Source organism: Photobacterium sp. (assembly GCF_057456235.1).
This window is the reverse complement of record NZ_JBVCPH010000001.1, coordinates 286,136-401,478: the sequence shown is the minus strand read 5'-3', so window position 1 is coordinate 401,478 and position 115,343 is coordinate 286,136. Positions and strand designations below refer to the sequence as shown.

Genomic DNA, 115,343 nt, shown 5'->3' with positions numbered 1-115,343 from the left:
CTATTTATGTACATGTCGTTAATTGGGTGTGCGCTTGCGATTAAAACGGGCTCCCATGTCAATATCACTTTCTTTTCGGATAAGTTATCGGAAAAATCTCGGCTCTTTTTGACGTTGAGCTTAGAGTTGGCAGTATTAGTGTCAATTTTTGCCATTATTTATCTTGGTTATCAGCATGTTCAAAGAACAGCGTTTTTTGAGTTGATCACTCTCGGAATTTCGAGCAAGTGGATGAACTACAGCTTACCGCTTGGTGGCTTATTCATGGTTGTCCGCCAAAGCCAAAAAATGTTAGGGATCATTTCAGCATATCGAAAGAGTGATACCTCTTCTTTATTACACCATTCTCACGAACTGGATAGGCAGGAATAATATGGCGGGTTCAATTTTTGGCTGGTTAGCACTCTTATTTGCTGGGATGCCTGTTGGTTTTTCTCTTATTTTTGTCGCTTTAGCTTTTCTCGTGTTTACCCAGAGTACGGGAATTAACTTTACCGCTCAGCAAATGCTAGGCGGGATCAATAACTTCACGCTGCTATCGGTGCCGTTTTTTGTTTTAACCGGACACTTAATGAACAGCGCAGGGATCACCGAGCGTATTTTCAACTTTGCAAAATCGATGGTCGGGCACATTACCGGCAGCTTGGGGCATGTCAATATCATGGCGAGCCTGTTGTTCTCTGGTATGTCTGGCTCGGCATTGGCAGATGCCGGTGGTTTAGGGCAGCTTGAAATCAAATCAATGCGAGACGCTAAATATGACGATGATTTTGCCGGTGGTTTAACGGCGGCATCATGCATCATCGGGCCTCTGGTTCCACCATCAGTTCCTTTGGTTATTTATGGTGTGGTATCGAATACATCAATCGGCGCTCTGTTCTTGGCCGGTGCAATTCCGGGTTTAATGTGCGCGGTTGCCTTAATGGTGATGAGTTATTTTATCTGTAAAAAACGTGGCTATATAACGCTACCGAAAGCATCGCGTAGAGAGCAGCTTAAATCACTGAAAGAAGCTTTTTTATCACTATTAACGCCAGTCATCATTATTGGTGGGATATTTTCAGGTAAGTTTACGCCAACAGAAGCGGCGGTGGTGTCATCGTTATATGCGCTGTTCCTTGGCACCATTGTATATAAACAGCTAACTGTTGCAGGTTTTGTCGATATTCTTAAAGAGACGGTCAATACTACAGCGGTAGTGGCCTTGATGGTCATGGGCGTAACCGTGTTTGGCTGGATAGTCGCTCGTGAGCAGTTACCGCAAATGATGGCGGATTACTTCCTGACGATCAGTGATAACCCATTAGTACTGCTACTTCTGATCAACTTATTACTGTTGTTCTTAGGCACTTTCATTGAGTCACTCGCACTGTTGTTACTGTTGGTTCCTTTCCTCGTACCAATTGCGGCGGCGGTAGGCATTGATCCGGTTCACTTTGGTGTGATGGCTATTTTAAACCTAATGATAGGTATTTTGACTCCCCCAATGGGCATGGCGTTATACGTCGTCTCACGTGTAGGCAATATCCCATTCCATACGCTGACAAAAGGGGTGCTTCCTCTGCTTGTCCCGCTGTTTGTCGTATTGATCCTGATTGCGGTATTCCCGCAGTTCACATTGTTCCTTCCGCAGTTGATGTTAGGTTACGGACAATAATTAAAAATCGGCCGGGCGGAGTATTCCGCGCGGCCTATAAAATTACAGTAAGGAAAGGCCATGAATAAATTAACAGGCTTAATTGCAGCTCCCCATACACCCTTTGACAGCAACAATAACGTCAACCTCTCTGTTATTGATGAGATTGCGCAGTTGCTCATTGAGCAAGGGGTCAAAGGGGCTTATGTATGCGGAACAACAGGTGAAGGGATCCATTGCTCGGTTGAAGAGCGCAAGACGATAGCCGAACGCTGGGTAAAAGCCGCCGATGGAAAGCTGGATATCATTTTGCACACAGGTGCATTGAGTATCGTCGATACGCTTAATTTAACCAGCCATGCTGAAACATTAGATATTTTTGCGACTTCCGTGATTGGGCCTTGCTTCTTTAAGCCAGGTACGGTCGATGATTTAGTGGAGTATTGCGCTCAAGTCGCCGCCGCGGCCCCTTCGAAAGGTTTTTATTATTATCACTCCGGCATGTCCGGTGTGAACGTCGACCTGGAAAAGTTTTTAATAGAAGGCGATAAGCGTATTCCGAACTTATCGGGCGCTAAGTTTAATAATACCGATTTATATGAATACCAGCGCTGTACTCGCGTAGCGGGCGGCAAGTTTGACATACCATTCGGCGTTGATGAATTTTTACCTGCAGGCCTGGCGGTAGGGGCTGTGGGCGCTGTGGGTAGCACCTATAACTATGCAGCACCGCTTTATCTTGAAATTATTGAAGCGTTCAATAATGGCGATCAGGCGAAAGTGTCGGCTCTGATGGATAAGGTGATTGCCTTAATCCGTGTGCTGGTTGAGTATGGCGGCGTTGCAGCAGGTAAAGCGGCAATGCAACTGCACGGTATTGATGCCGGAGATCCTCGCTCTCCACTTCGCTCACTGAGCGCGGCTCAAAAAGCAGATGTAGTCGCTAAAATGCGTGATGCAGATTTTTTGTAAATTAGGCTGGGGGAGGCGTCAGCCTCCCTTACTCACTAAGATGAGTATCAAATGTAGCATCAAACCTTGCATTACATGCCGGTAGCGTGTAACTGTACGTCTGACATTGGTACTTTTAACGCGGCATAAAATAATACAATGAGGCATTTGTGAGTTCGCCTAAAAATCTGTTAGTTAGATTACGCTCGAATATAGAGCCGTTGAGTAAAAAACTAAGAATAGTCGCTAACTATATCTTAGAAAATGCTCATGATGTTCAGTTTCAAACCATTACTGATCTGGCCAGAAGTACTCAAACCAGTGAAGCAACGGTCATACGTCTTTGCCGTGATATGGGGTACAAGGGGTATTCCGACTTTAGAATGGCACTCGCGGTCGATCTGAGCCAAAATGCGAACCGAAGCAACACCGTTGCAGAAGGCGATATTTGTGATGTATCCGCGCAGGGTGCCGTTGCCAGCTTGCAAGATACCGCGAAGCTTATCGATAGGAAGTCGTTAGAACGCATTTGTAAGCTTGTTCATGAAGCCAAGTTTATAAGCTGTGTCGGTGTTGGGGCATCAAGCATTGTTGGGCGCTATCTGGCGTTTAGGTTATTACGGATAGGAAAAAAGGTCACTATGTACGAAGACACTCACCTAGCGGCAATGAATGCCGTGCGGTGCAGCGAAGGTGACTTGTGGTTTTCTATTTCTAGTTCAGGGTCGACAAAAGAAGTGATTCACGCCGCCTCTCAGGCATACAAACGTAAAGTCCCTGTCGTGACACTCACCAATATAAGTCATAGCCCACTTTCGGCTATTTCCAGTGAGATGTTGGTCGCCGCCCGACCAGAAGGCCCGCTGACAGGTGGCGCGTTTGCATCAAAAGTTGGGGCGCTGCTTTTAGTTGATGTACTTGTGAACACGCTATTAGATAAGTATCCAGACTATTCGGAAGCGGTACTGGAAACGGCAGAAGTGGTTATGCCACTAATGAAGTAAATTTAATTTAATAGGTTTTTAATAAAAGCTCATCAGATGACGGGCTTTTTTTTCACCAATAAATAAATATTATTTTTATTGCCGCCATCATCAAAGAAATTATTTTTCATTAATTGATAATTAGGATGAGTTTCATATAAGCGATAACTAATTTGGTCCAATAAAATAGGGAAATAAACATAATGAAAAAGCTTAATCTACCAACAGTTTTTGCACCTTTGCTTGCTGCTTCTGTTTTGATGGCAACACCTGTTGTTGCTAAGGATCTGTGGCCTGACTTACCTGTAGGGATGAAAAGTGGTGTCAGTGCTCAAATGGGAGACAAGCTCTTTGTCGGATTAGGTTCGACAGGTACTGATTTCTATATGCTAGATCTTAAAAACGTGAAGAAAGGCTGGCAGAAAAGAGCCGATTTTACCGGCCCGGCTCGAAGTGGTGCTACAGCCTCTGTGGTAGATGGCAACATCTATGTTTTTGGCGGGTCAGGAAAACAACAATTATCTGATGCATCGCCTATTTTGTTCGACTCGGTGTATCGTTATAACGTGTCTTCAGATGAGTGGTCGATGGTAGAGACAGCGTCTCCTGTTGGTCTGTTAGGTGCCGCCTCTTATTCCCCGGATAACCAGCAAGTTGTCTTTTTTGGTGGTTACAACAAAGCGTATTTTGATAAGTATCTTGCTGATATTAATGCGACGAGTAAAAAAAATCAGCCAAATGAATGGCAGAAAATTGTTGATGACTATATGGGGATGCAGCCGCTGGACTACAACTGGAACCGTCATGTGGTCAGCTATTCACCAAAGAGCAACGAGTGGGCTGAATTAGGTACTGCTCCCTATTTGCCAAATTGTGGTTCAGCGCTGTTAACCCAGGGTTCTAAAGCGACCATTATCAGTGGCGAAATCAAACCAGGGTTAAGAACAGCAGAAGTTAAGCAATATCAATTTGGTCAGCCTCAACCATGGGAAAGTTTACATTCACTGCCAGCATCTCGAGGCAGTCAAATACAAGAAGGGATCGCCGGTGCATTTTCGGGTCTTAGCAATGGTGTCGCGATTGTTGCCGGCGGAGCGAATTTTCACGGCGCTAAGGCGGCTTTCGAACAAGGCAATATGTTTGCCCACAATGGATTCGGCAAAGCCTTCAACCCGGAAATCTATGTATATAACGATGGGCTGTGGTCTCAATCGGTCAATCTACCTGAAGGTCTGGCTTATGGCGCGTCATTTACGACGGACCAAGGTGTGCTGATCGTCGGGGGGGAAGATAGCAAGCGACAAGCCCGTAACGACGTTTATTTGCTGTCGTGGAATGGTGAATCAGTCGTGATCGCGAACTAATTATACGGAGCAGCAAATGTCATTAGCTATTACTCAATTACCAGATTTCCCGTTGGGACTAAAGAACGGTGTAGGTGCTTTGCATGGTTGTCAGCTCTATGTCGGATTGGGCAGCGCTGGGAAGCGTTTTTTTCACCTTGATTTAGATGCCGTGAGTGAAGGCTGGAAGGCGTGCGAGGCGTTTCCCGGCACGGCAAGAAATGATGCGCTAATGATAGCCGATGAAACAGGACTGTGGGTATTTTCAGGAGCAGGACAGCCGCCAGAGAGCCGTTCTGCCCAAGTCCTAACGGATGTTTATCACTATTGTGTGGATAGTGGTCGCTGGGACAAAGTGGATACCGACATACCTGTTGGTCTACTAGGCGCTTCAGGTTGCGAAATCTCATCGGGGAAATTTGCTTTCTTTGGTGGGTATAACAAGGCAATTTTCGATTCATTCGTGGCAAAAATTACGAGTGTGGATCCAGATGAAGAGCCAGAAAAGCACCATGCTCTGCTCGTGGAGTTTATGTCCCGTAAACCTGAAGAGTATCACTGGAACCAAAACGTATTGCAGTTTGATACCGCGAGTTCGATGTGGCATGTATTAATGGAAAACCCGTTTTCTGCAAACTGTGGTGCCAGCCTTATTCAAGATGGTGCCAAGGTCATTTTGATTGATGGAGAAATAAAGCCTGGCCTGCGCAGCACGCAAGTAAAACAGTTTACTTTTCATCCATTCGGCGAGATTGAAGCTTCGACCTTACCCTCGATCACCAGCCAAGAATTAGAGCATGAGGGTGTAGCAGGAGCGTATTCTGGTGTACTTAATAATCAGTATTTTGTAGCAGGTGGTGCCTACTTTATTGGTAGTCAGCAGCGATTAAGAGAAAGGCAGTGGTATACCCATCAAGGGCTGACCAAACATTATAATAATCAAGTTTGGCGGTTCGATGGTTCACGTTGGATACAGGCAGGGGAACTTCCGGTCGGGAGTGCCTACGGTGTCAGCATAACAACAGACAAAGGCATAGTGATTGTAGGAGGTGAAGATAATAAAGGAAACGGACTGACTCATTGTTACTTGATGAATTGGAATAACTGAGAAATCAGTCATCCGTTTCGCCAGCCATGGATACTCCTAAAATGAAGTATCCATGGTGATTTGTTGGCCCATAACGCCATCGACAAGCGTTAATTTTGCTTTCCACATCATAAGTGTCAGAGCGGGGGGCTGAATTGATACGCTCTAGTTAATCGCTGGCGTCGGCACCTGAGAGGCTAGTAGCCAGATAGCGAGAATAAAAAAGATCAGACCCATAAACTTGTGCTGGTTGGTACGAAATTTTTCATTCTTCAGTAACGGCTTACCTAAGCTGCCTACCATTGTTACCAGAAACAGGTTAAACAACAGGCCGAGAACATTGAGCAGCAGACCCAGCACCAGCATCTGTTCGCCAGAGGTTGCCGTCGCCTGAGTTGACACGAACTGGGGCAAGAACAGAACGAAGAAAATCAATGCTTTCGGGTTAAGCAGGTTACTGATCACCGCACGGCGGTAGAGTGTGGTTGCCATACCTGATTGCTGCTCTAATTCAGGCGTCTCAGCCGGCGTTGTACGCATGCAATCCCAGCCCATTTTCAGCAGGTAAGCGCCACCCAGCAGTCGAAGCACTTGTAATGCGATTGGATTCATTGCAATAAGTGCTGATACGCCCATTGCAGCTAACAGCGTTAGCAGCAGGCCTGAAGTCGCGTTACCTAAGCTGGCAAATACGCCTACCTTACGACCATAGCTGAGGCTGGAGCTGGCGATAAGCAGCATGTCTGGCCCCGGGATCAGCAGCAGGGCAATTACAGCGGTCAAATACACCGGCAGTATAGAAAAATCGATCATGATTCTGATATTGAATTTAGAGTGAAGGGCTGGATTTTACAGCGATGGCGAGATAATTAAAGTTATTGTTGAATATAAATGACGTTAATCGCTGATTATTTGCTCATGGCTGGTTGTTCACACTGAAACTGTTAATGATTATCGCAACAAATGTTTCTTGGTTGGGGGGACGGTTTATTGGGGGGCGATATACCCAAGTTATCTCAAGGCGCCGGTTTGTCGCTGGGGCGCACCTGAGGTTACTTGGGTATAAATTGTATTATTCTGCATTTTTTTGTTTAGATTGGATAACGGGTTTATGGCAAATCTTTTAGTTTATGCTGATAATCGCTACTCAGATCGCCATCAAAAACGAGCACCAAAAAATAATTTCCTGATGGGTCTTTTTCTTTGAAATGTTCGAGAATATTTTTTGCTGTGTTTAAATCGTTATAAACACCATCGGTATAACCGGTTTTCTCTTGATAGATCATATAACCAAAATTCATAAAATTACCCTCATCAATAATCTAATTGAGTTCAAAGCATCGTTGTCTCCAGCAGTTAACAAATCAAACATCTTTACATGGCGTTTAGCTCTATTGGAATACATTGAGTATTGCAGCAAATTGGCTAAACGATAAAACGGATGATTAGTCTGCTACGTATGTTCTTCTCTTGTAAGGTTTCACCTTTTATGTCCGGCGCGATTTTTTCTGTACATGGCGTACCTGGTCGGCAACCAAGCACCTCATCAGCGAAACTGAGCAAAAATAGCTCATACCGATTTCATTCAACTATACTTGAAATCTTGATTTACATGATTTCGCCAAAGTAGAAAAAATGCACGTTAACCATCTACCTGAGCAAGAAAACAAAAAGCTTAAGGGTAAGTTTGAGGAATTACTTTTTTGAAATCGAGATCTGACTAGTCCAGACAAATATACGACGGTTATGGTAGTGCAGCGAGAAAAACGTATTGAGGGAAGCATGCAATATTTAATATGGCACATTACCCCAAGACTAATTTGCCTTATAAATCTTGCGAACTTTGCCTATGGCGCGGTTAAGCAGCCGAATATCATTAAGCAATAGGGGATAACCTAATGAATCAACGTTTACATATTGGCGGATTTCTGGCTTTCAGTGAAACTCTCAAAGGGCCTTACACATGGGATGGAAAAACCCCCAGGATCTCCATTGATGACTCTATCGACATTCAAACGCCGTTCGTTGATCTTGAAGAGGAACGGACAATCGTGATAGCAAACCCTATTCATCTCGTTGATCCGCAAGGTACAACTGCAAGCTGGGGGGTAAAGATACTGAGTAAAGAAGTGGTTGGGGATACCGATAAACCCAAAATACTGCGCATCTACTTCCAAGTCACAACCCATGGCGGCACGACTGTCTCTGTTGATGCTATTAACTTTTTCGGTATGCTATTTTCTGGGGCATCCGGAGAGTCAGTTACGTTCGAGTGACTACTCCACAATCGTCGAGTAGTCATTTTTATTTATCGGCCATATCTCGACACAATGTATTGCTCGAATTCACGGCACATTTCATTGTCAGAGGTGAGATTACTGGCAATCTGGTTGGCACCATCAACAATGTTGATACTGGCATTTAAAGAAGCAACATCAGCCCGCGTTCTGGATTGAAGCGCGGATATTTTTTCCTTCTCGATTTCCCATGCTTGCTCGGCAGACAGATTGCATTCATCCGCGAGATATTTAGCGTTAAATCCTTCGCCTGTTAGACTCACTATTGTGGCGTTATGATTAACGCTATTGCCTCGATGCCAATAATGCTTCGCAAGTAGCGGGCCGATTTCTGGGTTATCGGTTAAATAGCCGAATTTCTCGGTAAAGTACGCTCTGGTCTGATAAACCGCCATATTAGCCAGCAAGTATCCCTGATAAGAACATGCCGACTCATCGGAGAGAAGATGTGGAATAGCCATTAACGGACGCGGGCTGCATTCCAGGCCGAGGATCTTGTGCTCCATCGCCCGCGCTAACTGTGTCACCGTCTCAGCACTCAGTTCATCGTCACTCAGTTGATACAGCGCTCGTTCAAAGTACGGCACAACCAAAATACTTCTTTCGATATACGCTCTGAAGGGCTGTTTACTGTCAATCATCGATTTAATGACTGCATCCGGCACTACATTTCCTTTCGCATCAAAGGCGTACTGCTTTAACCAATCGGCATCGCCCAGCAGGCTATCGCAAAACATCGACTGCGTTTCAGCATAGGCCATCGAGGTCGGCGCGAATTCTTGCGAGAAGCACGGAGCATTCATTTTTACGTTAGAGAAATGGGCGGCATGTCCGCCTTCGTGGAACAAGGTATTGATCCCGTCATATCCACTGCCGACTTGATCCGGTTTGGCATTGCTGGTGAAGTTGACCTTAGCGGCAACCCAGCGGCCTTGATCGTAAAACGCGGGAACAGGGCCATGACAGAAGCCGTTCTGATATTTTCCCTTACGATCAAGAAGATCTAGCGTCAGTTCAGCGCCAGAGTAATCAATGTTTAAGCGCCCAAATGATTCTACCCAGCGGCGTAGCGATTGAGAAAACGGGACATAGGGATCTAAGTCGCGCATCGCATCACCCGAAAACGAAAATACAAAGTTATGCCCTTGAAGGGATTGAGGCCCCATGGCTTCAACTAAACGATTTACGCTATTTCGGTGGCTGTCTTTGGTTCTGGCTTCAAAGTCGTCCAGAATAGTAAACAGCTCTGCGGTCGTCATCTGCTCTGTTTTAACAATCGAGTAGTCAAAAAAGTTGTCATACCCTAATGATTTTGCAAACTTGTTCCGCAGTTTGACGAGTTCTAAAAAACCGTTTTGCAGTAGCCACTGTTCTAAATCGAGCAGGGCCTGATGAGATGTCTGACGAACATTTTCATTGGCACTGGTACGAATGTTGGCGGAAAGTACCGGTAAAGATCCTTCTGCCTCTTTACCGTCTTCAGCCACATACGTCATGGTATAGTTCTGTTTTTTCTCAAACAAACCTGCTTCGAACTTAATCAGTTCCGATTTCAGTGTTTGCGCTTGTTCAGACTCTAGCGCATGAGCTTGAAAAGTGGCGAGCCAGCCCTTTAATCCAATCAGAGTTTGATTTTTCTCGTCAGGATCAGCAAGCGATTGTGCCATTTCTATTTGCTTTTTAAGCTCTGTGATTTGAGAAGAAGCGCTTAAGAATTGAATCCACTCGGTTTCTGCTTTGGTTGAACCATCATGGTCATCACTGATACCCATGTATGTTTCCCAAAAGAAGTCCTCTTTTTTTCTATGAATAGATAAATAGCGCTGGTTCAGTGAATTAAGGTAGTCGGTTGCAGTCATTATCGTCCCTGTAAATATAAGATGTTGATTAATTTGAAATATTATATACCTGTCCGTGGTGATACAACAGAGATACCCTTTTAATATTGAATTCATACCACAATGACATTGTAGAAATCGGCCACGAATTCTCTATTTTTCAACGTAATCCCTCTCTGAAATCACTGATGTATAAAGTGACCATTTGATACGGACTCTAATCATAGGAGCGGTACCTCTTAACGAAAGAAGCTTTGCTCCTGCAGTGAAAATCGTGGTAAGGCGTATAATCGGTGAAATGCCCGTTGCTGTCAGGCACGTATCCTTTTTGTATGTAATCGTCGATGAGGTTTTTCAGTACCTGATAGTACTCAGTATCGTTATTACAGTGTTTCTTCATCTGTGCCAGGTATGACGTGTAGCTCGTGCTATCGAGCGATCGCAGTATAAAGGCAACTGTTTTGAGATCGGCATCAAATTCGAAAGATTCGGTCAGTCTGATAAGGGACTGGGCCAAGTTTTTGTGGCGAGAGTACAGCAGGCACTCTTTAGCCTGCAGTTCTCTTGCTGCCGTATTAATATTATCGGAAAAACTGACCACAAAGAGGTCTTTGGGGTGGTCGCCGACGGCAAATGGTGACTTAACGTGATGTAGAAATAGCTTATCCATCGGAAACATCCTTAGCAATAAACTTCGTGATCTTGTTGATCTGTTATAGCTTATTCTGGCTCAGACTCTTTGATGGGCGCTAAAGACAACATCAGTGGTTAGTTGCAGCAGGGCACATTTGCCCTGCCGATGACACGTTGATAGAGTGCCGTTTAAGCGCCCGCTGTTAGTTTGCTGTTACGGATGCAGAGCAGTTTCCCGTACCACTTTCACAAACCTGGTATAGATAACCGCTTTGTCCTGTGTTGTCTTTGTATGTGCCGTCATTCGCTGTGTCCCTGAAGGGGAGATTAGGGTAAAGGTCTTGACGGTAAATATCGACATTAGTTGTCGTCGCTCCTGCCCAGTTTAGTGATACGAACTGCTTGTTACTGCGCCCTTTTACGGTTGCCGTCAGCGTGATGGCGTCCGCCGGAGGTGGCTGGGACTCACCGCCATCAAAAGTACCCGTTAATGAGACGGAGGGAACGTCGCTATAGGCGTAAATCGCGATGTACCAATAGCCGTCTTCAACCACACCTGGTGAGCCGATAGTGCAGCGCTCGTCGCTATTGGACGAATATGAGCCACAATCGAACTCGCCCGTGGGGCCTGTGGGATCAACTTTCGGGGAGCTGGCGTGTTTGATATAGAGATCAGCATCGCCACTGATCTTATTTCTGCCTTTAGCTGTGTTGCGCAGCACGATATCCAGATTGGTGGCACCAGCTGCTACATCAATTTTCCAGCAATTCCACTCGCCAGCATTTGCGCTAAAGTCACCGGTCGGGACACCGTTGCTAAGGATTGGCTCGTCAACGGAGCAAACTGCGCCGGGTGGTGGTTTTGGTACACCAACCTGTTGAAAAGCATCTATTATGTCTGTCTTATTATACATGTCAGGATCATAGGGAATTGTGGGTGTATTCAACATGTCGGCGGCGGCTAACAGCCCTTCATAAGCCGTGTCGAAGGTTTCGCTTGCGGTCCAGATATTCTTGTTCGTATAGGCAAAAAGCTCAAAGGCCTTGCGTATCCCCCAGCCCTTGTTTCCCGGATATTGTGAAGATGCGGGCGCAGCCAGAATAAAGAACGCCCGATTGTAAACACCGCTGGAGTAATGGACGTCCATGCCGGTGACGTAATCGGATGCATGCCCGATTGATGCACCATCAAGAGTAGGATCTTGCATGTAGCGAAGCGCCCCCGTGCCCTTGATAATATCAGCGCCGACCTGAAAGTCTGCGGTGCCGTTCATATAGAATTCAGCGGCTTCACCTGCAATGTCAGAGAATGACTCATTGATACCGCCGGACTGACCTGAATAGATCAGGTTGGAATGTTGCTCGGTGAAGCCATGGCTGACCTCGTGAGCCGTTACATCTAAGCTGACCAGGGGATAGAATCTATTGTAACCGTCACCAAAAGTCATCGATGACCCATCCCAGAAGGCATTTTCGTAATTCGTACTGTAGTGGACGCGCATCGTTAACGGCATATTCTGTGCCGCTAGCGGTGATTCACTCAGCCAGTCGTTAAACATATTGAATACAACCCCACCGAAATAGTGAGCGTCATTCAGCGGGCTGTAGGCACCGTTAATTTCTTTGTGCGTGTTCTCGGGGCATGTATATGTGAAAGTGTTCGAACCGTTGGTACCGTGGTTCAGATCTACCGTCGTAACGTTGGTGTTGTTCATCGTACAGGTGCTGCCAACCACGTCTACGTCCAGCATTCCGAAATCTGTACCATAGTCGTAACGGTTAGTCTTGTCGTTACCGCCAGGTCCCGTTCCCACCTCAGCATGGGTGAGTCCCTCAAATTCAAACAGTACTTGTCCGCTGAATGCATCGACGAGAAAGGTCGGCCGGGTGGGGCTACCTCCGTCGGGGATGTCCGCGAAGAAGCTAACCGCATAGCTGAGTGTTGGGCGGTCACCATCGAGATACAGCACCAGCTCAGACGATTCGTTTCGAAATTCAAGTGCGGTAATGTCGTTTTGTCTGCTTTTAACCCGGCTTTGCATGGCATCGAGCGCAGTGTTTGCATCGATGAGGGGAGTGGTATCGATCGATTGCGCTGCAAGATTGCGGACAAAGCGACCATGCGCATTAATGGCTTTTCCGGAATGGTCGCGGCTAATGACAATTTCTTCTCCCCACACCGGTACGCCGCGATAGGTTTGTCGGTAACGGGTATGCGTAAAACCGTGTTTGTCGACTTTTTCTTTCGATACCACCAGCGCTTCATGTGGCGAGAGTTGAAATGCTTCGTTGAGGGTTGGCGCGTTGTGGATCCGTTGAAGTGTCTGTTTATCCTTATTCAGATTTTGGAGATCGGCGGCTATCGAGTAGCCACTCGAAAGTGCGAGCAGAACGGTGACACTAATATATAAAAGCCGTAAATACACAATAATTTCCCTTCAGGCGGCCAATGTATATGAAAGTGTAGGAACAACAACAGGAATTTTCCATCCGGAAAGAGAATAGGGAGACTTAAGAAAACAACAGAATGCCAGTCCAAGAGACTCGCGGCCCGAATAGTTGGATAACGATTCGGGCCGACATTGCACCTGTGTCGTTAATCAGCGGTCAGAGTCAGCACGGCACGGCTTTCCCGTGTATTGACCAATTATCTTGTTGAGAGGTTATCCCAATAGCCGAAGCGTACACGAAGAGGCAATGACACTATACCGTCAGCACTTCAGACAGATAGTCGATAAATGCTCTGACTTTGACGGGCATATAGGCACGTTCAGGAAAAACTGCCCAAATGTTTTTTTCTGGCATTTTGTATTCTGGCAACAATTGGATGAGCTCACCATTATCGATATAAGGCTTTGCGATGAAATCGGGCAATCGTCCTACACCAACCCCCTGTAAGCACCCTGCTAATAATGCTTCACTGTTATTCACTCGGTAATTTCCACGTACGGCAACGGTTTCAATGTGATCTTTGTATTCGAACACCCATTCTGTCGTTTGTGCAGAGTAGCTATAAATCAACGCATTGTGTTCGGTTAGGTCGATAGGTGTTTTGGGGAGTGGTTTTCCATCTAAGTATGCGCTGGACGTACAAATTAGACTGCGGCTAGACATGAGTTTTCTTGCTATCAAGGAAGAATCTGCAAGTTCGCCGCCACGAATAGCGACATCAAATCCAGCAGCAACGATGTCCGAGTAGCGATCATCCATAACCATATCGATTTCGACCAGCGGATATTTCTTCAGAAAACCGGGGATCAAAGGGGCGATCTTCAGTCGTCCAAAAGACATTGGAACACAGATCCTAAGCTTGCCTATTGGCGATTGTTGACGGCTGGTTGCGGCGTCTTCGGCTTGTTGTATCCAGTAATACGCGTTTTGTGCATTAGTAAAATAATGGCTGCCAGCTTCTGTGAGGCTAACCTTTCGTGTCGTTCGATGCAGGAGACGAACGCCCAAGGTCGTTTCCAATTGATTAACTCGTTTGCTTACTGCTGAGCGAGAAACGTCAAGATGACGGGCGGCTTCTGCAAAGCTTTCATGCTCAGCAACGGCAAGAAAATAAGGAATAGCGTCCAAGTGTTCCATAGGGTTTGTAGAGGGATTGGAAACAATGCAGTGAGTATATGGCATATTATCATTCTGATCGAATGGTAATATGCTTTCCTTACTGAACTCGGGTCTAAACAACTTAAAGGAGGCACCATGTCCAGTAACTCTTTGTTATCCAGAAGTGTAAGTGCAGAAACTAAATTGGAGTCATTATCTCTTAGAAGCACTCGTATTTTGTACATTCTTGGAGTGGGTATTTCCGTTGCAGTGAATTTTGCATTAGCGAAATACAGTGTCATGAACGGTTTTTCTCCCTTAGAGGTGTTAGTACTACCGTTGCTGGGTTCAGCCATCATTTTATTGACGTTACTATCATTGAAAGGTGAATTAAAAGCGCTCGAGGTGCAACACTTTCGTTACTACATTTTTGCCGGCCTACTTGGTGTTAGCCTTCCGAATTTGGCATCAAATTTTGTGCTTCAGGAAGTGGCGGCCAGTACTTTCAGTGTACTGATCACGTTGTCACCACTGTTCACTTTACTTCTTTCTATACCATTCCAGAAAGCGGGGTTGACTATAAAAAGAGTCATGGGAATAGCTATTGGATTTGTGGCGGTTTTGTTAGTTACCATATCGCCCGACTTCAAGTTAAAAGATGATGGCGGTATGTTATTACTCGCTACTTCGGTGCCCTTATTCCTCGCTATGGGTAATATATATCGTAGTAAAGCCTATCCCGTTGGCGCTAATCCCATAGCCTTAGCGACAGGGGTATTGTGTATTCAAGGTTTGATTTGGCTGCCTATCAGTCTGATGGTCGGGGGCAGTTCGAGCTATGATGCGCCGCAATCTGGCTGTCTGATCTTGGTACTGATGGCGATAATCTCTGCATTCAGTTATCTGCTTACCTTTCGTTTACAACAATTGACCGATGGATTGGGCTTTAGTCAAGTGGGTAATGTGGTAACGGTGACTGGCGTAGGGATTGGGATTTTCTTTTTTGCTGAGGCGTTCCACTATCGCTTGATTATCGCTTTAGCGCTGTTATTCATTGGACTCGCGATGACGAATCAACAGTCAAAACAAGCATCGAAATCCAACATAAAGTTATGACGTAAACGACTAAAGGAAATTAAGATGAATAATCCAATCGCATTTACCAAAACACTTTACAAAATCGTGGACAGCCGAGATGTGACCGCGTTGTCTGAGATGCTTCATCAAGACGTTATGTTTAGGTTTTCCAATACTGAACCGGTACAAGGTAAATCGGCTGTTGTGAATATGAATTGTCAGTTTTTCGATTCTATAGCTGGCATGTCTCACACTTTTGATGGGATCTGGAATCACGATGACATAATTATCTGTAATGGCGAGGTTAACTATGTAAGGAAAGATGGCAGTGAACACTTGGCGAAATTTGCGACATTTTTAACCATAAAAGATGGTCTAATTGTTGACTACAAAATTTATGCTGATGTATCTCAACTATAACAACTAAGGCATCACATCACTCAGTAGAGGTGGGTAGAACTGTAAGAACTGGGGCTGGCATACTTAAGAAACCATCAATCATTTGCTCATAGGCTAATAGTGTAATTCATCTCAGATAATCAAAGACTTCCAACTTATTCTGGCTCCAGGAAGGGTAAACCTACCTTCCAATACCCCATAAATCACGAAATAGCTTCAGGTTAGGCTATTACGAGCAAGAAGAGCCATAATGCTATTCGGATGTATTTACCCCAACTTAATGATGTCAGTCTTAGTGACTTCTTTTAACTATGCCTGTCCAAGATACTGCCGGCCCGAATAGCTGCATAACGATTCGGGTCGACATTGCACCTGTGTCGTTAATCAGCGGTCAGAGTCAGCACGGCACGGCTTTCCTCTGTATTGAGCTGTGATTTGCTGTCCAGGAGAAAGACCCGTTCCGGATTGATCTTCTTGTCATTCACCATAAAGGCTTTGACCGTTCGAGCTCTGGCTTCGGCCAGATTACCCAGTTCGTTGTGGCTGATCTCCTGTGCATTGAGCAACTGGTTATACATGCCTATATGTAGAACGGTGGTTACCTGGGCCGCTTCCGGTTCCGCATCGGTGGCGCTGGCCTTTTCCTTCAGCAATTGTTCCACCTTGGCCCGCTCCGCATTGATGTCCAGCTTCAGCTGGTGAACGAACAGACTTTCCAACGCCGTGGCCAGTGGGCCAGATGCGGGGAAACGACTGGCGCTGAGATCCTGTGGCAGACTGGCTAGACCGCTGAGCTGCAGTAGCTCCTGTTGTAATTTTTCTTCTGCCAGTGCTTTGCTGTCATCGGCGAGGGCCACAGAGCCTTCTATGCTGACTTTGAGTATCGGTCTGTCATCTAAGGCCTTTGCAAGCTTGCTCAGGCGATCTTGCTCTGCGGTATCCAGGCTGGCGAGCCCTGGTCTGAATTGGACATGACTGAGTTCCTCATCCGTGCCGGCCAGATCGGCCAGCAGAGAGAAGGGCGCCGTCACTGCCTTGGTGATCACATTGGTGATGGTATTCATTATGATGCTGCCGAAGCTGAAATCGGGGCTATCAATATCACCTGATACTTCGAGCCCCAGATCGATGACCCCATGGCGATCCTGCAACAGGGCAATAGCCAGTGACAGCGGCAAACTAGTAGCCAGATCTGATTCGCTGGGTTTACCCAGCTGCAGCTGATCGATGACCAGATGGTTGCTGCCCTTAAGCTGATTATTTTCCAGTTGGTAGTTAAGTGCCAACGACAGCAGGCCCTTATCGATGTAATAGCCGACATAGGTACCGGAATAAGGGTTGACGGATGTCAGCTCCACGCTGTTGAACACCAGATCCAGATCCAGGTAGGGAGACTGGAGCAGCGGGTTGATTTCACCGCTAAGTGTCATCGGGGCGTATTTGTCAATTTTACCTTTGAGATCAACTTGAGCCTTAGTGCCCGGGGTCGAGGACAGGTGGCTGATGTGCCCCTCCAGCGATTCTATGCCGGAGGCAAAGTTAGGCGTCAGGGAATTATCGGCAAAATAGGCCGATCCCTTGGCGATTGTAATACTGCCGATATCCAGCGCAAAAGCTTGCTCTGCCTGCGGTTCTGTTGTCTTCGGTGCAGATTGGGTGGTTTCAGTATCCTGCATCTGAACCGTTTCACTCTCTGGCCTGTTTGCCAAAGTAGCATCTGCGGGCGTCTTGGTTTCGGTTACCAGAATTTCGCTGATATTGGTGCGCCTGTCTTTGGCGATCAGCACTTTGGCATAGGGGGCATCGAGCGTAAGATTGTCAATCTTGACCTGCTTGTTCTGCAGGTCAAACAAAAGTGCGTCGATAGACATCTGTTGCCATTTCAGCAGGGGTTGATATTCCAGCCTGTCCTTGATCAGCAGATCGTCGATTGCAGCTTGCCCCTGATAAACAACTTTGCCCCGATGATCGGCACTGAAATCACCGCCAGTGGTCAGGCTGCCGCTGCTCAGTTGCAGATTCAGGAATGACTCCAGATAGGGCTGGAACTGGCTCAGATCCAGCGCAGTTAATTGCAGTTTGCCGTCGATACCGAGTGTCTTGGCATCGAGACTGCCGCTGCTGCTGAACTGACCGCGATCTTTGAGCGGCAGAGCCTTGGTGTCAGAACTTAAGCTGAGTGCCAGCTGGTAATCCAGTGGCTGGCTCAAGTCGCTCAGTACCGCGCTGGTACTTAGTGTCAGCGGGTAGATACGCCAATGCACACCTTGGCTGATAAGGTTCTCGGTAAGATTAAGATCGGTGTCTGCCATTTCGAAGCTATTGAGGCGTATCAGCCAGTCTTTGGCAGCGGCCTCGTCGGCATTGCCCGGCGTTGAGTCCTCAGTCGCTTTGGCACCTGCGGGCATAAAGAGCTGCTGCAGATCCAGGCCGTTGTCGTTCAGGCTGGCATCAACCCAGATCCCCTGTACTTGGAGGGCGTGCAGATCCACAGTTTGCGAAGTACTGCTAAGGGCTATGCCATCGACCACCAGTTGGGGCAGTTTCACTTTTGGGGTTTCATTATCATTGAATGCCAGATTGGCGAGAACAAAGCTACCCTTGTCAGTATCAAAGCTGAATTGTTCTTGCTCCTGCTTGAGATGAAAGCTGGATTCAACATTGATTTCACCACTGCTTAATTTGGCCTTCACCGACTTGGCCGCAAAGGGCCAGAAGGGAGGCAGAGTGACTTTGGCCAGCGTCAGTTCACCGCGAACCTCCAGTGGCTGCAGCTGGAATTGTCCTTCCAATTGCAACAGGCCTTGGTCTGCTCCCTTTACCGCAAAGGCATAGCGGTTGGCCTCCGGGCGGAATTGAGGTATTTGCTTATCTGCAGATGAGTTTTGTGCCGGGTTCAGAGTCAGCGCCTGTGAGTCGAGTTGCTGCAGGCTAAAAGTGAGCCCCTGATATTGTAGGTTAGCGCCGGTCTGCTGATCCTGAAAACTAAAGCTACCTTGTACGATCTCAATAGCACGGGCACGAAAGGCCGGAATGCCCGAGGGGGCTTGGTCCGTATCGGGCTGAGGTTCTTCGCTCTGCTGCGCGGTTAAACGCTTCAGTATGTCACTAAAGTTAAACTCGGCGGCGTCCTTTTCGGTGGCCAGTCTGACGATGTTGATCTGTGGTTGTTCAATATGCAGGTGATCCAGGCTCGGGGTTAATTGCAGAAGACTGCGCCAGAAGCTGAACTCAAGCTCAAGCTGCTGCAGGCTGACAAAGTTGACAGGCCTATTTTGCTCGCTGATTTCGACACCGCTTATCCGCGCCCGCAACAAAAACGGGTTAATGCTGGCCTCAGCGATGCGGACGTCACGTCCAAGAAGTTCACTGAGTTTTTTGGGTGCTTGAGATTGAATGAGTGCAGGTACAAGCAGCCCCAGCAGCAGGGCGTAACAGGTATAGGTCAACAAAAGGTAAGTGAGAGCTCGCGCTGATTTAGGAGCCTGTTTGAAGCGGTTGAAGGCGTTTATCAAGGCAATTTTCATACCAGAGTAAGATCCCTTGGTTGTCTTAGAATTATGATTGTCAGAGTTTAACTACTTTTTGCTATCCGGTATAAGGGGCGGCAGAGGTTTTTTTAACTATTTCATTCGAATCGACAGGGTATATGGCTTAGCTCAAAAATAAGCGCTCAGTTAAATTCCAATCGAAATGGTAAAAACGGGCATCTTAACTTATCCTTTTATGAAAGGATGCAAGCAGATAATAAATCTACTAGAAACAGGATATCACATGAAAAAATACCTTCTGGCCGTCGTCATCTCACTCATATTTACGCCATCAGTCTACGCAGATAAACCTGACTGGGCTGGTAAAGGAAAACCTAATCTTGCAGAGATCAAAAATGCAGAAGATAAGCAAAATGCAATGTCTGTTCTGGAAGAGCGCGAGCAACAATTAGAGTTGCTGTTGCAAGACAAGCAACAGGCACATAAAAAGACAAAAAGTAAAAAAGAGAAGGAAAGGCTCGAAAAGGAAATCGAAGAGCTTGAAGATGCTCAAGAAGAAGTTGATACCCTGAAAGAAAAAGTTAAAGGCCAAAAGACCGATAAAGATAAGAAGAATAAAAGTAATGGCTCATCGTCAGGTGATCTGGATAAACAGCAGCAGAAAAAAGCCGAGCAAGAGCGCAACGAGCAAGGAAAAGGCTCTGAAAAAGGTCAGGCACAAAGAGAAGAGAACAGTAAGAAGTGGTGGAAATTCTGGCAAGATTGAGAAACCAATATCAGCCTGGATAAGCCAATGAAAAACGGTTAAATAGCTTGTACGGACTAATGCTTGATTTGGCACTCTGTGACATTAGATGTGATGCAGAGTAGCCGTCACAAGTATCGCTTTTTTATCGTCAAGTCATTCGACCGAGCCTGTCGATTTACCTGATGTGACTATTTCAATCGGCACTGATTGCAGAGATATACGATGCCTGTTATATTAGCCTTTATTAAATTAGGGTAATCTACTTAAGGTTAAGCTTGTGCAAAACAAATCATACCGTGAAATCAACAGGCAGCAACGCCAACTGGGCCATGCATTTATGCAGGAAAGCCAAAGCACCATGAATCAATTCATGCAGCTTCATAAAGCCGCTATGTCGCCGGGTGCTCTGGATGTAAAAACCAAAGAACTCATTGCGCTGGGGATAGGTATTGCAGCCCGTTGCGATGGTTGTATTGCTGCCCATGTACAGGCCGCAATCAAAGCCGGTGCCGTGAAGGCTGAGGTCGTCGAAACTATTAATGTAGCGGTATTAATGGGTGGTGGCCCTTCATTGGTCTTCGGTACACAGGCCCTTGCAGCTGTCGAAGAGCTAATGGAAGCTGAACTTACGGAAGCATAGCAACAGCTTCTGACTTCACTGCTTGCCCGCAGGCTATCTGTTTCTTTAAGAAAAAGTAGCGGCGATATAGAAAACCAGCCAAAGGCTGGTTTTGTCGTTGTTCAGCCTAAGCGTTGCGGAAGCGATGATTGCTCTGCGGGCTTGCCGGTTCTGGCGGCAAGCTTATTGGCCAGAGAGTGCAGCTCGGGCTGAATATCCAGAGCACCGAAGTTCACATCAGGAAGGAATAAAGGTGCCTGTCCTAGATGCTTTTTTTTCTGTTAAGGGGTAATGTTGGTAAAGCTGATAACCTGCTTCTTGAGCCCTTTAACGCCGTCTAACTCCCCAACCTCTCTACGAGACGTCATATCACCTTGATAGTAGTAAGGCTCAATTTTCCCTCTGTAGTCACTTGGCAACGCAAAATACAATTGCGCAGGCTTGCTATACCATTGCTGTGCGCTCAGATATCCAATGAGGGCGTGCTCAAATTGGTGGTAAGCATTACCCCAGTGAAAAGCCTTGGTTCGCTTCGGGTCTAATCCTACACCCCCATATTGATGATCGACCCACGCATCCATGTATTGATTTTGAGTGTAGTAGAGTTGATTCGTGGTGGTACCATCCAGTAGATTAACCGTCATTGCTGCTTGGTCTAATTCAGCCCATTGCCAAGACGAGATAAAGTGATTGTAACGGCTACTTTTCCATGTCGGTACTGCATTAAGACTTTGCCACTGACTAAACAATGAGTTAGAAAGATATGGCTTAGCCTGATCTGTCGGCATCGAGTAGCTTGCACGTTCCATCGTGGTTCTCATACCTTGTTCACCCAGCTTCTGCCACTCGTTTTGGTCAAAGTAGCGGCCAACTAAATAAGTCATCCAGAACGCCTTGATGGTATGGCCGTAATCGTTGTGCTTTGCATCTGGCATCATTACGGCTTTATGGTGAATTGCGCCGTAGAAGCGTTGCTCTTTTTCAGAATAGTACTGCTTAACCATCTGATCGGTTAACCAGTAAAGATCGTCTCGCCATTTCTGCTGTACTGATTTAGGCATTATCGGAGTTAACAGCAGCAAATAACCGTTAATTTGATCAAGCTGGCCGACCAGCTCTCGTTGTTTGTGGCTCTGTTCGTCACCATCCTCGATCACCCAAAGCAGATCACTGTTTGCGGCATTTTTATAGCGTTCAAAAATGAATTTCTGCTGGTCTATCAATGCCTGCTCGACCACTGGATCTCTGGTGAGGTAATAATAGAATGCCAACCCGACAATGGCATACGCTTGATCTTGGGCGGTTCGTTGCTGCCACTTTAAGCCCGGTTTCCCCTCTTTAATAAAGCTGACAAACCCGCCATGTTCTTGATCGCGTAATTCCGCTAATAAATAATCAACCCCCGCTTTTGCCAGCTTCAATGCCTCTTCATTGCCGGTTAGGTGGTAAAGCACGCCATAGCCATATATCTGGCGTGATTTCATGCGTGTATATTCGCGATCAAAGTAGGGATTTATCCAAGACTTGTCTAGCTCTGGACATGGTTGACTGACATCGAGAAGACTGCCGTCGTCGCAACGAAAGGTTGGGAAATTACCAAGTGGGGCACCTTGTGCGGTTTCCATCATCCAATAAGGTTGAAGCCCTTTTGTAACATGGTTGAGCCAGTCGTTACCCGATGGAAGCGCTACCGTATTTGTCGATGATGCCACCGCGCCAGTCGAGCACAATGTAGCCAGCAATAATGTGCTACACGTCCGGCGCATATATTTACCCGATAGACTATATATAAACGGCATATTCATTTTTAAATCAATTCCTTACACAAAACATGAATATATGCATTTGTATTCACACATTCTGTCTACTGCTTCACAGAGTCGATCGACGGTTCGCACTGAACGCCATCAGCGATAGGACGTTTTCAAACTGAAAGCAAAACGAAGATTCAATCACTTTAGTTTTGTGCTGTGTTTGACCCGAACAGTACCAATCATGACTCATGAACGGGCCTGTCAGCGAGCATGAGTCAGATTGGTACTATTGGTTTTTGCGGTTAAGGATCAACGTTGCGGAAGCGATGATTGCTCTGCGGGCTTGCCGGTTCTGGCGGCAAGCTTATTGGCCAGAGAGTGCAGTTCGGGCAGCATGCGATAGATCAGGTGCAGTTGCTGCAAGACCATTCGTACAGAAGTACAGTCATCATCTCGCCACTGGCCCAGGCGCTGCTCAAGATCATTATCGTTATCGGGTGCCAGCGCACAGACATTGCCTGCTAATTGCTCGGCCAGACAATCAAGGTGGGTGTGAATGAGACGATGAGCCTTTGAGATCAGATGGTTTCGTTCATCTTCCAGGCGGGTACGATGTGCACCCAGCGCGGAAATATAACTCAGCATGGCATGGTTAAGCGTCAGAAAGCGGAAGCTCTCGTCGGTGGCCATACGGTAACGGCCCGGCTCGGCCAGCATATTACTGATCGCAGTGCTTAGCTGGGCATCGGTATTGTGGGCATCGCGGCGGGCGATCCGGTAGTTCAGGTTGTCTTGTTTACCGATCCGGTACTGGCCAATGATCTGGGCGAGATAATCCCGATTGGTGGTGATCGCCGATGCCATCACTTTATGTAAGCGCTTCGCCTGCCAGTCGGGCAAGATGAAACTTACCGCCAGTACGGCCAGCAAACAACCAAGCAAAGTATCACCCAGACGCGGCAGTATCACCGCAAACCCTTCACCCAACTGGTTGAAACAGAACAGTACCAATAGAGTAATGAAGGCGGTTGCCAATCCGTAACGAACAGTTCGGAATGCAAAAAAGAGAACACCGGCTCCGACCATGAGCACCAGTTGGCCTTCCTGTCCTGGGAATAAATAGAGTAAAGGGATCCCTGCCAGCAGGCCACCCAAGGTTCCCAAGACCCGCTGAACCAGTTTCTGACGGGTTGCACTGTAGTTTGGCTGGCAGACAAACAGTGTCGTGAGTAAAATCCAGTAGCCGCGCTCAAGCTCCAGAGCCTGAATAATGCCATACCCCACGGTCAGTGCGATGGCCATACGTAACGCATGGCGAAACAGCATCGAATCTGGCTTTAGCTGGCTGATAATGCGCAGCCACAAATCTTTTGCGCTACGGGCTTCGGGATCGGCCAGTTCGATATCAGGATCTGTTTGTGCCACGTCCGGGTTACTGACGTTCGACATCTGGCGCTCGACGGTTGCCAGATTATTGAACAGGTAATCGAGCTGGATCAGGTACGATCGCCATTGCGGATTATGCCGGTTTTTTAAATAGAGTAGTGATTCTTGCAGTTCATCCAATGCCCGCACGCTCTCAGGTCCATGCTGATAGGGTTTCCCCATTGCCAGCGCACGAGAAATTTCACGGCAGGCGCGGGCCTGTGACGTCAATAGTTGTTGGAAGCGGAACAAGACATCACTGCGATGGAAAGTAGCAGCAAGATCCTGATAACGGTAATGGGAAGAGCTGGCGCGTTCGTGAATATCCTGCGCCAGAAAATAGATTTTTAGAAATTTGTCGCCAGTGGCATTTGGCTGGCCACGTCGAGCGCGGTGCAATAAGGTGGCTTTGGCCGCGTTCAGTGCTGCCACTACACGAGCATTTTTACTGGCCGCTTCTATGCGCAACGGTTGAGGTTCCATGTTTGAAACCGGTACAAACAGCTTACTTTTAAACTCTAAATAGTGAGCAAATTCGCTGAATACCTTAGACAGACTTTGCTGAACCGGTTGATTTGGCCATAAAACTTGCCAGATCAGCGACAGCAGGCCATACCATGCAGCCCCTGCAAGCAAAATGGCCGGCTGGTACCAAAGGTTCGGACTGGTTGCTGAGCCCAGCATGGTATAGACCGCCAGCAATAGAGAGGCAAAGGCGATACTGGCGTATCGGGCACCCATAGCCCCGAGCATAATGAAGCCAAAGGTGGAGATAAATAATCCGAAGCTAAACAGCACCGGATAATCAAACAGCATTTCGATAGACAAAGAGGCAATAAGAAAACAGGCCAGCGTCATGGCCAGCCCTTTAATACGGCCGGTCAGATTATCTTCGGTTTCAGCCAGTGCGCTAGCAATAATACCTAAGACCAACGGGGTGACCTCAGTGGTTAACCCCAAATACCAGCAGGGCAGGGCAACACCGACTAAGGCGATAAAGACCCGAACACTGTAGTTAATTCGGTCATTCGCCCAGTAACGGCATAAATTGGATCTTAAGCGGCTTTTCTGCATGTATGATTAACAATCTTCTGATATATGGCGGAAAATGAACAGCTAGAATAGCAGGGCGATTATAGATGGCCTGCCGTGCTCATAAAGATACCAAAGTTATGATAAAACCCTAGGGAAATTAGTCATTACTTACTTTGTCAGCAGAAATTTTAATCAATTGGACCTCAAGAGCCGAACTCTGCATTTTAAGGTGATTTGGGTATAACATAAATTATTGGTAACCTACTGCCTCTTTGCATGACTCTGCGTACGTCGACTCGGTGTGTAAAAGATAGCGGGATGGAATATATGAAGCTTTTTTTGGTGACAGAATGCGTTTAAGTGCCGGTTGGTTAGCACAGTGGTTAGTGCAGGGCGATTATTTCAGTATCGAGCTGAATGATAACAGTTTGATCCTAGATAGCCAGACAGAAGAAGATGTGATTCCCTTTGATGACTGGGACGGGGCGATCGAAGTCCGTCGCGGTATCTTATGGGGATCGTTAGAGATCACCTCGGCGGATCAGCAATACTGCTGGACCGTTCATGGTCTGCCATGGCATCAGTGCAAGCCCTTCGCGACACATCTGCTGGAAGCTTACCGTAACTGGGCTCGTGGCCGGGTCGATAAGCTTGACCGTTCATTGCCTGACATGCTGCATCGTATTGATAATTTTACCGGTCAGCAGGGCTACCTGCGCCAATCTGATCATCATAATTTGTGTCAGTTTCTTACCGATTCGCTGGGATCTACCGGGCTGACCCAGGAGTTGGCCGGATCCTTCCGTCCGATGGCGTTTGAGAAAATCGAGCCTTGGCTAGACGATAACAGTGAATGGATCGAACAAAATAACCAGCAATGGCTGACTCAGGAGTCCGAAAAGTGGGCCTCGTGGTTTGATCAATTTGAATCATCTCCGCTTAACCCTTCCCAACGCGAAGCGGTATTGATTAATCAGGATCATAATCTGGTGCTGGCTGGTGCCGGTACCGGTAAAACCAGTGTGCTGGTCGCGAGAGCCGGTTATTTAGTGGCCAATCAAGACGCCCAGCCGGAAGAGATCCTGATGCTGGCTTTTGGTCGCAAAGCGGCCCAAGAGATGAGTGAACGCCTCGGAAAAAAAGTTAACGACAAAATCAAAGTTGCTACTTTCCATGGTCTCGGAACTCAGATTATTCAGGCGGTAGAAGGTGAGAAACCTAATGTATCGCCGCTGGCTTTAGATGAAAAAGCCCGCGGTCAGTGGATAGCCGCCCTGCTTGCTGAGCAGTGGGAAACCCCGGCTACGGCGAAACGCTGGCAAAAGCATTTGACCCAATGGCGTATTCCGGGCTTTAAAGCCGATAACTCGATGGAGAAGCAAGCCAGGAGTGAACAGCTTGGGGCCTGGATCTGGCGGCATATTGAATTACTCGGCCAGCGCGGGACCAATAAATCGGTTCTGAATCAAGATATTGAACAGCACGACAATGCAGCCAGCAAAGCGCGGATGAAAAGTGAACTTGGGTTGCTCTGGCCTTGTTTCCGTGCCTACGAGCAGTACCTGAAAGCCAATAAACAGATCGATTTTAATACTATGATCCAAAAGGCGACGGAATACGTTAATCAAGGTAAATATGCCGCGAGCTGGCGCTTTATCATGGTGGATGAATATCAGGATATTTCGCCGCATCGTTTAGCGATGATTGAAGCCTTGTGTCAATCCGGTGATGAAGACAAGCCAAGACCGACGTTATTTGCCGTTGGTGATGACTGGCAGGCGATTTATCGTTTTGCCGGGGCCGACGTTAATCTGACGACGGGTTTTGCTGAGCGTTTTGGGGCTTGTCATATTACCGAACTGGATACCACCTATCGCTTTAATAACATGATCGGGGAAGTGGCAAATACCTTTATCCAGCAAAACCCACAGCAGCTCAAAAAAGATCTGGTTAGCTTTAAGAAACAAAAACGTAAAGCGGTAACCTTGCTGTGCCAGGACTTACTGGAGCAGGAACTGGTGCAGCTGGCCTCGCAGAATGAAAAACCGGTTACGGTGCTATTACTCGGGCGCAATAACAAACAAAAACCAGAGAAGTTGCGCGCGTGGCAGAAACAATGGCCGCATCTGGAACTGACCTTTATGACTTGTCATGCCAGTAAAGGCCGAGAAGCGGATTTCGTCTTTATTCTCGATGTGAATCGCGGGATATTCCCGGCTCATGATCGTGATACCGGTCTTGCGGCCTGCCTGCAAGCGCGACATGAAGGTTTTGCCGACGCCGAAGAGCGTCGTTTGTTCTACGTGGCACTGAGCCGCGCCAAAAAGCATGTCTGGATCTGTGCCGATCCCGAGAAAACATCCCCGTTTATCAATGAGCTTATTGATGATAAATATCCGGTAATGAATAAGATCAAACGTAATAAAAAAGCCCCCGTTAAGGCCTGATGAGTATTATCCGAACTTGACCACCAGTTTGCCGCTATGGCAATGATCTTTCAGTTGCTGCAGGCCGTCGGTAAGTTGCTCAAAAGGCAAGACTTGCTCAACCATCGGATCAGGGCGCTCATCACGCTGCCCGATTTTGCCGACACACAGTCAATCACACTATGCACTAACTGAGCTTCTGTCAGCTCGATCAGCCGCATTGCCACATTTTATTTATCTGGATCGATCACGGCGTCGATACCATATCCTAACAGTCGCTGGTGGTGTTTTTTCCGGCAATAGCGTAGACAGTCGCACCCGCCAGTTTCGCTAATTGAAATTCTTTCAACTAAATATCTGAACAATATAGTTGAGCAAAGCTCAATGTAGAGCGAAAGGTAAAATGAACCAGGCAGCATTTGGCTGGAAATCTTACGAAGGCGCAGAGGCGACATTAGCTGGCATCGAACGTTGGCCGATGATTAAAAAAGGACAGCTCAACAATCCAGAAAACTTATCTTCTTGGGAGCCGTTTTACGCGCTGGCAGCCTACATTATGTCTTGGAAAGCTGCATACCTCTACTTCAGCATAACCTTTCGACGAAGTCCAAATATGGCATTATTAACCCATTGTTTTTAATGAAGTTAATTCCTTTCTGAATCAAAATCTCATTTTTCAGTCAAGCATAAAAAGAACCTAAATCCCCCCTTTATTAAGTTGAAACTAAATTCCACAATTATGTCGAAACTTAGTTTTACACCAAAATACTTAACTATAAGAAATCTGCAATGAAATTTAAAACACCGTTCAAAAAATCCAGTAAGCTCTGTGCTCTTGCGGTCGGCCTTCCTGCTTGTTTATTTTCTTTTACTGCTTGGTCTGAAACGCTTTGTGATGTTAATACACTCGTTTCAACACAAGATCCGATACCGTTAATCGAACAGGCAAACAAGCAGTGTACCAATGACTGGTTTTACGTACCTCGTAACGTATTTGATTCTCTCTATAGCGAAGATACGCTCCAGACAGTTAACAAGCATCTACAGCAAAAAGTAAGTCAGTACACGGGAAATGCAACACAAGCCACTGAAATTGCCAACCTTATTGAATATGTTCGTGCCGCTTACTATGTGAGATTTGGCTTAAAAGCTGAACTTGGTGAATACTCAGATCAACTTAGCAAAGCGTTCGCGAAAACAGTAAATCAATTTTTGGCAAATCCTTATGCAACAGAAATAGCCCTACCAGAACAAACTAACGCGTTATACGGCATGACGTACATGGTTGTGAGCATTAAGCAGCTGCCGATGACCATGAAGCCAATGCTGTCACTTCTTAATACACTGGATCGTGCCAATGCGAATAGCAGCCAATATGTTGAGGGACTAAACAACCTTTTCCGTGCAATGCACGGAAACGTTCATCGCGCGCCTTTCCAAATAATGCTGAAGCATCACCCTGAATATTTAGATCAGTTACATCAGTTCATTATCAATAATGAGTGGGCACTAGATACACCAGCTGATATTTTGCTTAGTAATGCAGCCCGTGAATTAGGTCGACTACTTACCTCGCCAGATGAGAAGGTCAAACAAAAAGTGATGACCATTCTGGATGATCTGCTTATCCGCTACCCGTTTGGAGGCAAAAGCGACAGCATTTGGATAGGTATTGTTGAAATGCTTAACCATTATGCGCCAGAGAAAGCCAAGGCGTTAAATTTAACAACGGCAAAAGCGGATCTGGAAAAAATCGTTTTACCGATTACATTCAACTGTGAAGGCCCTGCCATTATTCGGGCTCAGAAAATGACACAAAAACAGGCGCAAGCCTCATGTGACATGCTGAATGATAAAGAAACCGATTTCCATCAGGTGGTCAATAGTGGCTATAACCCTGTCAGTAACGATTCGAATGATTCGGTTGAAGTGGTTGTTTTCGATACTAACAGCGATTACATCACCTATTCTAACTTCCTGTTTGGCAATACAACCAACAATGGCGGCCAATACCTGGAAGGTAAACCAAGCCGCGAAGATAATCAGGCTCGCTTTATTGCCTATCGCAACGAATATGCCGAAGATTTCTCAGTGTTAAACCTTGAGCATGAATATGTCCATTATTTGGATGGACGTTTCAACCTGCAAGGTGGTTTTAATGACAACTTGCGTGAAGGTCACATCGTATGGTGGATTGAGGGTTTTGCTGAGTACATGACCTACAAGAAGAATTACACTTCAGCAAATGACCAGGCGGAACAGCAAACCTATCGCCTATCCGAAATATTCGCGTCGACCTATAGCCACGACTTAACCCGTATTTATAGCTGGGGCTACCTTGCTGTTCGTTTTATGTTTGAGCGTCACCCGGAAAATATTCAGCCTTTACTGAACCTTGCCCGTCTGGGTCGCTTCAAAGAGTGGGCTACCACTGTAAAATCCTTAGGGAAGGCATACGATCACGAATTCAGCGACTGGCTAAAAGAGATAACGGAAGAGAACAAGCTAGCGAAAATATCTGCGCAGAAAGCACTAACCGTTGAGCTAACGCCGAATACATCGGTAACATTGAACCCCGAGCAGCATCGCGAGAAACTTTTCTATGTCGATATAGCTGAAAAGACGACAACATTTTCTGTCTCTATCTCCGGTGACGGCGATGCCGATCTCCATGCCAGCTATGAGCGTGTCGCGCATTATTATGACTATGATATATCCAATGCCAAGGTTGGTAGCAATGAAACCATCACCTTTGATACACCGAAGCCGGGCCGTTATTACTTAAGTGTCGTGGGTCGTGAAGCCAGCAATCAAGTTAAACTCGTCACGCAGGTGACTTCGGAAAATCTGTCGAGTAACACTGGTAATAACGGAAATACTGGCAATAACAGCCAACGACCTGAAGATGACTTAGCTCCGGTTATGCTTGAAAAAGACACCCCAACCGAAATGACAGTTCATCAAAACCGCTATATGGCTGTTTATGTACCGGAAGGCAACCAAACGCTGCGGGTATGGCTAACGCCTAAAGCGTCTGCCACCGCAAAAAACAAAGGGAATGTCAACCTGTATGCCGCTCAGAAACACTGGCCAAGTCAGGAAGAGTATAGTGCTTCATCGACACGTTCAGACAGTCATGAGTTCATTGAAATGAAACATGAGCAGGCCGGTTACGTTTACTTATTAATAACAGCGGATCAGCCAGAAAATCTATCTGAAGTATATGTGACTTACTTCTAAACCAAACAATAGCCTCGTCGATTATTCGTCCTTGATAAACTCCGCCCCTGTATTACATACAGGGGCGTCTGTTGCACTTATTTTACTACTCCAGCTTGTGACAGACCCCTAACTTGCACTGACATTGCTTCATTTAAAATGGCGATATGGAAGTGTTCAAGTTATAACCAAATATGGCGTTACTATGAGCGTATATCTTGGCTGTCAAACCTATATATTGAGCAATATCAACATTTTCATTATGCACGTGAGCGATATGCTGGTGTGGGATGTATTATGCCAAGCTGAAATCAGTGTTTATATTGCTGGAGAAGCATGAATTAAATTAAGGTCATTTTACCACGCTACACCTTAGTGATGCTCGTTGGGTATTAATTGGTTAGGTTTTTTACTGCTGCAAATGGCATAAAGGAACGAGTTAATGAAAAAAATAATATTAATTGTTGTTTGCATCATGTTTGCAATTGCTGCAATAACAAGTATTTCTTCAACATCTTATATCTCCCATCAAGAAATCGACAAGATCATTTTGAAAAAGTCACAGGCACAAGCTGAGCTGCTTGCCGAAAATGTGGAATATATATTGAGCACATCTTCACAGCCTTTAAATGATTTACAGAAATTGGTTCAATCGCTTAAAAGTCGTCCAGATATTAGCTATGCAATCGTGATTGACAAGAATGTTCAAGCGATTGCCCATAGTGATATCGAAAAATTAAACAAAATCTATGACGATAACTATACCGTAGATGGAGCAACAAAAGGAAAACCACAATATTCCAAGTGGTATGCAGACGTACAGGAAGTCTGGGTATACGACATTTTATCTCCAATTTATGTTAATGGTGAATTGTACGGTACTTTCGATATCGGTATTCCCATCACTGAAGTCAGCGAAGCGGCGAAAGGTATTGTGATTAGCCAGCTAGTCGTTATTTTAGGTATTTTCTTTATTTGTGGCTGCGTACTTATGTGGCTGCTGGGCAAACTGTTAAGACCGCTTTCAGGATTACAGCATGTGTTAGAGAATATTTCGAAAGGTGATGGCGATCTTACCATTCGGTTGCCAGTACGCGGTAACGATGAGATCGCCCATATTTCCACTGCTTTCAATACCTTCGTTAGCAAAATCAATGAGATAGTTGTTCAAGTGGTTAAAACCGGTGTTGATCTTGGCCACTCAGCTACAGAGCTTCGGAGCCAGTCTCAGCAAGCACTATCGCGAGGCCACGAGCAAAGCGATCAATCTTTATTAGTTGTGACTTCAATGAATGAGATGATCGCAACAATTGGTGAGATTTCGCAAAATGCTACCGGTGCCGCGGAGTCAGCAAAGAGTGCCAATATCGAAACTCAGGAAGGGCAAAGAATCTTACAGGAAGCAACCAGTACCATTACTGATCTTGCTGCTCAAATGAACGATATGTCAGGGGTGATTACTTCTCTGGCAGAAAGAACACAATCCATAGGCTCTATTCTTGACGTGATTCGAGGTATTTCAGAGCAAACAAACCTGTTGGCGTTAAATGCGGCCATTGAGGCAGCGCGTGCTGGTGAAGCCGGCCGTGGTTTTGCTGTCGTTGCGGATGAAGTAAGAAATCTGGCTACCAAGACGGCCCAATCAACCAATGAAATTCAAGTTATGATCGACCAGCTACAGAATGAATCCAAAAATGCTGTCGATGCGATGGACTGTAGTAAATCATTAACCATTGAAGGCTCTCAAGCAACGGAAAAAGCTCAGCAAGCTCTTGAGCAAATATCGGCGCAGGTCATGACGATACTTGATATGAATACGCAAGTTGCTACTGCTACCGAGCAGCAGTCTAGTGTTGCCAACGAAATTAACATCAATATGGATACAGTGGATAGCTCGGTCAAAGTTGGCCTGACTGCCAGCCGAGAGCTAGAAAGATCCAGCCAGAAACTGGCGGAACTTGCCCAGACGTTAGATCGTCATGTCGGCTCTTTTAAAATTAATCACTAACATGTAATTCCTTTTGAATTAACCTCTTTTTAGGTAACACTGATCAGTTGAATGTTTTATTGGTTGGTTAAAAATACCTTCTTTTCCCAAGGAAAGAGGGTATTTTGTCTCTCTGTCACATGCAGTCTTGGTCGCTTCATCGTAGCAATCCAGAGAGTGATTTCAGGCTAAAAGTGTTTCCATTTAAATTCGTAGTTGGTCATTAAGTCGCTAGATTAGATGGGAAAGGCGGAATTCTTAGTCTTTCCTTATTTAATCAACAACGCCCATTACACTTAAAACATCCCCGTTTATCAATGAGCTTATTGAAGATAAATATCCGGTAATGAATAAGATCAAACGTAATAAAAAAGCCCCCGTTAAGGCCTGATGAGTATTATCCGATCTTGACCACCAGTTTGCCGCTATGGCAATGATCTTTCAGTTGCTGCAGGCCGTCGGTAAGTTGCTCAAAAGGCAAGACTTGCTCAACCATCGGATCAAGCTTGCCTTCTGCAACGAGGTTGCTCAGGCTGTTGCCGATATCGGCAAGGTGGTGAATATGCTCAGCGTTGCCATGCGCAAAAGTACCGTGCAGGGCAACTTCATGTATGCTCAGTGCCTTGGTGGTTGCCAGTAATGGCACTTGGTTGAACTGATCGGCGACCATAACGATTTGACCGTTATAGCGGATCAGGGCGCTCATTACGCTGCCTGATTTTGCCGACACACAGTCAATTACACTATGTACTAACTGAGCTTCTGTCAGCTCGATCAGCCGCATTGCCACATTTTCTTTATCTGGATCGATGACGGCGTCGATACCATATCCTAACAGTCGCTGGTGGTGTTTTTTTTCGGCAATAGCGTAGACAGTCGCACCCGCCAGTTTCGCTAATTGGACGGCAAACCCGCCGACACCTCCCCCCGCGCCGGTAATGGCAATATGCTGGCTGTTTTCAACCCGTAGCTTGTCATAAACTGCCAGCCAGGCACTGTAACCGGCACAGGGCAGCGCGGCAGCTTGATAGAATTCGAGTGTGTCGGGAATACGACTGACGGCCATTGCTTTGCAGGTGGCATATTCAGCAAAACCGCCCGCAGTTCGGGGGTCGGCAAAAAAGAGCACCCGGTCGCCAGATTTGAAATTGGTGACATCTCTGCCCACGGTGTCGACAGTTCCGGTAACATCAAGACCGATAATTTGCGGATACTGCCAGGTAGCATAGCCCCAGCTGGCTAGCTTATAATCCATTGGATTTAGCCCGACGGCGGCCACTTTTACGCACACTTCACCTGCGGCAGGAGTGGGTTTCCGGGCTCTGGTGAGTTTCAGACACGGCAGTCCTTCCGGCAGGGTAAGTTTCCATGCTTTCATATGCCACTACCTCATTATGGCGCACTACATCCCAAGAGTACGAAATAGCAATAACTGTTTAGAATCTTATTTTTATACCCATCAGCATATATCCAATAATAAAATATTGCCTGAATTTGGGCGAATAAGTTTTCTTTATGAGAGATGGGTTATGACGATAAGCAAAGGGGGCAAGCCGGGGTGGGATGTTGGCCGTTAGAGAGCAAAAAAGCCTTCAGTATGTTGAAGGCTTTTATACTAATCGGAATAATTGCCCAGAGTAGTCTTAAAGAATTCGTTCAGCCAGATAGGCGTCGTAATCCGGGATCTCGATGTCGACGTCCTGATCCAGCATAGGGGAGGTGATCATAAAGTTAGCGCTGGCGCGGTTGGTGGCAACCGGTACATTCCATACAGCAGAAATACGCAGTAAGGCTTTCACATCAGGATCGTGCGGCACTGAATTCAATGGATCCCAAAAGAAAATCATCATGTCGATTTTGCTTTCTGAAATCATTGCCCCTAGCTGCTGGTCGCCGCCTAGTGGGCCGCTTAGCATGCAGTTGATATTCAGACCTGTTTCTTTTGCTAGCAGGTGGCCCGTCGTCCCAGTGGCATAAAGCACATGATCCTTCAGTCTGTCCTTGTGCTCTAGTGTCCAGCGAAGAAGATGTTTTTTACAGTTATCGTGTGCAACTAAAGCGATGTGCTTGCTTTTTTGCATAGTACGCGTTGTGACTTGCATGCAGGGCTCCAACCTTCTTGTTCACTAATGAACAGAGTTATTATTTATAGTTGCATTAATATCAGAGCTTACTTGTGTTGTACAACCTAAATACTTGAAAGTATAAGCTGGCTCAAGGCACCGAAGCCTAACGCACGACTTTATGGTTAATCACATTGAAAGCCGGCCTGAACTCAGCAGGGGATAAAGATTCAAAAATGACCTCTGCGGGTAAATGGTTGGGTGTTAATGGTTCAATTTTAGGGGCCAGATCCAACTCAACGGGTTTACCTTCCAGATATCGCACAGCCTGATCGATAGAGATCCGGGCTTGTTGGGCCATTTTATCGGTCGGAGAAAACAGAATTTTTCCCCGGCGCAGGCCACGATAGACACCATGGCTGAGGTAAGTGGATACGATCTTAATGTCATCTGTTTTCTTTGTTGCCCGTAATTCACTGATAGCCACTTCAGCGGCGACAGCTCCACCTGCAATATAGTCAATGTTCGGATGGGAAGTGAAAAGTTGCTGGATAAGATTACGTTGCAGCTCTTTGCTGTTATCAGCCCACAGGGTTGCTATGATTTCGATATCACTGTTTTTCACCGCGTCGTGAAATCCCTGGGTAACTGGTTTCGTTCCGCCCCGTTGCTTTGGGCCCGGCAGCCAGGCGACCTTGACTTTACCACTGCCCGCGGGGTGGCGTTTAGCTAGGAAATCACCGGTCTGTTTTCCCATGTAGTACCAATCGACCCCCACCTTCGCTTTAACATGCTGTTGAATGTCGGGATCACTCATGTCGATATCATTAATGGCAGCAAAAATGGGTATATTACCCGTGAGTTGAGAAAGCGTCCCGTTGTAGGCTTTGCTGTCTACGGTTCCTAAAATAATGGCATCTGCACCCCATTGACGGCAGTAGCTTAGTTGGTTTTTCTGTTTTTCCAGATTAGGGTAGCCACCCGCTTCTAACACCGTGAGTTGAATGCCCGTGCGCTTCGCCTGTTCAATCATGCCGTAATTAATAGATAACCAGTATGAATCCTTCAGGTGCGGATATACCGCACAAATTTTCCACGGTTTTGAGGCTGACTGAAGTGGCTGATAGAGAATTGCCTGTGACCTCTTGTCGGCCGAAAATGGTGGCTGATGGGTGATCACCTGCCTCCCATATGCTGAGTGGAAGGAGAAAAAGAGGAATAAAAAAGAAAAAACACGCAATTTAAACATCATTGTTAGCATCTATACCTGTATCGCTGGCAAAATAGTAATGCTTTCTGTCCTGGGGTTAAACCCAATTTTTAGAGATATGGTCCTGATCTATGTCATTTACCCGAAACAGTATTGGTCGAAAACTGCTGTTAGCCTTCTCAGCCATTGCTGGACTGATGATTATTGCCGTGGTTATTGGCGTGGCCGGTTTTTCGCTGGTTGCTAAAACTGAGCGCACCGTTATTAATTCTGCAGTACCGGCACTGGCAGAAGCGCGGCAGCTCTCTGATCTTAGTACACGTATCATTTTTACGGCTCAGGTGTTGACCACATCGAAAGACGAGAGTGAACGGCAACGGCAGGGACGGGCACTGACTATTCATATCGAAGGGCTGAAAAAAAGCCTGAAGGCGTTGGATCGGTATTCGTTTGAGAACGAGTTAATGACGCAACTGGAAGAAGACGTCAAAAACATTGTCGATAACTTAGCGCTGCTAGGGCTGTTAGTGGGACGCCAGATTGATTTGCAAGAGCAGGTCCATATTCTGACCGACGAAATGTCGGCGGCGACACAGCAGATTGACTCTTTATCACAGTCTCAGGTTTCTAATGCCAACACTATTGCCGTTGCCAACGTTTCACGTATCTATGATTTAGTGGCAGTGGGAGATAACTCGGCGGTATATAAAGCACTTGATAGCTTGGTTGAAGTCGATATGGATTTATCGGAGCGTTTGTTTGAACTGCGTTTCTTGTCGCTTCAGGTGATTAATATACTTGATGACTCTAACAGACAGACTGATATCACAGCTCTTTCCGAGTTGAAAACGCGATTTATGAATGCCATTAGCGTGATGAGCCATCGGGTGAAATCGGTTGAAGATCCTAATCGTTCTCTGCAGTTGGGGGAGTTGACCGAGAGATTGAACCGTGGTGGTTTGCTTTTCGCAACATTGGAACAGCTGCTGTACGCCAAACAAGATGTTGAACGGCTTGATCAACAGAATCTGATTTTGTTTCAACAGTTAAATAACCGGGTTGATGACATCATCGATGCTGCCAATAAGGGAACTCAGCTTGCGATATCCGAAGTCGATGAAACCCTGACCCTAGCAAGAACCAGTCTGATTGGTATCTCAGCGATTGGTATGCTGGCAGTGGTATTGATCATGTGGCGTTTTGTGTATGCCCGGGTGATCCGCCGGATCAATGATTATAGCCAGGCCCTGTTATCTCTGGCGCGGGGTGACTTGGAAATTCGCTTAACGATAAAAGGTGACGATGAGCTGGCCCAGATGGGCCGAGCGATCATGGTGGCACGTGATACCGCTTCAGAACGTTATCGTCTGGCGCAAGTGGAATCAAAAATCCGCCACGAACTGCAGCAGCATAAAACCAGCCTGGAAGGCTTGGTCGCACAGCGAACCAGTGAACTGGAAAAAACCAATGCACGGTTAAATATCGAAGTGAAGAACCACGATAAAGCCAGAGCTGAGGCTGAAAAAGCTAACCGGGCTAAATCAGTATTTCTCGCCACCATGAGCCATGAAATTCGGACCCCAATGAATGGTGTATTAGGCACCGCATCGTTGTTGGGCGATACCGGGCTTAATCAGCAGCAGGCGAAGTATCTGGAGGTGATCCACCGCAGCGGTGAAACCTTGCTCGATATTCTTAATGATATTCTCGATTATTCCAAAATTGAAGCGGGTCACCTGGATATTCGTGCCGCAGATTTTTCTTTGTCTGAGCTGTTAACCGACGTTTATAACATACTTGAGAGCCGCGCATTGGCTAAACGCATTCAGCTGATCTGCAATATTGATGATCAGATCAATGATATATGGGTTGGCGATGCGACCCGCATTCGTCAGGTATTGGTTAATTTGGTGGCTAATGCCATTAAGTTTACCGATGAAGGTTATGTGAAAATTCAGGTAGGCATCAATCCCCTGCAGGGTGATGAACTGTTATTTAAGGTAGAAGATACCGGGATTGGTATTGCCAGGAGTGAACAAGCGACGCTTTTTACCGCTTTCCATCAGGCCGAAGAGGGCCGCAAAGCGATTGGCGGAACAGGCCTTGGACTTGCCATCAGCAAGCATATTATCGCGGCGATGAATGGTGAGATTGGTTTGCATTCCACATTGAATGAAGGCAGCTGTTTCTGGTTCACGATTCAACTGGAACAAGGTAAACAGTCGCAAGTTCTTGAGAAGCAGGTAATGAACGTGCCATCGGCATTCATTTTGCTGGTGGAGGATAATCCGGTAAACAGTCTGGTTGCGGAAGGTTTTCTTAACCGCCTGGGCCATACCGTTATCATTGCCGCAGACGGGAAGGCGGCTGAGCAAGCATACCGTGAGCACGAGTTTGATATGGCACTGCTCGATATACATTTACCTGATACCGATGGGGTGACCTTGCTTCACCGTCTGCGCCGAATTGAAGCTGCTAAGCACGGTGAATCGTGGCGTGAACCCACCCCTATGGTGGCTTTTTCTGCTCATGTATTCCGCGAGGAAGTAGAAATTTATCTTACGTCCGGTTTTGCAGGTTTTTTACCTAAGCCGTTGGTTGAAAAGCAGCTAATTGAGACCATCAATAGTATTCTGAAAGGGGATAAACGCGTGGCGATAGAACAAGGTGCACTGGCGGTGGAAGGTAAACTGGAAGAAACGGAAACGGTTGAAGCTGACGTTTGCGAAGTGGAAACTCTGACGGATGAGCCTATTTTACGAGAATCCGTACTGGGCAATGATCTGCAGGTGTTAGGCGAAGCTCAGGTCCAGCGCCTGATCCAGCTGTTTGCGACATCATCCGGTCAGACGCTGCAACAGCTCGAAGCGGCAATTGAGGCGGGTGATATGAATGAAACATCCAAACAGGCCCATACCCTTAAAGGCGCAGCCGGTACCATGGGTCTGATACGTTTGCACGACAGGTGTTCAGTGTTTGAAAAAGCAGGTAAAGAAGGTTCAGTGGGTGGCCTGAACGTTGATGAACTTGCAGACGTCTTCGAGCAATCCAAACAGGCTCTGGAAGCGGCGTTTGGATCGAAATAATAGTAATAATTACTCAGTAAAGTAACGAACTATCGGGATCCAGGCCTTATTTTTTTAATTCTAGTTTTTTCTCTATTAATGGTGTGATTGCCTACACATAATGATATTTGTTGGAGGAATAAACTAACCGTGCACTAAATAATCAAAATAATAATGACGCATGGAGAGATACGATGAACAAAACCTCTGTCACCATACTGTCGGCTGCGATCTTGTCAGCATTAAGCATGAGCGCTAACGCTTGTACCGGTTTGATTGTCGGCAAAGGGGCTTCTGTTGATAGCAGTATTATGATCGCCCGAAACGAAGATTTTGGTATTAATAATTGGAACAAATATCTGGCTTATCGCCCGGCGCAGGTGAATGACGCGGGTGAGTGGAAGCTTGGCAATGGCCTGACCGTACCGATGCCTGCTCATTTTTATGCCTATTCAGCAATTCCGGATTGGGATGCGAATACCGTTGACAGCGCAGGAAAATATTACGAAGAACGCGGTATTAACGAATTCAATGTGGCGGTTTCAGCCACAACCAGCGCGGAAGTCAATGATAATGCGAAAGCTGCTGATCCGCTGATTGATGATGGCATCATTGAAGCCATTATTCCGACCCTCATTTTACCGCAGGTTAAAACCGCGAAAGAGGGGGTTGAATTACTGGGTCACTACATTGAAACTTATGGCGCTGGTGAAGGGAATAGTCTGTATATTGCCGACGTCAATGAAGCCTGGTTATTTGAGATCGGCTCTGGTCATCATTGGATTGCGGCAAAAGTACCAGACGACAGTTATGCCATGATTGCGAACGGCTTGCGGGTACATGGTGTTAACCTCAATGACAAAAATATCATGCACTCCAACGGGCTGCTGGAATTTGTAACAGAGAATCAGCTGCTAAAAGCCCCCGATCCTGAGTCATTCAACTTTGCCAAAGCCTTTGGCGTTATCGGTGATACGTACAATGTTGACCGCGAATGGCTGGGGCAGAATATGCTTACGGCCTCAAACAAGCAGGCAACGCGCCAGCAACAGTATCCATTGTTTATGAAGCCCGATAGCAAACTCTCAGTGCAAGATGTGGCGAACGTTCTGAGTGCAACCTACGAAGGAACTCCTCTGGCAGAAGATGGCGAGCGTCCAATTCGTGTTGAACGACAGTTAGAATCACACATTATTCAGCTGCGTAAAGAGATGCCCCATGAACTGCAGGGGATGATCTGGCAAAGTTATGGGGTGCTGGCTGAATCGGTATTGGTACCGTTGTATGGCAATTTGCAGGACTATCCAACCCCATACACTACCGGCAGCGATACCTACAGCGATGATTCTGCTTATTGGCAATTTAGAAGTCTGACGGCATTAGCGACAGCTAAGCCCGAAAAATATTTGCCGATGCTGAAAGCAATCTGGGATAAAGAAGAGCACAAGTTATATAAGCAGGTCAGTAATATGGATGAGACCCTAAAAGCGCTGTACAAGTCTGACAAGCAAGCCGCATTGGATATGGCATCGGATTATTCTTATGAGCAATTACAGCGCACCTTAACCATGGCGACTGACATACGCTACAAAATGATGACTGACTTAACCAAAAGTACCGAGAAGAAATATTCAGAAGAAGAGTTTAAGAAAATTATGAGTTTGTGATCCCTGCGGGGATTAATGAATAACGAAAAGCCTCTTCGGAGGCTTTTTTTTACGCAAGGTAAAAAATAACCCCGAGAGTGAAAACTCTCGGGGTTATATCAGCTAAAGCTTAAAGGAAGAATTACTTCTTCTTCTTCTCGTTAGCTGCTTTAACTTCTGCGATTACTGTTTCAGCAACGTTTGCTGGACATGGTGCATAGTGTGAGAACTCCATAGAGAACTGACCACGACCAGATGTCATTGTACGCAGGTGACCGATGTAACCAAACATTTCTGAAAGAGGAACATCAGCTTTAATACGAGAACCAGTCAGACCAGCCATTTGGTCTTTGATCATGCCACGACGACGGTTAAGGTCACCGATAACATCACCAACGTGATCTTCTGGAGTGAACACGTCTACGTGCATGATTGGCTCAAGAAGCTGAGCACCCGCTTTAGGCATAGACTGACGGAATGCGCCTTTCGCTGCGATTTCAAATGCTACTGCAGATGAATCGACTGCGTGGAAACCACCGTCAACTAGTTCAATTTCAACGTCAAGAACAGGGAAGCCAGCTAGAACACCGGTATTCATCATGCCCTTAAAGCCTTTCTCGATTGCAGGCCAGAATTCTTTAGGTACGTTACCACCAACAACAGATGATTTGAACGTAAAGCCAGAACCTACTTCGCCAGGGCGCATGAAGTAATCAATCTTACCGAATTGGCCAGAACCACCAGACTGTTTCTTGTGCGTGTAGCTATCTTCAACTGCTTGAGTGATAGTCTCACGGTAAGCAACCTGAGGTGCACCAACAATAAGGTCAACGCCGTAAGTACGCTTAAGGATATCAACTTTGATATCCAGGTGAAGTTCACCCATACCTTTAAGGATGGTTTCACCAGTTTCTTCGTCAGTTTCAACCTGGAAAGATGGATCTTCTGCAACCATTTTACCGATTGCGATACCCATTTTCTCAGAGCCGCCTTTATCTTTAGGCGCAACAGCAATTGAGATTACCGGAGTCGGGAAGATCATCGCTTCAAGCGTACATTCGTGCTTAACATCACACAGAGTGTGACCAGTCTGAACGTTCTTCATACCAACAACAGCGATGATATCACCAGCTTGAGCGCTAGAAAGTTCGTTGCGCTGATCCGCCTGCATTTCAACCATACGGCCGATACGCTCAGTCTTACCAGTAGCACTGTTAAGAATTGTATCGCCTTTGTTCAACTTACCTGAGTAGATACGGATGAAAGTAAGGGCACCGAAGCGGTCGTCCATGATTTTGAACGCAAGCGCTTTTAGTGGCTCATCAACAGATACGGTAGCAACTTCACCAGTTGGCTCACCAGTTTCTGGATCTGTCAGCGGCTGTGGATCAACTTCTGTTGGAGACGGCAAGTAATCAACAACTGCGTCAAGTACTAGCTGCATACCTTTGTTTTTGAATGCAGAACCACAGAAAGTAGGGAAGAACGTACAATCACGAGTACCTTTACGGATACAGCGCTTGATGTCTTCGATAGAAGGCTCTTCGCCTTCCATGTAAGCTTCCATTAGGTCGTCGTCCTGCTCAACAGCAGTTTCGATCATCTCTTCACGGTAAGCTTCTACGTCATCAACCATGTCCGCAGGGACTTCTTTGATCTCGTAGTTTTCAGGAAGACCTGTGTCATCCCAAACGTAAGCTTGACGGTTTAGTACGTCAACAACACCAACGAAGTCATCTTCACGGCCGATTGGCAGCGTCATAACTAGAGGCGTAGCACCCAGAACTTTTTTAATCTGGTCAACAACGCTGAAGAAATCTGCACCCATACGGTCCAGTTTGTTTACGAAAATGACACGTGCTACTTCTGAGTCGTTCGCGTAACGCCAGTTAGTTTCTGACTGAGGCTCAACACCACCAGAACCACAGAATACACCGATACCGCCATCAAGTACTTTCAGTGAACGGTATACTTCAACTGTAAAGTCAACGTGTCCAGGAGTATCGATAACGTTAAAGCGGTGATCTTTCCAGAAACAGCTTACTGCTGCTGACTGGATAGTTATTCCGCGCTCAGCTTCCTGTTCCATGAAGTCAGTTGTTGATTCACCATCATGAACTTCACCAGTCTTGTGGATTTGACCAGTAAGTTTCAGGATACGCTCAGTAGTAGTGGTTTTACCCGCATCAACGTGCGCGAAAATACCAATGTTTCTGTATTTAGATAAATCTGTCATTGTCTTACTCTATAGAAAATGAGGTTCACAGTTCGGTGCCGGAGTATATCACTTATTACTGCGAACAGAACATAGGTTTAGGGTCATTTAATGACCATTCGTGTCGCTTTTTTCAGAAAGACTGCCAAATATGGCTATCGACCGAGTACTGATGTAAGCAAATAGCTTTGCGAACGGCAGGATCTTGTCGTTTAGTTTAGTCTCTCTGTGGTAATTATTTTTCGCGGCTAAAGCTTATTATCACTAACAGAAAATCCAGATAATTGCTCAATCCGAGAAAACAGAGCTGGACTACTCCAGCTCTTCTGCTTCGCGTAGCCGTTCCCGGCGATCTTGTTCTTCGGCAAAAACCGCTTTAATCTCTTCCAGTACGGAATCGATATCAGCCACTTCTGTACTTTCTTCAAAGTGACCCGTTAGCTCAATATCAGGGTGCAATTCACCGGCCTCAAACAGGGCCCAGATTTCTTTGGCGTACTGGCTGTCTAGCAGTTCGGGGGCGTACTGAGCGTAGTAGCTGGTCATATTGTTGACATCTCGCGCCAGCATCCATTGAGCATTGTTATTTGCTGCGGCATCAACAGCTTGAGGAAGGTCGATAATGACGGGGCCGTATTCATCCACCAAGACATTAAATTCTGACAGATCACCATGTATCAGCCCGGCGCAAAGCATGCGCTTAACATATTCCATGACAACAGCGTGATCTTCACGTGCTTGTTCGGCGGACATTGATACATCGTTCAGGCGTGGGGCAACCAAGCCTTCATCATCAGTGACCAGCTCCATTAGCAATACGCCGTCAAAGCAGCCATAAGGCTGGGGAACGCGTACACCAGCAGCGGCTAACGTATAGAGCGCATCGACTTCGGCATTTTGCCAGACCTGTTCTTGCTGCTCACGGCCGAACTTGGAGCCTTTCTCCATCGCCCGGGCGCGGCGGCTATTTCGTACCTTGCGGCCCTCGCGGTATTGCACGGCTTGTTTAAAGCTGCGCTTATCCGCTTCCTTGTAGACCTTCGCGCAGCGAACATCATTGCCGCAGCGTACTACATAGACGCTGGCTTCTTTGCCACTCATCAGCTGGCGGATGACTTCATCCACTAAGCCGTCATCAACCAGTGGCTGGATTCGTTTCGGTATTTTCATCGCGTCTTTATACCTTAAACTGACCATTAGCACGAACTTTTTTGTGTGTAATGTTATTCCGGCCCAGTTTGATTTTCAACAACACCTTGAATTACTTCCGTTGCTACTGCTTGCCTTAAGATTGCTAACCTTAAACCTGCTTTGTGCGGTAGAATTCACGTTATTAATTGGTAACTATTAGAGTCAGGCAAATGTCTCAGGAAGAAATTGAAGTTGAAGCGATTGGTATTGAGGTCTCTTCTCAACCTATCGAGCTATATAAAGTGTTGAAAATTGCTAATGCGGTGAGTGGTGGCGGTGAAGCCAAATTTGCAATCGCAGAAGGGTATGTGGTGGTTAACGGTGAACTTGAGCAGCGTAAACGCCGTAAAATGTATGACGGTGATTTGGTCGAGTTTAATGAAGAATACTATGTGGTGCTTTGTGATCAGCCCGTTCAGGAGCCTATAGAAGAAGCCGAAAAGCCTAAATCAAAGACATCAGCGCCGAACAAGCCACAACAAAAGAATGCTAAAAAAAGCAATAAAAGTACGGCTAATAAGAAAGGTAACAAAAGCAGTAATGGAAATAAAGGCGGTCAGAAGAAATCATCTTCTCCCAAAGAGATCAGTAAAGCAGACCAGTCAACAGGGCGTAAGCTAATCAGTTTTTAAGGTGATGGCCATCAAATGATTGCCCTGATGCTATTGTTCATCCATTTTGGCGACAGCTAAAAATGTCAACATGCCATTGAGATCCAGATAGCCGTCTGATTTTTTAGTTTTGCGTAGAAATTGATAGCCCGAAACCATGCGAACAAGCTCTCCGAGTTGCAGTTCTGATAAAGACTGCTCACTGATCGCTTGATATGCAGCTTTTAGGGCTTCTTTATCAACAACTTCAGCATGGCGGTATAAATAGCCGCATCCCGTTGCTAACCATTCCAGCGAGCAGTTTGCTTTCATCGCAATTTGGTTGGCTTTACTCAGGCCGGGCTCGCTGCCTTTGAGGTATTTGCGGATCAGAGCTTCACTGAGCTCGACCCGGCGGGCAAAGCCGCTGATGCTCTCTTCACCAATTAATATCTTGAGGCGTTCGGCAAATGCCATAATTCGTACTCCAGTTCGAGGTTTCCCCTTTGTAGCATTGCGGCTCTGGCGAAACAAGCCTAGGATGGAAACAGAATTTTCGGGAGGAAAAAGATCATGGTTGCAAAAGTAGAATTAACCCCGCAAGGCCCACAATTTTCTGAGCTTGTCCAAGGCTATTGGCGTTTGGCCGATTGGGGTATGACAGCGCAGGAGCGTCTGTCATTTTTGAAGTTGCATATTGAGCTCGGAATAACCACGGTCGATCATGCTGATATTTATGGTGGTTATTCGTGTGAACAGTTATTTGGTGAAGCCATCGTGCTGGATCCGAGTATTCGCGAGCAAATAGAGATCGTGACAAAGTGCGATATTAATTTATGCACAACGCAATTCCCTAATCGCAAAATCAACCATTACGACACCAGCAAGCAGCACATTATTGAGTCTGTGAACAACTCATTAACTCGTCTGCATGTTGAGAATATCGATGTCTTGCTGATCCACCGGCCTGACGCATTAATGGATGCTGACGAAGTTGCAGAAGCTTTTGCTGAACTCAAACAGCAAGGCAAGGTGAACCATTTCGGCGTGTCGAATTTCTCGCCCGCTCAGTTTGATTTGCTGCAATCTCGCCTGGATGCACCGCTGGTGACTAATCAGGTTGAAATTAATCCCCTGAACTTTGACGTCGTTCATGACGGTACGTTAGATCAGCTGCAAATGAAACGTACCAAGCCGATGGCTTGGTCTTGCCTGGCGGGTGGCGAAATTTTCTCTGGCCAGTCAGAGCAACAAGTTCGTGTACGTAACGAGTTAGAAGCCATTCGCCAGGAAGTCGGTGCGGTGAGTCTCGATCAGGTGATTTACGCATGGGTGAAGCGTCTGCCATCGAATCCGTTGCCAATTATCGGCTCCGGTAAGATAGAGCGAGTGCAGGCGGCAGTTGAATCACTCAGGATTGAGCTGACACGCGAACAGTGGTTCCGGGTATGGGCGGCTTCGAAAGGCCATGGTGTGCCATAAGGCATTCTCTTAAAAATCACCGAAAATAAAATGACATAATGGCAGTCAGAAGAGGGTTATAAGCCTAATTCTGACTGCCATTTTTGCGGACTATTTTTTATCTGAAATATCGCCCGTCGAAGTCGGGTTGGCTTTATCGCCACTCCACTCGAACCAGCCGCCATCAAAGACGCTGATATTTTTCCACCCCATGACATAGGCGTAGAAGAACGTTTCAGAGGCACGCCAACCGGTGCCGCAATAGAAAGAGACTTGCTGGGACGGGTTGATATTCCATTGCTGCCAGAGATTTTCGATGTCTTTAGCACTTTTCATGGTGTCATCAGGGTTGCGAAAATCTTCAAGATGATTGGCATCGCTACCGGCGTGGCCCCATTTAGAACCGGTAATTCGTCCTTTGGGTTCGATATACTTATAACCACTGGTCTTGCCGATATATTCGTCCCAGGTTCGGATACTGACTAATGATTGTGTCGCAGGTGCCTTATTCAGCATCGCCTTAGCTTCTGCTACATCAATGATCAGATCTGGATTTGCAGGAATTTCCCGACCAAAATCGACGGGAGTGTTATCGCTTTTTAACATCGGTTCGGTGGCGTATCCGGCATTAACCCAAGCCTTCCAACCCCCGTTAAGCAAACGCACATCTTCAACACCGGCATACATCATGATGTTGGCAGCGCGGGCGGCAGCCATGTTATTACGGCCATACAGGATTACTGTGGTGTCGTAGCGGATGCCCAGTTCTCGAATAACCTTGGCTAACTTCTCGTCGCTGACCCGGTTCCACCATGGCTCTGATTCAATCTCATTAGTATTGAGATACCGTGCGGTTGGAATGTGAGAGGCAAGGTGTTTGGTTGGTGGCCCCCAGGCAACCTCGACTAATTTATACCCTTTCTTGGGAGCATAATGAGGCTGCTGGCCTTCCACGACCTGCTTTACCCACTTAGGCGTGACCAGTTGCTGGAAGCGAGGCAGGGCATCAAGTTGACCAGAGTACAGGCTAATTGGCTGGTCGATGATATTAACCGCGGTTAGACCTTGATCTTTTAGGGCTGAATTCACAAGTGCGCTTGCCGTGTTGTCACAATATAGATAGGTCGGTTTATCAACCATGACCTTTTTCTCGTTCAGCAGTTGCTTGAATTGTGCTGGTTCAATACTTTTCAGCCAGCCTGCATCGATATTGATTGCACCAGGGAAGTGCCCGCCACGTTTAGCGTCAGCTTCCGGCCAGCCGTTATAGTAGTTGCTGGAGCGGCAGTCTATTACCTGAATATCTGAAGAGGGGATGACTGATAGGTCATCAAAGGTGATTGCTTGCAATTCAAAGCTGATAAGCATGATGACAGGGAATATTGTTTTGCTGATAGCGTGCATCATAAAACCTAATTGATTGAAGATTTCTGATTATATACCCAACCAACTTCAAGCGCTCGTTTCAGCGAAAATTTCCAGATGCTAATTTGCATATATAGTTGTTCTATATCACAAATCAGCAACGGAAAATCAGAGTCTGGAAAACAATTAAAGAGGAGAAATCGACGCAATTACCTCTCCCGCTGTTTTCTCTTATGCACCATTATTGTTCGATAACCTTAATGCCACCGTCTTGCTGCGCCTGTTTTAACAGTGCTTGTCGTTGCACTTCTTTTTCTGATAACGCTGTTGGCTGTTCAGCCTCTGGTTCATCATTTTGTTGAGTGAAGTTGTGGATTTGAGTGAAAGTTAGCATTGGTAACGACTCTGTATTGTGTGTGCTATGCATAAAGAATGTCGTGAGGTGGTTAATAAATCATCATCCCTAGCTGTTTTTTTTAGGGATGAGTAGCAAGGCGTAGATCACACTCGTTCGGCGATCTGGCATTTTTGACTGCTCACCGACGGAAAAAGGGTTTATATATATTGCCGCCGCCATTGCACGATAAATTCGGCAATCTGTTGTGGCTGGTTTATATCCAGCACCGGTAACGGAATGTTCTTCGTCGGTTGGCTGTCTGTGGCAAACGCAATAATATGAGGGTCATTAGGGTAGAGCAGCGGTTTCCCATAAGCCGGGCGATGAATTTCAATCTTAGGAAAAGCGTTGTCGCGAAAACCTTCTACCAGCACTAAATCCAACCGGGTATGATCGAGTTGGTCCAGGCATTGCGTTAGCTCCGGCTCATCATGTTCTGGCTCTGGATACTCGAAGTAGAGCATATGGCGGGCCTTCGTTGCGAGTAGCGTTTGAGCGCAACCCGCATGACGCAGGCGATAGCTGTCTTTCCCTGGTACATCAGGATCGATGTTATGGTGGCTGTGTTTAACCAGACCGATACGCAGGCCATGCTGCTTTAATACGGGGATTAATTTTTCCAGTAAGGTGGTTTTTCCTGAACCACTGTAACCGGCAAAACCGATTATTGGCGTCATGTTTTTCTCGGGAATAAAAAGTATCCGGTGATCTTAAAGCAAATCAGCCTAAACGTCATGGTGTCACTCTCGTTGCCTGGCGTACTATCCGTCGAGGCGGTCAATTGTTACTCGTTAGTGGTATATACCGTCTAGAATTATTGTGTGGTTTACTGATTTTTCGTGGGGACTGCTGCAGTGAATGACCCTAATAGAAGAGAGTAAAGGTACGAATAATAAACGGGGTGAAAAGGACTGAGAGGTTAAATCGAGATTTATCAGTAAGAGATGAAAGACCGACAGGATGGTGTCTTTCATGAATTATCAACGGCATCAGGGAGAGTGCTATGTGGGCAACGCTGGATTTTGAAGCATCTGGATTATCGGATCAATCGTATCCGATTGAAGTGGGGTATTCCTTACCCGACGGCAGTGGTCACAGTCTGTTAATCAACCCGTTAACCGCCAGCGATGTTTGGCAGCATTGGGATAAGTATGCGGAACAAGAAATTCATCGAATTTCTCGTAAAGAGCTTGAGCTTAATGGCAATCAGGTCGTTGATGTTTGTCAGCACTTAAATATTGTTCTCGGCAAATTCGAATATGTTTTTTGCGACAGCCAATGGGATTTATTCTGGCTTGGTCGACTTTACCATTCAGCACATATGCGCCCCTCTTTTACGCTCACCGAAGTCGGTCATTGGCTAATGCAGGAGAATGGTATTGAGCGTGCTCGTTTCCAGCTGGCACTGGAAGAACAAGGGCCGGTCAAACACCGTGCAATGCATGATGCCGAGCAAATACGGCTGGCAATAACGCATTTGGTCGGCTGGTCAATCAGTTGAAAATCGTGCGTTACAGCTGACAGATAAATCGTTACAATTCAACTCACTATCTCTTTATGGATACAAGAGCGCTCCTTGCTAACTCAAACTGTACGTATAGCGTTGTTTAATATTTCGATGTCTGAACCGGTTGAAGGTCAGATCCTCACACAGACTTCTACCGCGGATAATGGCCGTTTTTCTAAACTTGCGGCTATTATTCAGCACGTTCGTCCCGATGTCTTACTGCTGTGCGAATTCGATCATCCCGGAAAAGGAGGGGATGACGGTGCATTAGCAAATTTTTGTCGCCTCTATCTGGCTGAACCCCAGCATCACCAGTCTGCAATTGAATATCCCTATCACTATGCACCGGCAAGTAATACCGGTTTATTAAGCCCATTTGACTTGAACGGTGATGGTAAGCTGACGTTACCGGATGACGGTCTCGGTTTTGGTGAACACCATGGCCATTTCGGATTCGTTATCCTGTCACGCTTCCCTATTCTTCAGCGGCAGATCCGAAGCTGGCAACAATTACTTTGGCAAGATATGCCGGGCCATTGCATGCCTGAGGGTTATTACAGTGAACAAGCCGCCGGAGTGCTGAGGTTATCGTCGAAAAATCATGTATTGATACCTATCGAGGTTGAACAGCAGGTTATTAATCTGCTTTGTTGTCACCCCACACCGCCGGTGTTTGATGGTGAAGAAAGACGTAATGCGCGCCGAAATCATGATGAATTACGCCTGATCACCGACATCATTAACCATGCTGGTTATCTGGTCGATGATCAGGGCCAGCAAGGTGGTTTATCTGATAAGGATAAGTTTGTGGTGATGGGCGATCTTAATGCTGACCTGATCGACGGTGATGGGATCAAAAAGTCCATTCGTGACTTGCTGTATCATCGCCGGATCAACCGTTCCGCCAGTGCGGGTAAACTAACCCCTAAGAGTTTAGGTGGGTATTTTCTTCAACCTCGTCAGGCTCGCACCGGCCGGAAAAATGAATGGACGCACCTCGATGGGCTGCGGCTTGATTATGTCCTGCCTTCAGAGAACCTATGTGTGAAGCAATCCGGTGTATTCTGGCCGGATAAAAAAGGTCCGCTACGTCATCTGATCACCGATGAGCGGGGTAGGGAAAGGGCGCAAGCGGGCTCTGATCATCGGCTGGTATGGGTAGATATTGATCTGACTCCGATGTAATTAGTTGTAAGTGTATATTCTGACCTATCTTTAGAGGGAATTCTCTTTTCTTTAAAGATAAGGAGCGGGTTATGCCTGGTAAACACAAAGAGTTGAGTGGTGAAGGGTTACGCGGGCAAAGTGCGGGTTCGACTGCACTTTGTACGGTAGGTAAAACCGGTACAGGTCTCACTTACCGTGGTTATGATATTACGGATTTAGCCGAACACGCTGAATTTGAAGAAGTGGCTTATCTGTTATTAAAAGGCAAGTTGCCAACCCGGACAGAGCTGGCTGCTTACAAAACCAGGTTGATCTCATTGCGGGGTTTACCCCTGGCATTAAAAAACACATTAGAGCAGATCCCGGCAGATGCCCATCCGATGGATGTGATGCGAACCGGCTGTTCGATGCTGGGTAATCTGGAGCAGGAACATGACTTCAGTGAGCAGCAGGATAAGGCCGACCGCTTGCTGGCGTTATTGCCTGCGATCCTCTGTTACTGGTATCGCTACAGCCATCATGGTGTGCGGATTGAAACTTATTGTGATCAGGATAGCCTCGGGGGCTATTTTTTAAAGATGCTGACCGGAAAGACGCCTTCTGATCTTCATATACAGGTCATGCAATGCTCACTGGTTCTGTATGCCGAGCATGAGTTTAATGCCTCAACCTTTTCGGCGCGAGTCTGCGCATCAACCTTGTCTGATCTTCATTCATGTATTGCAGCAGCAATTGGTACGTTGCGCGGACCCTTGCATGGGGGAGCTAACGAAGCGGCGATGGAGATGATCGAACGCTGGCAGACCCCGGATGAAGCTGAAGCCGGTATTTTACAGATGCTGGTAAATAATGAAAAAGTGATGGGTTTTGGCCATGCGGTGTATACCGAATTCGATCCTCGTAATGTACTGATCAAACGCTGGGCGAAGAAGCTGGCTGCAGAGGCGGATGATTCGGTGCTGTATGAGATGTCCGAGCGTATCGAGCAGGTAATGAAACGGGAAAAAGACCTGTTCTGTAATGTCGATTTCTTCCATGCCCCGGCGTATCACTTTATGGCGATCCCTACCAAGTTGTTTACCCCGATTTTCGTGATGAGTCGAGTGACAGGCTGGGCGGCACATGTGTTCGAACAGCGAGCGCATAACCGTATTATCAGGCCTAGTGCCGACTATATTGGGCCGGATCACCAAGACTGGCTGCCGATTGATGAGCGACACTGACAATATCGATTTTTTCGAGTCAGCAAGCAAAGCCGGGGAATGGATAACCATTCCTCAGGGACGGCTGTACTGGGCGCCACATTTCTTTTCAGCGCAACAGGCTGATGAGTATTTTCAGCATCTATCGAACGAACTGAACTGGCAACAACAATCGATTCGGATGTTTGGCCGTCAGGTCTTGCAGCCTCGTTTGCAGGCATGGTGCGGCGATGTTCAGTACACCTATTCGGGCCTAACTATGAAGCCGGAGCTGTGGACGCCTACCTTACTGGCAATCAAAGCGGCCTGTGAGCAGGCGGCTGGGGTGTCGTTTAATTCGGTACTGGCGAATCTCTATCGCCACGGACAAGATTACATGGGCTTCCATCAGGATAATGAAAAGGAGCTCGGTTATCAGCCCGTTATTGCGTCGGTCAGTTTCGGTGAACAGCGTCGTTTTGTTTTAAAACATATCGAGACCAAGCAGAAGATTGAATTTGTCCTGCACTCCGGTTCGCTATTGATCATGGCGGGTGAGACTCAAACCTGCTGGCTCCATTCCGTTCCCAAGACTCAGAAACCCATGCAACCGAGAATTAATCTGACCTTCCGCCAGATTATGCCAGTTGATATTACGGGTTAAGTAACCGTTTGTTCGTTATCACATCCGGTGTCTTGAGTATAATATTATCTGCTAGCGTATTTTTGCACACGGTGTTGGTATTGTCGCAGGCTTAATAGAATCTGTGCTATAGACAGGGAGTTGTATGAAATTATTAACGATAGGCCTGCCGCTTTTTATCTCTTTGCTGGTGGCTCCAGCTATTTCCAGTACAGAACCTGCATTTTCCACTCAAGAATTGGCTCTTGCCAGTATAGATCAACCAATCGTCACTCAGACGGAGAGCATATACCGATTTAAGCAAGATGCTCAGCTGATCCGCGATACCTATGAAGCGAAGCTATTTACGTTACCGGCGTTTAAGTCCGGCCATTACGGGCTGAGAATGTATCGTCAGACGCTGGATGATAAATATGAAGCGGCGGTATGGTCTGATATGGCACGGGTTGCCAGTCGGCTGAATATGTTTGCGACCGAAGTTTATACCCCGGAGCAGATCCAGGTTTATTCCAATAAGCGTATTGAAAGCTATCTGGATAAAACAAATGAGCGCAGCAAGTTGCGTTATGAAGCAACACAGCAAATGCCTGAATACCTGTACCTTGGTGTTGACTTGCTTGGTTCAATGGCGCGTGCCGATGAATATGGTCTGAAACATCGTGAAGATGACAAATTACACCAGGTGATCCGTCGTTATGATTTTGCCAAGTACGCAACGGATGAGGCGATGATAAAAGCTTGGGCGGCTCAGTTGGCTAATCAGGTGTACTGGTTGCGTCAGTTAGGCGAACAGGATGTGGTTGAGGAGTTTATTGCCGCATTCAGGAAAGCGTATCCGGACCGTGATGACAGCCAGCTGTCAGAACAGCAGTTTGGCAATAAAATTTATGGGCTTACCCATATTATTTTTGCCGCATCCGCGTATTACCAGCATCCAATTAACGAGCAGGATTTCCAGTGGGTATATGACTATTATCGCGACAATATTGATGCGATTATCGCCCGGGCGAAAGAAGATGTGATTGCCGAGGTGGGGATTAACTTCCTGCTGGCCGGGTTAGGTGATGATCCTGTTGTTCTGAAAGTGCAAAAGGTGATTCAACAAGCCTTGAATCGTGAGCATGGCCTGGTGCCATCGGTCAGTGGCGGGGTTGAGTTAAGGGATGGTGAACACCGCAATGTACTGGCAATTATGCTGCTTGACTGGAAAGGGCCGCATGTGGCCCCGACGATCACCAAGCAACCTGATATGTTTGACTCTGTGCCATATGGTTTAGTGCCAAAATAAAGTCATATAACGGCTGGTATTACATCTGCCGCTAAACGCAAGCAGAAAGGCGAAGTACGGCTTCGCCTTTTGTGTTTGTCTTCCGATGACCATGAAAATCGTTAATTCTCGTGGCACTTAGAAATATTTGCCTTTGATACTGCTGACCGTGAAGGTGCTGACCACCATATCGGGTGACCAGTAGGTCGCTTTTAAACCGGCTTTTACTTTCAGCTGACGGATGAAATCTTTCGGTTCGGGCAGCTTTTCCCATACCTGGGGTAAGAACAGGGCTTGTTTGTGATTTTGTGTCAGGATCACTCCGACCTTATGGTCAGCCAAATAATCGAGTAATTCCTGTTCTGAGTTAACCATCAGCCGTTCCGGATCAGAAAGGACTGACACTTCAATGGTGAGTTTGTCGAGTTGATCTTTTGTCAGTGGCATAAACCTGCGGTCCTGATAGGCACTGGCTCTTGCTTTGTTGTGTACTTCCAGTACCAGAGGAGAATGGGCCGCTATTGTACCGAGACAACCTTGCAGTTCACCATTAACTTCCAGGGTGACAAAACAGGCGGCAGGTTTTAATAATTTTTTACTGTATAAATCAAGCTGCGGAGCGTTTATTTCACCATTCGATAAATGTCCTCGGATGGCTTCACGAGCGATATCCAACAGTTGGGTTAGTTCCCCTTTACTTAATTTCTGATATGAGATAACTGACATATCCTACGACTCTCTCCTTATCTCCGGCGGTGTCACCGGAATTTTTTAGATCCATGCGTGTGAGTTGGTAGCCCCGTTTCTTTGCAAGTAATAGCAGTGCATTTATCCCGGTCGAGCCACAAGCCTGCTCGGGTGTTAATGACGATTGAAAATGTTCGATTAAAGAGCATGTGTGTTTATCGATGTGTTGTGCTTCTGAATAAGGGTGAAAATGGCTCAGATCGCTGCTGACAACCAGAAGGGTATTTTCCTGCTGCCACAAGTCGTCGATGAGATTGGCGACCGTGGCCGGCGAGACATTACCGGTTAACAACGGCAATAAAGTAAACTGATGCAGGCAGGTTTGCAAAAAAGGCAGTTGTACTTCAAGACAGTGTTCTAAGGCATGCGCCTGATCTGACATTTCCACATTTTCTTTTTTTTGTAGCTGTTCAATGGCTTGGGTGTCAATGGGGATATTGCCTAGCGGGGTGGCGAAATAGTGCGCAGAAGGTAGCGCGCAGCCCTGAAAATAAACGCGATGACTTGGCCCGACGAGTATGACTCTCTCGATCTTGTCTGCCAGGCTCTTCAGGTGGCGGTATGCCTGGGCGGCCGTTTCTCCGGAATATATATAACCGGCATGAGGCACGATAAGAGCACGTATCGAATAGTGTAAGGCAGGTTGAGGTTTGAGCCAGTTATCTAACTGACTTTGAAGATGTTGCGCGGATTTATCGTAGAAGCTACCTGCCACTGCCGGGTATCGAATATTCATAGAAATCACACGGTTATTTTCAACGGGACTATATTTAGTATAGGTAGTAAATTTATATTGTGAGTCGTTGAGATGCAATTAGCCCCCAGCTTTTTTAAAACCCAATACTGGCATCGCCTAGATGATGGCAGGGTCATGTGTGATCTTTGTCCCCGCCGCTGTCGATTGCGCGAAGGCAAACGTGGCGCCTGTTTTGTCAGGCAGGCACACGAGGGTGAGATCGTGCTGACCAGCTATGGTCGATCCAGCGGTTTTTGTATCGATCCTATTGAGAAGAAGCCGTTAAATCACTTTTATCCGGGTAGCTCGGTGTTATCGTTTGGTACTGCCGGTTGTAACCTCAGCTGCAAGTTCTGCCAGAACTGGGGGATCAGTAAATCGCGTAAGATTGATACCCTGGGCGAGCAGGCGATGCCTGAGCAGATTGCGCAATCTGCCAAACGTTATGGTTGTGACAGTATTGCGTTTACGTATAACGATCCGGTGATCTTTATGGAATATGCGGTGGATGCCGCACAGGCTTGCCATGAGCTCGGTATTCACAGTGTTGCCGTCAGTGCCGGGTATATCTGTGATGATCCAAGAATGGAATTTTTCCAGCATATGGATGCCGCGAATATTGACTTGAAGGCTTTTACTGAACGTTTCTACCATAAAATTTGTAGTGGGCATCTGGCTCCAGTACTCGATACTTTGCTGTATCTACGTCATGAGACTGAGGTGTGGTTTGAAATTACCACGCTGCTGATCCCTGGTGAAAATGACAGCTCGGCAGAGTTAGACGAGTTGACGCGTTGGGTGTACGACAATCTAGGGCCGGATATTCCGATCCACTTCAGTGCCTTCCATCCGGATTTTAAAATGCTCGATAAACCGAGAACACCGCCTGAAACCGTTCAGCGGGCGAGAGATATCGCGATGAAAAACGGGCTTAATTATGCCTATGTCGGTAATATTTATGATGAAGCGGGCGACAGTACGTATTGCCCGCAGTGTCATCATAAAGTCATATCCCGCGATTGGTATCAGATTGGTGAATATGCCCTGACAGATGATGGTCACTGCCAGCACTGCGGTTATCAGTTAGCCGGACGTTTTTCCGCCAGAGGTAAAGCCTTTGGCCGCCAGCGTATCCCGGTTAAGATCGGCTAGCGTAGTGTGAAAACCTACGGATCTGTTTTGCAGGGTTTTACTCGTCTTTCGATTTCCATTATCTTATTGCGATAACATCAATCAGCCTTATTGGAAAACCATGTCGAAAATTACCATTGAGCAGTTAGCGCAATACCAGAACCTGGTAATCACTCAGCCTCATTGTCCATTCTGCGTAAAAGCGAAAGCTATTCTGGATGATCGCGGTACCGAGTACACCACTTTGGTACTGGGAACGGATCTGGAAAAAACAGAGATGATTGCATTCATTGAACAGACCGTAAATGTCACGGTTCGTACCGTCCCTCAAATCATTATTGATGGTCAGTACATCGGTGGCCACGATGACTTGGTTGCTTTCCTTGAGCGTCAGGTTGATACCGCTGAACTGGGTGATTTCGAACTGTAAGTTTGATATTACTGATCTCCTTAATATCCGGGATCCAGCTCTGATCGTGTATGCCTTAGATTCCGTATAAGTTCGTTCCTCACTTTACGGAATGATCACGTTTTGAGACTGAACGGGTCAAAAACTTCTGTGATTAAGTATTAGGGGATATTTGTTTGTAAGAAGGCTCCTTCGGGAGCTTTTTTTGTTTTCTGTTTCTTGTGCATCGGCACTTGATCCAGATTAAGTTAACGAATTTTGTTACTCACAGATTGAGCTGAAAAGAGGTAAAATAAAGCCAACAATTTACACGATGATATAACGGTTGAATGCGTGATTGAGTTAGGGATAGGTATCGCGACAGTCGTTGTCGCCGGTCTTGCGATGATATGGCTGATGCATTTTCGCGCAGCAGAAAAGCGAAGAATCATTCCGGTAGTGATGAGCCTCTGTCTGGTCGCGGGTTCGGCGGGTTTTTACTGGCAGTTGGGCTCTTCGCAGTACCAAACAGAGCTTGTATCCAAAGTGGCTGACGATGAATTTGCCGGTATGAGCGCAAAGGAGATCAATCAACGTCGTATCGAAGAAATTCAACATAAGATCCGTGAAGATAAACAAAACAGCGAAGCCTGGTACGCATTGGGCAATGCCTATATGTATGTGAGCGAATTTGATAATGCTGCTGTTGCGTTCGGTTATTCAGCCCGTTTGGCAAAGCAACCTCAAGCCAATATTTTCTCAGCGCAAGCGACCGCTTTGTATTATGAAAATGGCCAGCAGGTAACGGAACAGATCCAGACACTTATTAAGCAAGCATTGACCTTGGATAAGGATAACTTACCCGCACTGATGCTGCTCGCTTCCGATTATTTCCTTAATGCCCGTTATCAGAAAGCCATTGATACCTGGCAACAAGCCTTAGACAGCGAGCGCTCTGATCTTGATCGGGTCGCGTTAATTTCATCGATTAACCGGGCGAAGAAGTTAGTTCGATAACGGCGAACACTAACAACTTAAAGCGGGATCTCTGTATACTGCTTGCAACAGTCTTAAGTAAAACTGCGTAGCGACAATTATGAAACTCAATTTTTCCGAATTAAACAAACAGACCAAGAAATCTTTTGGCGATCAGCGTGCGGTCATTAAGCGCGTAATGCAGGGTAAGACCGTGCTGTGTCCGGAATGTGGCCAGCCATTACATCTGGTTCCGCCTGAGACCAGCGATAAGCCGGGGATTGCCTGCGCCAAAGGGTGTACGGCCATTGAATTAGACTTTTCTTAATTTATTTGAAACAAAAAAAGCCAGCGTGATGCTGGCTTTTGTATTTCTGTGGTATCCGTCAAGTCTTAATAAGTCGCTTCACGCTCATTTGCTTGCTTATTCCACTCTGGAACAACGGTTTTCAAGAAGTCTTCCTTTTCAGCGTTGAGCTTATCCATATCCATACCAAGCGCTTGTTGTGCTTTAGCTTTGGTTGAAATGTCAGGAAGCTGAATTTCTGCCGTAATGCCTTTGGTTGCCAGCAGACGAACCACTTTCGTACGGGCATCAGCCGCTTTATCAAGTGCGGTACCAAGAATACGTAATGCAACTTCAGGCGCATGCATGTGAACGCCATGAGAAGCGATAGCGTAATCCCAGCGCCACTGAGCATGACGGATATCCATCTGGATTGGCTTCATCTCTTCTTCCGTCGCACCGGCATCCCAGGCTGCTTTTGCTTCAAAGTGAGCGGCAACAATTTGCTTCTCAGCTCTTAGCTTCATTTCTGTTACGCTTGCCTTGCGTTCCGCGACAATGTCTTGCATGGTTTTCTTGTCTTGGGTGTGGCATTGGGCACAGGTGTCTTCAAAGCGATCAAAAGGATTACCGACTTTGTGATCGGTAAACACGGTACCGTCTTCGTTTTGTACCTTAGGCATATGGCAATCAATACAAGTGACATTGTTTTTACCATGAATGCCGTCACGCCATGTTTCATAACCCGGGTGCTGTGCTTTCAGCATCGGTGTTTTAGAAACGGCATGAGTCCAGTCTTTGAAACCAAGCTCATCATAATAAACTTCCATTTCATCAACGGTGGTACCTTTGTCCCATGGGAACTTCACGGATTTATTTGGCCCGGTGAAGTAGTACTCGACGTGGCATTGGCCGCAGACTTGCGCTTGCTGATCGAAGCGAGACTGATCTTCAAACTTTTTACCGATGGTTTCCATCGCACGCGCTGCATAAGGGCGTGATAGCTGAAGTGCCGGCTGACCCTCAGCAAACTCTTTGCTTCCGCTATTGTGACAGTCTGAGCAACCAATAGCATTGTTGATTTCAGCGCCCAGGCGAGCCCATTTGCCTTCGAAGTAACCGTCTTCACCTCGTTCGTCAATTACACGAGCCACATCCGGGCTCTTACAGCTCCAGCAAGCCATAACCATTGGGCCAGATTTTTCATCTTTCGGACCGCCGGTACGCAGGGTTTGACGTACATCCGTCACTGCATAGAAGTGGCCACGAGCTTTATTGTAGTCTTTAGAAAAACCATAGCCCGCCCAGAGAACCACCATATTGGGATCTTCCTCTAGCCCGTCTTCAATCTGCTCGCTTTCTTTTGTTGCTTCCCAGGTTTTATATTGATCTCCATGGGTCTTCGCAAATTGTTCGTTGCGAGGCTCAAAGCGCATTGTTTCTTTCTGCTCCGCGGTTGCGGTCTGTTCAGAAGTCGCCAACGCATTAGTCGATAAGCACAACGCTGACAAGATAGCTGCCACTGCGACAGTATTTCGCGTCCATTTCTTACTCACGATTTGTCACTCCAGTTTTCTAATTATTAAATAAGCCAAGCGTTGTGAATGCGGCTAATTAAGCAAGAAGAATTGAAGTTCGGCTAAATAGTATCAAAAAATAAATTGGCATTCATAATTATTAATGTTCTGTTGCTTTGGATTAATCAAAAATGTGATGTCAAAAATGACGAAAATCAATAACCACACCTACCCCTTAAGGGCTATTGTGGGTGTTGATGGCACAAATACCCCTTAAGGGGTATTTACAAATCAGCATAATATGGATGTTTGTTTTCTGGTATAACCTTTACATTCAATGGCTTGCGATGAGATTTTCTTGATCTTAATCATAAAATGTTCATTTCTGATGCTACTTTAGAGGTAATTGTAGTCCGTCTCAATTTTTCATTATTTTAAATATTATTTAATATGCCTGTTGAGCGTTGTGGCTAATCAATCAAGTAAATAAGAATTAATTTCAACTGTGATCAAAGTTCACTTTTTAGTTTTCGCTCCTGGAATAGATAACCGCCGGGATGGAATTGCTCTAGAGGGAAATGACTTCGCAGGCTCTTTATATACAAAATTTAAATATAAGCACCGATTGCAATTTGTCGTATAAGTTTTGCAATTACGGAAGATGAAAAGGTGAATAATGGGCAATTGTAAAGTGGCCATTAATACGATGCTTACATTCTTTGTAGCGATCTGTATTTTTGGTTTTTCCATGAATGTTGCCGCCGACTCTGACACGCAGGAAGCCACAGTCGCTGATCCTGTTGTGATAAATCAAGGGTCCGGTCAACATGTTGTCAAATTTATAAGGGATCGAGATTACGCCTGTACACAATGCCACAAAGATGAAAAAGACGTACTGAGAGGGGCACATGCTGACGCCGTTCATGCGCAAACGAACCGAGACGTCACTTGTGTTGATTGCCACAGTAAAGTGGGCAAGAACCACCGTGATGGTGCGGTTGAGGTGACCAAGTTTGCCCTGGCACAGTCAGTGGCAGGTTCTGAGAAGCCTGCAGCTGATCCGGCGTGGATCAAACAGCAGAATAATACCTGTGTTAACTGCCACGAACCGAAAGATCTGAGCGAGGCTAACTGGACGCATGATGTGCATGCGCTGGATTTATCGTGTGCGTCTTGCCATACCATGCATCCAAGTGCCGATCCGATGAAAGGTATTGAACGAAAGTCGAAAATTAAGATGTGCGTCGACTGTCACTCAGACCTGAAAAAAGAGAAGTAGGAGGTGATGGTATGACGTGTTCAAGACGAAATTTTTTAGCTGGTGCAGGCGCCGTGATTTTTACAACGGGCGTGAGTGCAGGCGGGTCGCTATTAGGACGTCAGTCACTGGTAGCTACCATGGAAGACGGAACTAAGCGTTATGGCATGGTACATGATGAAACATTATGTATCGGTTGTACTGCTTGTACCGATGCGTGCCGTGAAGTTAACAAGGTGCCTGAAGGGGTATCCCGTTTAGAGATTGTTCGCAGTGAGCCACAAGGGGAATACCCTAATGTGGATTACCAGTTTACCCGTATTTCCTGTCAGCACTGCGACAATGCGCCATGTGTTCATGTTTGTCCTACCGGGGCATCTTTTAAAGATCCCGCAACAGGCATTGTGGATGTCGATCCATTTAAATGTGTCGGTTGTGGTTACTGTCTGGCGGCGTGTCCTTATAAGGTCCGTTTCTTTAATCCTGAAACAAAAGCCGCTGATAAATGTGATTTTTGCCGTAAGACCAATCTTAAGGAAGGTAAGCTACCTGCCTGTGTTGAATCTTGCCCAACAAAATCGCTGACGTTTGGTGATTTGAATGATCCAAATAGCAGTGTTTCCAAGTTGTTGGGTCAAAAAACAGTTTATCGTTCGAAAGTGGAATTAGGTACGCAGCCGAAGCTGTATAAAGTGCCTCATGGAAAAGGGGAGATAAAAGGATGAGTATGACATTTGCCGATGCCTTTTATTTTGACTCATTAGTTTGGGATTGGATCATCGCTATTTATCTGTTCCTGGCCGGTATGTCTGCCGGGGCCGTGATGATTGCAATTTACCTAAAGCGTAAAGTCGTTCAGGGTCACCCGAGTGCTAATGGGATCATTAAGGCGACAGCCATTCTTGCACCTTTTGGCATCATCGCGGGTTTAACGATCTTGATTTTTCACCTGACAAAGCCATTGTCATTCTGGAAGATCATGATTTTCTATAACACCAGCTCAGTGATGTCGATGGGGGTTCTGTTATTCCAGGTGTACATGGCGGTACTGTTTGCCTGGTTAGCGATCATTTTCAAAGATGATCTGCTTAAGCTGTTGAATGGCCGATTACCCATTGCCGATAAAGTTGTTGGTCTGATCAGTAAATATGAAAATAGCATCGAGCTGTTTCTGGGCTTTTTAGCAGTGATGCTTGCAGCCTATACCGGCTTCCTGCTTTCAGCACTGAAAACCTACCCGTTACTGAATAACCCGATATTGCCAATTCTGTTCCTGTTCTCAAGCTTGTCGTCAGGCGCTGCCGCCTGTTTGTTGCTCGGCATTATTGGGTTCAAAGAATCAGCTCATAGCGCGTGTGTAAAATGGATCCACCAGTTTGAACGTCCGGTTGTGATATTTGAATTGTTTGTCCTGTTTGCCTTTTTCTCTGGTCTGTACTTTGGTGGCGGCCAGAAAGAAGCGGCGGCTATCGCAGCGATTGGCGGGGGGTTCTGGGCGACCTGGTTCTGGTATGGTGTTATTGGTGCCGGCATGTTATTGCCGCTTGGCCTGAACGCAATTAGTCCGCAAGGGGTTAAGCACAATAAAGCTTTTATTATGCTGGTGACGTCCCTGAGCCTGATTGGTGTTCTGATGTTGCGTACTTTTATTCTGTACGCAGGACAAATGACGCTCGTCTAGTGACCTGACAGGTAAGATAATAATGAAATCGGCACGGGTAACCGTGGCGATTTCGTCTGTCTTGTGCTGATAACCTTGGGGGGAATTCCGGCCTTTTATGATCGAGTTCAAGGTCGGTTCTCCAGCGTTACTGGATGATGATTGCAGTTCATGATTAAAAGGAAATTGAATGATCCCTGAAGTCGGACATTACGCATTAATACTCGGGTTTGTTTTTGCGTTAATGGGTGGGACGATTCCGCTATATGGTTTAGCTAAAAAGGACTCATACATTATCCGCTATGCATGGCCGTTAAGTTATGGCGCTTTTTTCTCTGTCACGACAGCAATTGTGTTGCTGGGGTACAGCTTCGCCGTTGATGATTTTTCTGTTGCTTATATTGCACACCACTCGAATTCTCAGTTACCGCAATTTTTCAAAGTGGCAGCTGTATGGGGCGGCCATGAAGGGTCATTTCTGTTTTGGTTATTTTCGTTAACCGGATGGGCGGCGGCAGTTGCCTATTTTTGCCGTAACAAAAATGAACAGTTTATTGGCCGGGTGCTGGTGATTCTGGCATTGCTGGCAGCAGCCTTTAGCCTGTTTACCCTGCTTGCTTCTAATCCCTTTCTGCGTTTATTTCCGATGCCTGCAGAAGGGCGTGATTTAAACCCGATGTTGCAAGATGTCGGGCTTATTTTCCACCCGCCGATGCTGTACTTGGGATATGTCGGTTTTGCTGTCAGCTTTGCGTTTGCTTTATCGGCGCTTACAACGACCAGCGATACTGTCAGTCCGGCATCCTGGGCGCGCTGGAGCCGACCATGGACACTCAGCGCTTGGGTTTTCCTTACCGGAGGTATCGCGTTAGGTTCATGGTGGGCATATTATGAATTAGGCTGGGGCGGCTGGTGGTTTTGGGATCCCGTTGAGAACGCTTCGTTAATGCCGTGGCTGACGGGTACGGCATTACTGCACTCGCTGATCATTACCGAGAAACGCAAAGCCCTCACCAGTTGGACACTGTTACTGTCGATTTTTACTTTTTCACTGAGTTTACTCGGCACTTTCATTGTCCGGTCCGGGGTCTTGACCTCAGTGCATGCGTTTGCCGTTGATCCGACACGTGGTTTAGCCTTGCTCGCTATTCTCGGTGTCATATTACTGACATCACTGAGCCTGTTTGCGCTTCGTTCCGGGCAATATATCAAACCTGTTCGATTTGGCTTTTTGTCTCGCGAGGCGGCATTTCTTGCGGGTAATAGTTTATTTGCCGTGGTGACGTTAACCATCCTGCTCGGAACGTTTTATCCGATGGTCTTTCAGGCGCTTGGCTTAGGTAATATTTCTGTCGGGGCACCGTATTTTAATAGCTTGTTTATGCCGCTGAGTTTCATGCTTTTTGCGTTTATGGGTTTAGCCCCGTTAATTCGCTGGCATCGTGCATCTTCAGACAACTTCATTACCCGTATTCTGGCGCCTATGGCGGTTTCTGTCGTATTGGGCGTTGCGCTGTCAATCATGATTGAAGATGGAATTAATCTGGTTGTATGTATCGCTTTCATTATGGCGTTATGGATCACGCTAACCTCGGTGCAGACTTTATATATGGATCAGAAGTCACGCAAAAGCTGGAAATTTGATCGGAAATGTTGCCGTCAGCTGGCAATGGTCACCGCCCATGTCGGGGTTGCTACCGCCTTGGTCGGGGCGACGCTGGTGAGTTACTACGCCGAAGAAGTGACTAACAAGATGGGGCCCGGTGATCAGCTGGCGCTGGGTGATTATCAGTTTCATTATCGCGATACCGAGTTACTGATTGGAGCAAACTACACCGCAGAACAAGCCAATATAGAGGTCGTACAAGAAGGCGCAAGCCTTGGCATGATTGAACCTCAGCGTCGCCATTACACCGTGCGTACCATGAATATGAGTGAGCCGGGCATTCGATGGTTCTGGCATGGCGATATCTATATCACCTTGGGGGAGAAGCTTAATCGCACAGATTATGCGGTCAGGATCCAATATAAACCTTTTGTTCGCTGGCTATGGCTGGGCGGGATATTAATGATGTTAGGTGGAACGCTTGCCGTATTAGTCCGAATTAACGTTAACGTTTACCAGCCTTCGGAGAAAAAAGAACAATTAATATCGACGATTGTTATTTGGAAGTAAGAAGAGAAAGGATTCAAGATAATGAAAATAATCCGCTTTCTACCACTTGTTATGGTCTTAGCTGCCGGGTATTTACTGGTGCTGGGTATGGAAAGCAAAAATGCGTCGGTTTCTTCGCCCTTGGAAGGCCAGCCAGTGCCTGAATTTGCGTTACCAAGCCTGCAGTACGGGCAAAGTACGATTACTCAAGCCAGCTTGACCGGAGACGTTCAGCTACTGAATGTGTGGGCCTCATGGTGTGGTATTTGTAAGTTGGAACATGAGTACCTGAAGCAATTGGTTAGCCAACAAGCCATTCCAATAGTCGGACTGAACTATCGAGATGACAGGCAGGCGGCATTGGATGAGTTAAAGCAATCGGGCAATCCCTATCGGCAGGTGATTTATGATCCCCAGGGGGCGTTAGCACTGGATTTAGGCGTCTATGGCACCCCTGAAACGTATTTGATTGATAAAAATGGTGTCATTCGTCACCGATATACGGGGGCATTAACCCCGACCATCTGGCAACAACAATTTGCACCAAAAATAGAGCAGTTAACGAGCATTACCCTATGAATAATCCGTACCTTAAAATAGCACCGCTTTTTCTTAAAAATCATATCAAAGCCTTATCGGCGGGAAGCGTTTTAACGTTATTGGTGCTCTTTTCTTTGCTCGGCACTGTGCAGCCCGCGTATGCTCAGGCAGATCAAACCTTTATTGCCGCAGAGACTCGGTTAGTCGAATCGGTGGAAACTTTTCAGTTTCGTTCGCCTCAAAAGCACAAACGGGCGATGGTTCTGGCAAAGAACCTGCGCTGCCCGCAATGTCAGAACCAGAATCTGATTGAATCAAACTCGCCAGTGGCAAAAGATCTGCGCCTGAAAGTCTATCAGATGGTGAATGATGGAAAATCCGATCAACAAGTTATTGATTTTATGACCAGTCGATTCGGTGATTTTGTGCTATATCAGCCAAAATTCGGGCCCAAGACTTATGTACTGTGGTTGGGGCCGATCCTGATATTGCTTGCATTTGTCTGGGGAACAGTACGATCGATTCGTCGCCATCAGGGACAAGATTAAGAGATGGTGGGATTTCAGCTTAAATAAAACATTTCAGCACTACTTTTTTACCATTCTCATATGCTGCTCATGCAACATCCAGCTTGTTTTCTATACTGGAAATTGTTCTCGGTACCAGGCTGGGACTCAGGCGCAAGCCAACGCCTATATGAGAAAGGTGAAACAATGATAAATAAAGGGATTATGTTGATTGTAATATGCTGTGCGCTGCTTGGCGGTCTAGCAAGTGCTGCGGGTGGAGGAGGTGTAATTGCCGATATAATTTAAATTGATCGCACTGTTCTATTCAACAGAATAACAGTTTTTTCCGTTTCGTTTTGACTGGTAGAGTGCAACATCTGCTCGTTTGTATATTTGATCAACACTATAGTCACTTTCTTTGAAATAACCGATTCCAATACTAATTGATAAATCTAAGCCTGATTGTTTTTCCTTGGTTCTACGTGCAACGACCCCATTTAGGCGTTTAGCTAGGGCGGAAGATGAAGCTATGGATGCATTTCGGTGGATGATCCCAAACTCATCGCCACCAAGCCGACCCATAATATCAGTATGCCTAATTTCTGATTGGCAAGTGTTTGCGATGAAACGTAAGGCTTCATCGCCAGATTGATGTCCGTGAGTATCGTTAATTCGCTTAAAGTCATCGATATCGATAAGTAAAAAACAGAAGTTTTCCTTATACCTTTGAAAGGTATAAAATGCCTCACTCAGGTGTTCGAATAGTTTCCTGCGATTGAATGTGCCAGATAAGGCATCAACCTCGGATTTATATTTTAATTCTTTTTCTAGCTCATGGCGTTCGGTTATATTTCTCGCCACCCAGACAACGGCTCTTTCTCCGTAGTGTAAAGATTTTAGTGGGTTTACACGACCTTCAAACCAAAGGCTTCCTGGTGGCCCTGATTCATTATTGATATTCTCTACATCATCACCAGCGAGGGTATACTCAAACACCATCAATTTATTTTCAGATAGAGTCTCTTGTATCCGATGGAGAAACCAAACGGCTTTGTCGTGAGGTAAAACATCGAATAAGCTCACACCTTTAAGTACAGAACCATCATGATAAAAATTTGAGTCTTGTCCGCCAAAGATATCAGCATACCGTCCTGATTCTGTGAGAATAAACACCACATCAGGCAGTGCCGCAATTACGGCTGCATACTCATCACATTCCCTTGCCGTTTTGACCATAGGCACACAGGCTCTGCAAAAAATCCGACTATTAATCTATTTATAACTTAAATTTTTAGCATTGCACATTATTTTTCAATGCCGTTCGGCCAGCCAGTTAATCGATTGTTAGAACCCTCTCACCGGATAAAGTTTTACCATGTAAGCCTTCAAGGGGCCTCCCTCGTATTTAAGATCACACGCCAAGTATCAACAAGCCTGATATGGCGGAATAATTCGCTAAAACTCGTAAAAATGCAGCTCTTTGTTGTGCAGTAAGCTCGCCAGCTTCAATTACTCTTTAATAACAGCTCAATAAATGATGGTGATAGTGTGAAAATTGCATTTTTCGGAGAGTGTATGATCGAATTGAGTGGCCAGCCTCTGCAGCGTACCTTCGGTGGTGACACTTTAAATACGGCATTGTACCTGTCGAGATTAAGCGCTTCTCGCAACCACTCGGTCAGCTATGCCACAGCTCTAGGCATTGATCATATTAGCCAGGATATGCTTTTATCATGGCAAGCTGAACATATTGATACTGCAATGGTGCGCAAAATTGCGGATAAATTACCGGGGTTGTATCTGGTCGAAACTGAGCCGAACGGTGAGCGTCACTTTCATTACTGGCGCAATGACAGCGCAGCAAAGTTTTATTTTTCTGATTCATCGTCGCCTTCACCGTTAGAGCAAGCCATTGATGCCAAGCAGTTTGAGGCCTTGTATATCAGTGGGATCAGCTTTGCAATTCTGGCCGAAGATGCGAAAACGGTATTAATCACTTTGCTTGAAAAACACAAAGCCAATGGTGGTAAGGTATTGTTTGATAATAACTTTCGGCCTCAGTTATGGACTGCAAAGCAAGCACAGTATTGGTATGCCCAAATATACCCTTTTGTTGATATTGCGCTGATCACGGAAGTTGATGACCGACGTATTTGGGGAGAGACGAAAATAGTGGAGCGCTGCCAGCAATTTGGCTGTAATGAGGTAGTGATCAAGCGTGGCAGTGAACCTTGTGAGGTTGTTACTGACTTACAAAGCGATCATCCTGAACGCCATTTTGTGGCGGCGAATAAAGTCGACCCCGTCGTTGATACCTCTGCCGCTGGCGACTCTTTTGCAGCGGGTTATCTAGCCAGCCGTTTAAATGGTGAGTCTGCAGCCTCATCGGCAGAGCTAGGCCATCATCTGGCTTCGATTGTCATTCAATATACCGGGGCGATTATCCCGCCCGAAGCAATGAAGGAGATTATGTAAAGTGGCATGAGTTCAGCGTCAAACTCCTGTTTGATTTATCGTCGCTTCATCTATCTCTTTACCGTTTTGTGCATAAAATCAGCAAACAAACACAATTACTCTATTTTGCAGTTGACTCATGCAGAGCAATCCGTAGAATGCACCCCATACCGCAACGGGGAGACTTGTTAAGCGGTTGAAACTTCTACGAAGTAATGGCGCGTTGGCAGAGTGGCTATGCAGCGGATTGCAAATCCGTGTACCTCGGTTCGACTCCGGGACGCGCCTCCATTCTCTTTGAGAATAAGATGCGACACTAGCTCAGCTGGTAGAGCGCAACCTTGCCAAGGTTGAGGTCACGAGTTCGAACCTCGTGTGTCGCTCCAAATATTGCAATGTCGAGATTGTTGTTTTTAACAAACTCGGTGTTGAAAGATGGTGTCTAACCATCGCAATCAAGAATTGCGTGCCCTGGTGGTGGAATTGGTAGACACAAGGGATTTAAAATCCCTCGGCGTTCGCGCTGTGCCGGTTCAAGTCCGGCCCGGGGCACCATCTAAAACAACAAAGGCTTACCGAAAGGTAAGCCTTTTTTGCATCTGACACTTATCTATTTCAGCGACTTCAATTATCTTGCGGTACTCGGTATATATACGCTCATCGCTGCCAATTCTATTGCCTCAAATCTGTTCATAGCCTGGACATATTCCAAAAATGACGGTGATTGATTGGAAAAGCCGCGCATTACGCCATTGCATACTATCCTTAATTCTTGAAACCCACTTAAGGAGACCATTATGGCTGATATTGAGAAAGACACCACAAACTGGCCAGATCTCGCCGGTGCCCTCTATGACAAACTCACCGAACGTCATGCAGAATTAACGTATGACTTTGATAATGTAGAAATTAGTGTTCCCAGTGGCGCTGGTGAAAAAGCACCGCATTCTACTTGGAAGTTCAATGGCACCATTAGTATTCGAGGCCGGAACCTGGACTAACTGATGCGGTTTGACGTACAGGGTGAAATGGATGTGGAGGTGAATGGCGAACCCGTTCACCTTTCTGCATGTGGCAGCAGGTTTGAACTTATTCTGCCCCAATTGAGTACCTTATCGACGCTTGCCCGGGCTTTTCCGTACTTCCCGATGGGAGCAGGCAAACTGGCCTTAATCCGTCAGGCGATCACATTTTGTGATCATATCACCATCAAGGTAGAGGATATCACGGTCATGACCATCAACCGGCGCGAAGGAGATCGTTATTTTTCTTTAACCCGTCATCAGGTCGCGTTTGAAAATAAGAAGTTGTGGTTCAAAGACAGTTACAAGCTGATCAGGCACTACTTCAGGTAACCGGATTTGCCAAAGGGCGGATAATTGCCTTATATATCCAATAAATCTCGCCCTTTGGGATCGAGCCCACTCTGAATCCGGCATTTTGGAGTCTATTGGGCATAATAAAATAAATTCAATCATTTTGGTTACCTTCACTTTTGGGCATATACCGCTTCTGATAATTAAGTCGTCTGAATTACGAAAGCGGTATACCCCTGAACGATGGTTAATTGACTGAGAAGAGTGGAAAGATGAAGTTCAACGAGTTAGATGAAAAAATGCGGATTTATGAAACGGCACATGATCATTGTGTCTTACCTGAAATTCATATCATCGCTCGACTGGATGGACGTAGTTTTACTTCTTTAACCAAGGATAAGCATAACTTCAATGCTCCCTATGATCTTAAATTCAGGGACTTGATGCTTGAAACGGTAAAGCACTTGATGCAATGCGGTTTCAAAGTACTTTATGGATATACTTACAGTGATGAGATATCACTGCTTCTTGATGTGAATGATAATACTTTTGAGAGAAAAGAGCGGAAGCTGAACTCCGTCCTGGCAGGAGAGGCAAGTGCAAAATTTAGTCTGTTATTAGGCGATATTGGGGCCTTTGATTGTCGGATTAGTCAGCTCCCGAATAGACAACTTGTTATCGATTATTTCCGTTGGAGAAATGCAGATGCCTATAGAAACGCATTAAATGCGCACTGTTATTGGACTCTCAGGAAGGAAGGAGTTTCCCCTAAAGAATCAGCGGCCGCTTTTATTAACATGCCAGCGGCTAAGAAGATTGAGTTCCTTCTTAATAGAGGAATTAATTTCGATGAGATACCAAGCTGGCAAAAAAGAGGCATGGGTATCTATTGGGAGCCTTATGAAAAAGAGGCAATCAATCCGATAACTGGTGAGGCCGTCAAGGCCAGAAGGAAGCGACTGAAGGTCGATCTAGAATTACCGATGCAAGAGCACTACAGTGATTTTATTGACAATCTAGTGCAGGATGTCAACGAATAATCATCTCTGCTTTGACCAAAGCTGTGGTTGATTGCCGATAAAACAGGCCAGATACAATGATGCCCTGGCCTTAAGTCACTCGCGAGTATGTTACTTATACTCAGCTTCTTTTACTCGAATTTTGCTTTTCGCGATGCTAGTACCGTTAAGAGCGGCAATTGCAGCGTTGGCTTCATCATCTTCAGGCATTTCAACGAAAGCAAAGCCCTTAGATTTCCCCGTTTCCTGGTCTAATACCAGGTTACATGAACCAACGGTGCCGTGAGCTTCAAAGATAGCCTTTAGTTCAGCTTCAGTTGTTGTGCGTGCAAGGTTTCGAACTAATAGTTTCATGGGTTGCCGTCTTGTTAGAAAGTGAATGAGGTGTACTTGCGACGGATTATCACAGAACAAGTGAGGTAAACCAAGCAGTGACGACCTTAGTTTGATTTACAGCCTGAAATCTGTACAGCTGGCTTGTAACACATCTGAGCCATCGCGCGATAAAAAAGAAGGTGACAGAGTGAGAGGGTTCCCGATCCCTCTCGGTATGAACTTGATTAAGCGCAGCGCTGTTTTTTGTTTGGTGTTTCTGCCGCAGGGCTATTGAGGCTGACGGCTGATGAAGAACGGATCATTACAGCCATCGCTACAATAACGGTGACCACACCATAACTGACTTGTGACCACGATTCGGCATGACCATTAGCCTGGTTGACCATCAGTACCATGACCGGGATCAGGTAGGTATAAGCAGAAACCTGTACTGGAGTGAGAGCAACACATGCTTGCTGGAATAAAAAGAAGCTCAGTGCCGTGGCGAAGACGGCCAGATAAGCAATGCCCAGCCAGACATCAGTGGAAATGGCACTCCAATCCGTTGCCAGCAATGTTGTGCTGGTACCGAGTGTCAAAACAACGGTGGCACAAATGAGCGTCCAGCATGTCATCGAAAGAAATGATTCGCCTCGATATAATGTTTTTGCGGCGATGGGGTTCAGTGCCATTGCAAAACAACCAAACAGGAAAATCTTATTCGATGACGTCAGTGATAACGAGGCCACGGCAGATAGATCTCCGCGAAAGATAATTAATCCCGCCCCCAGCATTCCGCCTATGAGCGCAAATGAAATACTAAGCGATGTACTGCGTTTAAATATAATGGCTGCCAAAATTGCGCTCATCAGCGGTACCGTGGTGTACAGCGCACTGGTATCCAACGCGCTTGTATCTCCCAGGGCAATAAACATTGCGACAAAGTAGGTTAGCGAAGGCAGGCAGATCAGGGTATAGCGCCCCAAGTCTTTTAAGGCCGGCAATCGAAATTGGCCTTTACAAACCAGCAGAGTAATAAACAATAAACTGGCTAGTAAATAACGCATCCATGTTACGACCAGCGGGTTAAGTTCCGCCGTAATGTAGCTGCCGATGGGAAAAGACAGGCTGATGAGCGCAGTGAATGCCAGTAGCTTCAAGTGCGCGGGATAGTTTGGTTTCATGTCAGTATACTTAATGGTTGAATCAGGGGGATCCAGCTCTAACCGCGTGCTCCTGAGATTCCGTATAAGTTCGTGCCTTTCTTTACGGAATAACGAAGGTGGTGACTGAACTCGTCAAAGTTCTGTGGTGAAGTGCTAGTGGCCAATAATAAAAGAAGCACTATAAAGAAATTAAGTATTAATACAATGGCTTTTCCACCAACCACAACCAATATAGTCACGCCTAAAAAACAACAGCAAACCGAATGACTTCTGTAAGCTATACCCAACTCGCCTCAAGATGCTCGTTTCTGCGAGAATTTCGCATGACTTTCAACGCTGCTCACTGGAAAGCGGTTGGGTTCCTCATCGGTTTTTGGTTGGAAAACAGACTTGTGCTCTAAAATCGTTGTCAGGGTATTTTTGAAGATAGGGCGGGCGAATTTATTGTGGTTCACGTATCATCGATGGCAGGGTGGAACAGCCAGCTTTGCTCGGTTGTTCCACATTATGTCAGCAATTTTAGGTTTTAAATGCAGTTATATAAACAAGATGCGGTTGAATGGTTGTCGACACTCCCGGATGGGAGTGTCGATTTATTCATCACCGATCCCCCCTACGAATCACTGGAAAAACATAGGGCTATCGGTACGACGACACGCCTGAAAGAGAGCAAGGGATCGAGTAACCAGTGGTTTACAATCTTTCCGAACGAAAGATTTGAAGAGTTTCTGGCACAGGTGTACAGGGTTCTAAAAAAGAATAGCCATTTCTATTTATTCTGTGATCAGGAAACCATGTTTTATATAAAGCCTATTGCAGAGCAAGCAGGCTTTAAGTTCTGGAAGCCCATTGTCTGGGACAAAGTCGCCATTGGGATGGGCTATCACTATAGAGCAAGGTATGAGTTCATTCTCTTCTTTGAAAAAGGGAAAAGAAAACTCAACAATCTCGGTATTCCCGATGTGTTAGAGCACAAACGAGTCTATCGGGGATATCCGACGGAGAAGCCGGTCGCTTTGATTGAGACGCTGATACAACAAAGCAGCTCAGTGGGTGATGTGGTGGTTGATCCGTTTTTTGGTTCGGGAGCGACATTGATTGCGTCAAGTAATTTAGAACGGATAGCCTGGGGCAGTGATGTTTCAGACGATGCTCACGAGTACCTCAGACAGCGTCTTATAAAAACAGCATAAAGACACTGTACTAATACACTGCACTTCACATTTTAGTTTAAAGCGAAAACGCGGAGTCGGCATTACGTGCATTGCAAGAGTTTAAATCAATCGGCCCACCCATTCATCTGACCCCTGTATTTTGCAGTGGTTTGGATTGTGGTTGAAAAACATACACTGCTCTCAAATTTCCATAAAAATCATATGGGAATACCTCCGTCATCTACACTTGATCTTGTAATTGTTAAGTTACATTTAGAAATAAAATGTAATAAAAATGAGTGGTGTGAGTGAGGTTCGTTATGGACAATGGATTATTGGCTGTACGATGCTTATGTTTTGCCTTTGCGGCGATGATTTGCACGGTACTATTATCGTGGCCGACGACGGTTAGTGCTGAACCCAAAGCATTGATTATGAAACCCTTTAAACAATTAAGTGATGAAAGTAAGGAGTGTGCTGCGTGTCATAAAGAAAAAAACCCTTCCATTTACGCCCAGTGGGGGCGTTCTAAGCACTATGGTGCCAATGTTGGTTGCTATGAGTGTCATAAAGCAGATCCCGGAGATAAAGATCTGATCACGCATGAAGGTGTTGATATCTCAGTGATTGTTTCACCCAAAGATTGTAGTCAATGCCACAATCAGGAAGTCGATGAGTTCTCGAAGAGCCATCATGCTAAAGCTGGGCAAATCATTGGTTCTCTGGATAATTTCCTTGCCGAAGTGGTAGAAGGTGCTTTAACCATGAATGGTCAGTCACCCGTCGCAGTGAATGGTTGTTGGCAGTGCCATGGTTCAGAAGTTAAAGTGCTGGAAAATGGTGATTTGGATCCGACTACCTGGCCAAATACCGGAATTGGACGTTTAAATCCAGATGGCTCGGTAGGGGCTTGTACTGCATGTCACCAGCGACATGAGTTCGACATGGTGCAGGCTCGTCGCCCGGAAGCATGTGGTAAATGTCACCTTGGTCCTGATCATCCGCAAAAAGAAATCTATGAAGAATCGAAGCACGGTATTAGCTTCTTTGCGCATGTAGATCGGATGAATTTGGATTCGTCTAAATGGGTGGTCGGTGAAGATTATGATGCTGCGCCAACGTGTGCAACGTGTCATATGTCAGCTACCCGTGAATTACCAGTGACGCATGATGTTGGTGATCGCATTTCGTGGACATTGCGTCCGGCGATTTCTGAAAAGATCGATGCGAAAGATCTGGCATCCGGTAAAGAGACCAAGTCGTGGGAAGCGCGTCGTGCTGATATGCAAAACGTGTGTCAATCGTGTCATACCAAGTCGATGATCGACAATTTCTATATTCAGTTTGATTCGTTGGTTGAGCTTTACAATGATAAGTTTGCCCGTCCCGGCAAAACATTGATGGCGACGCTGAAGAAGGAAGGGATGCTGACTGAAACCGGCTTTGATGAAGAGATTGAGTGGACCTGGTTCTACCTCTGGCATCATGAAGGTCGTCGGGCTCGTCACGGTGCGGCCATGCAGGCGCCTGACTATGTGCAGTGGCATGGTATGTACGAAGTCGCTGAACGCTTCTATATCGAGATGGTTCCTCAGTATATTGAAACGGTTGAGAAGGCTGAGCATAACGGTAATGCTGAAGGGGCGAAACGTGCTCGCCAGGTGTTGCAGGATATTCTCGACAAACCTGAACATGCCTGGTTCAGCGGTAAAGAACCGGAGTCAGTAAAAAAGGCACGGAAAGAAGCCCAAGCAGCCTTTAAAGCCCGCTATTTAGGTGAAAGCAAGTAATTATCCGGGGAGGTCAGCGTAAGCTGACCTGACTCCTAAGTGAGGAACGATGGGAGATGAATTAACTCGGACGCAACGCTTGTGGCGATGGCTGAAAAAACCGCTGCTGCTGGGTATACCAATTGGTATCTTCCTAGCGTTGTTGGCAGTGGGAGCCTTTCAGGGGGTGATGGTTGCGTCCAATCAAAATACATTCTGTTTTAGCTGCCACCTCAGCATGGATACCATCGTACAGGAATACAAGGCATCCCCGCATTATCGAAGTGATGATGAAGTACTGGCGACCTGTGCAGACTGTCATGTACCCCATGGTTTTATCGATAAGATGAAGGTGAAAATTGCTGCGACAGCAGATATCTATCATATGATGGTGGGTACGATTAATAAGGAGAACTTCGAGCAGCATCGACCCAGACTGGCGAAAATGGTGTGGGAAGATATGTTAGCTAATGACTCTGAAGCTTGCCGGTTTTGTCATGTTGATGATAATTTCGATTTGAGCAAGCAGCCCCAGCGAGCAAGGCTGAATCATGAACTGATGGAAAGCCGTGGTGAAACCTGTATCAATTGTCATACAGGGATTGCCCATAAGCGGATTACTTTGGAGTAAAGGGATCTGTTGGCAAAAAGGGCTGCGCCAAGAGCGCAGCCCTTTTATTGTAAGTCTTAAGTATCTCCCAATTGGCATCATTTAAAACAAGTCTACTTGCAAGCACTTAAGTGAGTTGATGGTTCAAGCCAGACACCTTCTCTTTTAGCCACTATTTGAAGAGGCGTTAAGCGGTAAGTTATCGTGATTTACACATTCAACCTGACGGGGTCAACATTGTCGTGGTGGCTGTAAGTGGTTTGGCTGGCGGACACTGTGTTTTTTTTCGCACCAGCGTCGCTTTCAGATCGAGGATTTTTCGTTTATAAGTCGCTCTGACTAACTGAAAGTCAACACTGGGTGCAAACCAGAGCACCACTTTGCGATCGCTTTTCTTTATTTGCTCGACACGAATAGTGTTAATGTGGCCAAAATTGGTGTTAATGGTTTCTTGTCCTTTCACCGCAAAGTAATAGTGATTCACTTCATCAGCCTCTTGTAGCATGAAATCAAAGGCTTTATCCCCATTGATTAAGTGGAACCGCATTTGACTAGCGACAGCATCGCCATCGAGTAGTGGCATATTATTATCAAAAAAGGTCAGGGTTTTACCGTCATTCGAGACGGAAGAACGACGACCGTTGTCACTGAATTTAGCGGAAATGTTTCCTGCCATAATCCCCGAGATCGTCCGGTCAAACGACTGAGTCAGAAACATGTTTGTTTCTGGTGACCATTCTACTTTTGATTGTTGTTTCAATGTGGATTTTGTCACCAGAACATCGACTTTGCTGTAGGTAGAGATGTCGACGTTGCCTTCATTCCAGTTCAGCTTTCGTTCGAGTATGCCAATTTTATGGTTATGAAAATAGACATCATAAGTCAGTGTCTTATTGCACTGGTGGTATTGGGCAGGCAAAGCGGCATACAGCAATGATGAAAAGCTGCTGAGAAAGACAAATATAGACAAAATTATACTTTTCACCGTACCTCCGGGGAATGATGGTTTATAGGGGATAAGTAAACGGTAGCAGTGTGTGTGGGTTAGTGCAAAAGGCAATGAAATCTGCCGTTAATAACACCAACACTAACACAAATATTATTTTTTCAGCAGACAATAGCGTGGGAGGCATGTCGATGAATATTTACTGTGCTGCATATTGAAACCTCACTATGAATAAAGACAATTGTCATATAGTCGAGAGTAGATAAAAAAACTAAAATAATATGCTTTTATCATTATAAAATATATAAATCAGTGTGATACGAATTTTATTTATTCGTTCGGAATTTGACTTTTTGTTTATTTACGAAGTAAGGCTTTGTTTCTTCTAGACTTCGTGAAAATCTGCTTTACCTCATTCAGATGCCATTTTAGTGTCGGTGATTTGACGATTTAAACACTAACTCCTATTTTTATTTAGGTTTAACTGAGAGAGGAGCTGGCAATGAAGAAAATGAACTCGGCATATCGATTAAGAATCATCAAAGAAGTAGCAACAAGAAGACGTCTGACAGAACACGATGATCCGATGGCTAATCATATCTCTCAGCTACTCGACTCTCATTCCGGAGGGGGCTCCCATCCTGAACCTCTTAATTTTAGTGGCAACCATTATGATGAGCGCATCGGTGGCTGGATAAGTAACTTCTGGGATATGAAATAACCAGAGGCGAGTGGCGAGGCTCTAGAGCATAGCCTAGGGGTTCGCCTCTCGAACGCTCTTTGTTTTTTCACCGAACGCTGGAACAAAACCGACGACTAAGGTACATTGCTCCGTCAATGTTTTGTTAGGTCGACGAATGAACTACGTAGAGTTAGAGCAGTATTCTCGCAGGTGGATTTTTACCCACGCTTCAATGCCGGTTGCAGCAGATGATTTAGAACAAATTAAACCTTTCACTCAAGCGCGTTCTTCCCAAATCTGGTGTGAACATATCAGTAGTCAAAGTCCTGATGCCGACCACTTCGAGAAAGGTGACTGGGCCCACGTTGACAAAATTTGGTCAGAATCCATTGACTGGCAGAATGCCTGGGATAGTGATGACATTGACTTGCCCCCGGAGCTACTCGAGTTTATCAATTGGGAAGACAATACCACGGTATTTTTCTGCTACGAAAAATACAATGTGATTGAGACTAAGTGGGGGGTCTTTAAGCGCAATTGGAAAAACTTTCTTTTCTTTGATGATGGTCCCATTCTGATTGGCCGCAAAAAGAAACAGGCGTTGTGGTTTAATTCCAACGGCACCTTTAAGTGTGGACATCGCGCTTAACGTTTTACAATGTATTTAATCAACAGCCCATAAACTCATCGCAACGATTCCTTGATAGTGCTGTAACGTAGCACAGGGAAAGAGATTAGGGCTGTTTTTTCAGACCTGTGTTTATCGACAGTTTTTAATTGCGCCCATAAGTTCTTCTATTTTGTTTTTGCCAATAACAAGATTTTCTTTCGATGAATGCACGGAGGCTCCTGAACTAATTAAAGGTTGGTTCAGAGGTTTACCTAACACAACAAATAATCGTGTACTTGTATTCCCGGTTTTTATTTGTACAGGCCGTGATGATGTTTCCAATATACCCATTTGACAAGGGTGAAGTTGATTACCATTGATGTAAGCAATACCAGAGCGAAGGTAAATAAACCCGGAAGTTTGGCTCTTATCCGGTTGGTAATGCCAGACACCATAAGGTGTAATAATAATATCGAGATAGGTTATTTGGATACTATAAGAAACGGGGCTTTGTGCGCCTTTATAGGATCCTACCAAGACCTTGGTGGTTGAATCAGCCTCTTCCACTAAGGGAAGTCTGCTGGTCGTGTAGTTTGCACTTGAAGCATCATCCATTTCCCCTTCATTGGCAGGAAGGGCGGTCCAGAGCTGGAAAGTTTCAGCATTGCCATTATGCGGTGTGATGATGTCTTTATGAATGATCCCGCCACCGGTAGTCATTACATGGATATCTCCTCCCTGCAATGTGGTCTGGCAGCCTGATGAGTCGATATGTTTGAGGTTGCCGGCAACAGGGTAGCTCACGGTATCGACACCGGAATGGCCGTGATAATCCAACCCTACAGGCTGTACTGCGCCCTTGGCATCGAAGTGGTCCCACAAAACGAAGGGATCTATTTCTGAGATATTGTCTCTGTTGATGAAGGCGGTCATTGACCCTGTTTTCAATCCGTAGCGGATTTTTATGATCTTTCTTGTGTTCTTCATAATCTCACCTGGGAAGGTTCAACAGTTAAATCATAGCCCTTGAGCTGGAAATAGACCAAGATTTGCCTATGTCTAAACCTCATCAAAATGCATTATTCAGCGCGTCCTCTGAAAATCTTATTTAAGCGAAATGTGTAGGAATGGCATCACAAATAGAATCACTATGCGCTCAAACGGCGGCCTTGATTAAAAGCCACTGAATTTGCACAGAACATTTCATCTGCAGTGGTTTAGGTATAAAGAGCTGTTAGAATTGAAACAGGTTCGCTCTTTTTCAAGGCTAATTTGTGTCAATAAAAGCTAGGTCTGTTTTTAGGGTATGGTTTTCCCTATTTTCTCTCTGTTTTGTGTTTCCTGTATTGGGTAATGCAAGTTTATCAAACGCCACGTCATCAGAAGTCATGTTATCAAACAATACCGTGATTCCCGGTGATATCGTGGGCGCGGTATGTGTCATCCGCCATGCCGATAAAATAGTTATGTTGTCTGAAGTTATCACCCAGAAGTTATCCCTGCCCGGAGGGTACATTGATTCTGGTGATACGCCGGAACAAGCCGCTGCTCGCGAAGCATTAGAAGAAACCGGTTTAGTTGTCTCAGTCGATAAGTTACTGCAGTACCGTGGCCGTGCTGCAATTTATAGCTGCCAGTCGGATACGCCGATACTGGTGTCTTCACAAACGGATCAAACGGGTTTTCCGGTTGTTGCCTCTTGGTTTTCAGAACATTTCGGGAAAGAGGTAAAGCGTGTCTATCTGATCAACCCGAAAGAGGTGTCAGCAAAAGAGTATCGCTATCCGAATGACATTGAACTATTGGTCAAATGGCTTGAACAAACACCGGAAAGTAATATTGAGATCTATGCTGATTTAAGTGAGCGTGTCAGTACACTCCACCGTACAGAGTTGCTCCTTATTCGACATTTTCAGCAATGGATTAAGTCCTGGCCGGATGCGGCTCAGTGGCTATTTGATGGCGCGATGTCAGTTCTGAATCTTCCAGGTGAAGCGGTATTTATTTTAATGCTGATTTCTTTGGTTGTTGGGTTCTTTGGTCCGGTTGCCATGCTGCAACTGGCTGTGATGCTGATAAGTGTCACCTTGGTTGCTTCGCTGATAAAGCATGGGATCAGCTCACCTCGGCCTTCCTACATTATCCCGGAATTACAGCAGATTAATGTCTATGGTTTCGGCTTCCCGAGCGGGCATACATTAATGGCGACGGTGGTATGGGGAATGGTTGGGCTTTTCTGCAAAAGTCGAATGTCAGCAGGCGATCAATGGCACCGTCTCAGAGTGTTCATGATCCCATTCCTCGTTTTCCTTGTTTTAGGACAAGCCGTAGCACGGGTCTGGTATGGGGCACATTTTATCAGCGATATTGTTGCCAGTTTATTGCTAGGCGCCATTATGCTGACACTTTTTGTGAAATGGAAAAATGCGACAGCCTTTTCACTCGCGCAGAGTATTAAGAATAAAGGGTTCTGGTTGCTGGTGACCATCGTCATCGGTCTGATTGCCAGCTTCACTCACAACCCGGTTCATGTTGATCTGTTTGCTATATTACTGGGGATTTTTCTCAGTGCAGAATGGCTGCCGAAACAACCATTAACTGTTTCGCTTATCCGTCGGATCATGATCAGTGTTGCTGCATGTTTGGGGGCTATCGCCATTGTTTTCTTCATTGATATAGTTGCAGAGCGCTCAACGATAAGCCTGATAGTACTTACGCTGCATTCCGTTGGATCGCTGTTAGCGACTATTTGGCTGGTGGCAGGAATGTCTTTGCTTACAAAAAAACTGGCTCAAAAAGCCGTATAGTGAGACGGCGGTTCCTGACTGGTAACACGGCCTGGAATCACCACCGCTATCCAACAACAACTTGATTCCTGCCATTGTTCTTTGCGGTATATAAGGCCTTATCGGCTCTGTGCAATACCGTCTCGAAGGAATCGCCTTTGATAAAATTGGCCACACCTATGCTGGCGGTAATAGTGCTAACATTGCTGACGCGTATCTGGCTGATGTTTTCTCTTAATCTTTGGCAAACCGCAGAGGAAAATTCAATATTGGTACCGGGTAAAACAATTAGGAACTCTTCTCCGCCCCACCGATAAACTCTGTCGTTGGGTCTGAGTGTTTCTTTTAGCGTCTTACTCACGGCACATAGCACTTCATCGCCGGTCTGATGACCAAAGTTATCGTTGATCTGCTTAAATAAATCAATGTCTAAAATTGCCACAGTTAAGGGCTGATAATCGACATTATAGCGTTGAATATGGGCTGCGACCTCGCTAGACGCTGCCCGACGATTGGGCAGGCCGGTCAGAACGTCAGTGTAGGCAAGTGATTGCAATATTTGAGATGCTGCTTTCAGTTCCTTATTGCTCTCGTCCAGCGCTTTTGTCCGCAGCTGAACGGTGGATTCCAGTTTTTGGTTGAACAGGCGAAGTTTCTGTTGAGCGGCAATGCGGCGCTGTATGTTGACTACCAATACTGAAATAATGATAAACAGGAAGATAACGAAAGCGATGGTGCTGTTTATTAAGAAGGTATGTTGCTCATACAAAGAGACGGGTTTGCCTATCACGATACTATCTGGCGGTAAACGGTTCAGCTTGATATCAAAACGTTTTAACTGGTTATAGTCAAAAATCGGCGAATAATTGGCTTTTTGCTGGATTTCGATGTTACTTAAAGGGACGCCATTTAAAATCTTCAGGGCTATTTTGGCCGCATTCTGTCCATGGGTATAGGGGTTATTCATCATGCCGCCTATAGCCCCATTGCCGATCATGAGTGCTCCCCACATACCATAGACTGGCACCTTACTACGATGTGTTAAAATGGGCAGGTAATGTTCATACGAAAAATAGTTCCCTAACCTGTCTTTGTGAATAGCAAGCATGAGAAAAACGGTATCAGAACGCATATTCTCGGCTTTTTGGTAGAGTTCATCTATTGAGAACTGATCCCAGATTTCCAGGGCGATTTGTTTTTTTAGCGGATCATCTTGCCATTGCGACTTGATCTGTTGGGCTCGATCCACCATGCGTAACCCCAAACCTGTGGTATCGCCCAGCATGACGATCCGTCGGGTAGCAGGCTGAAGTTGTAATATAAGATCAAGATTACCCTCGATCTCCATTCCTTCTTCAATACCAGTGATATTGTTTCTACCTTTTAATGTTTCAGGTGCCAAAATATTAACACCGCAAAACACGATAGGTTTACCTGGAAACAGCTTTTCTCCGTATTCAATCATGAAATTGTAAGCGTGATCGTCGCTTGTCATGATAATGTCGGGTTCGTATTGTTGGTATTTGTATAGCAGGAGGTTAACCAATTTGGTGGTGTACGTGAGGTCGTCGATAAACCGCCTTTCATCCATATATTCGATGTAAAGATTTTCAACTGGGATGGAAGTCGTCAGCACATCCTGAATGCCTCGCGTAAGTTCAGCAGTCCATGGGTACTGGGAGTGATAAGAATTTATAAGCAGGACTTTAGGTTCATCTTTCGCCATCGTCAGAAATGGCGCAAGCCACAATAGAAAGAACAATAAATTTTTTGCCATATTGCCTTTCCTTTTATCTAAACAGCGATATATTAACTAATAATAAGTCAGGGAACGTAGACAAACAAGAACTGTATTGATCATCCAATAGAATGAAAATCGCCATCTTACTTATTATGTTGGAAAAATATTTTCATCTACAAAATAAGGAAATGTTATCCTTTTCAATGAAAGGTTCTGGATCTTTGTAATAATCACGATATCTGTCGTACTCAATAAATTAATTCAACGATCTAATCTTATTAATAATAAGGAATCATGTTTGTATTTAAATTTAGATACTGTCGTCTATAAAAACCTACACCCAGGGTGTTGAGTAAACCAATTATACACTTGTATGCATAATTGGTTTTATCGAAGCTTGCAATAGTGAGAAGGTAGTGGCTAGTTTTCGGGCAGATTTGAAAGGAATTAAGGATGAGTACTATCAGTTCGAGTAACTGTTACTGGAAAAACGATTATTTTCAGTTATGATTGGTGTCTTTTTGACTTAGGAAGCAACTAATCACTTCCTGATTTTGATAGTAAATACAATAGATTGAGTAAAGGAATGCAACAAGCTTTTATTAGGCAAGCTGTATATAACAGTAGAAAAATGGTAGTGGCTTATCAGGTCAGTTTTATTAATGAAACAGCACCTTCTAACTACTGCATTCCTGTGAATATATTTAATAACAATTGTGACCCTACAAAATTACAGCAATTACTGAGTAAGATTGGGATAGGTAACTTATCTGAGTCTAGACCCGTTATCGTCATGTTTGATCGGAAAACATTGGCTCATTTAGTGGGGTTTTATTTACCAGTAAAGTCTTTAGTGATCGAAATTTCACCGAATGAACAATTGGATACTGAATTACTTCACCTTATCGTTAAGTGCAAGAATAAAGGTTTTACGATAATAATGGGAGCGGCTGTTCTACTTAGTGAACATAGTGATTTCTTAAATTTGGTCAACTCCGTTAAAGTCGATATTGATAATAATAAAAGCAATAAATTAGATGGCGTGCTTAGTAAGCCATTGCCGGAAAATAAACGGTATATTTTTGATAATGTTCCTTCTTGTGAGGCATATACGGCTCTAAATAAACTATATAAAGCACCTTTTTTCAAAGGAAATATATTTTCAGTACCTGATATGCCGAGAGAAGAGAAAGATAAATTCAGTGACAGTATATTAGTAAAGGCCGCAAGTCATGTAATGAAAGACGGGTTTTGTTATAAGAAGCTTACTCATGTTCTTGAAAAAGATACAAAATTAGCGCGTCAATTGATAATGTCCTTAAACTCTATTTTATATGGCAGAGAAAGTAAGATTAACTCCATAAAGCAAGCAATTTGTTTTATGGGAGAAAATAACATGCGCAAGTTTGTTGCATTGATGGCAACGAAAAGTTTTGTTGTAAAGGCGGATATAGAAGAGTTGTATCTTCAGGCAACAATAAGAGGCCGATTCTGTGAATTACTTGCCATTAATAAGGAAAAAAACAACGCATTTGTTGATAAGGTTTTTATCGTTGGTTTGTTTTCTAAACTTCCTGATATTCTTGGCATTGATATGGCAGAAGCCGTTGAACTACTTCGAATTAATAATATAGTAAAAGAAACTTTGTTGGGAAAACAGACACTATTAAAACCATACTATGATATTGCCTTAAGTTATGAAAAGATGGAATCGGAAAAATTGGTTTCTTTAGCAAAAAAAATTGGTGTCAGTGTTACACACGTTTCTGGCCTATATCAAAGAACACTGGTTGATGTAAAAAATGACAAGTATTTTTAATTGGTTTTTTATAGTGGGCAGCATTATTTTTTAGGCTCTGTCATATATTTTCTTTGACTGTGAAGTACTGTCGGTTAAAATTGTAGCCATATTAGTAACATATCTGCTATTTCTCTTTGTGGCGAGGTAACGGTAATAGCATCGGCCTCAGTGACCGTCAGATGGGGTGATTCATGCCTGGGAGCTTGAGTACCGACGCGCTTTCTCTGAGCTGCTGTAAAGTGTTGTTCAGACCTCTATACTCATGATTACCGGGCCTTTAATGTGTAGAAAAGGAATTTCTAATGTTTACCCGAGCTTTTGATATTGTATTGTTTGGCGCTACCAGTTTTGTCGGTCAGATCACCGCTCATCATATGTCGGATCGTTTTGGTAAAAATAGTCAGGTTAACTGGGCTATTGCTGGCCGTGATCTGAAAAAACTGGGAAAATTACGCCGCCAATTAGGCGGTTCAGCAGAAAATATTCCTATTATCCTGGCTGATTCTGCCGATGAACAAAGTATCAAGAACCTGTGCCAGCAAACCCGGGTTGTTGCTACTACGGTAGGTCCTTTCGATCTGTATGGTGAATTATTAGTAAAAGCCTGCGCTGAAACTGGAACGGATTACTGCGATCTGACGGGTGAAGTTCAGTTTATCAAGCGCATGATAGACAGCTACGGCGAACAAGCGAAGGCCAGCGGTGCCCGTATTGTTCATTGCTGTGGTTTCGATTCTATTCCCTCAGACCTGGGCGTTTTTTTTCTGCAGGATCAAGCACTGCAGCGGTGGTCTGAGCCTTGCAGTCATATTGATATGCGAGTGACAAAAATGAAGGGGATGCTTTCCGGTGGCACTATTGCCAGTATGATCAATGTTGCCAAGGTATTGAAGCAGCAACCTGATTTGAGAAAGCCGTTTAAAAATCCTTACCTGCTGGTGGATGAACTTAAGCGGCCGAAGGAACGGCAAAAGGATTTACGAAGCGTAGAATTTGATTCGCAGGCAGATGCCTGGTCTGCCCCGTTTATTATGGCCGGTATCAATACCCGTGTCGTCTTCAGAACCAATTCACTGCTGAATGATGCTTACGGCCAGCCGTTTTATTACAATGAAGCTATAGTGACTGGCAAGGGTAAAAAAGGGCGCCGCAGGGCAAAAATGATGGTCCTGGGTTTAGCCGGACTATGGTTGGGAATATTACTGGCTCCTTCGCGTTGGTTGTTGCAGAAATTTGTGTTACCCAAACCCGGTCAAGGCCCGTCTGCGCAAGAACAACTGGACGGTTCTTATCAACTTCAGTTTTTTGGTCGTACGGACTCTGGCCGTCAATTAACCGTTGAGATCACTGGTGATCGGGATCCTGGTTATGGCTCTACCTCAAAAATATTAACCCAGGCTGCAGAGTGTCTGGCGTTTGATCTGGAAAAAGAACAGTACCCAGGTGGGTTTTGGACCCCGGCTTCATTGATGGGGAAAAAACTGATAAAGCGATTAACGTCCCATGCCGGGCTCACGTTTAAAGTGTTGGATTAGAAACAGATATTCACCTGCTTAATGTTTGCGGATTCGAATACTGCTCCAAGTCAACTTTGATGCGCTGGCGGGAGTATGTACGAGAGTAAAAAATGCGAGGTGAAATTAAATAAGGTTGGTCGATTCAAAAAGACTATTTTGGTCATGCCGTTATCGTGATGGTCAGCCTGTACAAAGGAATTTTTGATTACCATCGAGCCTCAGCTAACTTGAGAAGACGTTGAGCCATCGGTGCCGTTTGAATACTTGAAAATATTAACTGTTCAATCATCTTCTCTAAATTAAACCGCCTATTAAACTTAAAACAGAACTCTGACAGATAGCGCGGCAGGTGCTTTTTGTTGATTGAATAATATGTTCCGCGCATTGCATTTTTTACCTTGATTATCAATGTGTTAACCCATTTTAAATATGGCAACTCTACACAATCAGCACCCCCGCCGGTCACTATTGAATGGTGAAAACTTTCTGAATCTTCAATACCACGAAAACAAGCAAGGCAATTAGATATAACCAGTGATTTAGGGTATAGATGAGCTTTTGCCCAGAGAGTAAGTTCTTCTTTTTTTAAGCCTTTAACTACGTAGAAACGCATTCTTATTGGATGACTTTCTTTATTCATAGAGACAGCGGCAACAAAAGGACGTTTCCCTTAGCACCGCGTCCTCGAACACTTGAAGCACACCGGGATATCCATATTTCGCTCCCTCTATTAGATCAAAGGCCTAGTTTTATAGCCTGATCTCTGCCATCAGTCTAAAGCCCAGCAACGCTGGGCTTAAGTTTAAGTCAATGAAAAGCGAGAATTAAGCGTTCTTTGGTGGATCGAACGCTGTTAATTCAAGTACTGGGCCTTCGTATTTCTCAATGCGAACAACAGAAGAGTTAGCCGCACAACCGTTTGATAAGCGAGAAGTGGGAATATCACGCGTTAGTACGTTGGGGCCACCGTTCTTACATAGACCTGTTACTTTGTCTAAATCTGGCCATGCACCTTCGTGAACACATACAGTACCCGGTTTGATACCATCTGTGACCACTGCACCGACTAGGATTTGACCACGGTCGTTATATGCACGAACAAGATCGCCGTTCTTTATGCCCCGTGCTTTTGCATCTTCTATGCTGATGGTTATTGGCTCACGGTTAGCCACAGCATACTCTTCACGAAGTTTCGCATAGTTGAATTGGCTATGTAGGCGATGTGCTGAATGCGATGTGATCAGCGTTAACTCATCCTTCTTCGCCCCACCAATCCACTCGTCAGGAGCCATCCAAGTTGGGTGTGCTGGACAGTCTTTTAGACCATAGCCTTTGATAGTTTTTGAGTAGATTTCAATTTTACCACTTGGTGTTCCCAGAGGATTCATCACAGGATCTTTGCGGAATTGCTCGTGACGGACAAACTTAGCATTCTTCTTGTTAGGTTTCATTTCGATAAGCTCATTGAGCTCCCAGAATTTACCAAACTTAGGCATACGAACACGAGCACGTTTCGCCCCTTTTGCTGCTTCATCATAGAAGTATTTCAGCCAGTCCATTTCTTCTTTATCTTCTGTGAAGATGGCACGGCCTTTACCCGGCATAAGAAGTTCAGACATTTGTGCAAACACTTCAAAGTCGCTACGAGCTTCAAACTGAGGCTCAACCACTTTAGGCATTGGCACTAAGTGCGCGTTTGAGTAGTCACCAGTCATGGTCATATCGTTACGCTCAAATGAGGTCGTGATAGGGAATACCACGTCAGCGTGTTTTGCTGCAGCTGTCCAGTAGATTTCAGAGACAACAGAAAGCTCCAGTTTTTGCCACGCCTCAATCTGACGGTTCGTGTCTTGGTGGTGAGTAAAGTTACCGCCGCCAGTCCACCAAACCATCTTCAGGTTAGGGAAGGTTAGCTCATGACCATTGTGCATGTACTTCATGCCAGGGTTTTCAATCGCTTCAACAATACGTGCAACAGGAAGTGCATTAACTGCTTCTTTAGAAGCAGAGCGAGCACCAGACTTGCCAGATTTACCGACAGTTGCACCCATAGCAGGTAGAACGCCGCCGTCTCGAGTTGGGTTACCACCGTTTGAATAGTGGTAAGATAAACCAAAACCACCACCCGGCAGGCCGATTTGACCGAGCATTGCAGCCAGTGTTGCTAACATCCAGTGACGCTGCTCACCGTATTGCTGACGCTGCATAGACCAACCAGACATTAGCATTGTGCGGTTTTTACTAAAGATGTCAGCTAGTAGCTCCATTTGTTTAGCTGGAACGCCACAGATCGATTCAGCCCATGCAGGTGTTTTCTCAACACCATCACTCTTACCAAGTAGGTACTCTTCAAACTTGTCGTAGCCAACAGTGTACTTATCTAGGAACGCTTTATCGTTCTTGTTTTGAGATATTAGCGAGTGAGCAATACCCATCATCATTGCTGTATCAGTAAATGGGTGCGGTGCAATCCACTGGGCAGTATCGCCAAAGAACTCAATAGTTTCTGAGCGCATTGGGTCGATACAGATGATAGTTTTGCCCGCTTTTTTCAGCTGATGGAAGAACTCGATACCTGAGTTTTCATTTGAAGTCCAAGCGATCTTCAGCGTGTTCATTGGATTCATTCCCCAAAGCACAACAACATCAGAGTTTTCAAGTACAACAGGGTGGGTAGTTTGCTGTTCATACACTTCGATAGAACCCATCACGTGCGGCATAATCACCTGAGATGCACCCGTTGAGTAGTCACCTAGGTGACTTGTGTAACCACCAGCCATTGACATGTAACGGCGTAATAGCTCTCGGCCTTTGTGTAATACGCCTGATGAACGCCAGCCATAAGCGCCAGCAAATACAGATTCATCACCATATTCACCACGGATGCGCATGTGTTGTTCGTGAACTAGCTTTAAGGCATCATCCCAAGACACGCGAACGTATTCATCGTCACCGCGGCGGCGAGCAGGGTTTTGTGGGTTCTCTAGGTAGCTTTTACGTACCATTGGGTATTTGATACGTGCCTTTGTATGAACCTGATCTGGGCCGGTAAGTTGCAGGCTGTTAGGAACCGTTTTTGGCAATGCCCCTTCAGTTGAAACAAGTTTGCCCTCTTTCACTATTGCGTATAGTGGGCCCATACGAGAAGCAGTTAAGACACCTTCACCTTTTGTTTTTGCTGTTGCTTGCATTGGCATAATAGAAGTTATGGCTAGAGCACCGGCAGCTATCCCTGTGCCTTTTATAAAACCACGTCGTGAAATATTCGTCATTGTTAATTCCTTTAGACTTATTAAACGTTATTAGTGAGCTGAACCACCCATGTCTTTAGCATGGTTCTGGAAGTACTTCGTCAAGATTTCAAGATCTAGCTCAGAAATATCAGTACGGTCACCCATACCTTTGGCAACCGGGCCCCAAGCGTTCACAGTAAAGTGACCAGCCGGGATCTTAGCGTGACAAGCCGAGCAGTAGACGTTATCAAGTTGCTCTGCATATTCCCAAATAGGGTCTGCGCTTGCTGTTACTGGTGCGTCAATAGTGGCAGTTAGATCGGCGCTTCGCCATTCGTTACCGTATTCATCAGTAATGAATTTACCTACTTTAAGCGCCGCTTGGCCTTTGTCTGAAAGTGTGGCGATAATGGAGCGTTTGCCTTCTCCCATGTAAAGCACTTGTTCAGCGCCTTTCATTTGGAAACCAGAAAGTTTTACCTGACGCTCGTTGTCATTGGCCCTGATCACTTCTAGGTGAACAACAGGGTTGATGTGACCAAGTTCCCCCATTTCAGCCCCTTCAACGGTGTACACTTCTTTTGCATTTTCTGGCGTGGTTTCAGTGTGAGATAGTAGATTTTCGAATGCCTCACTATCTAGTTCAGCAACAGGAGCAAAGTGCGCTACGCCTTTGTGGCAATCAATACAAGTTAAGTTATTGTCTTGTCCGTATTCGTGCATTTTTACAGTATTCTCTGACTGCTCATAAGTGTCCATTGCCTCGAATTCGTGACAAGAACGGCAAGGTGCTGAGTCATTTTTACGCATATGACCCCAAACTGTTTCCGCCATCGCTAAGCGCTGCTTTTCATATTTTTCTTCAGAATCAATCTTACCAGTGACAAATTCGTGATAAATATCTTTTGTTGCTCGGATTTTTGTAAGTATGTAGTCCAGAGGCTCTGATGGAATATGACAGTCAGCACATTCAGCGCGGATACCTTTAGCATTGGAAAAGTGAATTGAACTTTCGTACTCCTCCTGAGGGATTTGCATTGTGTGACAAGAAAGACAAAACTCAGTGCTTGAGGTGGCTTTCATTATGTAGGCAGAGCCACCTAGTGCGGCAGCACCAACAACTGCACCAATCAATGCTATTAGCACAAAGGTTCTTTTTTTCATGTTCATCGAACTTTATATACCCTATGGTGTGTTTTATATTCTCATGAAGAATACCTCTTTATAGTTATAACAATAGTGACTAATGTCACCTAATGAAGCTTGTATTAGTGCACGTCAGTGCATTATGAATAAACGCCATAGTCGAATCACCCCGTTAGGCATTCCGCCTATCCCTTGCCCGTAACGTGCTTTTTTGGGAAAATCTCACCTAACCAACTGTTTTGTTTCAGTTACGGTCTGATGTAAAGTGGCTTCAACCTACTTATTTCATAGCATGAGGCCAGTCGTCGTAGGATACGGCAGCGATACTGGAGCAGATCAAATGCTACTGATTATATTTTGCGTTTTACTCCTTTTTTACCAGTTGCACCAGTTGCTCTCTAAGAGCTAAAGTCTTACCAAGGATTGTCTCTAAAATGTTCCTGAAAATAGTCAATTAATGCTCTGACGGTAGGGGATAGGTGCTTTCTGGAGGAGTAGAGAGCATATATAGTGAGCTCGGCGGGCTTCCACTCAGCAAGAACTGGTCGCAATGTGCCATCTTTAATGTATTTGTTCGCTAGGTAGGTTGGCTGAACAGCAACACCGCCTCCCATAAGGCAGGCATGGAGTAACGTCGTGGCTTCATTGGCGGTAAGCTTGCAATCCACATCCACTGACTCTTGTTGTTCACCATTGGTTAGGTGCCATATGTGCCGTTGAAAGTTCTTATAGCCCAGGCACTTATGTCCCATGAGATCTGTCGGCTTTAAGATTTCATCTCTACTTGCTAAATAGCTAGGAGAAGCAACCAGTACTGACTCACACACTGTAATAGGTTTACCAATCAAAGAGGGTTCTGGATTAGAAGCAATTCGGATAGCGAGATCAATTTGTCTTTCAGTCAGGTCGGCGACCGAATCTTGTAAGTCTATATCGATATGTACTTTAGGGTGCATAGACATAAAGCTTTGAAGCGCAGGTACAAGTTGTGAAAAACCAAATGACATACTGGTCGCTATCCGCACCATGCCAGATAACTCTTCAGTGGAATCACTCAATACAATTAAACGATCCGCCTGTTCTAGCCATGCTTCAACCTCTTTCAAACACCGATCTCCGGCACTTGTGAGCGTTACCCTACGGGTGGTCCGGTGCAATAAACGGCTATTCAACCACTTTTCCATGGCTTCAATATAACGAGTGACCATTGGCCGGGACATCTCTAATCTCTCGGCCGTCGCAGTAAAACTGCCCGATTGAGCGACATCAACAAACACTTTTGCAGCGATTAATCTATCCATTCACTTGCACGAATTAAGAAATAATATTGATCAATTTGGTGTGTTTTTTAGCTTAAGTCAATCTTTTATGATTACGTTCGTTGAAACCAACAACCCTTTTAGTTAAATAAACCAATAAACGGAAATAATTATGAAAAAGATGACTTTATTAGCGGCTTCTATCCTTTTTGCGGGCAGTGCTTTTGCCACAGAGCAAACACCACTGACGTTTGATGTTTATAACGCCGACGGAAACAGCTTCCATGTTAACTCAACGCTAATAGAAGGCGAAAAGGAAGTCATGTTGATCGATACAGGGTTTACTAAAGCCGATGCCCTCCGCATTGCCGCGAAAGTACTGGATACCGGTAAAGAGTTAAAAACCATTTTTATTAGCCAAGCTGACCCAGATTACTACTTTGGTGCTGAAGTACTTCATTCGCTATTTCCAGACGCACAAATTGTTACTACCCCCGCAGTAAAAACAGTGATTGAGCAAAAGTTGCTAACAAAACTTAAAGTGTGGGCGCCACGCATGGGTGACAATGCTCCCATTAAGCCTTACGTCCCTCATGCGATAACGGCGACCTCTCTTACTTTGGAAGGGCACAAAATAGAAATTAGGGGTACAAGCGGCGTTTTAGCACACCGCCCATATTTATGGGTTCCTTCGAGTAAAACGGTATTGGGTAACGTAGCCGTATTTGGCAACTTGCACCTTTGGACGGCAGATGCCCAAACCGATCAAAGCCAAAAGGCATGGAGTGAGCAGCTTAATGAGATGCAAGCTTTACAGCCCGAGTTGGTGATCCCGGGACATATGAAATCAGGCACGGCCTTAAACGTTGAAACGATTCGTTATTCTCAGCAGTATCTTAAAGACTTCAGCCAAGCAAAAACCAGCAGTGAAAACAGTGAGCAACTGATTGGAACATTGTCTAAAAAATATGGAGATCCCGAGTCAATGAATTTAATCATTGGCGCTAAAGTTCACATGGGAGAGATGAAATGGTAACTGTTCACTACTTCTATGACCCAATGTGCGGGTGGTGTTATGGCGCAACCACTCTTATCGAAGCTATCGCCAAAAGTCATCACTTAACGTTGAAACTTCATCCGGGAGGAATGATTTCCAGCTGCGTAGTTGAACCGACTTTCCGTGATCATATTTTGAAAAATGACACCGCGATCAGCGAGCTGACTGGGGCGAGATTTGGACAAGTTTATCTTGAACGCGTAACCAGTACTGATGAGTTTGTTTTGGATTCTTACCTTCCTATTCGGGCAATTCTTGTTGCAGATTCTTTAGGAATGGACCCGTTTCTAATGCTAAAGGCGATACAAAAAGCGCATTACGTTGACGGAAAATCGGTAAATAAACGAACGACGTTAGAAGAGATAGCCACTCAATTAGGATTAGATCAAGCATTATGGAATGAGAAAATGCAAACGGAGGAAAGCTTGGAACACGCTGCGGTCGATAACAGTCATCAATTGATGACTCGATTAAAGGTACAAGGTTATCCGACACTGTTCCTCGAAGATAATGATCAGTTTATCAGATTGCCTCATACGAAATATTATGGCCAAGGAGAAAAATGGCACACTTTTTTGGAAAGCCTAACCTAACGTTCTCCCGTGTTGATTTATCGGAGTAAAAAGCGCCATGTAAACAGGTGCTCCTTCCCTAAAGTTCGTAATCATGCTCTCCCTCCAAACATGTTACGAACTTTTTAAATTGAATAGTCATGTACCTTAAGAGTTTTTCGTAAACGGCTATAAATGATTGCTTTTTGGATATAGTGCGCATCATCTTCTCTCAGCTTGGAATGAGAAAATATAAGTAAAACTCAAAACGAGATCTATCAGACTAAAATCTCGTGAAATTAGAATGGGCAAAAACGAGTTTTTTGAACTGGTTGTATTCATTAATATAAATGGTTACGGCATCAGCAACGGTGAGCCGATGCCATGCCGTATCATCCCCAGATTAAGAATATACCTCTGAAGTTCTTCTTCTCGCTTCAACGCCCACGTAGATGCACGGCTATTATGTCTGAATGTCTTGTACTCAGTCTTAGCGACCTTTATTCGGACGACTGCCTGATAATGACCTGATTTCAGCTTGCGGATTGTCGGTATGCTTATTTCCCAATGTGCTCAAATTGTGCTGTTCACACTGAATGTCAGTGCAAAAGACATAAACGCTATGGTCGTATCACCCAGTTAAGCATTCCACTTATCCCACACCTGTAACTCGCTCATATCTGCCATCATCACCTAACCAACTGCTTTGTTTCAGTTACGGTCTGATGTAAAGTGGCTGCAACCCACTTATTTCATAGCATGAGGCCAGTCGTCGTAGGATACGGCAGCGATACTGGAGAAGGAGAGCAATGTTACCCGCACTGACATATCAGAGCAGTATCGACGATGTCGTACTGTCTTACCTCAACGAGTTAGAATCGGCCGGATTTACTGGTGATATTGAAAAAAGTTATGCCAGTCGCCTGGCTGTAGCGACCGACAATAGTGTGTACCAACTATTGCCACAAGCCGTTATTCTTCCTCGTTCCGCTGATGACTTAGCTCTTATCGGTCAACTTGGCCAGAAAGAAGCTTATAAGAAAGTAACCTTTTCGCCACGAGGTGGAGGTACGGGCACCAATGGTCAGTCATTGACCTCTGGGGTGGTGGTTGATCTTTCCCGTCACATGAATCAGATTCTGGAAGTGAATGCCCAGCAGGGCTGGGTCAGAGTACAAACGGGTGTGATTAAAGATCAGCTTAATGATGCGCTTCGGCCTTATGGGTTCTTTTTCTCGCCAGATCTCTCAACCAGTAACCGTGCAACCATCGGTGGCATGATCAATACCGATGCCTCGGGACAGGGCTCCCTAAAGTACGGTAAAACTTCCGATCACGTTCTGGCATTGAAAGCAGTATTGGTTGACGGTTCAGTACTCGATACCGAGCCTTTAGACAACGACGGACTGGATAACGCCGCCTCGAGTCAGAGTCAGGCTGGTACCGCCATTCGAACCGCAGCGAAAGTGTGCCGCGATAAACGGCAGCAAATTGTCGACAAATTTCCGCCATTGAACCGTTTCCTGACCGGTTATGATCTGAAAAATGTCTTTGATGATGAGCTGAAGATGTTTGATATTGCGCGTTTATTATGCGGTTCGGAAGGTTCACTGGCGTTTATCGCCGAAGCCAAGTTGAATATCACCCCAATCCCTAAATCGCGGGCATTGGTTAATATCAAATATGACAGCTTTGATTCAGCCCTGCGTAGTGCACCTATGATGGTTGAAGCAAAGGCATTGTCGGTAGAAACCGTTGATTCGCGGGTATTAAATTTTGCCAAGCAAGACATCGTCTGGAATACGGTGAGTGATCTGCTGACGGATATACCAGGCAAAGAGATGCTGGGCATTAATATGGTGGAATTTGCCAGTAATGACCCGGATGAAAACCAGCAGAACGTAGCAGCATTGTGCGAAAGGCTGGATGCGCTAGTTACCCGAGAGGCTGACGGTATCATTGGTTATCAGATCTGTGAGGATCTGGCCAGTATTCAGAAAATTTACGCTATGCGGAAAAAGGCCGTCGGCCTGCTAGGTGCTGTGCAAGGCAGTAAAAAACCCATCGCTTTTGCGGAAGATACCTGTGTTCCGCCTGAACATCTGGCCGATTATATTGCCGAGTTTCGCCAGTTGTTAGATGAAAAACAGCTTGATTATGGCATGTTCGGCCATGTTGATGCCGGCGTGCTGCATGTTCGTCCGGCTCTGGATATGTGCGATGCGCAGCAAGAACGGATAATGAAAGAAATCTCTGATCAGGTGGTTGGTCTGGTCGCAAAGTATGGCGGTTTAATGTGGGGGGAGCACGGGAAAGGTTTTCGCTCAGAATATGGCCCGGCTTTCTTTGGCGATGAGCTGTTCACGGAACTTCGTCGCATTAAGGGGGCTTTCGATCCGGATAACCGGATGAATCCGGGAAAAATCTGTACACCGCTCGACAGCGACGATGAGCTGGTTAAGGTCGATGGGGTTAAGCGCGGTTTTTACGATCGCCAGATCCCCGTAACGACTCGCGACAGCTTTAAGTTGGCGATGGAATGTAACGGCAATGGCTTGTGCTTTAACTATGACACCAGCTCGCCAATGTGCCCGTCGATGAAAATTACGGCAGATCGTCGTCACTCACCGAAAGGACGTGCCGGATTGGTACGTGAATGGCTCCGCCAGCTGGCAGAGCAGGGCATTAATGCCGATGAACTTGAGCACAAACTGCTGACGTCGACGCCGACGGTTAAACAGATCATCGATCGCCTGAAAAACACCTACGGTCGGGGTAAAAATGATTATGACTATTCGCACGAAGTAATGGAAGCGATGAACGGATGTCTCGCCTGTAAAGCGTGCGCCAGCCAGTGCCCGATTAAGGTGGATGTTCCCAGCTTCCGTTCACGCTTTATGAATATCTATTACAGCCGCTATCAGCGTCCGGCAAAGGACTATCTGGTCGCTTATGTGGAAAGCTATTTACCGCTAATGGGCAAAGCCCCTGCAACCTTCAATGCCGTAATACGTTCGCCATGGCTGAAGACGCTGACCGAAAAAACGGTCGGCTATGTTGATACGCCTACATTGTCGGTGCCGACGTTGATGGAAAGTCTGGATGGACACCATGCAACGCGATTTGATCTGCAGTGGTTGCAGGCGCTGTCTGACCGGGAACGCCAGAATTACGTTCTGATTGTTCAGGACCCTTTCACCAGTTTCTATGATGCTGAAGTCGTGCGTGATTTTGTGTCTCTGGCCGAGAAACTGGGTAAAAAGCCCATGCTGGTACCGTTTAAACCAAATGGTAAAGCGCAGCATATTAAAGGGTTCTTACGCCAGTTTGCCAAAACAGCCCGTAATACCGCAGATTTTCTGAATCAGTTAGCGGCACTGAACATACCGCTGGTGGGGGTCGATCCGGCACTGGTACTGTGCTATCGCGATGAATACGCAGAAGTACTTGAAGAGACTCGCGGTGACTTCCATGTAATGACAGCCCATGAGTGGTTAACGCCATTACTGGCGGAGCTTCCATCTTACCCTCAGCGAGAAGGTGACGAATGGTATCTGTTTGCCCATTGCACGGAAAAAACCAAAATGCCCAATGCTGAACAAGAGTGGATGGTTATCTTCAACCGATTTGGTTCTGCTTTAAAACCGGTGTCGGTCGGCTGTTGTGGTATGGCCGGTACTTTTGGTCATGAGAAAGATAAGGTTGAAATGTCGAAAGCGGTTTATGACTTAAGCTGGAAACCAAATATCGAGCAGCTTAACCCTGATCGCTGTATGGCTACAGGGTATTCATGCCGCAGCCAGGTGAAACGCCTCGAGCACATTAAAATGAAGCACCCTGTTCAGGTGCTACTGCGAATCATCAGCAGCTCTGCATTGTGATAATAAAAAGCCCCGGTTGGAACCTCCGGGGCTTTTTTAATACAAAGGAAGTGACAGAATCTCCCGCAGCTTAACCGGCGAAAAACAAGACCTGCAGACCACGTAACAACAGACCACAGAGGATATGCCCCCGCGCCACAACGCCGTGCTCCTCGGCTAATCGGTCACCTCCAGTAAATAGTTTTCTAATTGATCTGAGAGCCATTGGATCACTGCGCCACGGCGCGATTCACTTTCTACCATTTCTCCATAGGGTTGCCAGGTCATCGCTTTATTGTGCTTTATGACTTTAATTGTTCCCTCTCGCAAATGATCATTGATTAGCAGTGCCGGTACATCAGACCATCCGGTACCGTCGAGTACGGCATTTCTCAAATGCTCATAGAACGTCAGGGCAATGTAATTGGAGGATTTCGGATCAACAGGCTTAAGACCTTCTTCATCAATATATGCCAGGGCGATTTCGGTATAACGCTCTAAGTCAGAACTGTTCACTTTGCGTAACTGGCTGAGCGGATGATTTTTGTGGGCAACAGACATCATTCGAATTTGCCCTAAGTCGAGTTGCAGAACCCGAGGGATCTTGTGGTGACGGGGCAGCAGGCCGTAGGCAACATCCACAACGTTCTGTGCCACCATATCTTCAAGTTCTGGTGGCGGTGCGACGTAGACGGAAAAACTGGTGTTGGGAAAGCGGGTGTTCAGTTGTTGCAGTAATGACCGCCACAGCGATTCGGGCAGAGCATCGTCACGGGCAATACGCAGGGCGGACTCAACACCATTGAGATGTTGAGTGCACTTGGTCTGGATGTCGTTGGCAATCATGATTAGCCGTTCACAATCATTGGCAACCGCTTCTCCTATTTCCGTCAGTTTGACCCGGTTGCCTGTACGGGTTAAGAGCTTAACGCCTAAATCATCTTCCAGCGTACTTAATGCTGCACTGACGGTGGTACGGCTTTTGTTTAGCTTGCGTGCCGCTTCGGCAATAGAGCCGGTGTAACTGGTATGGAGAAACATTTCAACCTGACTGGTTTTCACAAGCATAATCCTGATGATGAATGTACAGCATCTTAGTCAATCATTGATAGGCGAGACTTTAGCGACGAAAAATTGAGCGCTGAGAGATTGTAGCATTGAAATTTATCGCGGTACGATTGAATCGTTCTCAAATGAAATAAAAACCTAACGATAAAAAAGACGAAAAAGTCGTCGGTTACTAGAGGTAATTATGACGTGTAATGTGCAGCTTGAACGAAGGCTGCTTCAGTGTTCGACCGTATCATCGCTGTTGTTTTCTCTGATGGGGATAGGCCTTGGGCTCTGGATGGGGTCATTGGTTATTGTGTTTGATGGTGCTTATTCCCTGGTCAGCCTGGTTTTGACACTGGTCTCCCTGGCGGCGGTGGCCTATATTCGTAAGCCAGTTGCGAATCGTGATCCGGATAAACTTGCCAGGGTTGAGCCGATGGTAATCGCCTTTAAAGGTCTGGTTATCACTATGATGTGTTGCGTGTCGTTCAGTTCGGCTGTAATGGCCATTCATCATGGCGGTCGAGATATTAATACCGGTTTGGCTTTGATCTTCGGTGTTATCAACGTGGTGGGTTGTTTTGCGAATTATTGGTTCATGTCGTCGCTGGGTAAAAAAGCACAATCAAGGCTGGTTGATGCAGAAGTCAAACAGTGGCTGATGGATGCAGTGATCAGCGGGGCGGTGCTGGTAGGTTTTGCCGTGGCAAAGCTGTTAGCTATCTCGGAATTCAGCGCCTATGCGGTTTATGCCGATCCGGTAATGGTTGTGATTGCCTCTATTTATTTTGTCATCGTACCATTGAAAATGATGTTTGAAGGCCTTCGTGAGTTACTGGTGATTCAGCAACGTGAGCCTGTAAACAATATCATCGCGAAGGGATAAATTTTTAATTGACGTCATCCGCAACTCAGTCCGATTAAATCAAATCAGCAGGCCCGATGCGATACCAAAATGCCGGGCCTTTCTGGGTACTCAACCTAACGCCCCAGTAACAGGGTGCCTTCTATTTCACGGAAATACTGGGCAGTGTTAATCAGCGAGGTTGCCGTTAGCCCGGGTACACCATAAACTTCCACACTGACGCCATACTTTGACTGTACTTTTTCCACCAGCAGATCGAAGTCGCCATCACCGGAAAGCAGGATAATACGGTCAACGTCAGGCGCATGCTCAATGACATCTAATGTGATCCCGACATCCCAGTCCCCCTTCGCTGAGCCGTCACTGCGCTGGATGAAGGGCTTGAGCTTTACGTCAAAGCCGATACCGCGCAGAATATTCTGGAATTGTCGCTGCTTTTCATCACCACGATGAATGGCATAGGCATAGGCCGCAACAACTTCCCGGCCCTGTGTTGCTTCAGCCCAAAAAGCATTGTAATCAAAATTACAATGGTAAGTATCTTTCACTGTGTAATAGATGTTTTGAACATCGACAAAAATAGCGACTTTTTCCACAAGAATCCTGATATTAGATCAATAAGCATAGGCTGATAAGCAGGTTGCCTTGAAACGTGAAATAATTCAAGTGATGTCTTGCTGAAACGAGCATCTTGAGACCACTTGGTATTATTAGGTTTTTTATATAAAGTGAGTCATAGTCTGTTTTTGGCTGGATATACGAGATATGTTGATGAAAAAAATCCTGATTGGCGGATTACTGTTAAGTTCTGCATCCGTCTTTGCACAAAGTTGTCCGGTTGACGTCCAAAACGATATTCATATTAATGAAGGTCAGGTATCTGTTTACCAACGTGGTCAGCCTAAAATGATGATTGATGAAAATAACAATATTTTCATCAATGGCAAGCAGTTAGATCTTAACGCCATGCAGCGTCAAGCAGTTGAAGCCTATAGCAATGGCGTACAGGAATACCTGCCGAAAATGGCAGATATCGCTAATGACGGTGTCGGTATTGCGACGGATGTTCTGGAAGAAGTGTCATCGAGTTTTGATTCAAAAGAGTCGTTTGCCAAGGTTGAATCTTTGATTGACGAATACGGTAAAAAAGCCCAGGAGAAGTTTTATCAGGATGGCGAATTTGTGATGCCGGCGGATATGTTTGCAGATGTGGATTTAAGTTGGAAAGCCGAGTTTGAAGAAGCGATGAAGCATGTCAGTGTAGAATCAATGTCGGGTTTATTTGCTGCGCTCTCTGACGAAATGAAAAACGGTGAGATTAGTTTCACTGAGCTGCAGAATAAATTTGCTGAATTAAAACTGCGAATTGAAGAGCGTATTCAATCGCGTTCTGGTGAAATTGCAACCAAGGCAAATGACCTGTGTGATTCCATTAAAGGCTTGGCCGAAGAGGAACAACAGCTGCATAAAGCGATTCCTGAACTAAAAGATTATCAGATGTTTGAAATCTAATAATTTGGCTAGTTGCCTCAAGCAAATTGGTTGAATGTTCCGTTATGTAATATATGACGCCTTATGCAAGGCGTCATTTTTGGATCATGGTAAAATCTATATATCGGATGTTTGAGATGAAACTATTATGCTAAAGATTGCGGTTATTTTTCTGCTATTAGCATTCGGCTTTTTAGCGACGAAGTATTTAGACGAGAAAGTACAGAAAACAGTATTCATAGGTTTTGCTATTGCTTTCGGCGCAGCCGTGCTGCTGCTAATGGCCTTTGAATTGTTTCGTTGAAGTAGCTTGATCTTACGGATATAAAAATGCCTCCAGCGAGGAGGCATTGTTGAGAGTTATTACGACTAAACGGCTAGCGTGCTTTCACGCGGCTGCGGTTAGGTTGTCCACCTTGACCTTGACGGGTCGATGCGGGCTTACCTGGGCGGCTAGGGCGGTTACCGTTATTACTGCCCCCTTTATTATTACTGCCACCGCGGTTTGCATTTTCACCGGCACCATTACGGTTCTCTGACTTGGCGCCTGGTTTGCCGCCTGATTTAGGCTTGTGACCATTAGGGGTATTGCTACCCGAACTGCCAGCAGCAGGGCGTTTGCCGTCTTTTCGAATATCCGGCTGGTTAGGGTGCTTGGTCGCAAAGCGTTTAGCACCATGTCGGCCAGAGCCACGGCGTTGAGCCGGTGTTATTTCGGCTTCGCAGCCTTCCTCTGGCACCAGACAGTTTGGTTTGTCACCGATAAGGTGCTTTTTCCCCATATCGATCAAGGCATCACGAATAATTGGCCAGTTAGCCGGATCATGATAGCGCAGAAGGGCCTTATGAACGCGGCGTTGACGTTCACCTTTTGCGACAAACAAGTCTTCACGTTTTTTGTATTTAACCCGCTTTAGCGGGTTCGTTTCAGAGTGATACATCGACGTAGCATTACACATCGGTGATGGATAGAAGTTCTGAACCTGATCACATTCAAATTCGTTTTTCTTCAGCCAAAGCGCCAGATTCAACATGTCTTCATTGGTCGAGCCCGGGTGTGCCGAAATGAAGTAAGGGATCAGGTATTGTTTCTTACCGGCATCCTTACTGTATTTCTCAAACATGTTTTTAAAGCGATCATAGGTTCCCATGCCTGGCTTCATCATCAGATCAAGCGTGCCTTTCTCGGTATGCTCAGGGGCAATCTTCAGGTAGCCGCCAACATGATGCGTTACTAGCTCACGCACGTATTCTGGCGATTCAACCGCTAAGTCATAACGTACGCCAGAGGCAATCAGTATCTTCTTGATCCCATCAACCTTACGGGCGTTACGATAAAGATCGATCGTGTGCCTATGATCGGTATCGAGCTTTTTACAGATCTCAGGGAAAATACAAGACGGGCGACGGCAGTTTGCTTCCGCGCGCGGATCTGAACAACCCAAGCGATACATATTTGCCGTTGGGCCACCGAGATCTGAAATCGTACCCGTGAAGCCCGGTACTTTATCGCGGATATCTTTTAGCTCTTCAATGATGGATTCTTGAGAGCGGTTTTGAATAATACGGCCTTCATGTTCGGTAATTGAACAGAATGAACAACCACCAAAACAGCCGCGCATGATGTTGACCGAAGTCTTGATCATGTCATAAGCCGGAATCTTTGCTTTGCCGTATGAAGGGTGTGGGACTCGCGCATAAGGAAGGCCAAATACGTAGTCCATCTCTTCGGTCGTCAGCGGGATCGGCGGGGTATTGACCCATAATTCACGATCGCCATGTTTTTGAATCAGTGCGCGCGCGGAATATGGGTTGGCTTCAAGGTGCATCACGCGGCTGGCATGCGCATACAAGATACGGTCGTTACGCAGCTTTTCATATGACGGCAGACGAACAAAACTATTTTTAGGATCGTGGCGAGAAGGCGTGATGGTGATGGGTTGAGCCACCGGTTGCTCTTCTGTTTTATTCGTTTCACAGACGGATTCTGTCGCATACGGATTGAGCATCGGCATGGCTTTGCCGGGCTTTTCGATACGAGATGAATCTATTTCACGTAAACCTTCAGGCGCTTCTTTCAACATGACGGCGGTGCCAGGGATACGCTTCATTTCTTCAAGTGTTTCGCCATTTGCAAGGCGATGCGCGACTTCTACCAAAGCACGCTCCGCATTGCCGAACAGCAGAATATCTGCTTTGGCATCAAAAATTACCGAGCGACGCACTTTATCTGACCAGTAGTCGTAATGGCTTAAGCGGCGAAGGCTGGCTTCAATCCCCCCCAATACGATAGGCGTTTCTTTATATGCTTCACGACAGCGCTGAGAATAGACAAGTACCGCACGGTCAGGACGTTTGCCGCCTTCGTTGTTCGGTGTGTATGCATCATCGTGGCGAAGTTTGCGGTCTGCGGTGTAGCGGTTGATCATTGAGTCCATGTTACCGGCGGTGATACCAAAGAACAGGTTAGGCTGTCCCAGCGCCATGAAAGCGTCTTTGTTATCCCATTTTGGCTGGGCAATTATTCCTACGCGGAACCCTTGTGATTCCAGTAAGCGCCCGATGACGGCCATCCCAAAACTCGGGTGGTCGACATAAGCATCACCAGTAACAATAATAATGTCACAGCTATCCCAGCCGAGAGCATCCATTTCTGCACGGGTCGTCGGCAAGAAGGGTGCTGTTCCGTAGCATTCCGCCCAGTACTTTGGATAGCTATTGATTGGTGTTACTTTCGTGTGCATGTGCTGACCTCTGTCTTTGGAGGCGGGGATTATATACTCAAATTACTTCAAAATGCAGAGTTCAGCGAGAATTCAGTGATTTTTAAGCAAGGCTGTTATCTGAATCGATCGCGGGTTGATTTCTATTATGGTTAACGCTTTAGTTCATTCTTCTTCCTCCTCCACCATAAATTACCAATTCTGTAGGATTTTATTGCACGGGTAGCGGCGTTAATGACGTGCAATTAACCATCTTGAGTATAATGACAATATACTCTTAAGGTATGTTCGATGTGGTGTGTGAGTGTGTTCAAATGGGGGAGGAGGAGTTATGTATGGTGTAATTCCAGATAAAAACGCGGTCCATGCTTTTTATGGTCGCGTGCCATGCGTTGACAAAAATGAAGGCTACAAAACTTGCTACTTCTCTTCATCAAATTATTCATCACCTTATGATGCTGCAAGCAAATGGGTTAACAAGGTGGGGGTTGAAATATGGGGATTAACGCGATGGTTAATGATAAAGGAGGGTAAGTTGCGCCGGATGCGCAGTTTGAGCCACTCGGTAACCGTCAAACCCGTTGTTCAGCATAATCATCAGCCTGACGGATCCATTGTTGGGTACACCTCGTTCGTTGTGAGATGGTATGACGACGATCTTGTTGAAACGACAAAATGGTTTGGGCCAAAGCGATGGAGAACCCTCGAAAAGGCAGAGATAGCGGCTCACCGATTTGCCGCCAAGAAACGTGCAGAGCATACGGGCGGTGAGTTGCATTTACCTGAATCATTGTCTTGACGTGGTTTGGGTATATTGCGCCTGATTAAAAATAGTGTCCGGTAATTTTATTGCTTTAAAATAAAAGGCCTCCAAAAAGGAGGCCAAATTAATGTTATTACTTCAAATTCAACGAGGTTGCTGCCGGTAGATTACCCTTCAGCTTGTGCAGGCACCATGTCTTGTGATTCTTCGCTGCTCTTAAGCATTACGCGGATAACGCGAGAGGCCAGTAATGCCACGGCTACCATCACAACAGCCAGTATTGTTAGTGTGCTGAAGTAGCCGCCATATACGGTTTGCACGATTTCTTGAGTGATCTCCTGGCCTTTCTCTAGCGCGATTGAGGTAGAGAATACGGCACCAACAATGCCACTAAGAGCAATCGCGACCGAGAACAGGCTCACAGAGAAGTTCTCAATGTGCTTAGGAGCGACGGACAGAATGAAGGCGACAACCATACTACCGACAATCACTTCAGCAAGTGCCTGGAAGAAGTGAATGGCCAGGAATACTTCAGGACGAATTATCACATCTGGTCCAATGCTCATAACGGCAGCGGTAAGGATACCGAACGCAATAGCGGTTAGGATGAATGAAAAGCCTACTTTAGTCGCTGTTGAGAAGTTGATATTGCGCTTCTCAAGCGAAGAAAATGTCATCGCAATTAATGGCCCACCCAAGATACACCACAATGGATTCATGGCCATTGAAGCTTCTGGGGCAATAGGAATAAATCCGAACAGATCACCACGCATAGTGTTAATTGTTACCATGGTCATCGACGTCATCATCTGCCCGTAGTATACGAAGAAGGCGGTAGTCAGAGCCGTCATGATGAGAATGGTGCCCATCTTAAGTGCATCGGCCTTCTTGGCTTTAAGCATTAATGAAATAAAGTATCCGATGGCAGCAGCGCCGATCGCATAGACAATGTTCTGGCCGATATCCATGTTGGAGAACATGAAAAAGACGAGTCCGATCATCGAAATAGAAATGCCGATAAAGGCGGCCCAGTTTTTAGGGCTGACAGGCTGTTGATCAATATCAGCGCCGACGGTTAGCAACGGTTTGCGAGAAATAAACAGAATGATGAAGGCGATGAATGCCATTGATGCCGACAAGGTGAAGCTGCCATTAAATCCAACAACCAGAACGAACATCGGGAACAGGTATTGTCCAAAGAGTGCGCCGATATTATTCACGGAGTAGTTGACCGGGTAGCCATTCTCGAAGTCTTCTTCATTAGAAAACGTACGCTTAAACAGGCTTGGATAGGAAGGAGACATCAGGCCGCGAGAGTAACTGGCCAGCGCGATACCAACAAGGCTCAATGAGATATTTGTTGTAGAGGCACCAAGCACCAATAAGGTATATCCGATTGCGAAGCCACAATAGCTGATAGTGAGAGAGCGGTATGCCCCCAAGAACTTATCGGCGATGAATCCGCCTGCAATAGCGAAAAGAGGCCCTATCGATGAGAAAGCACCAACCACCATCATGGTATCCGCTTCGCTATACCCAAGGTCTTCCAGGAAGAACCTTGTCAAAATTACCATCACGCCATAAAACGATAAGCCAAACATCATTTGGCAAACCATCATTGATTTATTAAGTCGATTCCACATAACTAGCTCTCTTTGTTTATGGAAGGAAAGTAAATAAAAAAAGTGTAAGTGTTTGTAAGTGCGTGTTGATATTAACATTAATAAATCCGCTTAACTCGAGCTCTTTGTCGCAAAAAACGAACACAACACGTTAGATTATCTAATCATAGGGGTGAGTTTTTATTATCCTATTTCTGGCGGTTATGCGTAATATTGGTGCCATTGTCGTTTTTTTAGCTATATTTGATGGCGCTGCGGCAAAGTTATGATTACTTTTTATAATCGAATAGTGGCAAGGGGGAACTGTACAGTGGTGATATGCCTGTAAAAAGGAAACCTTTCAGTTATCGGCTAATGCTCTGTGCGTAGCCTGCAAGTTGAATGTAGAAAAAAGCCCGCATCAGCGGGCTTAGAACTTTTTGAAACAGAAGTATGTTTAAATCAAAGGCTTATTTAAATAATACCGATTATGTCATTGGCACCATGATTTGGGTTGCCACAATAACAATGACAATACCCACAATCACAGGAACAGAAGTGCGCTTCGCGACTTCAAACGGAGAGAGCTTCGCCATGCCTGAACACGCGACCACCACGCCAGAGACTGGAGAAACAGTACGGCCAAGGTTTGATGCCTGAAGCATTGGAATAACCAGATAGGCTGGGTTAATTCCCATCTTTGCAGCAAGGCTTGGGATCAATTCGACGAAAGCATAGAACGGTGCATTACCAGAACCCGTAGTGATTGCTGCAACCGCCGTAATAGCAACCAGTAGAATCATGAGAACAATACCGCCCGCACCTGCAGCTTCAGCAAGGTGTAGCAGATTGTCGATGAAGCCAACAGATTTTAGGCCTTGTGCAAAAACACCGGCAGCAATTAATAGCATAACCACGCTAGAGAACGCCTCAGCCATCCCTTTATACGCCGCGTCCAGACCGTCAAACACCACTATTGAATTGCGGTGGCGGATAAGTTCGATAATGGCTGCCAGGAACATACAGATAACCAAAATAGTGACAATATGCAGTTCAGGCAGGAATTTTCCGCTGAATAATAAAACGCCGATGATAGGCGTGAATGGCAGGATGCAGAAGAACTTAGGGGCATCAACGGTCAGTTCACTTACGTCAAGCTTTTCATGGATTACACCTTCTTTATCATCGAGGTAACGCTGCCAGAAAAAATGCGCTGCAGCCATACCAATGATAGCGAGTACGGAGATCGGTAGTGTTGTTCTGAACGCAAAATCAATCAGTTCCATACCAGAGGCTTCTGCTGCGATAATTACATCACCGGAAGTAGGAGAAAGAATGAGCGCGGCAGGTGATGCGCAGATGGCGGCCGCAGCACCACGACTGATCCCCATGTTGACCATGAGTGGGAACAGCGTCGCCATGAGAAGTACTCCCAATCCGGTTGCAGATGCGACAGCCAGTGACATCAGGCATGCAACAAAATAAGTCGCGACCATCAAGACATAAGGGGATTTAATAAAACGTAATGGTTTAGATGCCATTTTCACGACCATGTCGTTGGCACCAATTTTTGTCATATAAGCTGCGAAGCCGCAAAGCACCATGATCATCATGCCCAGGCCGCCGGTACGATACATTAACAGGTACTTAATGTATTCGAAAACGTCAGTCGCTGCGTTTCCTGTCGATGTTACGCCAGATGGCAGTACGTCCTTACCTAATACTGCTGTGATAGCGAGCAAGATAATACCGCCAGTTAATAGCACTCCAGTTGCCGTGTATCCTTTGAAGATGTAGCGGCCTACGCCTCCCGCAACGAGAAGGCCAATTAATAACTCCGACATGAAAATATCCTTTTAAAGTACAAATAAAACAGAAAATGCAAGAAATCCATACCTTACAAAATGTTTTCTTACATATTATGACTAGGCAATTTACCTAATAAAATATAAGCATACGATAGCTATCAACTTAACTTATGATCTAAAGCAGGGTTTTCTATGGCGTGTTAATTAAGTGCTACATTAATGAAAAGTATTGCCGCGCCAACTGTAAAAAATTAACGAAATCGTTACTTCTGGTTGTTAATCAAACAAATGACAGCTAACGCCATATAAGATAAGAAGGATGTTAATCAAGGGAAGAGCATTTCATAATTAAATGTAAATATGATTATCAATCAGCAATGTTTCTTCACAAATGCCATGAAGGCGCGATCGGCGAGCGACAGGTAACCATTTTTGCGCCAGGCCATGGCGATATTAAGATAGACAGGCTCAGCGAAGGGGATGGGAATTAACCCTGTCTCATGTTCAGTCACCAGTTCTAAGAGAGCAGAGACCGCGAAATTATGCCTGATAATATTGAGGATCATTGGCAGAAGGTTAGTTTCAAAGGCTATTTGAGGGGTAAAGTGATGGGTGTGGCAGATGTGATCAATAAATTCGCGGTGGAAATAGCCTGGCTTGAACATGACCAGCTCTTCTTTAAAGAAGTCTTCGAAATGAATTAGCGACTGTGAGGCTAATTCATGCTCTTCACCCACGACGGCAACCATTTGCGAAGTAATAAGGTGTTCAGTTTCTAGCCTGTCTGGCACATCGACGTTATGGATTACACCTAAATCAAGCTCGCCGTCCAGTAACATTTTACGAATTGATTGGGTGCCTGCTTCGACGATGGTTAATTTAAGGTTGGGATACTGACTTTTAAATCCCATTAATATTTCCGGGAAAAAGTATGAGCCCAGCATACTGGGGACCCCTAACCGCACCTCGCCTCTTTCCAATCCTTTCAATTCATCCATGGCAATATTTGCATCGTTAATTTGCTGCAATATGCATCGGGCATGCACGAGTAAGACCTCACCTTCGTGGGTCAGCGTAACTTTGCGATCAGTGCGATGGAACAGAAGTAAACCCAGTTGCTGTTCAAATTTCTTAATTGCAACACTTAAGGCGGGTTGAGCTATGTGTAATCGCTCTGCTGCCCGAGTGAAGTTTGCCGTTTCAGCAAGGGTGACGAAATAGGTTAATTGGCGAGTATCCATAGCTATAACCTTAAATTATCATCATGATAGTTTTTATATATTTTCATTATTGCGCTTCAATTGCTACCGTTTCCTTGTTGTCACTAGTGTGCACTTTGTTTTATGTGCTTTTGGTCCTTATTTGCTGAGTAGTTTAAAGATGATTGAAATAAAAACACCCGCATACCGCCGTGCCAGCTTTGCTCTTGCCTTGGGTTCCTTCCTGGTGTTTTGTAATCTCTATTTGTTTCAACCGATGTTGCCGCTAATGGCCGCAAAATTTGCAGTGAGTGCTACTCAGGTTAACTGGCTGTTAGCCGCCGGTACCTTGGCCCTGGCGGTAACGCTCGTGCCTTGGGCGGTCAGTTCAGAAGTTTTCGGGCGTCGGCGCGTGATGATGCTGAGTTTATTCTTGCTGCCTTTGGTTGGGCTGACAATGCTACTTACCGAGAGTTTGCTGGCGCTGACCTTAGCCCGGGCGGCAATGGGGGTGTCGCTGGCCGGATTTGCCGCTGTCGCGGTGGCTTATATGGCGGAAGAGTTTACACCCCAGGCACTAATGCTGGCCGTCGGGAGTTATATCAGTGCGAACTCGCTGGGGGGGATATCCGGACGACTGTTTGGTGGCATTGTGACTGAAAACTGGGGCTGGCAAACGGCAGTGATCGGGATGGCGGTGTTCAGTTTTCTCGGTGCGCTGCTTGTTTATGTCTTATTACCGGAGCAGCAATACTTCCAGCCACAGAAGGGCCAGTTACGAGCGCACAATAAAGGCGTGTTACGGCATTTGAAGCAGCCGGTACTATGGCTGGCAATGCTGATTGGCGGTGTTAACTTCGCGTTGTTTGTCAATTTATATACGGTCATGGGGTTCAGGTTAGTTGCTCCGCCTTATTCATTACCGATCAGTTTGGCATCGCTGATTTTTCTTTGTTATTTAAGTGGTACGGTAACCGCAAAATTCAGTGGCAGGTGGAGCCAGGTATACAGCCCCGTTAACGGCATGATTTTAGGCACCACAGTCAGCGCTCTGGGTATGTGGGTGGCGGTATATGATTCTCTCTATACCATGCTTATCGGGTTATTACTGATCAGCTCGGGTGCCTTTTTTACCCACTCACTGGCGTACGCCTGGGTAAGCCAGAAAGCGAAGACCGCCAAGGCAACGGCGACGGCCTTGTACCTGGTACATTACTATGTCGGTGGAAGCCTCGGTGGTTTCTATTTAATCGCCTGTTGGCAATACGGGGCATGGTCGGCGGTATTGGCGGGAGGAACGATCTTGTATTGCCTGATTTACGTACTGTGTTTGCGATTAAAGCGCCTGGAAAATAACAAAGAAAAAGCCGCGTCAGATGGCATTCAGCCAGCAGCTTAAGACCGGTCTCATTCATTGCAAGTACTGGCCGCAATGAATGAGAGGGTATCCTTATTTATTTGCGATTTGATGCTTAGGCGAGGGCCATGGCCAGCAGAGAGATAGGGTGAATGGTCTCTAATGCCGTATTCTCTTCGATTTGCCATTTACACGTTTCACAATCGGTAATGGCAAAATCGGCACTCGACTGACGGATCTGGTTAAACAGATTTTTACCGATAGCCATTGAAGTCTCGTAGTTTTCGGTTTTAAAACCGTAAGTACCGGCAAGGCCGCAACACTGGCTGTCTAATACCTGCACTTCCAGCCCCGGGATCATCTTTAACAACTCAATGGTATATAGGCTACCGCCGGTTCGCTCCAGATGGCAGGGGGTGTGATAGACAACTTTCTTATTTATGGGCTTCATTTTTGGTGTATTGCCATTCATGAAGTGGCGTAATAAAAAGCGTGTTACATATTCGATTTTGTCGGCCACATTTGTGTTATCCACTTTTAATACATGCGGATATTCTTCGCGTAACGTGAAAGAGCACGTTGATGAGGTGGATAGGATGGTGGAATCGTATTTTTCAATCGCCGTTTCAAAGTGCTTAATGTTCAGTTTGGCATTTTTCTTGGCTTTATCGAAAAAACCATTGGCAATCAAAGGCACGCCGCAGCATTTTTCTTTATCTAACAGCTGTACGCCGATACTCATCGCGTTCATCACTTTGACAAAGTCTTTGCCTAGCTGCGGGTGGTTATAGTTAACAAAACAGCCGTGGAAATAATGCACTTGCTGAGGGTACAGCGCCTGACTGGTGCAGTTTTGTTTGTACCAGCGGCGGAATGTACCATGGGAGTACTTAGGCAGACTTTTGTGATCATGTACCCCGATGGTTTTATGCATGATTTTTTTCACCGGCTTGAGACTGGTGACGGCATTGACCACTGGTGCAAAAGGTGTGGCTACCGAACCCATCAGATCGGTATGGCTCAAGACGAAATCACGAATGGTCTTGATGTTTAATGGTATTTTGGCGTGTTGGTCACGGGCAACCGCAATGATGTCACCAATTTTAACACCTGAAGGGCAGGCGGTTTCACAACGTTTACAGTTGGTGCAGAGCTTCAGGGTTTCATCATAAAAATCAGGGCTTTTTAAGCGCAGGCGTTCGCCATCAGGACCGCACTGTTTTGGGCCCGGATACTGTGGATTTGCTTTTGCGACCGGGCAGTAAACGGTACAAACGGTACATTTGATGCACTGGTCAAAACTGGTGTCTTTTTGTAGAAGGCTCATGCGATAGTCCTTTCTTGTTGTTCTTGTCGGCGTTGTTGCTCAGTGTCAGAGTCGGTTGGGTTCGTTAAAGTAGCGGTTGCGATCATTTGTTCGGCGATACAGTAGCCGGTACTGATTGCAACCCCGCTGCCACACCCTTCAAAGACGGGATCATAATGCGCGAGCAATGCGCCGGCGCAGAATAAGTTCTCGACTGTCTGATTATTTACGGATGCCTGAAATTGTGAGTTGCAGTCGGCACCCATTTTCAGGAATGGATGTGCCTGCTGAGCAAAAAACTGGGGCTGATACCAATGGTCGCGGTCCGGAATGGCGGCAGTGTCGAGACCAAAGACAGGTTCTTTTACATTGAGGCGCTGAGCGGCCAGGCCGCGGCTGAAGAAGCTGCCCGTCGCAATAACAAAGTGCTCTGCAATCAGGGGCATATCACGATGATTACGGGTATAAATACATTTCAATTTACCGTTTTCAAAATCACCGCCCTGAACCTCATCGCCGGGCAGAATAAGACCTCCTAGCGTTTTATAGTGAGATTTCATTGCTTCCTCGAGGCGAATACCGAGTAAAGACGGTGGCATGGTTGGCAGTTCACAAATCGTAAAGCCGGTTAATCCTTCTAGTAGCTTGATAGTTGCTGCACCATCGCCATTACCAAATACGGCAGGAAGCACCACCAGATCAGCTTTGCCTACCGACTGAATTAAGGATTTGGCAAAAGCATGGAGTTTCGTTTCGTCGCGCAATACCCGCGAAATATCGATCGAGCGGAATTCGCAAGGATTACGCTGCATAGTGTCAAAATCAGGCAACTCGACCGCCGCGGTGGTGATTTTTACCTCGCTAAACTGTGACAGCCTGGCCAGGTTATCAGCCGCCATCTTCGGCTGGAAATCGCGAAAGCCGTCAATGGTCACCAGGGCGATATGGGCCAATTGCCCGGCTGTGTCGGTCAGTGGAAACTGATGTACCGTTTGCTGAGATAGCCAGGTTGAGCGGAATGTGCCCATGGGGGTCAGGCGAAGATGGTTTCTATCGTCGGGCTGAGAAGACAGCAGTACGCCGCGGGCCTGGATCATCTCCTGATACCAAGTGAGTGCTTCGCGCACTTTAGTTTCGCCTAATTTGCTATAAGGATGATTCGGGCTTTGGGCCTTCAGGGCATCGAATTGGGCAAACGGCTGATAAACAGGTGTGCCATTTGGCAGTCGGCTTAATACATCAATAGAGCCCGAAGAAAAGTGTAATGCACTTTGGCCTGCCGCGATAACTGCGGTTTTGAGTCCGGCTTCTGCACAGCGGATCGCACAACTTAACCCGGCAACTCCGCCGCCAATAATCAAGCTATCAAATTTCATGATGCAACCTCGCTGTTTTCGCTATTGTTCTTGTTTTTAATTCCGATATTGCTGTTGTTAGTCTCTGACGGAATACGCGGTGTCTTCGGTTCGGTTAGCGCAGGGATGTCGTTTTGTTCCGGAATATCACTGACGCCAAACAGGCCTTCGTAAATCCAGTAGGTAAATTCGCCTTCACGCAGCGCATCGCCCCAGAATACCGGCTTGATGCCTTTCCAGCGCTCTTCAAGAAAATCGCTGAGTAAGTGGCTGGCTTCGGTGCCCGAAGTCTGGCCGTATTCAGAGAACAGGCCTGCAGCACGATAAGAGCACAGCTCCCCCTGACATGGTCCCATACCGACGCGAGTACGACGGCGCAAATCGATCAGGTTGTGGACATCCAGTTCTTTGATGGCGTATTCCACCTCGCCACTGGTCACCATTTCGCATTCGCAGATAACCGCCTGGCTCTTTTTATCGTTTTTCAGGAATTTTTCTGCACGTTCGCCATGGCGATAATAAGCCGATTGATAAATTGGTTTTGCCAAACTTGCAGTGTGTTTCATCGCCTTGGGGGCCTGTTCAGAACCCGGTAGCGGTTTTTCATGAGTAATGCACGGCTGAGTATTGCCCAGCTTTGTTGCGACCATATCGGTTGCCCATTCCGCCATCATGCGGTAGGTCATTAATTTTCCGCCGGTAATCGTGATGAAGCCGTCCATGCCGTCACGTTCCGCATGGTCAAGCAGTACAATACCGCGGCTGATATTACGACCACTGGTATCACCGTCTACCGCAACCAGAGGGCGAACACCGGCATAAGCCCGAAGCACGCGGGTATTCGCCATAATCGGTGCTAACTTGGCGCCCTCTGCCAATAAAATGTCAATTTCTTTACTGGTAACATGCAGATCATCGATTTTATCGTAATCAATACGTTCAGATGTGGTGCCGATCAGTGAGATGGTATCGCCAGGAACAAGAATATCGGCATCGGATGGTTTGCGGCAGCGGTTAATGACCAGGTTGTTGATGCGGTAATCCAGAATTAACAGCGAGCCTTTAGCCGGGAACATCTTGATGTTCAGATCAGCGTATTCGCAGATTTGCTGGCCCCAGATCCCGGCAGCGTTAATGACTTGTTTGGCCCGTACGGAAAAATGCTCACCGGTTTTCATGTTAAGGCAGTTCACGCCTTTTACGGCATGGCCTTCGCGGATCAAGCCGGTGACAGTGCTGTGGTTAAACAGGCGCGCACCGTGTTCAACCGCGTCCAATACATTGGATGCCGCTAAACGAAAGGGGTCGATAGTGCCATCAGGAACCTTCACCGCACCAATTAAATCAGGGTTACAGTTGGGCTCTAAGCGCAGGGCTTCTTCCGGGCTCAGTTGATCAACGTTGATATCGGCACGGGTACAGGCTGATAAGAAGGTTTTCTGGAAGTCGAGATCATCATCGGGCAGCGATATAAATAATCCCTGGGTGTCTTCGACACAGTGGCGGGCGATTTTTTTCAGGATGCGGTTTTCCTGAATGCACTCACGGGCCGATTCTTCATCCGTGACGGCGTAACGCGCTCCTGAGTGAAGCAGGCCATGGTTGCGGCCGGTGGTGCCTGATGCAAGATCATCCCTTTCAATCAGGATACATTTGATCCCGCGCAACGCACAGTCACGCATAATACCTGTTCCGGTTGCACCACCACCGATGATAACGACGTCTGTTTCAAACCAACTAGTCATGTTCGTTTTCGCTTATTATTTGTTAACCAGCCCACACAGGAACAGTTTGATTCCCTTTCGTATAGCATAAATATGCCACTTCTCAGCGAGGAATTATTTGATCTACTACACGTAAATGGTCGAACGAGTGTTCGTTCGCGCTATTTGGTGGTTGGTTGGCTAATTAACAGGCATGTGAACAGAAAAAAGAGCTTTAAAGCGCTTAATACGTGGCAGGAGGAGTGACATTATGAGCGAAAACGTTAAGCGACAGCTTGGCGGCGTTCATCTTTGAGGGTGAGATGGCCGACAGGGTGGAAACGACAGCAGTCGCGGCCAGACTTCTTACACTCGTAAAGAGCGCGATCGGCCCGCTCAAGCATAGATGACACCGTGTCGCCAGGCGAATAGGTGGAAATACCAATACAGGTTGTGATACTTAAGTGGGTGTCATCGAGACCAACAGGAAAATCCAATTTGCGGATACTGTCGAGCATACGTTCGGATATTTTATGGGCCATTGCCTGATCGCAACGCGGCAGAAATAAAACAAACTCTTCGCCGCCATAACGCCCGAACAGATCGGTTTTACGTATTTTTGTCTGCATGAAGTCAGTAAACCCGCGCAGCACTTTATCTCCGGCGCTATGGCCCCAAGTATCGTTGATACGCTTAAACTTATCGATATCGAACAGTAATACTGAAAAGGAATTGCCTTTAAGTTCGCAGTTTACCAGTGATTTCTGTGCCAGTTGCAATAACATGCGACGGTTATAAATACCGGTTAACGGATCCAGCGTCGCCTGGCGGTAGAGCCGCATCAACATGTAGAGCTTAGAGAGCTGAGACCAAAGTACCATCAAGGCCAAGACTGCTTGCAGCCAGTAGTTGGCGAGATTTTCAGCTGAGAGCAGCCGTTCGGTCAGAAGGTTAACTAAAATTTGGGTCAGTATTGTGATAGTCAGCAGACTGAGGCTTTCTTTAATGGTGAGCGGAAGAATGGTTAGGGTTGCAATATAAATGATGGGTAACAGTGTGTAGCCATATTCATATCCACTGAAGGCTAACGGAAAATCGAGCACCACTAAGCTGTAAACGTAGAACAGATTGAATCCGACAACCAGCGCAGTTATGCACCATTGGGCTTGTTTTAACGAGCTGTGCTGGTGATTTATTTTGGCGATAAAAAAGAGAAAAGTGCCCAGGAGAATGCGAGCGATGGTAATTTTCAGGCCCTGATCCAGAGGTAAAAAGTAAACGTCGAAGGGGATCCATAACATGAACAGCACTCCCCAAACGATAGAGAGCAATGATGTCCGGGTGCGGAGGTAGCTACTTCGTGTATTCTGAAAACTGGATGTATGCGGTTTTTTACTCCATAAATCAGGCAAATACAGTTTTACCGACTTAAGCAGCGGCTCTAGGTTTTGGCGCATTGTTTGCTTTATTTTGTCCATTTTCTTCCCATCTGGTATCTGGCTACTGATTCGGGATAGATCAAAATACAGTGCAAATTATCTCTATTCTGAGTGAGCTTATTATTCTACAGATTGAGTAACGTCACTGTGACCTTGGTCCAAGAAATGTAGCAACGATAGGCGTCGTTACGGTAAGCATTGTTTTATTTGGGTTGATATGAATGCAATGTGGCCCATTTTTTCAGCGTCATGGGCTGAACAGCAGTCTTGACTAAATCTAATGAATTATCGCTGAACTCTGCATCTTGAGGCGGTTTGGGT

At 45.9% G+C, this 115,343-nt stretch carries 93 protein-coding genes, 3 tRNA genes and 3 pseudogenes (1 of these 99 cut by a window edge); 57 read left to right on the top strand and 42 right to left on the bottom strand.

Translation table 11 applies throughout. The features are described from left to right. The 6 genes from AC2204_RS01720 to AC2204_RS01695 all read left to right on the top strand — a co-directional run. A protein-coding gene (locus AC2204_RS01720) for a TRAP transporter small permease (protein ID WP_318923624.1) crosses the window boundary here: on the top strand, window positions 1-372 show its 3' portion. The gene continues 144 nt to the left of window position 1, outside the view; the window shows 372 of its 516 coding nt (coding positions 145-516); its start codon lies off the left edge, out of view; it ends in the stop codon at window positions 370-372. Between the two features lies 1 nt (window position 373). Beyond that, window positions 374-1,657 (top strand): TRAP transporter large permease, encoded by a 1,284-nt coding sequence (locus AC2204_RS01715; RefSeq protein ID WP_318923623.1) that lies wholly within the window; start codon window positions 374-376, stop codon window positions 1,655-1,657. A gap of 60 nt (window positions 1,658-1,717) precedes the next feature. After that, window positions 1,718-2,608, top strand: coding sequence for a dihydrodipicolinate synthase family protein (locus AC2204_RS01710; RefSeq protein ID WP_318923622.1), 891 nt, complete (start codon window positions 1,718-1,720; stop codon window positions 2,606-2,608). A gap of 149 nt (window positions 2,609-2,757) precedes the next feature. Beyond that, window positions 2,758-3,591 (top strand): MurR/RpiR family transcriptional regulator, encoded by an 834-nt coding sequence (locus AC2204_RS01705; RefSeq protein WP_318923621.1) that lies wholly within the window; start codon window positions 2,758-2,760, stop codon window positions 3,589-3,591. Window positions 3,592-3,773: 182 nt separating this feature from the next. Further along, complete coding sequence (locus tag AC2204_RS01700) at window positions 3,774-4,934, top strand: N-acetylneuraminate epimerase (protein WP_318923620.1); 1,161 nt, start codon at window positions 3,774-3,776, stop codon at window positions 4,932-4,934. 16 nt (window positions 4,935-4,950) lie between these two features. Further along, entirely contained in the window at window positions 4,951-6,021 is a 1,071-nt protein-coding gene (locus AC2204_RS01695; protein WP_318923619.1) for a YjhT family mutarotase, read from the top strand. A gap of 144 nt (window positions 6,022-6,165) precedes the next feature. Here the strand turns inward: AC2204_RS01695 and AC2204_RS01690 are convergent, their stop codons facing one another. Both AC2204_RS01690 and AC2204_RS01685 read right to left on the bottom strand, forming a co-directional pair. Then, the gene (locus AC2204_RS01690) at window positions 6,166-6,813 is read right to left on the bottom strand and encodes a LysE family translocator (protein ID WP_318923618.1); all 648 of its coding nucleotides are present in this window, start codon (window positions 6,811-6,813) and stop codon (window positions 6,166-6,168) included. Between the two features lie 296 nt (window positions 6,814-7,109). After that, window positions 7,110-7,301: a hypothetical protein gene (locus tag AC2204_RS01685; protein WP_318923617.1), complete on the bottom strand. Its 192-nt coding sequence runs from the start codon at window positions 7,299-7,301 to the stop codon at window positions 7,110-7,112. 597 nt (window positions 7,302-7,898) lie between these two features. Between AC2204_RS01685 and AC2204_RS01680 the strand changes: the two genes are divergently transcribed. Beyond that, window positions 7,899-8,276 (top strand): hypothetical protein, encoded by a 378-nt coding sequence (locus AC2204_RS01680; RefSeq protein ID WP_318923616.1) that lies wholly within the window; start codon window positions 7,899-7,901, stop codon window positions 8,274-8,276. Window positions 8,277-8,308: 32 nt separating this feature from the next. Here the strand turns inward: AC2204_RS01680 and AC2204_RS01675 are convergent, their stop codons facing one another. The 5 genes and pseudogenes from AC2204_RS01675 to AC2204_RS01655 form a co-directional block, all read right to left on the bottom strand. After that, entirely contained in the window at window positions 8,309-10,156 is a 1,848-nt protein-coding gene (locus AC2204_RS01675; protein ID WP_318923615.1) for a M3 family metallopeptidase, read from the bottom strand. A 196-nt stretch (window positions 10,157-10,352) separates the two neighbouring features. Beyond that, window positions 10,353-10,805: a hypothetical protein gene (locus AC2204_RS01670; RefSeq protein ID WP_318923614.1), complete on the bottom strand. Its 453-nt coding sequence runs from the start codon at window positions 10,803-10,805 to the stop codon at window positions 10,353-10,355. Between the two features lie 166 nt (window positions 10,806-10,971). Further along, window positions 10,972-12,582 (bottom strand): M4 family metallopeptidase, encoded by a 1,611-nt coding sequence (locus AC2204_RS01665; protein ID WP_318923613.1) that lies wholly within the window; start codon window positions 12,580-12,582, stop codon window positions 10,972-10,974. Window positions 12,583-12,939: 357 nt separating this feature from the next. After that, window positions 12,940-13,023, bottom strand: a pseudogene (locus tag AC2204_RS01660) (hypothetical protein); the annotation flags it as partial. 448 nt (window positions 13,024-13,471) lie between these two features. Next, window positions 13,472-14,401, bottom strand: coding sequence for a LysR family transcriptional regulator (locus tag AC2204_RS01655; protein WP_318923611.1), 930 nt, complete (start codon window positions 14,399-14,401; stop codon window positions 13,472-13,474). A 72-nt stretch (window positions 14,402-14,473) separates the two neighbouring features. Here AC2204_RS01655 and AC2204_RS01650 point away from each other — a divergent pair, with 72 nt between their 5' ends. Both AC2204_RS01650 and AC2204_RS01645 read left to right on the top strand, forming a co-directional pair. Then, window positions 14,474-15,433 (top strand): DMT family transporter, encoded by a 960-nt coding sequence (locus AC2204_RS01650; protein WP_318923610.1) that lies wholly within the window; start codon window positions 14,474-14,476, stop codon window positions 15,431-15,433. Between the two features lie 24 nt (window positions 15,434-15,457). Next, the gene (locus AC2204_RS01645) at window positions 15,458-15,814 is read left to right on the top strand and encodes a nuclear transport factor 2 family protein (protein ID WP_318923609.1); all 357 of its coding nucleotides are present in this window, start codon (window positions 15,458-15,460) and stop codon (window positions 15,812-15,814) included. A 359-nt stretch (window positions 15,815-16,173) separates the two neighbouring features. Here the strand turns inward: AC2204_RS01645 and AC2204_RS01640 are convergent, their stop codons facing one another. Beyond that, window positions 16,174-19,320, bottom strand: a complete 3,147-nt coding sequence (locus AC2204_RS01640) for a DUF748 domain-containing protein (protein ID WP_318923608.1) — start codon at window positions 19,318-19,320, stop codon at window positions 16,174-16,176. Window positions 19,321-19,567: 247 nt separating this feature from the next. Here AC2204_RS01640 and AC2204_RS01635 point away from each other — a divergent pair, with 247 nt between their 5' ends. Together AC2204_RS01635 and AC2204_RS01630 are read left to right on the top strand one after the other, a co-directional pair. Next, window positions 19,568-20,050, top strand: a complete 483-nt coding sequence (locus AC2204_RS01635) for a hypothetical protein (RefSeq protein WP_318923607.1) — start codon at window positions 19,568-19,570, stop codon at window positions 20,048-20,050. A gap of 259 nt (window positions 20,051-20,309) precedes the next feature. Then, complete coding sequence (locus AC2204_RS01630; protein ID WP_318923606.1) at window positions 20,310-20,672, top strand: carboxymuconolactone decarboxylase family protein; 363 nt, start codon at window positions 20,310-20,312, stop codon at window positions 20,670-20,672. 260 nt (window positions 20,673-20,932) lie between these two features. Here the strand turns inward: AC2204_RS01630 and AC2204_RS01625 are convergent, their stop codons facing one another. Both AC2204_RS01625 and yccS read right to left on the bottom strand, forming a co-directional pair. Continuing rightward, the gene (locus AC2204_RS01625) at window positions 20,933-22,417 is read right to left on the bottom strand and encodes an AGE family epimerase/isomerase (protein WP_318923605.1); all 1,485 of its coding nucleotides are present in this window, start codon (window positions 22,415-22,417) and stop codon (window positions 20,933-20,935) included. A 297-nt stretch (window positions 22,418-22,714) separates the two neighbouring features. Continuing rightward, window positions 22,715-24,904 (bottom strand): YccS family putative transporter, encoded by a 2,190-nt coding sequence (yccS, locus tag AC2204_RS01620; protein ID WP_318923604.1) that lies wholly within the window; start codon window positions 24,902-24,904, stop codon window positions 22,715-22,717. A 311-nt stretch (window positions 24,905-25,215) separates the two neighbouring features. Here yccS and helD point away from each other — a divergent pair, with 311 nt between their 5' ends. The 4 genes and pseudogenes from helD (at window position 25,216) to AC2204_RS01600 (ending at window position 32,518) form a co-directional block, all read left to right on the top strand. Beyond that, on the top strand, window positions 25,216-27,312 hold the full coding sequence (helD, locus tag AC2204_RS01615; protein WP_318923603.1) for a DNA helicase IV: 2,097 nt from the start codon (window positions 25,216-25,218) through the stop codon (window positions 27,310-27,312). A 309-nt stretch (window positions 27,313-27,621) separates the two neighbouring features. Beyond that, a pseudogene (locus AC2204_RS01610) lies at window positions 27,622-27,841 on the top strand (IS6 family transposase); the annotation flags it as partial. Between the two features lie 239 nt (window positions 27,842-28,080). After that, complete coding sequence (locus AC2204_RS01605) at window positions 28,081-30,531, top strand: M9 family metallopeptidase (RefSeq protein WP_318923602.1); 2,451 nt, start codon at window positions 28,081-28,083, stop codon at window positions 30,529-30,531. A gap of 421 nt (window positions 30,532-30,952) precedes the next feature. Continuing rightward, window positions 30,953-32,518: a methyl-accepting chemotaxis protein gene (locus AC2204_RS01600; protein WP_318923601.1), complete on the top strand. Its 1,566-nt coding sequence runs from the start codon at window positions 30,953-30,955 to the stop codon at window positions 32,516-32,518. A 376-nt stretch (window positions 32,519-32,894) separates the two neighbouring features. Here AC2204_RS01600 and AC2204_RS01595 read toward each other — a convergent pair whose 3' ends face one another. From AC2204_RS01595 to torT, 3 genes are all read right to left on the bottom strand, one after another. Beyond that, window positions 32,895-33,875, bottom strand: coding sequence for an alcohol dehydrogenase catalytic domain-containing protein (locus tag AC2204_RS01595; protein ID WP_318923600.1), 981 nt, complete (start codon window positions 33,873-33,875; stop codon window positions 32,895-32,897). Window positions 33,876-34,140: 265 nt separating this feature from the next. Then, a complete protein-coding gene (locus tag AC2204_RS01590; protein ID WP_318923599.1) occupies window positions 34,141-34,599 on the bottom strand; it encodes a methylglyoxal synthase in 459 nt (152 codons plus the stop codon). Window positions 34,600-34,726: 127 nt separating this feature from the next. Continuing rightward, window positions 34,727-35,821, bottom strand: coding sequence for a TMAO reductase system periplasmic protein TorT (gene torT, locus AC2204_RS01585; protein ID WP_318923598.1), 1,095 nt, complete (start codon window positions 35,819-35,821; stop codon window positions 34,727-34,729). Window positions 35,822-35,901: 80 nt separating this feature from the next. On the opposite strand from torT, the gene torS reads away from it, so the two are divergent. Together torS and AC2204_RS01575 are read left to right on the top strand one after the other, a co-directional pair. Then, the gene (torS, locus tag AC2204_RS01580) at window positions 35,902-38,856 is read left to right on the top strand and encodes a TMAO reductase system sensor histidine kinase/response regulator TorS (protein ID WP_318923597.1); all 2,955 of its coding nucleotides are present in this window, start codon (window positions 35,902-35,904) and stop codon (window positions 38,854-38,856) included. 173 nt (window positions 38,857-39,029) lie between these two features. Beyond that, entirely contained in the window at window positions 39,030-40,502 is a 1,473-nt protein-coding gene (locus tag AC2204_RS01575; protein WP_318923596.1) for a C69 family dipeptidase, read from the top strand. Between the two features lie 121 nt (window positions 40,503-40,623). Here AC2204_RS01575 and fusA read toward each other — a convergent pair whose 3' ends face one another. Both fusA and AC2204_RS01565 read right to left on the bottom strand, forming a co-directional pair. Further along, window positions 40,624-42,717, bottom strand: coding sequence for an elongation factor G (fusA, locus tag AC2204_RS01570; protein ID WP_318923595.1), 2,094 nt, complete (start codon window positions 42,715-42,717; stop codon window positions 40,624-40,626). A gap of 291 nt (window positions 42,718-43,008) precedes the next feature. Then, window positions 43,009-43,866, bottom strand: coding sequence for a PA4780 family RIO1-like protein kinase (locus tag AC2204_RS01565; RefSeq protein ID WP_318923594.1), 858 nt, complete (start codon window positions 43,864-43,866; stop codon window positions 43,009-43,011). Window positions 43,867-44,057: 191 nt separating this feature from the next. Here AC2204_RS01565 and AC2204_RS01560 point away from each other — a divergent pair, with 191 nt between their 5' ends. Then, the gene (locus tag AC2204_RS01560; RefSeq protein WP_318923593.1) at window positions 44,058-44,519 is read left to right on the top strand and encodes an RNA-binding S4 domain-containing protein; all 462 of its coding nucleotides are present in this window, start codon (window positions 44,058-44,060) and stop codon (window positions 44,517-44,519) included. Between the two features lie 30 nt (window positions 44,520-44,549). On the opposite strand, the gene AC2204_RS01555 is transcribed toward AC2204_RS01560, so the two are convergent. After that, window positions 44,550-44,954 carry an XRE family transcriptional regulator gene (locus tag AC2204_RS01555; protein WP_318923592.1) on the bottom strand — a complete coding sequence of 135 codons (405 nt, stop codon included), beginning with the start codon at window positions 44,952-44,954 and terminating at the stop codon, window positions 44,550-44,552. 96 nt (window positions 44,955-45,050) lie between these two features. Between AC2204_RS01555 and AC2204_RS01550 the strand changes: the two genes are divergently transcribed. Further along, window positions 45,051-45,959, top strand: a complete 909-nt coding sequence (locus AC2204_RS01550; RefSeq protein ID WP_318923591.1) for an aldo/keto reductase — start codon at window positions 45,051-45,053, stop codon at window positions 45,957-45,959. A gap of 90 nt (window positions 45,960-46,049) precedes the next feature. Here the strand turns inward: AC2204_RS01550 and AC2204_RS01545 are convergent, their stop codons facing one another. The 3 genes from AC2204_RS01545 to mobB all read right to left on the bottom strand — a co-directional run bounded on the left by AC2204_RS01545 (window position 46,050) and on the right by mobB (window position 48,377). Continuing rightward, complete coding sequence (locus AC2204_RS01545) at window positions 46,050-47,342, bottom strand: rhodanese-like domain-containing protein (RefSeq protein ID WP_318923590.1); 1,293 nt, start codon at window positions 47,340-47,342, stop codon at window positions 46,050-46,052. A gap of 202 nt (window positions 47,343-47,544) precedes the next feature. After that, window positions 47,545-47,697: a hypothetical protein gene (locus AC2204_RS01540; RefSeq protein WP_318923589.1), complete on the bottom strand. Its 153-nt coding sequence runs from the start codon at window positions 47,695-47,697 to the stop codon at window positions 47,545-47,547. Between the two features lie 161 nt (window positions 47,698-47,858). Beyond that, entirely contained in the window at window positions 47,859-48,377 is a 519-nt protein-coding gene (gene mobB, locus AC2204_RS01535; RefSeq protein ID WP_318923588.1) for a molybdopterin-guanine dinucleotide biosynthesis protein B, read from the bottom strand. A gap of 326 nt (window positions 48,378-48,703) precedes the next feature. On the opposite strand from mobB, the gene AC2204_RS01530 reads away from it, so the two are divergent. The 5 genes from AC2204_RS01530 to AC2204_RS01510 all read left to right on the top strand — a co-directional run bounded on the left by AC2204_RS01530 (window position 48,704) and on the right by AC2204_RS01510 (window position 53,486). Next, on the top strand, window positions 48,704-49,201 hold the full coding sequence (locus AC2204_RS01530) for a hypothetical protein (RefSeq protein ID WP_318923587.1): 498 nt from the start codon (window positions 48,704-48,706) through the stop codon (window positions 49,199-49,201). A gap of 117 nt (window positions 49,202-49,318) precedes the next feature. After that, window positions 49,319-50,392 carry an endonuclease/exonuclease/phosphatase family protein gene (locus AC2204_RS01525; RefSeq protein ID WP_318923929.1) on the top strand — a complete coding sequence of 358 codons (1,074 nt, stop codon included), beginning with the start codon at window positions 49,319-49,321 and terminating at the stop codon, window positions 50,390-50,392. A gap of 71 nt (window positions 50,393-50,463) precedes the next feature. Beyond that, window positions 50,464-51,597, top strand: coding sequence for a bifunctional 2-methylcitrate synthase/citrate synthase (gene prpC, locus AC2204_RS01520; protein ID WP_318923586.1), 1,134 nt, complete (start codon window positions 50,464-50,466; stop codon window positions 51,595-51,597). Beyond that, window positions 51,584-52,219 carry an alpha-ketoglutarate-dependent dioxygenase AlkB family protein gene (locus tag AC2204_RS01515; protein ID WP_318923585.1) on the top strand — a complete coding sequence of 212 codons (636 nt, stop codon included), beginning with the start codon at window positions 51,584-51,586 and terminating at the stop codon, window positions 52,217-52,219. The genes prpC and AC2204_RS01515 overlap by 14 nt, the downstream gene beginning before the upstream one ends. Before the next feature lie 124 nt (window positions 52,220-52,343). After that, complete coding sequence (locus AC2204_RS01510; protein WP_318923584.1) at window positions 52,344-53,486, top strand: DUF3541 domain-containing protein; 1,143 nt, start codon at window positions 52,344-52,346, stop codon at window positions 53,484-53,486. Window positions 53,487-53,603: 117 nt separating this feature from the next. On the opposite strand, the gene amrA is transcribed toward AC2204_RS01510, so the two are convergent. Continuing rightward, window positions 53,604-54,191 (bottom strand): AmmeMemoRadiSam system protein A, encoded by a 588-nt coding sequence (gene amrA / locus AC2204_RS01505; RefSeq protein ID WP_318923583.1) that lies wholly within the window; start codon window positions 54,189-54,191, stop codon window positions 53,604-53,606. Beyond that, window positions 54,160-54,948 (bottom strand): AmmeMemoRadiSam system protein B, encoded by a 789-nt coding sequence (amrB, locus tag AC2204_RS01500; protein ID WP_318923582.1) that lies wholly within the window; start codon window positions 54,946-54,948, stop codon window positions 54,160-54,162. Before amrB ends, amrA begins: the two co-directional genes overlap by 32 nt. A gap of 72 nt (window positions 54,949-55,020) precedes the next feature. On the opposite strand from amrB, the gene amrS reads away from it, so the two are divergent. The 4 genes from amrS to AC2204_RS01480 all read left to right on the top strand — a co-directional run bounded on the left by amrS (window position 55,021) and on the right by AC2204_RS01480 (window position 57,770). Further along, the gene (amrS, locus tag AC2204_RS01495; RefSeq protein ID WP_318923581.1) at window positions 55,021-56,100 is read left to right on the top strand and encodes an AmmeMemoRadiSam system radical SAM enzyme; all 1,080 of its coding nucleotides are present in this window, start codon (window positions 55,021-55,023) and stop codon (window positions 56,098-56,100) included. A gap of 100 nt (window positions 56,101-56,200) precedes the next feature. Further along, a complete protein-coding gene (locus tag AC2204_RS01490; RefSeq protein WP_318923580.1) occupies window positions 56,201-56,509 on the top strand; it encodes a glutaredoxin domain-containing protein in 309 nt (102 codons plus the stop codon). A 312-nt stretch (window positions 56,510-56,821) separates the two neighbouring features. Then, complete coding sequence (locus tag AC2204_RS01485) at window positions 56,822-57,484, top strand: TPR domain-containing protein (RefSeq protein ID WP_318923579.1); 663 nt, start codon at window positions 56,822-56,824, stop codon at window positions 57,482-57,484. A gap of 79 nt (window positions 57,485-57,563) precedes the next feature. Next, a complete protein-coding gene (locus tag AC2204_RS01480) occupies window positions 57,564-57,770 on the top strand; it encodes a hypothetical protein (RefSeq protein WP_318923578.1) in 207 nt (68 codons plus the stop codon). A 65-nt stretch (window positions 57,771-57,835) separates the two neighbouring features. Here the strand turns inward: AC2204_RS01480 and nrfA are convergent, their stop codons facing one another. Further along, complete coding sequence (nrfA, locus tag AC2204_RS01475) at window positions 57,836-59,284, bottom strand: ammonia-forming nitrite reductase cytochrome c552 subunit (protein WP_318923577.1); 1,449 nt, start codon at window positions 59,282-59,284, stop codon at window positions 57,836-57,838. Between the two features lie 637 nt (window positions 59,285-59,921). Between nrfA and nrfB the strand changes: the two genes are divergently transcribed. The 6 genes from nrfB to nrfF all read left to right on the top strand — a co-directional run bounded on the left by nrfB (window position 59,922) and on the right by nrfF (window position 65,406). Continuing rightward, a complete protein-coding gene (gene nrfB, locus AC2204_RS01470) occupies window positions 59,922-60,524 on the top strand; it encodes a cytochrome c nitrite reductase pentaheme subunit (protein WP_318923576.1) in 603 nt (200 codons plus the stop codon). Window positions 60,525-60,535: 11 nt separating this feature from the next. Next, the gene (nrfC, locus tag AC2204_RS01465) at window positions 60,536-61,228 is read left to right on the top strand and encodes a cytochrome c nitrite reductase Fe-S protein (protein ID WP_318923575.1); all 693 of its coding nucleotides are present in this window, start codon (window positions 60,536-60,538) and stop codon (window positions 61,226-61,228) included. After that, a complete protein-coding gene (gene nrfD / locus AC2204_RS01460) occupies window positions 61,225-62,184 on the top strand; it encodes a cytochrome c nitrite reductase subunit NrfD (protein WP_318923574.1) in 960 nt (319 codons plus the stop codon). The genes nrfC and nrfD overlap by 4 nt, the downstream gene beginning before the upstream one ends. 169 nt (window positions 62,185-62,353) lie before the next feature. Beyond that, window positions 62,354-64,339 (top strand): heme lyase NrfEFG subunit NrfE, encoded by a 1,986-nt coding sequence (nrfE, locus tag AC2204_RS01455; protein ID WP_318923573.1) that lies wholly within the window; start codon window positions 62,354-62,356, stop codon window positions 64,337-64,339. A 21-nt stretch (window positions 64,340-64,360) separates the two neighbouring features. Next, window positions 64,361-64,897: a DsbE family thiol:disulfide interchange protein gene (locus tag AC2204_RS01450; protein WP_318923572.1), complete on the top strand. Its 537-nt coding sequence runs from the start codon at window positions 64,361-64,363 to the stop codon at window positions 64,895-64,897. Further along, window positions 64,894-65,406 carry a heme lyase NrfEFG subunit NrfF gene (gene nrfF / locus AC2204_RS01445; RefSeq protein ID WP_318923571.1) on the top strand — a complete coding sequence of 171 codons (513 nt, stop codon included), beginning with the start codon at window positions 64,894-64,896 and terminating at the stop codon, window positions 65,404-65,406. Before AC2204_RS01450 ends, nrfF begins: the two co-directional genes overlap by 4 nt. A gap of 282 nt (window positions 65,407-65,688) precedes the next feature. On the opposite strand, the gene AC2204_RS01440 is transcribed toward nrfF, so the two are convergent. Continuing rightward, entirely contained in the window at window positions 65,689-66,603 is a 915-nt protein-coding gene (locus AC2204_RS01440) for a GGDEF domain-containing protein (protein WP_318923928.1), read from the bottom strand. Between the two features lie 294 nt (window positions 66,604-66,897). On the opposite strand from AC2204_RS01440, the gene AC2204_RS01435 reads away from it, so the two are divergent. The 7 genes from AC2204_RS01435 (at window position 66,898) to AC2204_RS01405 (ending at window position 70,177) form a co-directional block, all read left to right on the top strand. Further along, entirely contained in the window at window positions 66,898-67,842 is a 945-nt protein-coding gene (locus tag AC2204_RS01435; RefSeq protein ID WP_413466655.1) for a sugar kinase, read from the top strand. 196 nt (window positions 67,843-68,038) lie between these two features. Then, window positions 68,039-68,112, top strand: a tRNA-Cys gene (locus tag AC2204_RS01430). A 19-nt stretch (window positions 68,113-68,131) separates the two neighbouring features. After that, window positions 68,132-68,207, top strand: a tRNA-Gly gene (locus AC2204_RS01425). 82 nt (window positions 68,208-68,289) lie between these two features. Further along, window positions 68,290-68,376, top strand: a tRNA-Leu gene (locus AC2204_RS01420). A 242-nt stretch (window positions 68,377-68,618) separates the two neighbouring features. Then, complete coding sequence (locus AC2204_RS01415; RefSeq protein ID WP_107282882.1) at window positions 68,619-68,822, top strand: hypothetical protein; 204 nt, start codon at window positions 68,619-68,621, stop codon at window positions 68,820-68,822. 3 nt (window positions 68,823-68,825) lie between these two features. After that, the gene (locus AC2204_RS01410; RefSeq protein ID WP_318923569.1) at window positions 68,826-69,176 is read left to right on the top strand and encodes a hypothetical protein; all 351 of its coding nucleotides are present in this window, start codon (window positions 68,826-68,828) and stop codon (window positions 69,174-69,176) included. A 233-nt stretch (window positions 69,177-69,409) separates the two neighbouring features. Next, window positions 69,410-70,177, top strand: coding sequence for a tRNA(His) guanylyltransferase Thg1 family protein (locus AC2204_RS01405; protein ID WP_318923568.1), 768 nt, complete (start codon window positions 69,410-69,412; stop codon window positions 70,175-70,177). A gap of 90 nt (window positions 70,178-70,267) precedes the next feature. Here AC2204_RS01405 and AC2204_RS01400 read toward each other — a convergent pair whose 3' ends face one another. After that, entirely contained in the window at window positions 70,268-70,510 is a 243-nt protein-coding gene (locus AC2204_RS01400) for an RNA recognition motif domain-containing protein (protein ID WP_318923567.1), read from the bottom strand. A 206-nt stretch (window positions 70,511-70,716) separates the two neighbouring features. Then, a complete protein-coding gene (locus AC2204_RS01395; RefSeq protein ID WP_318923566.1) occupies window positions 70,717-71,655 on the bottom strand; it encodes a DMT family transporter in 939 nt (312 codons plus the stop codon). Between the two features lie 512 nt (window positions 71,656-72,167). Here AC2204_RS01395 and AC2204_RS01390 point away from each other — a divergent pair. The 3 genes from AC2204_RS01390 to AC2204_RS01380 all read left to right on the top strand — a co-directional run bounded on the left by AC2204_RS01390 (window position 72,168) and on the right by AC2204_RS01380 (window position 75,191). Continuing rightward, window positions 72,168-72,830 carry a DNA-methyltransferase gene (locus AC2204_RS01390; protein ID WP_318923565.1) on the top strand — a complete coding sequence of 221 codons (663 nt, stop codon included), beginning with the start codon at window positions 72,168-72,170 and terminating at the stop codon, window positions 72,828-72,830. A 281-nt stretch (window positions 72,831-73,111) separates the two neighbouring features. Then, window positions 73,112-74,581, top strand: coding sequence for a multiheme c-type cytochrome (locus tag AC2204_RS01385; protein ID WP_318923564.1), 1,470 nt, complete (start codon window positions 73,112-73,114; stop codon window positions 74,579-74,581). 49 nt (window positions 74,582-74,630) lie between these two features. Further along, window positions 74,631-75,191: a NapC/NirT family cytochrome c gene (locus tag AC2204_RS01380; protein ID WP_318923563.1), complete on the top strand. Its 561-nt coding sequence runs from the start codon at window positions 74,631-74,633 to the stop codon at window positions 75,189-75,191. A 196-nt stretch (window positions 75,192-75,387) separates the two neighbouring features. Here AC2204_RS01380 and AC2204_RS01375 read toward each other — a convergent pair whose 3' ends face one another. Then, complete coding sequence (locus tag AC2204_RS01375) at window positions 75,388-76,155, bottom strand: DUF3108 domain-containing protein (RefSeq protein ID WP_318923562.1); 768 nt, start codon at window positions 76,153-76,155, stop codon at window positions 75,388-75,390. 463 nt (window positions 76,156-76,618) lie between these two features. Here AC2204_RS01375 and AC2204_RS01370 point away from each other — a divergent pair, with 463 nt between their 5' ends. After that, window positions 76,619-76,837: a hypothetical protein gene (locus tag AC2204_RS01370; RefSeq protein ID WP_318923561.1), complete on the top strand. Its 219-nt coding sequence runs from the start codon at window positions 76,619-76,621 to the stop codon at window positions 76,835-76,837. A 136-nt stretch (window positions 76,838-76,973) separates the two neighbouring features. Then, on the top strand, window positions 76,974-77,447 hold the full coding sequence (locus AC2204_RS01365; RefSeq protein ID WP_318923560.1) for a DUF2947 domain-containing protein: 474 nt from the start codon (window positions 76,974-76,976) through the stop codon (window positions 77,445-77,447). Between the two features lie 111 nt (window positions 77,448-77,558). Here the strand turns inward: AC2204_RS01365 and AC2204_RS01360 are convergent, their stop codons facing one another. Further along, window positions 77,559-78,395 (bottom strand): pirin family protein, encoded by an 837-nt coding sequence (locus AC2204_RS01360; RefSeq protein WP_318923559.1) that lies wholly within the window; start codon window positions 78,393-78,395, stop codon window positions 77,559-77,561. Window positions 78,396-78,796: 401 nt separating this feature from the next. On the opposite strand from AC2204_RS01360, the gene AC2204_RS01355 reads away from it, so the two are divergent. Then, window positions 78,797-80,215 (top strand): bifunctional NUDIX hydrolase/phosphatase PAP2 family protein, encoded by a 1,419-nt coding sequence (locus AC2204_RS01355; protein WP_318923558.1) that lies wholly within the window; start codon window positions 78,797-78,799, stop codon window positions 80,213-80,215. Between the two features lie 46 nt (window positions 80,216-80,261). Here the strand turns inward: AC2204_RS01355 and AC2204_RS01350 are convergent, their stop codons facing one another. Next, window positions 80,262-81,971, bottom strand: a complete 1,710-nt coding sequence (locus AC2204_RS01350) for an ABC transporter substrate binding protein (RefSeq protein WP_318923556.1) — start codon at window positions 81,969-81,971, stop codon at window positions 80,262-80,264. Window positions 81,972-82,521: 550 nt separating this feature from the next. Here AC2204_RS01350 and AC2204_RS01345 point away from each other — a divergent pair. Beyond that, window positions 82,522-83,754, top strand: a complete 1,233-nt coding sequence (locus AC2204_RS01345) for an EAL and HDOD domain-containing protein (RefSeq protein ID WP_318923554.1) — start codon at window positions 82,522-82,524, stop codon at window positions 83,752-83,754. A 284-nt stretch (window positions 83,755-84,038) separates the two neighbouring features. Continuing rightward, window positions 84,039-85,271, top strand: coding sequence for a saccharopine dehydrogenase family protein (locus tag AC2204_RS01340; protein WP_318923552.1), 1,233 nt, complete (start codon window positions 84,039-84,041; stop codon window positions 85,269-85,271). A gap of 187 nt (window positions 85,272-85,458) precedes the next feature. Here the strand turns inward: AC2204_RS01340 and AC2204_RS01335 are convergent. The 4 genes and pseudogenes from AC2204_RS01335 to AC2204_RS01320 form a co-directional block, all read right to left on the bottom strand. Continuing rightward, window positions 85,459-85,940 (bottom strand): annotated as a pseudogene (locus AC2204_RS01335) (IS1595 family transposase); the annotation flags it as partial. A gap of 137 nt (window positions 85,941-86,077) precedes the next feature. Then, window positions 86,078-88,525, bottom strand: a complete 2,448-nt coding sequence (locus AC2204_RS01330) for a molybdopterin guanine dinucleotide-containing S/N-oxide reductase (RefSeq protein ID WP_318923550.1) — start codon at window positions 88,523-88,525, stop codon at window positions 86,078-86,080. A 30-nt stretch (window positions 88,526-88,555) separates the two neighbouring features. Next, window positions 88,556-89,656: a NapC/NirT family cytochrome c gene (locus AC2204_RS01325; protein WP_318923549.1), complete on the bottom strand. Its 1,101-nt coding sequence runs from the start codon at window positions 89,654-89,656 to the stop codon at window positions 88,556-88,558. A gap of 389 nt (window positions 89,657-90,045) precedes the next feature. After that, window positions 90,046-90,933, bottom strand: coding sequence for a LysR family transcriptional regulator (locus tag AC2204_RS01320; protein WP_318923548.1), 888 nt, complete (start codon window positions 90,931-90,933; stop codon window positions 90,046-90,048). A 130-nt stretch (window positions 90,934-91,063) separates the two neighbouring features. Here AC2204_RS01320 and AC2204_RS01315 point away from each other — a divergent pair, with 130 nt between their 5' ends. The 3 genes from AC2204_RS01315 to ydiJ all read left to right on the top strand — a co-directional run bounded on the left by AC2204_RS01315 (window position 91,064) and on the right by ydiJ (window position 96,380). After that, entirely contained in the window at window positions 91,064-91,927 is an 864-nt protein-coding gene (locus AC2204_RS01315) for an MBL fold metallo-hydrolase (RefSeq protein ID WP_318923547.1), read from the top strand. After that, window positions 91,921-92,541 carry a DsbA family protein gene (locus AC2204_RS01310; protein ID WP_318923545.1) on the top strand — a complete coding sequence of 207 codons (621 nt, stop codon included), beginning with the start codon at window positions 91,921-91,923 and terminating at the stop codon, window positions 92,539-92,541. Before AC2204_RS01315 ends, AC2204_RS01310 begins: the two co-directional genes overlap by 7 nt. Window positions 92,542-93,308: 767 nt before the next feature. Next, the gene (gene ydiJ / locus AC2204_RS01305) at window positions 93,309-96,380 is read left to right on the top strand and encodes a D-2-hydroxyglutarate dehydrogenase YdiJ (RefSeq protein WP_318923544.1); all 3,072 of its coding nucleotides are present in this window, start codon (window positions 93,309-93,311) and stop codon (window positions 96,378-96,380) included. A 156-nt stretch (window positions 96,381-96,536) separates the two neighbouring features. Here the strand turns inward: ydiJ and AC2204_RS01300 are convergent, their stop codons facing one another. Further along, the gene (locus AC2204_RS01300; protein ID WP_318923542.1) at window positions 96,537-97,421 is read right to left on the bottom strand and encodes a LysR family transcriptional regulator; all 885 of its coding nucleotides are present in this window, start codon (window positions 97,419-97,421) and stop codon (window positions 96,537-96,539) included. Between the two features lie 190 nt (window positions 97,422-97,611). Between AC2204_RS01300 and AC2204_RS01295 the strand changes: the two genes are divergently transcribed. Beyond that, complete coding sequence (locus AC2204_RS01295; RefSeq protein WP_318923540.1) at window positions 97,612-98,298, top strand: cation efflux transmembrane domain-containing protein; 687 nt, start codon at window positions 97,612-97,614, stop codon at window positions 98,296-98,298. A 95-nt stretch (window positions 98,299-98,393) separates the two neighbouring features. Here AC2204_RS01295 and AC2204_RS01290 read toward each other — a convergent pair whose 3' ends face one another. Beyond that, the gene (locus AC2204_RS01290; RefSeq protein ID WP_318923539.1) at window positions 98,394-98,873 is read right to left on the bottom strand and encodes a LabA-like NYN domain-containing protein; all 480 of its coding nucleotides are present in this window, start codon (window positions 98,871-98,873) and stop codon (window positions 98,394-98,396) included. 169 nt (window positions 98,874-99,042) lie between these two features. Here AC2204_RS01290 and AC2204_RS01285 point away from each other — a divergent pair, with 169 nt between their 5' ends. Both AC2204_RS01285 and AC2204_RS01280 read left to right on the top strand, forming a co-directional pair. Beyond that, complete coding sequence (locus tag AC2204_RS01285; protein WP_318923538.1) at window positions 99,043-99,789, top strand: YggN family protein; 747 nt, start codon at window positions 99,043-99,045, stop codon at window positions 99,787-99,789. Between the two features lie 127 nt (window positions 99,790-99,916). Beyond that, window positions 99,917-100,072 (top strand): hypothetical protein, encoded by a 156-nt coding sequence (locus tag AC2204_RS01280; protein ID WP_318923537.1) that lies wholly within the window; start codon window positions 99,917-99,919, stop codon window positions 100,070-100,072. 73 nt (window positions 100,073-100,145) lie between these two features. On the opposite strand, the gene AC2204_RS01275 is transcribed toward AC2204_RS01280, so the two are convergent. Continuing rightward, window positions 100,146-102,512 carry a YgiQ family radical SAM protein gene (locus AC2204_RS01275; protein WP_318923536.1) on the bottom strand — a complete coding sequence of 789 codons (2,367 nt, stop codon included), beginning with the start codon at window positions 102,510-102,512 and terminating at the stop codon, window positions 100,146-100,148. Window positions 102,513-102,822: 310 nt separating this feature from the next. Here AC2204_RS01275 and AC2204_RS01270 point away from each other — a divergent pair, with 310 nt between their 5' ends. Beyond that, complete coding sequence (locus tag AC2204_RS01270) at window positions 102,823-103,290, top strand: hypothetical protein (protein ID WP_318923534.1); 468 nt, start codon at window positions 102,823-102,825, stop codon at window positions 103,288-103,290. Between the two features lie 131 nt (window positions 103,291-103,421). Here the strand turns inward: AC2204_RS01270 and AC2204_RS01265 are convergent, their stop codons facing one another. From AC2204_RS01265 to AC2204_RS01255, 3 genes are all read right to left on the bottom strand, one after another. Next, window positions 103,422-104,897 carry a peptide MFS transporter gene (locus AC2204_RS01265; RefSeq protein WP_318923533.1) on the bottom strand — a complete coding sequence of 492 codons (1,476 nt, stop codon included), beginning with the start codon at window positions 104,895-104,897 and terminating at the stop codon, window positions 103,422-103,424. A gap of 446 nt (window positions 104,898-105,343) precedes the next feature. Further along, window positions 105,344-106,699 (bottom strand): anaerobic C4-dicarboxylate transporter DcuC, encoded by a 1,356-nt coding sequence (gene dcuC, locus AC2204_RS01260; protein ID WP_318923531.1) that lies wholly within the window; start codon window positions 106,697-106,699, stop codon window positions 105,344-105,346. 335 nt (window positions 106,700-107,034) lie between these two features. Next, entirely contained in the window at window positions 107,035-107,904 is an 870-nt protein-coding gene (locus AC2204_RS01255; protein WP_318923529.1) for a LysR family transcriptional regulator, read from the bottom strand. A 139-nt stretch (window positions 107,905-108,043) separates the two neighbouring features. Between AC2204_RS01255 and AC2204_RS01250 the strand changes: the two genes are divergently transcribed. Then, window positions 108,044-109,261 carry an MFS transporter gene (locus tag AC2204_RS01250; RefSeq protein WP_318923528.1) on the top strand — a complete coding sequence of 406 codons (1,218 nt, stop codon included), beginning with the start codon at window positions 108,044-108,046 and terminating at the stop codon, window positions 109,259-109,261. A gap of 73 nt (window positions 109,262-109,334) precedes the next feature. Here the strand turns inward: AC2204_RS01250 and glpC are convergent, their stop codons facing one another. From glpC to AC2204_RS01230, 4 genes are all read right to left on the bottom strand, one after another. After that, entirely contained in the window at window positions 109,335-110,546 is a 1,212-nt protein-coding gene (gene glpC / locus AC2204_RS01245) for an anaerobic glycerol-3-phosphate dehydrogenase subunit GlpC (RefSeq protein WP_318923527.1), read from the bottom strand. Next, the gene (gene glpB / locus AC2204_RS01240) at window positions 110,543-111,901 is read right to left on the bottom strand and encodes a glycerol-3-phosphate dehydrogenase subunit GlpB (RefSeq protein ID WP_318923525.1); all 1,359 of its coding nucleotides are present in this window, start codon (window positions 111,899-111,901) and stop codon (window positions 110,543-110,545) included. Before glpB ends, glpC begins: the two co-directional genes overlap by 4 nt. Continuing rightward, a complete protein-coding gene (glpA, locus tag AC2204_RS01235; RefSeq protein ID WP_318923523.1) occupies window positions 111,898-113,625 on the bottom strand; it encodes an anaerobic glycerol-3-phosphate dehydrogenase subunit A in 1,728 nt (575 codons plus the stop codon). The genes glpB and glpA overlap by 4 nt, the downstream gene beginning before the upstream one ends. Before the next feature lie 242 nt (window positions 113,626-113,867). After that, window positions 113,868-115,061 carry a GGDEF domain-containing protein gene (locus tag AC2204_RS01230; RefSeq protein ID WP_318923522.1) on the bottom strand — a complete coding sequence of 398 codons (1,194 nt, stop codon included), beginning with the start codon at window positions 115,059-115,061 and terminating at the stop codon, window positions 113,868-113,870. Between the last annotated feature and the right edge of the window lie 282 nt (window positions 115,062-115,343).

What these genes read in the sequence shown, in the direction of transcription:
- AC2204_RS01715 (WP_318923623.1), top strand. Translation starts at nt 374, where the DNA reads ATGGCGGGTTCAATTTTTGGCTGGTTAGCACTCTTATTTGCTGGGATG.
- AC2204_RS01710 (WP_318923622.1), top strand. Translation starts at nt 1,718, where the DNA reads ATGAATAAATTAACAGGCTTAATTGCAGCTCCCCATACACCCTTTGAC.
- AC2204_RS01700 (WP_318923620.1), top strand. Translation starts at nt 3,774, where the DNA reads ATGAAAAAGCTTAATCTACCAACAGTTTTTGCACCTTTGCTTGCTGCT.
- AC2204_RS01695 (WP_318923619.1), top strand. Translation starts at nt 4,951, where the DNA reads ATGTCATTAGCTATTACTCAATTACCAGATTTCCCGTTGGGACTAAAG.
- AC2204_RS01690 (WP_318923618.1), bottom strand. Translation starts at nt 6,813, where the DNA reads ATGATCGATTTTTCTATACTGCCGGTGTATTTGACCGCTGTAATTGCC.
- AC2204_RS01685 (WP_318923617.1), bottom strand. Translation starts at nt 7,301, where the DNA reads ATGAATTTTGGTTATATGATCTATCAAGAGAAAACCGGTTATACCGAT.
- AC2204_RS01680 (WP_318923616.1), top strand. Translation starts at nt 7,899, where the DNA reads ATGAATCAACGTTTACATATTGGCGGATTTCTGGCTTTCAGTGAAACT.
- AC2204_RS01675 (WP_318923615.1), bottom strand. Translation starts at nt 10,156, where the DNA reads ATGACTGCAACCGACTACCTTAATTCACTGAACCAGCGCTATTTATCT.
- AC2204_RS01670 (WP_318923614.1), bottom strand. Translation starts at nt 10,805, where the DNA reads ATGGATAAGCTATTTCTACATCACGTTAAGTCACCATTTGCCGTCGGC.
- AC2204_RS01655 (WP_318923611.1), bottom strand. Translation starts at nt 14,401, where the DNA reads ATGCCATATACTCACTGCATTGTTTCCAATCCCTCTACAAACCCTATG.
- AC2204_RS01650 (WP_318923610.1), top strand. Translation starts at nt 14,474, where the DNA reads ATGTCCAGTAACTCTTTGTTATCCAGAAGTGTAAGTGCAGAAACTAAA.
- AC2204_RS01645 (WP_318923609.1), top strand. Translation starts at nt 15,458, where the DNA reads ATGAATAATCCAATCGCATTTACCAAAACACTTTACAAAATCGTGGAC.
- AC2204_RS01640 (WP_318923608.1), bottom strand. Translation starts at nt 19,320, where the DNA reads ATGAAAATTGCCTTGATAAACGCCTTCAACCGCTTCAAACAGGCTCCT.
- AC2204_RS01635 (WP_318923607.1), top strand. Translation starts at nt 19,568, where the DNA reads ATGAAAAAATACCTTCTGGCCGTCGTCATCTCACTCATATTTACGCCA.
- AC2204_RS01625 (WP_318923605.1), bottom strand. Translation starts at nt 22,417, where the DNA reads ATGCGCCGGACGTGTAGCACATTATTGCTGGCTACATTGTGCTCGACT.
- yccS (WP_318923604.1), bottom strand. Translation starts at nt 24,904, where the DNA reads ATGCAGAAAAGCCGCTTAAGATCCAATTTATGCCGTTACTGGGCGAAT.
- helD (WP_318923603.1), top strand. Translation starts at nt 25,216, where the DNA reads ATGCGTTTAAGTGCCGGTTGGTTAGCACAGTGGTTAGTGCAGGGCGAT.
- AC2204_RS01605 (WP_318923602.1), top strand. Translation starts at nt 28,081, where the DNA reads ATGAAATTTAAAACACCGTTCAAAAAATCCAGTAAGCTCTGTGCTCTT.
- AC2204_RS01600 (WP_318923601.1), top strand. Translation starts at nt 30,953, where the DNA reads ATGAAAAAAATAATATTAATTGTTGTTTGCATCATGTTTGCAATTGCT.
- AC2204_RS01595 (WP_318923600.1), bottom strand. Translation starts at nt 33,875, where the DNA reads ATGAAAGCATGGAAACTTACCCTGCCGGAAGGACTGCCGTGTCTGAAA.
- AC2204_RS01590 (WP_318923599.1), bottom strand. Translation starts at nt 34,599, where the DNA reads ATGCAAGTCACAACGCGTACTATGCAAAAAAGCAAGCACATCGCTTTA.
- torT (WP_318923598.1), bottom strand. Translation starts at nt 35,821, where the DNA reads ATGCTAACAATGATGTTTAAATTGCGTGTTTTTTCTTTTTTATTCCTC.
- torS (WP_318923597.1), top strand. Translation starts at nt 35,902, where the DNA reads ATGTCATTTACCCGAAACAGTATTGGTCGAAAACTGCTGTTAGCCTTC.
- AC2204_RS01575 (WP_318923596.1), top strand. Translation starts at nt 39,030, where the DNA reads ATGAACAAAACCTCTGTCACCATACTGTCGGCTGCGATCTTGTCAGCA.
- fusA (WP_318923595.1), bottom strand. Translation starts at nt 42,717, where the DNA reads ATGACAGATTTATCTAAATACAGAAACATTGGTATTTTCGCGCACGTT.
- AC2204_RS01565 (WP_318923594.1), bottom strand. Translation starts at nt 43,866, where the DNA reads ATGAAAATACCGAAACGAATCCAGCCACTGGTTGATGACGGCTTAGTG.
- AC2204_RS01560 (WP_318923593.1), top strand. Translation starts at nt 44,058, where the DNA reads ATGTCTCAGGAAGAAATTGAAGTTGAAGCGATTGGTATTGAGGTCTCT.
- AC2204_RS01555 (WP_318923592.1), bottom strand. Translation starts at nt 44,954, where the DNA reads ATGGCATTTGCCGAACGCCTCAAGATATTAATTGGTGAAGAGAGCATC.
- AC2204_RS01550 (WP_318923591.1), top strand. Translation starts at nt 45,051, where the DNA reads ATGGTTGCAAAAGTAGAATTAACCCCGCAAGGCCCACAATTTTCTGAG.
- AC2204_RS01545 (WP_318923590.1), bottom strand. Translation starts at nt 47,342, where the DNA reads ATGCACGCTATCAGCAAAACAATATTCCCTGTCATCATGCTTATCAGC.
- AC2204_RS01540 (WP_318923589.1), bottom strand. Translation starts at nt 47,697, where the DNA reads ATGCTAACTTTCACTCAAATCCACAACTTCACTCAACAAAATGATGAA.
- mobB (WP_318923588.1), bottom strand. Translation starts at nt 48,377, where the DNA reads ATGACGCCAATAATCGGTTTTGCCGGTTACAGTGGTTCAGGAAAAACC.
- AC2204_RS01530 (WP_318923587.1), top strand. Translation starts at nt 48,704, where the DNA reads ATGTGGGCAACGCTGGATTTTGAAGCATCTGGATTATCGGATCAATCG.
- AC2204_RS01525 (WP_318923929.1), top strand. Translation starts at nt 49,319, where the DNA reads ATGTCTGAACCGGTTGAAGGTCAGATCCTCACACAGACTTCTACCGCG.
- prpC (WP_318923586.1), top strand. Translation starts at nt 50,464, where the DNA reads ATGCCTGGTAAACACAAAGAGTTGAGTGGTGAAGGGTTACGCGGGCAA.
- AC2204_RS01515 (WP_318923585.1), top strand. Translation starts at nt 51,584, where the DNA reads ATGAGCGACACTGACAATATCGATTTTTTCGAGTCAGCAAGCAAAGCC.
- AC2204_RS01510 (WP_318923584.1), top strand. Translation starts at nt 52,344, where the DNA reads ATGAAATTATTAACGATAGGCCTGCCGCTTTTTATCTCTTTGCTGGTG.
- amrA (WP_318923583.1), bottom strand. Translation starts at nt 54,191, where the DNA reads ATGTCAGTTATCTCATATCAGAAATTAAGTAAAGGGGAACTAACCCAA.
- amrB (WP_318923582.1), bottom strand. Translation starts at nt 54,948, where the DNA reads ATGAATATTCGATACCCGGCAGTGGCAGGTAGCTTCTACGATAAATCC.
- amrS (WP_318923581.1), top strand. Translation starts at nt 55,021, where the DNA reads ATGCAATTAGCCCCCAGCTTTTTTAAAACCCAATACTGGCATCGCCTA.
- AC2204_RS01490 (WP_318923580.1), top strand. Translation starts at nt 56,201, where the DNA reads ATGTCGAAAATTACCATTGAGCAGTTAGCGCAATACCAGAACCTGGTA.
- AC2204_RS01480 (WP_318923578.1), top strand. Translation starts at nt 57,564, where the DNA reads ATGAAACTCAATTTTTCCGAATTAAACAAACAGACCAAGAAATCTTTT.
- nrfB (WP_318923576.1), top strand. Translation starts at nt 59,922, where the DNA reads ATGGGCAATTGTAAAGTGGCCATTAATACGATGCTTACATTCTTTGTA.
- nrfC (WP_318923575.1), top strand. Translation starts at nt 60,536, where the DNA reads ATGACGTGTTCAAGACGAAATTTTTTAGCTGGTGCAGGCGCCGTGATT.
- nrfD (WP_318923574.1), top strand. Translation starts at nt 61,225, where the DNA reads ATGAGTATGACATTTGCCGATGCCTTTTATTTTGACTCATTAGTTTGG.
- nrfE (WP_318923573.1), top strand. Translation starts at nt 62,354, where the DNA reads ATGATCCCTGAAGTCGGACATTACGCATTAATACTCGGGTTTGTTTTT.
- AC2204_RS01450 (WP_318923572.1), top strand. Translation starts at nt 64,361, where the DNA reads ATGAAAATAATCCGCTTTCTACCACTTGTTATGGTCTTAGCTGCCGGG.
- nrfF (WP_318923571.1), top strand. Translation starts at nt 64,894, where the DNA reads ATGAATAATCCGTACCTTAAAATAGCACCGCTTTTTCTTAAAAATCAT.
- AC2204_RS01440 (WP_318923928.1), bottom strand. Translation starts at nt 66,603, where the DNA reads ATGGTCAAAACGGCAAGGGAATGTGATGAGTATGCAGCCGTAATTGCG.
- AC2204_RS01415 (WP_107282882.1), top strand. Translation starts at nt 68,619, where the DNA reads ATGGCTGATATTGAGAAAGACACCACAAACTGGCCAGATCTCGCCGGT.
- AC2204_RS01410 (WP_318923569.1), top strand. Translation starts at nt 68,826, where the DNA reads ATGCGGTTTGACGTACAGGGTGAAATGGATGTGGAGGTGAATGGCGAA.
- AC2204_RS01405 (WP_318923568.1), top strand. Translation starts at nt 69,410, where the DNA reads ATGAAGTTCAACGAGTTAGATGAAAAAATGCGGATTTATGAAACGGCA.
- AC2204_RS01400 (WP_318923567.1), bottom strand. Translation starts at nt 70,510, where the DNA reads ATGAAACTATTAGTTCGAAACCTTGCACGCACAACAACTGAAGCTGAA.
- AC2204_RS01395 (WP_318923566.1), bottom strand. Translation starts at nt 71,655, where the DNA reads ATGAAACCAAACTATCCCGCGCACTTGAAGCTACTGGCATTCACTGCG.
- AC2204_RS01390 (WP_318923565.1), top strand. Translation starts at nt 72,168, where the DNA reads ATGCAGTTATATAAACAAGATGCGGTTGAATGGTTGTCGACACTCCCG.
- AC2204_RS01385 (WP_318923564.1), top strand. Translation starts at nt 73,112, where the DNA reads ATGGACAATGGATTATTGGCTGTACGATGCTTATGTTTTGCCTTTGCG.
- AC2204_RS01380 (WP_318923563.1), top strand. Translation starts at nt 74,631, where the DNA reads ATGGGAGATGAATTAACTCGGACGCAACGCTTGTGGCGATGGCTGAAA.
- AC2204_RS01370 (WP_318923561.1), top strand. Translation starts at nt 76,619, where the DNA reads ATGAAGAAAATGAACTCGGCATATCGATTAAGAATCATCAAAGAAGTA.
- AC2204_RS01365 (WP_318923560.1), top strand. Translation starts at nt 76,974, where the DNA reads ATGAACTACGTAGAGTTAGAGCAGTATTCTCGCAGGTGGATTTTTACC.
- AC2204_RS01360 (WP_318923559.1), bottom strand. Translation starts at nt 78,395, where the DNA reads ATGAAGAACACAAGAAAGATCATAAAAATCCGCTACGGATTGAAAACA.
- AC2204_RS01355 (WP_318923558.1), top strand. Translation starts at nt 78,797, where the DNA reads ATGTTATCAAACAATACCGTGATTCCCGGTGATATCGTGGGCGCGGTA.
- AC2204_RS01350 (WP_318923556.1), bottom strand. Translation starts at nt 81,971, where the DNA reads ATGGCAAAAAATTTATTGTTCTTTCTATTGTGGCTTGCGCCATTTCTG.
- AC2204_RS01345 (WP_318923554.1), top strand. Translation starts at nt 82,522, where the DNA reads ATGCAACAAGCTTTTATTAGGCAAGCTGTATATAACAGTAGAAAAATG.
- AC2204_RS01340 (WP_318923552.1), top strand. Translation starts at nt 84,039, where the DNA reads ATGTTTACCCGAGCTTTTGATATTGTATTGTTTGGCGCTACCAGTTTT.
- AC2204_RS01330 (WP_318923550.1), bottom strand. Translation starts at nt 88,525, where the DNA reads ATGACGAATATTTCACGACGTGGTTTTATAAAAGGCACAGGGATAGCT.
- AC2204_RS01325 (WP_318923549.1), bottom strand. Translation starts at nt 89,656, where the DNA reads ATGAACATGAAAAAAAGAACCTTTGTGCTAATAGCATTGATTGGTGCA.
- AC2204_RS01320 (WP_318923548.1), bottom strand. Translation starts at nt 90,933, where the DNA reads ATGGATAGATTAATCGCTGCAAAAGTGTTTGTTGATGTCGCTCAATCG.
- AC2204_RS01315 (WP_318923547.1), top strand. Translation starts at nt 91,064, where the DNA reads ATGAAAAAGATGACTTTATTAGCGGCTTCTATCCTTTTTGCGGGCAGT.
- AC2204_RS01310 (WP_318923545.1), top strand. Translation starts at nt 91,921, where the DNA reads ATGGTAACTGTTCACTACTTCTATGACCCAATGTGCGGGTGGTGTTAT.
- ydiJ (WP_318923544.1), top strand. Translation starts at nt 93,309, where the DNA reads ATGTTACCCGCACTGACATATCAGAGCAGTATCGACGATGTCGTACTG.
- AC2204_RS01295 (WP_318923540.1), top strand. Translation starts at nt 97,612, where the DNA reads ATGACGTGTAATGTGCAGCTTGAACGAAGGCTGCTTCAGTGTTCGACC.
- AC2204_RS01285 (WP_318923538.1), top strand. Translation starts at nt 99,043, where the DNA reads ATGTTGATGAAAAAAATCCTGATTGGCGGATTACTGTTAAGTTCTGCA.
- AC2204_RS01280 (WP_318923537.1), top strand. Translation starts at nt 99,917, where the DNA reads ATGCTAAAGATTGCGGTTATTTTTCTGCTATTAGCATTCGGCTTTTTA.
- AC2204_RS01275 (WP_318923536.1), bottom strand. Translation starts at nt 102,512, where the DNA reads ATGCACACGAAAGTAACACCAATCAATAGCTATCCAAAGTACTGGGCG.
- AC2204_RS01270 (WP_318923534.1), top strand. Translation starts at nt 102,823, where the DNA reads ATGTATGGTGTAATTCCAGATAAAAACGCGGTCCATGCTTTTTATGGT.
- AC2204_RS01265 (WP_318923533.1), bottom strand. Translation starts at nt 104,897, where the DNA reads ATGTGGAATCGACTTAATAAATCAATGATGGTTTGCCAAATGATGTTT.
- dcuC (WP_318923531.1), bottom strand. Translation starts at nt 106,699, where the DNA reads ATGTCGGAGTTATTAATTGGCCTTCTCGTTGCGGGAGGCGTAGGCCGC.
- AC2204_RS01255 (WP_318923529.1), bottom strand. Translation starts at nt 107,904, where the DNA reads ATGGATACTCGCCAATTAACCTATTTCGTCACCCTTGCTGAAACGGCA.
- AC2204_RS01250 (WP_318923528.1), top strand. Translation starts at nt 108,044, where the DNA reads ATGATTGAAATAAAAACACCCGCATACCGCCGTGCCAGCTTTGCTCTT.
- glpC (WP_318923527.1), bottom strand. Translation starts at nt 110,546, where the DNA reads ATGAGCCTTCTACAAAAAGACACCAGTTTTGACCAGTGCATCAAATGT.
- glpB (WP_318923525.1), bottom strand. Translation starts at nt 111,901, where the DNA reads ATGAAATTTGATAGCTTGATTATTGGCGGCGGAGTTGCCGGGTTAAGT.
- glpA (WP_318923523.1), bottom strand. Translation starts at nt 113,625, where the DNA reads ATGACTAGTTGGTTTGAAACAGACGTCGTTATCATCGGTGGTGGTGCA.
- AC2204_RS01230 (WP_318923522.1), bottom strand. Translation starts at nt 115,061, where the DNA reads ATGGACAAAATAAAGCAAACAATGCGCCAAAACCTAGAGCCGCTGCTT.